We start from the raw sequence: 93,267 nt of genomic DNA, 5'->3' as shown, positions 1-93,267 counted from the left end.
CGGCGCGGCCAGCAGCACCGGCTACCAAGGCGCGGCCAGCAGCACCGGCGACTACGGCGCGGCCAGCAGCACCGGCAAGCACTCTGTCGCCATGGCGTGCGGCGTCGAAGGGAAGGCCCGGGCGTCGGCTGGTAGCGCCATCGTGCTTTGCTACCGCGACACCGAGGCGGACGGCGACGACTACGCCCGCATTCTGCATATCCGAGCAGCCATCGCGGGCCAGGACGGCATCAAGCCTGACACGTGGTACTCGCTGAATGAAGCCGGCGAGTTCGTTGAGGTGGAGTGAGTCATGACGACCGACGAAGCCGTGAAGCGCCAGGCCGCGCACGAGTGCCTGATGCGGGAGCTGGTGGATGCGCTGGAAGCGCTGGTCGCACTGCGCGGGCCTTTCCCGCCGCCGGATGAAGCAATCTCCGCCGCGTGGACGAAGGCAGACGAAGCGTTGGCCCGCGCCAAGGAGCAGCAGCAATGAGCCGCTACGCCCTTTGCATGGCCCTGCTGGTGTACGTGGTGCCGACGCTGGTCGCGGCGCTCGCTGTGCTGCTGTGGGTGGTGCTGGCATGAGCTACAGCTTTACCCGCGAGTGCGACGACGGCCCGGCGATCAGCCCGCATTACGAGCTGTCGGTGATCTACGAAGTCGAGCAAGGCCAGATCGCTGTGCGCGGCGTCTACGTCCAGTTCGCCGGCAGCCATACCGACGCCAGGCTTGGCGACCGTAACTACGACCGTGAAGCCATCAAGGCGATGTGCCGCGAACATCTGGAGGCAGTGCAATGACGCACCAATGGACCGAAGCCGGCCTAGTGCGGCTGATGGCAGCGCTGCTCAAGCGCGTGTGCCTGAGCTGCGGCGCAGAGCCGGACGAGAACGGGAATCTGCCCTGCGGGCACTGAGGAGATAAGGATGGCAAAGATCAACGATGGCGGACCGGCGTTCCCGGTCCATATCGAGAACTGCACCGATGGAAACATGGTGGCACTGGGTGTCTTGCTTCCCCCGGGCAGCACAGTCGATTTCCAGGGCATGACCCTGCGCGACTACTTCATCGCACACGCGCCGGCCGAGCCGCAACCGTGGTTCGAGCCGGTGATGTCTCCGCGCCCGGAGTTCCCGGCGTTCACCGAGCTTTCGGCCGACGACCAGCGCGACTGGAACAGCGAACTCTATGACTACGCGCCCGAAGAATGCAGCGCCGCTTTGCGCGCATACGGTGAGAAGCGGAAGGCGGCGGAAAAGGCCGCCCGGGAGTGGGACAAGGAGTGCGGAAAGCAGCGGTATATCCAATGGCCTGCCGCCTGGGCTGATGCGCAACTCGCCGCCAGGGAGGCCAAGTCGTGATCGACATCGAAGACTTCAACGCCCTGCGCGCACGGCAAGCGCGAAACCTGCGGCGCTTTCGCACCGGCGCGTGGATCGCCATCGGCGTGCTGCTGATCGCCAACGTCATCTACATCGTGAGGGCCTACCTGTGATCGGAAACTGGTTCGAGCGCTTCGCCGAGGCGCATCCGAAATCGGCGCCGTGGATCGTCATCTTCATCCTGCTGCTGGCCCACGGCATCGCGGGCTGGGCCGATCAGCCTCTCTACATGGGTGTCGCATGAACGCCCCGCTGCCAACGATCGCGGCCTGGACCGGCGTGCATCACGGCGTGCCGATCGACGAATACCACCGGCTGCCCGGCGCTTCGAAATCCGTGCTCGACAGCGTGGCGCAGTCGCCGGCGATCGCCTACGCGCGGCACATCGACCCGGCACGGCCGGCGCCGCGCGAGAAGGCCGGCCAGCTTGAGGGCCAGCTTGCGCACTGCATGGTGCTCGAGCCGGAGAGCTTCGCCGAGCGCTACATCGTGGGGCCGGACTGGAATCGGAACACGAACAAGTGGAAGGACTACGTGGCCGAGATGGCCGCGCTCCGGCCGGGCGCCGTGATCATCAAGGAAGAGCAGTACGAAACGGCGCTGCGCCAGGCCGAGTCTGTGCGCCGGCTACCGGAGGTCTGCGACGCGCTGGCCGTCGGCGCGGCCGAGGTCACCGCCCTGTGGGTGGACCCGGACACCGGCGTGCAGTGCCGCTGCCGGCCTGACTGGGTGCACGACTGCGGCGACGCCGGCGTGATCCTGCTGGACCTCAAGACCTACTCGGACGCGAGCCCGGCCGAATTCCGGCGCCAGATCGCGCGCAAGCGGTACCACGTGCAGGACGCCTTCTACACCGACGGCTATGCCGCGGCCAGCGGCCGGCCGGTGCTGGGGTTCATCTTCGTCGCGGTCGAGACGGAATACCCGTTCGCAGCCTGCGCGCTGATGCTGGACGACCCCGCCAAGGACGCCGGCCGCTCGGCATACCGCCTCGACCTTGCCTGCTACGCCGACTGCCTGCGCATCAACCAGTGGCCCGGCTACAGCGACCAGATCGAAATCATCAGCCTGCCCGCCTGGGCAACCACCAACCGCAACGAGGAATGACCGTGGCACAAACCAACCTCGCAGAACTGAAGAAGACCTCCAAGATGGTGGCCGCGCAAGCCGGCATCGGCAGCGTGAAGACCTTCTTCGAGTCGCAGAAATCGACGCTCGCAGCGGTGCTGCCCAAGCACGTCAGCCCTGACCGCATGCTCAAGATCGCGCTCGGCGCCCTGCGCACCACCCCGAAGCTGATGGAATGCACTGTCGAGTCCCTGATGGGCGCCGTCGTGCAATGTTCGCAGTTGGGCCTGGAGCCGAACACACCGCTGGGCCACGCGTATCTGATTCCGTTCGAGAAGAAGAAGCAACAGAACGGCAGGTGGGTGACCGACAAGGTCGAGACGCAGATCGTGATCGGCTACAAGGGCCTGATCGACCTCGCGCGCCGCTCCGGCCAGGTCGTCAGCATCGCGGCACACGCCGTGCGGGAAGGCGACCACTTCGAGTATGCCTACGGGCTGGACGAGAAGCTCGAGCACAAGCCGGCCATGTCGGGCCGCGGCCGGGTTGTCGCGTTCTATGCGGTGGCAAAGCTGGTCGGCGGCGGCCACGCGTTCGAGGTCATGAGTGCCGAGCAGGTGAACGAGATCCGTGACGCCAGCCAGAACTACAAGTTCGCGCGCGACAAGGAAAAGACGGTGTGGGGCCAGCACTACGAGGAAATGGGCCGCAAGACGGTCCTGCGCCGGCTGTTCAAGTATCTGCCCGTCAGCATCGAGCTCGCCAACGCGTCGGCGCTCGACGGCCTGCATGCGCGTGGCGAAAGCCAGGCGCTGGACAACGTGCTCGAAGGGGACTACATCACGCCGGCCTCCGACTATGCCGAGGGCGACGATGAGCCCCCTGCCCAGATCGACAACCAGCCTGGCGACGTGCCGATCGACTTCGACGCCAACGGCTTCGCAGAGAAGCTGCGCGCCTGCAAGGACGTCGAGACGCTGGACCTGATGGCCGACGAGCTGCGCGACCTGCCGCAAGACGTGGCCGCGCCGCTGCTCGACATCTACCACGCGCGCCGCGACGAGATCACCGGCGCATAACCCTTCTGCGGCGCGTCATGTCCCCCCGGCTGGCGCGCCCGCCTTTTTATTCCTGTGACGCCATGAGCAGAAGCCAGAAGCCCCGCAAGCCGTACCGTCCGAAGTGGAACTCGGGCGGCGTCAAGCTGCGCTCCGAACCCTGGAGGGTGGCCGCGGTGTTCAACCCGCTCGAATCCATGCTCGACGCGATCGAGCGAGACGGCGAAGTGATGGCCACCCGCGATGGAACACCGATCTTCCTCGACCCCAACGATGGCCACTACTACGAGACCGCGCCGGCGATCGAGGGAATCATCGACGCCTTCCATACGCACGCCATGCGGCAGCATCGGCCGATGCCGCTGGATCCGCTGCGGCTGCTGGCTCGGAAGCTGCGCTATGCGATGCCGCTGGAAATGGCCGACATCACAGCAGTGCGCAAGGCGATCAAGGTGCTGCGCGCCGAGTCGCTAGAAATGACGTTGCAGTACGCAAACGACCTGATCCGGACGACGCAGATTCGGATTGAACTGGATGAAAGGGAGGCGGCATGAGTGAACCGACCATTCGCGAGCGCGTCATCACCGCACTGCTCGATGGCCAGCACATCGTCGCGGCGCAATTCGCCCGCGAGATCGGCAGCAGCGCCAACAGGGTCACGCGAAACCTGCGACTGCTCGGCAACATGGTGCGCCGGGTCGAGCGATTCGAGGGACGCGGCAAACACTGCTGCGAGTACTCGGCAGCCAACGTCGAGGCCCTGCGCGCCGAGCTCGAGCGCGACGTCTATGCACGCGAGGGATGCAGCCGGCCGCGCCTGCGCTTCGACGAGCTGCTGGAGGCCTGGGGCATAGCGACGCGACCGGTTCGCATCAAGCTGCCGCGGTTCCGGCATCGGCTGCTGGACCATGACGACGAGCTGGCGGGCGCATGATTGCCTGGGTGCAATGCGTGATGGAGGTCGACAGATGACTACCAAAAACCGAATCCGAGACACGGACCTTGACGAGTTTGAAGAGCCGGAGGCCGAGTATCACGACGAAAGCAAGCCGTGCCGGCATGGGGTATCGCCGGCATGGGACTGCGATTGGTGCGCGGAAGACCAAGAAGAATGACCGAAGCAGCAGCACGCATCATCGAATTGACCCGTAAGTATTGGAATCTGGAGCACCAGCATGGAAACCGCTGAACTGATCGACCAACTCGCCGATGCCCTCAAGGAGCGCATGCAGCCGGCCGTGCCGCTGTCCATCAAGCTGTGGACCATCGAGATGATTGCCACCTACCTGAACCGCAATCCCGACGTGGTGCGCCAGCGCGTGGTCTGCCTGCCGAGCTTCCCGCCGGCGATCCGGCTGCCGGCCGGCGAGGCCGGCGTCGGCAAACCGATGTGGAAGGCGTGCGAGGTCATCGAGTGGGTCGAGTCGCACAAGGAAGCAGCGCCGCGCGGCGGCCGGCGCCGGTCCGGTCAATCCAGCTTGGCGGCCAGATCCTCCGCCGTCGGAGCGTAGTAGACGTTCTGCAGGATGCGAAGATCGCGGTGGCCGCTGATCTTCGCGAGCTCCATCACGTTGAACTTCTTGGCCAGCCGGGTCAGGCCTTCCCGCCGCGAGTCGTGGAAGGTCAGACCCTCGACCCCGGCCTTGTCCCTCGCCTTCCGGAACAGCGCGTCGAGCTGCGCGCTCGTCAGCCCGAACACCGTCCCTTCGAATTGATCTGCCAGCGGCTCGAGCTGCTGGATGATGCGTAGCGCGCGCGACGACAGCGGTACCGACCTGGCCGTGCCGTTCTTCGTCTTCGGCAGATGCACATACCGCTTGTCCCGGAAGACGTGTTCGGGCCGGATGCCGACAATCTCGCCCGCGCGCATCGCGGTCTCTATCGCAAACAGGTAGGCGGCGCCGCAGCGCGCGGTAGCCGTGGTCGGCGTCTCGTTCTGGTCGTATCCGAGGGCGTGGCAGATGCGATCGATCTCGTCCTGCGTCGGCCGGCGCGAGCGTGGCTGTTCCTCCTTGGGCCGCGAGACGCCGCTGATGGGGCTCTCATGGATCCAGCCCCATTCCCGCTTGGCCGTCATGAAGCAGGCCGAGAACAGGTTCAGGTCGCGCGCCACGGTGCTGCCGGCCACCTCCTTGAGCCGCTTGTCACGCCACGCAGCCCAGTCGGCGGCACGCACGTCGATCAGCTTCTTCTCGGCCAGCTTCGGCTCGTCCCGGATCAGCGCCTCGACCCGGTTGTGCTCCCAGCGCGCGGCGCGCGGCGACTTCTTCGGCGAGACCAGGGTGACATAGCGGCGCAGCAGGTCGGCGACTGTGTGGTCGGCGGTGACCTTGCCGGCCATGATCTTCGCTTCTTCCGCGGTCGCCCAGGCCACGGCCTCGGCCTTCGTCTTGAAGGTCTCCGACGCCCGGACGCCCTTCATCATGATCTCGGCACGCCAACTGGTGCCGCGCTTGCGATAGCTCGCCATCCCTCCCCCGTTATTGGCTTCACGCCAATGGCGTGATTCTGGCGTGACGGCGCGTTAAAACATGCTCGGAAAGGTCCGGGAACGCTCAGGCGCAAATCGCCCGCCGGGCCAGATTCTACAAGGCTTTGCCCGGAAAAGTTCGGAGAGGTTCGGGGATGCTAAAAGGAGGGGTGGTCCCGCCGACAGGAATCGAACCTGTATCTAGCGCTTAGGAGGCGCTCGTTCTATCCATTGAACTACGGCGAGCGGATAGTCGGGCATCGCTCGGGACGCCCTGGGATGCAGCCACCGCTGAACCGGTGAACCGCGCGCCCGGCCAGCGGCCGGGGCAGGGGCGGAGTATAGCAAAGTCACTTGGCGGCGAGCGTCCGGACCGCGATCCAGAATGTGCGATTTCGCGCGCGAGCCACGCCGTCAGGCCAACCAGTCACGCGAGCCACTCACGCCAACCGGTCAAGCCAACCAGTCAAGCCAACCGGTCGAGCCAACCAGTCGCCCAAAGAATCGCGCCCAAGAAAAAGCCCGCCAATGTCCTGGCGGGCTGGCTGCGGACGGGCCGGGCAGTCTGGGTCGACGCTGACGGCATCGCCACAAGCCACGGTACAGGTCCTCTTCCTCATGGTTCCGCCGATGTCGCGGCCGCCCATCCGGACCACCCGGACAGTCGGAGGAAGAAGGCGCTGGCGTGCATTGCGGAGATGCCGAGGGCGAACAGCGAGGCACTCGCTGAAGACGGCCATCGGGTGGGAGGGTGTCCGCATCCGTGCCGGCACGTGGTGTCGACACTGCGAGTATAGGGCGGGGGTTCGGGGATTCAAGAGACGTGGACTCGCCTGCAGCCGGTGACAATACCGATGTCCGCCCGGAGGCGCTTTCCGCCAATGTTTTCGCAGCGCAGCAATAATTTTCTTATTCTGCTAGAATGCGCCCCGTGAGTTCGCAATGCGAGCGTGCACCCGCCGACCAGCCCCACGGGCCAGAGGCGATGCCGCTTCCGCTCTCAAGCTCTGTCGCTCGGTTCTACGGTCGTTTGTTACCTGTTTCGACCACCCGCCGCTTGCCAGAACGCCATCTCACTTGACGCCGCCTCGTCTCCGATCCTGTTGAACAGCCTCGTCGCTGTTTGCCTGCCAGGGACCCGGCTTCCGGTCTTGCACCGGTTGCCCCCTGCCTGCCGCCGTACTGCCAGCTGAGTCTGTCGTCACGGCCTTCCGATTGGCGCCGAAGCCTTTTTAAGACTTTGCACTGCGCCCACCCTCTTGCCGATGGCAGGGGTGCCATGCATCAAGACCCTTACGACATGACCCAGCACGAATTCCGTGCGGAGCAGCCTATTGCCTCCGCCAACGATATTTCCGACATCAACGCGTCGAGCCCGCTCGACCGCCTGCAGGCGATCCTCGACCCGCAGGAAGCGCCCGCGGCAGCCGACGGCTTCGCCGCGCTCGGCCTGGACGCCGCGATCCTGCGCGCCCTCGCCGAAGCGAACTACACCGTGCCGACGCCGGTGCAGGCACAAGCGATCCCGGCCTTCCTGGCCGGCCGCGACCTGCTGGTATCGAGCCAGACCGGCTCGGGCAAGACCGCGGCCTTCATGCTGCCGGCGATCCAGCGCATTTCCGAGCGTCCGGCGCCGAATCGCCCGCGCGCCGACGAGCCCATCAAGCGGATGAAGGGCAAGCGTCCCCGCCCGGCACCGGCCCAGCCGTCGCTGCTGGTGCTGACGCCGACCCGCGAACTGGCCCTGCAGGTGACCGAGGCCGCCGCCAAGTACGGCCGCCATCTGCGCCGCATCATCTGCGCGAGCATCCTGGGCGGCATGCCCTATCCGAAGCAGCTGGCGATGCTGTCGAAGATGCCGGACATCCTGGTGGCAACGCCGGGCCGTCTGCTCGACCATATCGACGCCGGCCGCATCGATCTGTCGCAGCTCGACATGCTGGTGTTCGACGAAGCCGACCGCATGCTGGACATGGGCTTCTCCGACGACATCGACGCGATCGTCGCGGCGACGCCGGCCACTCGCCAGACGCTGATGTTCTCGGCCACGGTTGACGGCCGCATCGCGCAACTGGCCGCGCGCCAGCTGCGTGATCCGCAGCGCATCGAGATCGCGGCGGCGCGTGCCGATCAGAGCAATATCGAGCAGCGCCTGCACTTCACCGACGACATGTCGCACAAGGAGCGTCTGCTCGACCATCTGCTGCGCGACGCGTCGCTGAAGCAGGCGATCGTGTTCACCGCCACCAAGCGCGATGCCGATTCGCTGGCCGAGCGTCTGTCGGACACCGGTTTTGCCGCCGGCGCCCTGCACGGCGACATGACCCAGGGCGCGCGCAATCGCACGCTGACGGCCCTGCGCCGCGGCAATCTGCGCGTGCTGGTCGCCACCGACGTGGCAGCCCGCGGCATCGACGTGCCCGATATCACCCACGTGGTGAACTTCGATCTGCCCAAGCAGGCCGAGGACTATGTGCACCGTATCGGCCGTACCGGCCGCGCGGGCCGCTCGGGCGTGGCGATCAACCTGGTCAACCACAACGATGCCTTCCAGTGGAAGCGGATCGAGCGCTTCACCAACAATCGCATCACCGCGTCGGTGATCGAGGGCCTGGAACCGCGCCGTACGCCCAAGCCGCGCGCCGGTTTCGGCGGCAAGCCGGGCGGCGGCGGTCGACCGGGTAGCGGTGGCGGCTATCGCGGCGGCGAGCGCAAGTTCGGCGGCGGCGAATCGCGTGGCTACGGCAACGGCGGCGGCAACAGCGGCGGCTATCGCGGCGACCGCGAGCAGGCGCCGCGCAGCTTCGGCGGCGGCGAATCGCGCGGCTACGGCAACGGCGGCAACACCGCCGGCGCTGGCGGCAACGGCAATCGCCCGTTCGGCGAGCGCAGCTTCGGCGACCGTCAATACGGCGACCGCCCGTTCGGCGACCGCAAGCCTGCCGAGCGCAGCTTCGGCGACCGCGACGGCAATCGCGGCGGCTATCGTGGCGACAGCCGCGACGGCGCCCGCAGCTTCGGCGACGGCAATCGCGGCGGCTTTGGCAATCGCCATGGCGGCAACGGTGGCGGCTACGGCGGCCAGCGTCAGGGCCAAGGCCAGGGCGGCCGCTCGCGCTTCTCGCGCTAAGCCGGTATAAGCCGGTTCGGGGCCGGGCCCCGAGCCAATGAAAAGGACGTCTTCGGACGTCCTTTTTTCTTTGGCCGAGCGCCAAACAAAAACCCGCGCCAGCGTCCTCACGCTGCGCGGGTCGTCGTGCGGCGGGCCAACGTGTTGCCCACCCGTTGCGCGCTATTGCCCGGTAACGACGCGGGCGATGGTGCCGTTGCGGGTCGAGACCAGCAGGAACTCATTGCCGATGCCGACCCATTGATGCCCCTTCGGCGGGCGCTCCAGCTGGAACGAGCGCCAGTCGTCGATCACGTACTGACGGTCCCGATAGGCGGTCGGCAGGCGATCGCCCTTCTTCCATTGGCCCGGCGCATAGGCATACGGCGAAGCCGAAGGCCCGGGACCGCCGGGCATAGCCGACGGAGTGGCGCGCTCGCCGGGTTGAGCCGTCCGTCCCGATGGACCGCCCATCTGCGAGCCGCCCCGCTGCGAGCCGCCCGATTGTGCGCCGCCCGTCTGCGGCTCGCCCATGGACGAGCCGCCCCGCTGGGACCCGGGTTGGTCCCCCGCTCCTGCGCCGTACCCGCCGGCGCCGGCCGAGCCGCCGCCGGAGCTGGATTGCGCCAGGCCGACCGATGAACCGAGCACGCCTGCGGCCACCAGCAAACCCATCAACATGTGGTTCCTCTTCATCGAGATCTCCTTGTTGGTTGGGACAGCGATGGCAAGTTACACCCGGCGGCGCGAGGCGGCAACGCAGCTTTGTATCTGGATATTTCGCTTGTGCGGCGCAAGAGCCGCAGCGGTAGCGGCCGGCTCGACGTGGCAGCCGACCGCTACAGGAAGCGGTCGATCAGCTTGCGGCTGGCCTTGTCGAGCGACTGCAGGCTGCGGATCAGATAGTGGATGCCGTGGCTGTCGGAGATCAGCAGCGTGCTGCCCGCCAGCCGACGGATATCCTCCTCGCCGCGCAGCACCAGCCGCGTCCGGCCGCGATCGGTTTCCACCTCCCAGGTGCTCGGCGTGGCAAAGGTCGACACGCTGACGATGCGGCGGATCTCGGGCATGAACTCGCGCCCGGCCAGCTCTTCCTCCACGATTGCACGCGTGTCGGCCGGCAGATCCTCCAGCCGCTCGATCCAGGCCAGCTCGTGGCCATCGGCGCTGACCAGTGCGATGCCGTCGTCCGGCGCGGTGATCGGGAACGCGCGCACGGCCACCACGCCTTCATGCACGCCGCCGTCCGCAGTCGTCATCACGAGACGGCCGAAAGGATTGCGCGACAGCGTGAACGGGAACGTGACTGCAGTCGTCGATTCGCTTGCTTGCATGATCGGACTTCCTTATTGCGCGACGACGGCGCTGGCCGTGACATGGGGAGCGACGGTCGTGACCTCGACCGGATCGTCCGGATCCGTATCGACATTGCGCGCCTGCGCCTGATACAGCCTGTAGTAGGCGCCTTCGCGCGCCATCAGCTCGTCGTGCGGGCCGACTTCGACGATGCGGCCGCGGTCCATCACCACCAGACGGTCGGCCTTGCGCAGCGTCGACAGCCGGTGCGCGATCGCGATGGTGGTGCGGCCCTGCACCAGGTTGTCCAGCGCCTTCTGGATTTCCTTCTCGGTGGCGGTATCGACCGACGAGGTTGCTTCGTCGAGGATCAGGATGCGCGGATCGATCAGCAGCGCCCGCGCGATCGAGATGCGCTGGCGCTCGCCGCCCGACAGCGCCTGGCCGCGTTCGCCGACCAGCGAGTCGTAGCCGTGCGGCAGCCGCAGGATGAACTCGTGCGCATGCGCGGCGCGCGCCGCGGCGATGATCTCGGCGCGGGTCGCGTTGGGGCGCCCATAGGCGATGTTCTCGGCGATGGTGCCGAAGAACAGGAACGGCTCCTGCAGCACCAGGCCGATATGGCGGCGGTAGTCGGCCACCGCCAGCGAACGGATATCGACGCCGTCGACGCGGATCGCGCCTTCCGACACGTCATAGAAGCGGCAGATCAGATTGACCAGCGTGCTCTTGCCCGAACCGCTATGCCCCACCAGGCCGATCATCTCGCCGGGACGGATCTGCAGATCCAGGCCGCGGATCACCGCGCGGCTGCCGTAGCGAAAGCCGATATCGCGCAGTTCGATGGCGCCGCTGACCTGCGGCAGCGCCGTGGGCCGCGCCGGTTCCGGCACGCTCGATACGTGGTCGAGAATGTCGAAGATCCGCTTGGCGCCGGCGGCGGCCTTCTGCGTGACCGAGACGATCCGGCTCATCGAGTCGAGCCGCGTGTAAAAGCGGCTGATGTAGGTCAGGAAGGCAACCAGCACGCCGACCGTGATGGCGTTGCGCGAGACCTGCCAGATGCCGAAGATCCAGACCACCAGCAGGCCCACCTCGGTCAGCAGCGTCACGGTCGGCGTGAACAGCGACCACACCGCATTGACGCGATCGTTGATGGCCAGATTGTGCCGGTTGGCCTCGCGGAAGCGTTCGACCTCGCGGCGCTCCTGCGCGAAGGCCTTGACCACGCGGATGCCCGGAATGGTGTCGGCCAGCACGTTGGTGATCTCCGACCAGTTGCGGTCGATCTTCTCGAAGCCATGGCGCAGCCGGTCGCGGACCTGATGGATCATCCAGGCAATGAACGGCAGCGGCACCAGCGTGACCAGCGCAAGCCACGGGTTGATCGAGATCAGGATGACCGCGGTCATCATGATCATCAGCACGTCGGTGAAGAAGTCGAGCAGGTGCAGCGACAGGAAGACGCAGATGCGGTCGCTCTCGTTGCCGATGCGCGCCATCAGGTCGCCGGTGCGCTTGCCGCCGAAATACTCGAGCGACAGCTTCAGCAGGTGCTCATAGGTGGTCGTGCGCAGGTCCGCGCCGATCCGCTCGGACACCCGCGCCAGCAGATAGGTACGCGCCCAGCCCAGGCTCCATGCGATCAGCGCCGCGCCCAGCAGCCCGCCCAGATAGAGCCGCACGAGGTCGTAGTCGATCGGCACGCCGTTCTGGTAGGGGATCAGCACCTTGTCCATCAGTGGCATGGTCAGGTACGGCGGTACCAGCGTGGCGCCGGTGGACAGCAGCGTCAGCACGAAGCCGGCCAGCAGTTGCATCCGGTACGGCCGCGCGAAGCGCCACAGCCGCAGCAGCGCCCAGGTCGACGGCGGCGTCTCCAGTTCGCGGCTGCATTGCGGGCATTCGTCCTCGCCCGGCGGCAGCGGCGCGCGGCAGGTCGGGCAGACGCCCTCCACCTCGATCGCCTCGCGCTCGGCCCCGCCGGCGGCGAGCCGGTCGCGCTGGGCGTTGAACGTGTCGAGCAGCCGCAGCGCCGCGGGATTGTTGCCGAGCGTGTAGTGCCAGGCCGCCAGCCGGCCGCTGCGGTCCTGCAGTTCCAGCGTGCCGACCCCGGCATGATCGCCATGGTGCAACGTCAGGTCGGCGCCGATCGGCCATTGCCGCCAGCCGCCCTGCCCGTCCTGCGCGTTCTCCCGGGCCAGCAGGCGCCGGTCGGTGACAACCACCACGCCTTCTGTAAAATGCAGCCGCCGGTCGAGATCGACCTCCAGCCAGGCCAGCACCGTTTCACCGGGCACGCCCTGGCGGGGGCCGAGTTCGGCCTCCAGCGAGACGCGCCAGGGGTCAGGCAGCGTGGAGGTCGATGATACGGGGGTAGCGGCTAGGGTCATGGTCGGCACAGCAGGCGTCGTTTTGTCGGGCTGCGCGAGCATGGCGCAAGCGGTCGGCAGACGGTCGAAACGACATGTCTTGATACAAATAAAAATGGCGAGCGCTGCCGGGATGCCGATATGTCACAGGATGGATCGGCGCAAGCGCGGCGCAAGTATACATAAGCCACATCGAACCAACATCGGCGCAGCGCGTCTGTCGCGGCGCACAAACGCTTTTTCGTCGGGAAGTCAACCAGGTCTACGCTGTAACGTTACTGAAAGGTTAGACTTCCGCCCCACGGGCGCATCGCCCATGCCTCAAGCTAATTCAATGAAGAAAAAGGACATTGAGATATTCGATGTCATGTCGCTGCGCGGCCCCAATATGTGGACATATGGGCCGGTGCTGGAGGCGTGGGTCGATATCGGAGAACTGGAGGAGTACCCCTCCAACAAGATTCCGGGCTTCTACGAGCGACTCACGGCCTGGCTGCCGTCGCTGATCGAGCACCGGTGCAGCATCGGCGAACGGGGCGGCTTCCTGCAGCGGCTGAAGGAAGGCACGTGGCCCGCCCACATCATGGAGCACGTGACGCTGGAGCTGCAAAGCCTGGCCGGCCTGCCCGGCGGCTTCGGCAAGGCGCGCGAGACGCCGATCGTGGGTGTCTACAAGGTGATCGTGACGGCCTGGGACGAGCGCGTGGCCCGCGCCGCGCTGTTCCTGGCGCGCGACCTGGTGATGGCCGCGATCGAGGACCGCGCCTTCGACGTCGACGCGGCAGTGGACGAACTGCGCGACCTGATCGATCGCCACTGGCTCGGCCCGAGCACGGCCTGCATCGTCTACGCAGCCGACGACCGCCGCATTCCCGCGCTGCGCCTGTCCGACAGCAATCTGGTGCAGCTTGGCCACGGCGCGCGCCAGCGCCGCATCTGGACCGCCGAGACCGACCGCACCAGTGCCATCGCCGAAAGCATTTCGCGCGACAAGGACCTGACCAAGTCGCTGCTCGAATCGTGCGGGGTGCCGGTGCCCGAGGGCCGGCTGGTGGACAGCGCCGACGACGCCTGGGAGGCCGCCGAAGAGATCGGCGTGCCGGTGGTGGTCAAGCCCTACGACGGCAACCACGGCCGCGGCGTGTTCACCAATCTGATCAGCAAAGAGGAAGTGCAGACCGCCTATGCGGTGGCCATCGAGGAAGGCAGCGGCGTGATCGTCGAGCGCTTCGTCCCCGGCAACGAGCACCGCCTGCTGGTGGTCGGCGGCCGGCTGGTGGCGGCGGCGATGGGCGAATCGGCGAGCGTCGTCGGCGACGGCAAGTCGACCATCGACGAACTGATCGACCTGCAGATCAACTGCGACCCGCGCCGCGGCAACACCGAAGACCATCCGCTGAACAAGGTGCGGCTGGACTCGGCCGCCCGCCTCGAACTGAAGCGCCAGGGCTTTACCGCCGAGTCGGTGCCGCCCGAGGGCCGTCATGTGCTGATCCAGCGCAACGGCAACGTGGCGTTCGACGTCACGGATCGCGTGCACCCGAGCGTTGCCGCGCATGCCGCACTGGCGGCGCGCGTGGTCGGACTCGATATCGCCGGCATCGATCTGGTGGCCGAAGACATCTCGCGCCCGCTGGCCGAACAGGGCGGCGCGATCGTCGAGGTCAATGCCGGTCCCGGCCTGCTGATGCACCTGAAGCCGGCGGCGGGCAAACCGCGCCCGGTGGGCCGCGCGATCGTCGATCATCTGTTCCCGCCGGCGGCGAACGGCGACGCGCCGGCCGACGACGGCCGCATTCCCGTGGTTGGCATCACCGGCACCAACGGCAAGACCGTGGTGGCCAAGCTGGTCGCGCGCCTGCTGCAGCTATCCGGACGCCATACGGGTCTCGCCTGTAGCGATGGACTCTATCTGGATCGGCGGCTGGTGGAGGGCGGCGACTGCGCCAACTGGGAGGCCGCCACCCGCGTGCTGAAGAACCGTGCCGTCGAGGCCGCCGTGTTCGAGAACGACAGCGGCACGATGCTCTCCGAGGGCCTGGCCTATGACCGCTGCCTGGTCGGCGTGGTCACCAATATCGATACGCCGGACCACCTCGGCCACTACTACATCGAAGACGCCGACAAGATGTACAGCGTGCTGCGCACCCAGGTCGATGTCGTGCTCAAGCACGGCGCCGCGGTGCTCAATGCGCGCGACCCGCTGGTGGTCGAGATGGCCGAGCTGTGCGACGGCGACGTGATCTTCTTCGGCGGCAGCGCCGAGCTGCCGGCAATCGCGCAGCACCGTGCCGCCGGCAAGCGGGCGGTCTACGTGCGCGATGGCCGCATCGTGCTGGCCACCGGCAACAGCGAAATGCCGCTGGCCGACGTCGCGGCGATTCCGCTGACCTATGCGGGCCGCGTCGGCTTCCAGATCGAGAACGTGCTGGCGGCGGTCGCCGCGGCGTGGGCGCTGGGCATCTCGCACGAGCTGATCCGCGCCGGCGTGATGACCTTCGATGTCGGCCAGCTCGACGTGCCGGGCCGCTTCACGCTGTTCGAGCGCAACGGCGCCACCGTGATCGTCGACGACGCGCACAACGCGCCCGCGCTGGAAGCCCTGGCAAAGGCGCTGGACCGCTTCCCGTCGGAGCGGCGGCTGGCGGTGTTCGGCGCCGGCGTCGATCGCCGCGACGTCGATCTGATCGATCAGGGCAAGGCGCTTGGCGCCGCCTTCGATCGCGTGTTCCTGTGCGAAGACCGCAGCGTCGCGCGCAAGCTGCCCGACAGCGAGGCGCGCGCGCTGCTGAAGAAGGGACTGTACGAAGGCCGCCGCGTCAGCAAGATCATCGATCAAGGCAGCCGGCGCGAGGCCGTCGAGGCCGCGCTGTCGCAGCTGGTGGCAGGCGATCTGCTGGTGCTGCAGGCCGACGAGGCCGACATCGGCACCACGCTGGACCAGGTCCACCATTGGCTGGGCCAGCCGGCCCGGCGCGGTTGATCGGCTGGCATCGATAGTCAATGGTCCAAGGCTCCGAGGCTCTGAAACCCTGAAGCGCTGAAGGATTGAACGGTCGCCTGCCGCGGGCCTTGCCCCGTCCGGCCGGTGGCCGACCGATAGGAAACTGATTGATGGAAGTCTCTCGCATCCGCGCGCTGCGCGGTCCGAACCTGTGGTGCCGCCACACCGCGATCGAAGCGATCGTCGCGTGCCCGGACGAAGCCGGCACGATCGAGGACCTGCCGGGTTTCGAGGAGCGCCTGCGCGCGCGATTCCCGGACATCGGCCCGCTGCGTCCCGACGACGCGCACGGCGATGCGTCGCTGGCCCATGCGCTCGAATGCGCGACCCTGCGCCTGCAGGCGGCCGCCGGTTGCCCGGTGACCTTCAGCCGCACCTCGCCCACCGTCGAGCCCGGCACCTATCAGGTCGTGGTCCAGTACAGCGAGGAAGAGGTCGGCCGCCTCGCGCTCGATCTCGCGCAGCAGCTGTGCATCGCCGCGCGCGACGACACGCCGTTCGATCTGGATGGCGCGCTGGCCCGCCTGCGCGAACTGGACGAGGACGTGCGCCTCGGACCGAGCACCGGCTCGATCGTCCACGCCGCGATCGCACGCGGCATTCCCTATCGCCGCCTGACGCAGGGCAGCATGGTGCAGTTCGGCTGGGGCAGCCGCCAGCGGCGCATCCAGGCCGCGGAAACCGACATGACCAGCGCGGTCGCCGAGTCGATCGCGCAGGACAAGGAACTGACCAAGAGCCTGCTGCATGCGGCCGGCGTGCCGGTGCCGCAGGGCCGCTCGGTCTCCAGCGCCGAGGAAGCCTGGGAAGTCGCGCAGGAAATCGACGCGCCGGTGGTGGTCAAGCCTCGCGACGGCAATCAGGGCAAGGGGGTCGCGGTGCGCATCCGCACGCGCGAGGAAGTGATGGCCGCCTATGAGGTCGCGGCCGAGATCAGCAGCGACGTGATCGTCGAACGCTATATCCCCGGGCACGATTTCCGCCTGCTGGTGGTCGGCAATCAGCTGGTCGCCGCGGCCCGGCGCGATCCGCCGCAGGTCATCGGCGACGGCGTGCATACCGTGCGGCAGCTGGTCGACGAGGTCAATCGCGACCCGCGCCGCGGCGAGGGCCATGCGACCTCGCTGACCAAGATCCGCTTCGACGATATCGCGCTGGCCACGCTGGCCAAGCAGGGGATGACCGCCGAGTCGGTGCCGCCCAAGGGCACGCGCGTGATCCTGCGCAACAACGCGAATCTGTCGACCGGCGGCACCGCGACCGATGTCACCGACGACGTGCATCCCGAGATGGCGGCACGCGCGGTCGCCGCGGCGCAGATGGTCGGCCTCGACATTTGCGGCGTCGATGCGGTCTGCGAGACCGTGCTCAAACCCTTCGAGGAACAGGCCGGCGGCATCGTCGAGGTCAATGCCGCGCCGGGCCTGCGCATGCATCTGCAGCCGTCCTACGGCAAGGGCCGCGCGGTCGGCGAGGCGATCATCTCGACCATGTTCGCCGACGGCGACGACGGCCGCATTCCGGTGGTCGCGGTGTCGGGCACCAACGGCAAGACCACCACGGTCCGGCTGATCACGCATCTGCTGGCCGGCAGCGGCCTGCGCATGGGCATGACCGGCACCGACGGCGTCTACATCAACGGCCAGCGCATCGACACCGGCGACTGCAGCGGCCCGCGCAGCGCGCGCAACGTGCTGATGCACCCCGACGTCGACGCGGCGGTCTTCGAGACCGCGCGCGGCGGCCTGCTGCGCGAAGGGCTGGCGTTCGACCGCTGCGATGTCGCGGTGGTGACCAATGTCGGCGAAGGCGACCACCTCGGGCTGTCCTATATCAGCACGGTGGAAGACCTGGCAGTGCTCAAGAGCGTGATCGTGCAGAACGTCTCGCCGCACGGCATGGCGGTGCTCAACGCCGCCGATCCGATGGTCGCGCGCATGGCCGACGCCTGTCCTGGCGCGGTCACCTTCTTCGCCCGCGATGCCGAGCACCCGGTGCTGGCGACGCATCGCGCGCAAGGCAAGCGCGTGGTGTTCACCGACGGCGGCGACCTGGTCGCGGCCGAGGGCGATACCCAGGTACGGATCGCGCTGAAGGACATTCCGCTGACGCGTGGCGGCAGCATCGGCTTCCAGGTCGAGAACGCGATGTCGGCGACCGCGGCCGCGTGGGCGCTGGGCATCGACTGGTCGGTGATCCGCCGCGGCCTGGCGACCTTCGTCAGCGACGCCGCCAGCGCGCCGGGCCGCTTCAACCTGTTCGACTACCGCGGCGCCACGCTGATCGCCGACTACGGCCACAACCCGGACGCAATCCAGGCGCTGTGCAACGCGATCGAGACGATGCCCGCGCGCCGCCGCATGGTGGTGATCAGCGGCGCCGGCGACCGCCGCGACGAGGACATCCGCCGCCAGACGCAGATCCTTGGCGGCGTGTTCGACGACGTGGTGCTGTACCAGGACCAGTGTCAGCGTGGGCGCGAAGACGGCGAGGTGCTGGCGCTGCTGCGCGAAGGACTGGAAGGCGCGACCCGCGCCAAGGCAGTCGACGAGATCCGCGGCGAGTTCCTCGCCATCGATACCGCGCTGGGCCGGCTGCAGCCGGGCGACCTGTGCCTGATCCTGGTCGATCAGGTCGAGGAAGCGCTGGACCACATCGCCAGGCGGATCGCGGAAGCGGGCTGAGGGCGGGCGCCGGTGGTGGTGCCAGCGCTGGTTGCCCTCTCCCCAACCCTCTCCCGCAAGCGGGAGAGGGAGCAGGTCGGGGCCACCTCCAACTTTCGGGCACGGTGTTCTCCCCTCTCCCGCTTGCGGGAGAGGGGCCGGGGGAGAGGGCAAACAGCGCCCGCTCCCCTACCGCCCCTTCAATGCCGCCCCGGCAACGACAACCTGCGCTCCAGCAGCCGCTGCACGAACGACAGCAGCGTGCTCAACACCCAGTAGATCGCCGCCGCGGCCAGATAGAGCGGCAGCGGCTGGTAGGTCGCGGCGATTAGCTCCTGCGTGGTGCGCAGCAGCTCGGTGACCGTGATCACCGACACCAGCGAGGTGTCCTTGATCAGGCTGATCAGGCTGTTCGACAGGCTCGGCACCGCGATGCGCAGCGCCTGCGGACCGACCACGTAGCGCAGCGTCTGCGCCGGTGTCAGCCCGAGGCTGTAGGCCGCCAGCCATTGCCCGCGCGAAATGCCGAGGATCGCGCCGCGCATGCTTTCCGACAGATAGGCACCGACATTCAGGCTCAGCGTCAGCACGCCGGCGGGAGTGGGCTCCATCGTGATGCCGATGCCCGGCAGGCCGTAATACACCACGAAGATCTGCACCAGCAGCGGCGTGCCGCGCATCACGCTGACATAGACGCGCGCGATCGCCTTCAGCAGCCGGTTATGGCCGATTCCCATCAGCGCGACCACCAGCCCGATCACCAGCCCGAAGGCCATCGACGACAGCGCGAACTTGATGGTCAGCACCATGCCTTGCAGCAGCACGGGCAGCGAATCGATTACCAGTTGAAGGGAGGGCATGGTGGGCGGGGTTAGGAACGCAAACGGGGGCGCAAACGACCGCGCAAAGTCGGAATCATAAAGTGGCGCCCTGAAAAACAAAACGGCAGTGCGATTGCACTGCCGTCTGCCTTTGGTGTCTGTCGCCCCCGCGAACGCCAGGACGAGCGGGCCTGGCTTACTTGACCGGCTTGGTCACGTCCGCGCCAAACCACTTGTTCGACAGCTTGGTCAGCGTGCCGTCCTTGCGCAGATCGTCCAGCGCGCGGTCGATTGCCTGCGCGAACTTGGGGTTGTCCTTGCGGAACGGGATCGCTACCTCGGTATCGCCGCCCTGCACCACCGCGCCGGCGCGCAGCGGCAGATTCGACGTCTTGATCAGGTAGTTGACCATCAGCCGGTCGTTCAGCGCGGCATCGACGCGCTGCGCGGCCAGGTCGCGCAGATATTCGGGCGCGCCTGGATACGTCTTGACGTCGATGCCCGCCACCGACTTGGCCAGCTCGTTGTAGTTGCTGCCCAGGCTGACGCCCAGCCGCTTGCCCTTCAGATCCTCCAGCGACTTGAACTCGCGCTTGTCGTCCTTGCGCTGGATCAGCTGCGCGGCCGAGAAGACGTAGGGCTTCGAGAAGTCCAGCACCTGCTTGCGCTGCGGCGTCACGTTGACCTGATTGACGATCACGTCGAACTTGCCCGCCTGCAGGCCGGCGATGATGCCGCTCCATTCGGTGGTGACGAATTCCGGCTTGACGCCCAGCTTGCCGGCCACCGCACGCGCGACGTCGACATCGAAGCCTTCGAGCTGATTGTTGGCGCCGCGATAGCCGAACGGCGGATAGGTGCCCTCCAGGCCGATCTTCAGTACGCCTGCCTGCTTGACGCTGTCGAGCAGATCGGCGGCATGGGCGCCGGCCATCGCCAGGGCCAGCATCGGGGCCGCGATCAGGGGGCGAATCCAGCCAGCGGTAAACCAGGTCATCGAGTTCTCCAATCGAAGTTGATGGACGGCATGATAGTGCATGCACCTGACGGCGCTTCCGCAGCGTATCCGCGGCGTTTCGGCACCCCATGCGTACCGGCACAGAGTAAGGCAACCACTATCGAATCAAAAATAACAATTCATAATGGCTATATAACAGCCGACCCAGGCGGCGTTCCGTTCGCATTGACAGTCCGCATCGGCCTGCACCATCATCGAAGCGCCCCTCCGGCCCCAAGCCACCGGCCCCTGCCGCCATCGCCATGTTCGTCCTGATCCTGCTGTTGCTGATCCTGATCAGCGCCTTCTTCTCGATCTCCGAGATCGCCCTGACCGCCGCGCGCCGCACCAAGCTGCAGACGCTGTCGGAGCGTGGCGACCGGCGCGCGACCAAGGTGATGCTGCTCAAGGAGGAACCCGGCAACTTCTTCACCATCGTGCAGATCGGCGTCAATACGGTGGCCATCCTCGCCGGCGTACTGGGCGAAAAGCATCTATCCGACTTTGCCTTCGCGCTGCTGTCGCCCTACTTCAGCGACACGGTTGCGCAGCGCGCCGCCAATATCGGCTCCTTCCTGGTGGTCACGCTGCTGTTCATCCAGTTCGCCGACCTGATTCCGAAGCGGATCGCGATGAGCTTCCCCGAGGCCTGCGCGCTGGCGGTGATCGGGCCGATGCTGTGGCTGCTGAAGGTACTCAAACCGCTGGTCTGGCTGTTCAACGCCGCCGCCGATGCCGCGCTGCGGCTGCTGGGCCTGCCGACCAAGACGGTCGAGCAGATCACGTCGGAAGACATCGCGGCCATGGTCGATGCCGGCGCCGAGGCCGGTGTGCTGCTCAAGCACGAGATCCATCTGATCGAGAACGTGTTCGAACTGGACTCCAAGAGCGTGACGGCGATCATGACGCCGCGCGACGAGGTGGTCTACCTGGCGCTGGACGAGAGCCCCGACAGCCTGCGGCGCAAGCTGGTCAAGTATCCGCACGCGCAATATCCGGTCTGCGATCACGACCTGGACGACGTGCAAGGTTTTGTCGAGTCGCAGGACATCCTGCGCTCGATGCTGGCCGACGAAGCCGATTCCGCGATCGCCAACCTGGCGCGGCATTACGACAAGAACGTGCTGGTGATTCCCGACACGTTGACGTTGTCCGAGGCGATGACGCGCTTTCGCGAGATGCACCAGAGCTTCGCGGTGGTGATGAACGAATACGGGCTGGTGGTCGGCATCGTCACGCTCGACGATATCGTGGGCGCGCTGATGGGCGACATCCTGTACTCGTCCGAGGACGAGCAGATCGTGCGCCGCGACGAGGACTCGTGGCTGGTCGACGGCGTGACGCCGCTGGTCGACCTGAAGAAGGCGCTGGACCTCGAGGCGCTGCCCGCCGAGGACTATGTCGATACCGCGGCCGGGCTGGTCATCTACACGCTGAAGCGCATCCCGAAGAAGTCGGAATTCATCGAGACCGCCGGCTACCGCTTCGAGGTGCTCGACATCGACCACCACAAGATCGACCAGCTGCTGGTATCGCGGCTGCCGGCGAGCCGTGGCGGTGGCGGCGGCGGTACGGGCAGCACGCGCAGCACGGTCAGCTCGGCGTCGCCGCAGGCATCGCCACAGTCGGCGCCGGCGGCCGCTCCGCCGGCCGATCGGGCCGAGCCGGAATCCGCTCGGTCGCCGGGGCCGGCGGAGGCGACAGCGAAGGCACGGCCTTAGCGGCATCGCGGTAGCGCTCCACGTTGTGGGGCAGATGATAGACGGCGACCCACGCGCCCGCCGCCAGCGCCGCGGCCGCGGCGACGCCGGCCAGCGGCGCCGGGGATAGCCTGGCCGGCACGTGCAGCGTCAGATAGGCGGTCGCCAGCATCACGATCCAGGCCATGCCCAGCGCGTAACCGGCCACAACGTCCGACAGCCAGTGCATGCCCAGATAGAGCCGCGACAGGCCGATCGCCACCACCACGGTCGCCGTCACCGCCAGCACCGGGATGCGCACGCGCCAGGGCTGCCGCACGCACAGCAGAAAGGCCAGGAAGCCGTAGGTCACCATGCTGCTGGTCGCGTGTCCGCTCGGAAATGAAAACGACTCGACGCCGCCGTAGATGCTGGCCGGCCGCCCGCGTGCCAGCCCGTACTTGAGCACCATCACGCAGGCACGCGCGCCGATCAGCGCGATCGTCCAATAGACGGCGGCGGCCCACGCACGGCGCCACGCCAGCCAGCCGAACACCGCAATGCCGATCGCCACCACGATGCGGGCGCCGCCGAATTCGGTGATGGCGGTCATCGCGACGTCGAGCCAGTCCTGCCGGCCCTGCTGCAGCCACGCGAATACCGCCTGGTCGACGCGCACCAGCGGCGTTTCCGCGGCGACCGCGACCGCGAGCCAGATCAGCAGGCCGCCGCTGGCAAGCAGCACCGCAGCCGCGATCGCGACCAGCAGGATTTCGGCGACCTCGCGCTCCAGCAGTTTCAGCACCCGCGGCCAGCGATCCCCTGCGCGCGCGTGCAGCGCATCGTGCGCGACGTGCCGCAGCGAATCGAGCAGCCGCACCACGGGATGGATCAGTACCAGCGCGATGCGGACGAGGCAGAGGCCGAGCACGGCCAGCACGACGAACAGCAGCAGCGCACCGATCAGCAGGCCGGGAGTGGGCTGCTCGAAGCGCAGCCAGGCGGGCCACTCGGCGATCAGCTCGTCCATCGCGTCCTCGATCTCTTCGTCAATGCAGGCATGGGCAGGTTCCGTGTTTGCGTAGTAGATCGCGGCCACGACCGTGTCATCCGGTCGTAGTACAAGGGACCGCGTCAGTGCGCATGATAGAACGCGGCGCGGGCAGATCGCCGCCACGCCGCAACCCCGCCGCAATCGCACTGAACTCACGCTTGAAAAATTTGCAGTGGCCGCGCCGGCACGAAGCCGTTAGGCTATGCAGCGAGCGCGACGAGGAGAGAACCCCGATGCCACGCGACAATACCCCGCCCCTGCAGCATCTGCATCCGAAGCTGCGACAGGTCAGCAACGGCAGCGAGCCGGTCAACCAGCTGCGCGCGCAGTATTCGCAATGCGTGGTCACCCGCAAACCTGCGCTGCCGGAACCCGCCGAACGCCGGCTGACGGTCGAGCAGCAGGAGCGCGACCGCTTTGCCGCCGGCCTCAGCGATTACAGCTGTCTGACGGTGCATCGCGGCCGCGTAACGCGGCCCAAGCAGCAGGCCATGCCGGTGGCCGACGACGTCTTCATCAACGTGATCGTCGAGACGGAGCCGCGCGAGCCCGGCGCGCCAGACGACACCGAACATGTGCTGCGCGCCATCGACCGCATGCTGGCCGAAGCGGGCCATCGGCGCCGACCGGGCCAGCAGCCCGCGACGCCGCTGCTGCATCGGCGCAATTTCATCGCCGCCACCGTGCCGATCTCCACGCTGCGGGCGCTGGCCGCGCTCGACGGCGTGCGCTACGTGCACCGCAGCGAAACGTTGTCGCTGCGCCTGCCCCGCCCCGACCGCGGTCCGGACCCGGACGTGGCGGCCGCCGCCGCGATCGCGCCCACGCCGCGGCGCGTCGCGGTCGACGGGCAGCCGCAAAGCGGCGCCGGCGTGCTGATCGGCATCATCGATGTGGGCGGCTTCGATTTCTCGCATCCGGACTTCATCGATGCCGACGGCAATTCGCGCTTCGTCTCGATCTGGGATCAGGGTGGCGATTTCCGTCCGCCGCCCCAAGCGTTCGGCTATGGCGCGGAGCTGACGCGCGACCGGCTCAATGCGGCGCTGCAGGCCGCGCGCAAGGGCGGGCCGCCGGCCACCGAGCTGGAGCGCCAATCCCAGCAGGAGCCCGGCTCGCATGCGACCCATGTGGCCAGCATCGCGGCCGGCAATCAGGGCCTGTGTCCCGGCGCGCTGATCGCCGGCGTGCTGATCAGCGTCGAGCCGCCCGGCGACGACTATGCCGCGCGCCGCTGGACCTTCAGCGACGCCTCGCGCATCGTCCATGCGGTCGAATACCTGCTGGCGGTGGCCGAGCGCGAGGGCCTGCCGCTGTCGATCAACATCAGCCTGGGTACCAATGGCGGCTCGCACGACGGTGCCAACGGCACCTGCCGCTGGCTCGACGCGTTTCTCGCCACGCCGGGCCGCGCGATCTCGATCGCGGCCGGCAATGCCGGACAGGAGCGGCCCACCGACGAGGACCGCTTCGGCTGGATCATGGGCCGCATCCATACCAGCGGCAGGATTGCGGCCGCCGGCCTGACCGTCGAGCTCGAATGGATCGTGGTCGGCGACGGCATCGCCGATCTGTCGGAGAACGAGCTGGAAATCTGGTACGGGGCGCAGGACCGCTTCACGGTCTCGGTGCAGCCGCCCGGCTCGACCGAGTGGTACGAGGTCGCGCCGAAGCAGTACATCGAGAACCGGCGCCTGCCCGACGGCACTGTGCTGTCGGTCTACAACGAGCTCTACCACCCGTCCAACGGCGACAACTATATCGGCGTCTATCTGTCGCCGTTCCTCGATGCGCGCGCCTATACGCCGATCACGGCCGGCGTGTGGAAGGTGCGGCTGCACGGCGACGAGATTCGCGACGGGCGCTTTCACGCGTGGATCGAGCGCGACGATCCGATGGAACTGCAGCGGCGGCGCGAGCTCGCTGCCTACCGCTTTCCGTCGTTCTTCGCCGAGGCAAGCAACGTCGATTCGCATTCGATCAATTCGCTGGCCTGCGCACATTGGGTGATCGGCGTGGCGAACGCCGACGTGGCGCAGGCGCGCGTCCATATCTCCAGCAGCCAGGGGCCGACCCGCGACGGCCGCAACAAACCCGATGTCTGCGCGCCGGGCACCGGCATCGTGGCGGCCAACGGCTTCGTCGAGGGCGGCGGCTGGGTCGCGATGACAGGCACCAGCATGGCCAGTCCCTATGTCTGCGGCGTGATCGGGTTGATGCTGGCGGCCAAGCCGACGCTGACCGCGGCGCAATGCCAGGGCATCCTGCGGCGTACCGCGCGGCCGCTGCCATCGCACGACTACACCTGGCGCAACGATGCCGGCTACGGTCTGATCGACCCGGTCGCCGCGATCGCCGAGGCGCGCGCCTTCGACGAGCGCCGGGAGCGGCGCGACCCACCGGCGCGGAGGCGCGCATGAAGATCCGCCTGTTCCAGTCCTATCAGGGCGACTGCCTGCTGATCGAGGCGGCCTCGGGCCATCGGATGCTGTGCGACGGCGGCACCGGCGCCGCGATGCGCGATTTCGTCGCACCGTCGCTGGAGCGGCTCGCACGCGACGACGCCATGCTCGATCTGGTCTACGTCTCGCATATCGACGACGACCATCTGGGCGGCGTGCTGGCGATGCTCGAGGCCGCGCTCGAGTGGAAGGTCTACGACTACCACGCCGAGCGCGGCGATCCGCCGGCCAAACCCGATTCGCGCCGCGTGCCGCGAATCGGCGCGCTGTGGCACAACGCCTTCCGCGATCAGATCGGCGACAACGCGGGGCCGATCCACACGCTGCTCGCCGCCAGCGCGCGGGCGCTGCGGGCCAGCCATGTCGAGCCACTCGAAATGCTCGGGCGCGAGTACGCGCGCATTGCCAACTCCGTGCCGCAGGCGCTGCGGGTGTCGCGGCTGGTCAAACCCGATCTGCTCGATATCCCGTTGAATGCCCCGTTGGGCGAGGCCGCGGCGCTGACCGCCGCGCCCGCCGGCAAACTGATCGTCGCGCGGCCAGACGCGCCCGCGCAGTCGCTCGGTTCGCTGCGCATCCGCGTGCTCGGCCCCACCGCGGCGGAACTGAAGCGGCTGCGCGAGGGCTGGAATCACTGGCTGCGCGATCCGGCCAATCGGCTGCGCGCCCAGGCCATTCGCGACCGCTATGCCAGCGGCCTGCTGGCGATGGCCGGCGGCCGGGCCGACGATCCGTTCGACCTGCGCGAGTGGGAGGGCACGCCGTCGTACCAGGGCGTCACCACGCCGAATGTTGCATCGCTGATGCTGCTGGTCGAGGAGGACAACCGCCGCGTGCTGCTGACCGGCGACGCGCATCCCGACATGATCCTGGCCGGGCTGGAGCAGGCCGATCTGCTGCGCGACGGTGCGCTGCACGTCGATGTGCTCAAGGTCCAGCATCACGGCTCCGAGCACAATATGTCGCCGGCCTTCTGCCGAGCGGTATCGGCCGACCAATACCTGTTCTGCGGCAACGGCGCGCATACCAATCCGGAACTGACGGTGCTCGACGCCTTGCTGGCCGCGCGCGTCGGCCCGGCCGACAAGCGCGCACGCGCGCCCGAGGCCGAATCGCGGCCCTTTACGTTCTGGTTCAACACCACCGCTGCCGCGCAGACGCAGCAAAGCCATATCGCGCACATGGAGCAGGTCGAGCGCTGGGCCGACGCCGCCCTGCGCAAGCACGGTCCGCGGCTGCGCGTGCGCTTCGTCGACGGCGCCTATGCCAGCCTGACGCTGCGTTGAATCCGGCGATCCGCGCCGCTATTTGAGGGCGTGTTCGAAGGCCACCGCCGGCGCGGACAGGCGCCGGTCGAGCTGGCCCGCCAGTTCGTGCGCCGCTTCGGCAAAGCGCTCGCGCAGCTGGTCCGCCAGGCTCGGAATGCCGCGATGGCTGGCGCGCAGCATCTGGATCTCGAAGGCCATCGCCGGCTGGATCTCGTGCAGCGAGACGGCCTGCGGGTCGCTGCCCAGCGCGGTGTACTGATCGAGCAGCGCCACCCCCAGCCCGCTCTCGACCAGCTTGCGCGCCAGCGAGTAGGTCTGCACCTCCAACGTCGAACGCGGCTCCAGCGCATTGCGCGCCAGCAGCTGGCGCACCATCAGGCCGAGCGAGCTGTGGTCGTCGTAGCCGATGAAGGCGCGATCCATCAGCTTCGCCATCGGCAGCGGGGTGCGGCGCGTCGCGCCAGACAGCGGCTGGCCGCGCGGCACCGCCAGCAGCATGCGGCCTTCGGCCACCGTCTGCGCCGCGATCGCCTCGTGCGGCGGCGGCGCGAACGCAAAGCCGATATCGATCTGGTTGCGCAGCAGGCCCTGCACGATTTCGTCGGTATGGTGGGTCAGCACCTGCACCTGGGTGTCGGGATGGCGCGCGCAGAAGCGCTGCAGCGCGGGCACCAGCAGCGGGTCCGCCAGGCTCGGCGTGGCCGCGACGCGCAGCCGGCCGGCGCCCTTGTGGCGCAGGCTCTCGGAGACCCGCCGCACGCGGTCGATCTCGCCATATAGCCGCTCGACATCGCCGTACAGCGCGGTGGCCTCGGGCGTCGGCCGCAGCCGGCCCTTGGCGCGGTCGAACAGCCGGAAGCCGAGCGAGGCCTCGGCATGCTGCAGCACGCGCGTGACCACCGGCTGCGAGACATGCAGCAGCCTTGCCGCCTCGCTGACGGTGCCGGTCAGCATCACGGCGCGAAAGACCTCGATTTGTCGCAGTCGCATGGTGAATTGCAGAAATCCGGGAAGCCGGGTAGCCGGGAAGCCGGGAAACCGGGAACCATCTGAGGGTATAGCCGAAAGACATATTCTGGCACGTCTTCGCATTGGGCAGCCGGGCCGCCCTGCTCTACCCTTGCCGGATCGCAAATGGGCAGGGACGGATACGGCAATGAAGGTGGTGATCACCGGCGCCGGCGTGGTCGGCATGGCCACCGCCTGGCAACTGGCCAATGACGGTCATGAGGTCACGGTGCTGGAGCGGCGCGACGGTCCCGGGCTGGAGACCAGCTTCGCCAACGGCGGGCAGCTCAGCTACAGCTATGTCGCGCCGCTGGCCGGTCCCGGCGTGCTGGCCAAGGTGCCCGGCTGGCTGCTGCGCCGCGACGCGCCGCTGCGCTGGCGGCCGCGGCTGGACCCGGCGCAGTGGCGCTGGCTGGCCGCCTTCGTCGGCGCCTGCAATGCCTCGCGCAGCGATGCGACGACGCGCAAGCTGCTGCGGCTGGCGTTCCATTCGCGCGACCGCATGCGTGCCTTTCTCGATCGCCACGAGATCGACTTCGATTTTGCGCGGCGCGGCAAGCTGATCGTCCACCGCGACACCGCCAGCTTCGACGCGGCGCGCCGGCTGCTGGATTACCAGGCCGGGCTCGGCAGCGAACAGCATGCGCTGGACCGCGACGCCTGCGTGGCGCTCGAGCCGGCGCTGGCCGGCATCCGCGACCAGATTGTCGGCGCCATCCATACCCCGAGCGAGGAGGTGGCCGACTGCCATCGCTTTTGCGTCGGGCTGGCCGATCTGCTGCGCCAGCATCCGAACGTGTCGCTGCGCTTCGGCACCGCGGTACGCGCGATCGAACGCCAGGGCGACGCCGCCCGCGGCGTGCATACCGACGGCGGCTTCGAGGCCGCCGACGCGGTGGTGCTGGCTGGCGGCATCGGCAGCGCGACGCTGCTGCGCCCGCTCGGACTACGTGCGCCGCTGTGGCCGCTGAAGGGGTACAGCATCACCGTGCCCGTCGGCACCGGCGCGCAGGCCCCGCATATCAGCGTCACCGACTTTGCCCGCAAGATCGTCTATGCCCGCATCGGCAACACGCTGCGCGTGGCCGGCATGGCCGACCTGACGCGGCCCGATACCCGGATCGACGAACGCCGGGCGGCGACGCTGCTGGACGAAGCCCGCTCGGTATTCGGCGGCATTGCCGGCGACCGTCCCTTGTCCGACCTGCAGCCCTGGGCCGGGCTGCGGCCTGCCACACCGAGCGGTCTGCCACTGATCGGACAGTCGCGGCTGCGTAACCTGTGGCTCAACATCGGGCACGGGGGACTGGGGTTTACGCTGGCAATGGGCAGCGCGAGCCTGCTGGCAGATATGATCGCGGGGCGGCCGCCCGCGGTCGAACCCGCGGACTACAGCGCGACGCTGGCGTAGCCGATACGGTGCCAGCGGCGGACGAATAGAAAAGAAGAGCGGAACAACGAGCCGCCGCTTGCACGGCCCTTGCTAGCAGTACCACCCGATGTTGCGTTTCAACAAGAGCCGTTCCACAACCAAGGAGAGCCTGACCATGAAACTGCCTACCGCCACCCGCACTGCGCCACGACAGGCGCGCCGTTCGCTGCGTTCCGCCCTGGGCGCGCTGCTGACCGCCGCGCTCGCTTACGGTGCGTTCGGCACCATCGGCGCCGCCCATGCCCAGCAGAACGACACGCTGGCCAAGATCAAGCAGAACGGCGTGATCACCCTCGGCCATCGCGAATCGTCGATCCCGTTTTCCTATACCAATGGCCGCGAGGTCATGGGGTATTCGCACGAGATCATGATGGCGATCGTCGACAAGGTGAAGTCGCAGCTGAACATGCCGAACCTGCAGGTGCGGATGATTCCGATCACCTCGCAGAACCGCATCTCGCTGATGCAGAACGGCACCATCGATCTGGAGTGCGGCTCGACCACCAACAACCTCGAGCGCCAGAAGCAGGTCGGCTTCACCAACAGCCTGTTCGTCTACGGCATCCGCATGCTGGTGCGCAAGGACTCGGGCGTGAAGGACTTCGACGATCTGAAGGGCCGCAACGTGGTGACCACCGCCGGCACCACCGGCGAGCGCCTGCTGGTCAAGATGAACGGCGAGAAGGCGATGAACATGAACCTGACCGGCGCCAAGGATCACGGCCAGGCCTTCCTGATGCTGGAGTCCGGCCGCGCGGTCGCCTTTGTCATGGACGAGCCGCTGCTGTACGGCGAACTGACCAAGGCCAAGAATCCGGGCGAATGGACGGTGGCCGGCACGCCGCTGCAGACGGAAAACTACGCCTGCATGCTGCGCAAGGACGATCCGCAGTTCAAGGCGCTGGCCGACGGCGTGATCGCCGACCTTATGAAGTCGGGCAAGGCCGAGCAGCTGTACAAGAAATGGTTCCAGTCGCCGATCCCGCCGCGCGGCATCAACATGAACTACCCGCTGTCGGCCGAGATGAAGGAGCTGTTCGCGAACCCGAACGACAAGGCGTTCCAGTAAGCGTTTTCGGTTCCTCGCAACAGGAAGTCCGCATGGAAGTCCCGCATCGGCGCTGACGCGTCGATGCGGACTTTTCTCATTCTGCGCGCGCCGCCAGCCGAAACGTAAAGTGCGTGCATTTTTCAAAAGCTTCCAAGTCCGCCGATCGGCAAGCTACGCAGGTCTCAACACGGTATTGCCGATCATGGTTCTGACCTACGACTCTTGCTACAAGCTGCTGTTCTCGACGCCCGAACTGGTGCGCGAACTGATCACCGCGTTCACCCAGAACGACTGGCTGCGCAGCCTCGACTTCGAAACGCTCGAAAAAATACCCCCGCAATACGTTGGCGACAACCTGCGCCAACGCGCCAATGACGTCGTCTGGCGAGTCCGCGCCGATGGCGATCGGCTTTACCTTTATATGCCGATCGAATTTCAGAGCACCGTCGACCCCTATATGGCGGTCCGCGTCATGGAATATATGGGACTGCTCTATCAGGACCTTGGCCGCCGCAAGAACGTGCTGGCGGATCGCAAGCTGCCGACCGTGCTGCCGCTGGTGATGTACACGGGAAAAGCACCGTGGACCGCGCCTACCGATATGGCCTCGATGGTCATTGCCGCTCCCCGGTTGGCAGCAAGGTTCCAGCCGCAACTGGCCTACCTGCTGATCGATACGAGCCAGTATCGGGACAGCGATCTGCGGGCGCTGAACAATCGCGTGGCCATGGTGATCCTGATCGAGCGCGGGGATCTGGATCGTTTGCCGGAACTGGTCGATCAACTGAACGAGATGATCGCTGGCGACATCGAACTGCACCGGATTTTCTCGATCTGGATGCGTCAACTACTCCATCGTCGGAGCAACGGGATCCTGTTGCTGCCGGAGGTGGTCAACCTGAAGGAGGTCAATATGAGCCTGGTATTGTCGTTGGACAAAATGAAGCAGGACAGCAAGGTCGAAGGTGAAGCGTACGTTCTGCAGAAGGTGCTGAGTCAGCGTTTCGGCCAGCTGTCGCCGGACATCGCGTCGCGGATCGCGGCAGCCAAGGCCTCGCAAATTGAAGCCTGGATAGATCGGCTTGGTGCGGCCGAATGCCTCGACGACGTCTTCAGTGACCGCACTGAAGGACTGGTCGCCGCCTGATGGCCCGATCGATCGATTGAGGCAGCCCGCCGCTTCAGACGACGAAAGCACCGCCCAAAACAAAAACCCCCGAAAGCAAGGCCTTCGGGGGTTTTGCACTAACTACTGGCGGAGAGGGTGGGATTCGAACCCACGGTACCGTTGCCGGTACGCCTGATTTCGAGTCAGGTACATTCGACCACTCTGCCACCTCTCCTGAACTGGTCGCGTTGCGGCGAAACCGAGATTATAGAGAAGTCAAAAACGGACTGCAAGAGGGTTGGCGCCCTTTTTGGCATGACTTCCTGCTCCCGGCTTCGCCGGCTTCAGGCCTCCGGCTCCAGGCGCGTCAGGCCGCCCAGATACGGCTGCAGCGCGGTCGGCACGGTGACCGAACCGTCGGCGTTCTGGTAGTTCTCGAGGATCGCCACCAGCGTGCGGCCCACCGCCAGGCCGGAACCGTTCAGCGTGTGCACGAGCTCGGGCTTGCCCTGGCCGGCACGGTAGCGTGCCTGCATGCGGCGCGCCTGGAAATCACCCATGTTCGAGCAGGAGCTGATTTCGCGATAGGTGTTCTGCGCGGGGATCCACACTTCCAGGTCGTACGTCTTGGTGCTGCCGAAGCCCATGTCGCCGGTGCACAGCACGATGGTGCGGAACGGCAGGTCCAGCTTCTTCAGGATCGCCTCGGCATGGCCGGTCAGCTGCTCGAGCGCGTCGAACGATTCTTCCGGGCGCACGATGTGGACCAGCTCGACCTTGTCGAACTGATGCTGGCGGATCATGCCGCGCGTGTCCTTGCCGTACGAGCCCGCCTCCGAGCGGAAGCACGGCGTATGGGCGACGAAGCGCAGCGGCAGCTCGTCGGCCGACGCAATGGCGTCGCGCATCAGATTGGTCAGCGGGACCTCGGCGGTCGGAATCAGGTAGTAGTTCTCGATCCGCTCGCCGCCGTCCGCGCCCTCGCCGCCCACCTGACGCGGCACCTTGAACAGGTCGTCCTCGAACTTGGGCAGCTGGCCGGTGCCGCGCATCGACGCCGCATTGACGATGTACGGCACGTACATCTCGGTGTAGCCGTGCTCGAGCGTATGGGTATCGATCATCAGCTGCACCAGCGCGCGATGCATGCGCGCGATGCCGCCGCGCAGTACCGCGAAGCGCGAGCCGGTGATCTTGGCCGCGCTCTCGAAATCGAGGCCGAGCCGCTCGCCGACGTCGACGTGGTCGCGCACCGGGAAATCGAAGCTGCGCGGCGTGCCGACGCGGCGCACTTCGACGTTGTCGTTTTCGTCCTTGCCGACCGGCACGCTGTCGTGCGGCAGATTCGGCAGCGACAGCATCAGCTGCTGCAGCTGGGCCTGGATGTCGTCGAGCCGCGCCGCCGATTCCTTCAGCGTGTCGCCGATGCCGCCGACCTCGGCCATCAGCGCCGACGCATCCTCGCCCTTGCCCTTGGCCATGCCGATCTGCTTGGACAGCGTATTGCGGCGGGCCTGCAGTTCCTCGGTGCGGGTCTGCAGTTGCTTGCGCTCGCTTTCGAGGGCCTGGAAGGCAGCCAGGTCGAGTTGGAATCCGCGCGTGGCGAGGCGTTGCGCCACGGCGTCGAGGTCTTTGCGGAGCAGCTGGATGTCGAGCATATTGCGGTGGAATCTGGGACAGGCGTCGGAAAATGCGGCAGCGCGCGCGGCGGCTCAGGTACAGCGCCGACGCGCGGGCGAATCGCACATTTTACTGCACCGCCGCAGCGCCGGACCGCCGCCGCCCGCTCCAGGGCCCTGCCCCTGCTCCCGGGCCTCATCGGGCGCGCCCGCGGCGCGCCCGGCTTCGCGTCAGAAGCGGTACTGCACCGTGACCCAGAACATCGGGTCCTGCTGACGCGTATCGGCCTGCGCATCGCCGCCGGTGCCGCGCCACGCGACCGTGCCATCCACGTACACCTGACGATACGCATAGCGCACGCCCAGGCCCCCGCCCGACAGCGTACGGCGGTTCTGGGCGGCTTGCCACGGATTGCGGTTGTAGCGCACCGTACCGATATCCCAGAACGCGTACGGCGTGAAATCGCCCGCGCGATAGCGCAGTTCGAACTGGGCCAGACCGCCTTCGTCGCCCACGCCTTCGCCCTGCGGATAGGCGCGCACGCCATTGGCGCCGCCCAGGCTGATGCTCTCGGAGGAGTCCAGGTTCTTGTCGCTGAACTGCATCGAGCCGTGCGCATACAGCGAGAAACCGGCCGGCAGCGACTGCAGGCGGGAAACGTCCAGCGTGAACTTGTTGAAGCCGCCCTGGGTACGGGCGCTCATCGCATCGATCTGCCGGTCAACCGCCGAGTCGATATCGAGCGAACCGGCCACCCAGTTCACCGCGCCGTAGGTAATTCCACCACCGCCGAAACCGTCGCGCATATCGAAGCGCATGCCGAGCACCATGCTGTTGACGGACTTCTTGCTGTGGTAGTCCAGCGCCTCGTACGAATCGCGCAGGTCCTTGAACTGATACTGCGCGGTGCCGAGCAAGGTGAAGCGGTTCGTGCGGACGATCGGATAGGACAGCCCGGCGCTGAAGATCGACGCGCGTCCACGCGCCCGCAGGTCGGCGAACTGGTCGCCCAGCGCGTAGTCGGTATGCGCGAAGCCGATATCGCCTCGCAGCCCCGAGCTGCCCAGCGGCGTCGCGTAGTTGATGCTGCCGAAGTACAGTTCCTCGTCGGTCGCCATCAGGGCGGCGCTGAGTTGATCGCCGAAGCGGAACGGGCTGTACAGGGCGCCTTGCAGCATCACGCGGTTGCGCCCGGAATAGCGGTTGCCGTAGTTGTCATAGGTCGCAGCCAGGTCCCAGGGACGGGTGCGAACCACTTGCGCTTCCAGATCGCCGGTGCCGATGGCCGCGCCGGGCCGGATCACCGGGCGCACGTCGATGCCCGGTTGGTCGGCAAGAATCAGCACCGCACGCTCCAGCGCATCGCGGCTGATCACGTCGCCCGATCGCAGCGAGGACAGGAAAGGCTGGGCATCGGCCGCCAGTCTGGAATCGCTTTCGGCGCTCGCCTTGACCTCGCCATAGCGGCCCTCGATCACCGCCATGCGCAACACGCCGTCGCTCATGCGCTGCTCGGGCAGATAGACGCGGGCAAACGGATAGCCCTGCTCACGATAGAAACGGGTGACATACACGGCCAGCCGCTGCAGGCCATTGATGTCGTAGCGCTTGCCAAGGGCCGGCGCAACCACGGCTTGCAATGCCTCGGCGCTGACATGCTCTGCGCCCTCGAAGCGGACCGACTCGAGCAATACCTGCGGACCGGCGGCATGGACGTCGGGCTCGGGCAGCGTGCTGTCGATCTCGACATCGAGACGCTCGGGCAGTGGCTGCTTGGGAATCGGCATTTCCTGCAGGATGCGGCCCGCGTCGGGCAGCGTCTGGGCATGTGCGGCGACGGCCGCCACCGACAGCGCGATGGCGGTAAGGGAGAAGCGGAAAAACATGGGATGGAACCTGTGAATAGACGCCGGCATGCCGCGGCATGCCGGCCCTTCATGTTGGTATGGAACGAACCGTGTCGAAGCGATCGTCAGGTAGTCGTCTGGCGATAGTCAGCGGCCGCCTTACTCGGGCAGTCGCACGCCTCCCTTGACCACGAAGACGGGCTGGGGACCGTACTCGGCGCAGGCGCCGGCCTGTCCGGCCACGCAGTCCGGACGGCCGGCGCGGCGTTCGGCTGCTTCGCCATCGCGCGCGCCCGTGTCGGCCGCCACGGTGTCGCCGCTGGCGCTGCCCGTGCCGCCGATAGCGGCACGACCGCCGGCGCCCGCTGCACCGCCCGCTCCCGGCGTGCCGCCTTGCCACTGGGCGTCCGCCTGCACCAGGTTCAGGCCCGTGACGGCAAAGCTGGCCCAGTCCTTGACGGCATAGTCGTCGTCGCGCCGGTGACCGGCCAGGCCTCCATGGGCTTCGCCCTGCCACACGCCATTGCTGACCACGGCGCCGATCGTTTCGATCGCGCTGTCGTAGGTCTGGCTGGGCCGCACGGTCAGCATCGCGTTGTTCGGATCGTTCTGCACCGCATAGCCAAGCTCGTTGAGCAGCGAGATATCGATCGGGTACGAGCCCGGCGCCACGCCGGACGTCCGATACGTCGGATCGCCCAGCATCGCCTTCAGATCGCCGTTGACCAGGCCGCTGACGTCGAAGCCCGCCATGCCGCCGCCGTCGAACACCGGCTTGCCGTCGTAGATCTTCTGCGTGGTGGTCTGGCCGTTGGTCGAGACCACGATCTTCGGCTGCTCCCGATAGACCGCGTAGGTCCCGGTCGCGCCCAACGGACGGCCGAAGTTGCTTTCCGTCTCGGAGCTGTTGTACCGGAACTTTCCGCTGCCGCTGCCGACCACATCGGCGACGCCCGCGCTGCCGGCCACGCTGCCGGTGTAAATCACCGCGCGCCCGCCTGCACCGGCCTCGATCGTCCGGCCTGCGGCGACGATCACGTCGCCGCCGGTGGCATCGCCGGCCGCACGAGCCGCGCCCGCGTTCAACACGATCGCATCGGACGCATTGCTGGTCGTCGCGACGTTTTGCGTCACCGCGATATCGCCGTTCGGCGTGGTCACACGAACCTTGCCGGTGTTGGCGATGCCAACGATCTGATCGATCTGCGCGCCATCGCGGACTGCGTACTCCGTCAGCGTGCCGATGGTCAGGTCACCCTGGCCGGCGAAGCTCAGATCGCGCGACCGGCTGGCGATCTCGCCGACGAGGTTGCTGCCATCGTCCAGATCGAAGTCGCCGCCCTTCAGCGCGAGGCCCGCCGCACGAATGCCGCCCTTCGACGCGTCCTGCGTGGTCTTGCCGCCCACGTCGAGGAACACGTTGCCGGTCGACGCCAGCTGCTCGCCGATCGACAGGTTGCCGTTGGTCGCGATGCTGACGTCGCCGGTGTTGTTGACGCCGGTGACCTCGCGTGCCACGTTGCCGTTGCCGTCGGTCTCGGTCAGCGTGCCGACCTTCAGATCACCACTGCCCGTGAACGACACCTTGCCGGCATTGCTGGCGATGTCGCCGACGATGTTGCCGGCGTTGTTCAGCACGTAGTCGCCGCCAGTCAGCGCCAGGCCATTGGCCTTGATCACGCCTTCTGCGTCCTGCGTGGTCTTGCCACCGACGTTCAGGAACACATTGCCGCTCGACCGGAGCTGCTCGTCGATCGTCAGATTGCCCGCGGTGTTGATGCTGACGTCGCCGCTGTTGTTGACGCCGGTGACCTTGCGGACCACGTTGCCGTTGCCATCGGTCTCGGTCAGCGTGCCAACCTTCAGGTCGCCACTGCCCGTGAACGACACCTTGCCGGCGTTGCTGGCGATGTCGCCGACGATGTTGCCACCGTTGTTCAGCGCGTAGTCGCCGCCAGTCAGCGCCAGGCCATTGGCCTTGATCACGCCTTCGGCGTCCTGCGTGGTCTTGCCACCGACGTTCAGGAACACGTTGCCGCTCGACGCGAGCTGCTGGTCGATGGTCAGGCTGCCGGCGGTGTTGATGCTGACATCGCCAGTGTTGTTGACGCCAATGACCTTGCGCACCACGTCGCCGTTGCCGTCTGTCTCGGTCAGCGTGCCGACCTTCAGGTCGCCGCTATTGGCAAAGCTCACCTTGCCAGCATTGCTGGCGATGTCGCCAACGATGTTGCCACCGTTGTTCAGCGCATAGTCACCGCCAGTCAGAGCCAGACCATTGGCCTTGATCACGCCTTCGCTGTCCTGCGTCGTCTTGCCACCGACGTTCAGGAACACGTTGCCGGTCGACGCAAGCTGCTCGTCGATGGTCAGGCTACCGGCGGTATTGATGCTGACGTCGCCGGTGTTGTTGACGCCGGTGACCGTGCGGACCACGTTGCCGTTGCCATCGGTCTCGGTCAGCGTACCCACCTTCAGGTCGCCACTGCCCGTGAACGACACCTTGCCGACGTTGCTGGCGATGTCGCCGACGATGTTGCCACCGTTGTTCAACGCGTAGTCGCCACCGCTCAGAGCCAGACCATTGGCCTTGATCACGCCTTCCGCGTCCTGGGTGGTCTTGCCACCGGCGTTCAGGAACACGTTGCCGATCGAGGTCAGTTGCTCGCCGATCGACAGGTTGCCGTTGGTGGCGATGCTGACGTCGCCGCTGTTGTTGACGCCGGTGATCTCGCGCACCACGTTGCCATAGCCGTCGGTCTCGGTCAGCGTACCGACCTTCAGGTCGCCGCTGTTGGCAAAGCTCACCTTGCCAGCGTTGCTGGCGATGTCGCCGACGATGTTGCCACCGTTGTTCAGCGCATAGTCGCCCCCAGTCAGCGCCAGGCCATTGGCCTTGATCACCCCTTCGACGTCCTGCGTGGTCTTGCCAGCCACGTCGAGGAACACGTTGCCGGTGGTGGCGAGTTGTTCGCCGATCGACAGGTTGCCGTTGGTCGCGATGCTGACGTCGCCGCTGTTGTTGACGCCGGTGACCGTACGGACCACGTTGCCGCTGCCATCGGTCTCAGTCAGCGTGCCGACCTTCAGATCGCCGCTGCCCGTGAACGACACCTTGCCGGCATTGCTGGCGATGTCGCCGACGATGTTGCCGCCCTTGTTCAGCGCGTAGTCGCCGCCAGTCAGTGCCAGACCATTGGCCTTGATCACGCCTTCTGCGTCTTGCGTGGTCTTGCCACCGACGTTCAGGAACACGTTGCCGCTTGACGCGAGCTGCTCGTCGATGGTCAGCCTGCCGTCGGTATTGATGCTGACGTCGCCGGTGTTGTTGACGCCAATGACCTTGCGGAGCACGTTGCCATTGCCGTCTGTCTCGGTCAGCGTGCCAACCTTCAGGTCGCCACTGCCCGTGAACGACACCTTGCCGGCATTGCTGGCGATGTCGCCAACGATGTTGCCACCGTTGTTCAGCGCGTAATCGCCACCGCTCAGCGCCAGGCCATTGGCCTTGATCACGCCTTCGGCGTCCTGCGTCGTCTTGCCACCGACATTCAAGAACACGTTGCCGGTCGAAGCCAGCTGCTCGCCGATCAACAGGTCACCGTCGGTCTTGATGCTGACATCGCCGCTGTTGTCGACGCCGATCACCGTGTAGGACGTGCCGTCCGCCTTCTTGCCGGCCAGCGTGCCGACCTCGCTGTTCCCGGTATTGTTGAAATTGACCTTGCCGGCATCGCTGGCGATCACGTCGATCCGGTTATTGGCCCGGTCCAGCGCGTAATCGATGCCGTCGCCGCCGAGGAGCGCGAGGCCATGCGCGTCCAGCTTGCCGTTGACGCCCTGCGTCACGGGGCCGGCCGCCTCCAGCGTGATGGTGTCGTTGGTACGGTCGCCGTCATGGTGGGTACCGGTATCGGTACCGCCTTCCCCCGTGCCCGCCGTCACCGTGATGCCCTGCTGGATGTCCAGCGCACCGCCGCTGCGCAGCGCGACGGCTTCCTCGGACGTGATGCCCGTCGTTCCATCGACCGTGCCCACCGTCAGGCCGGCGCTGCTGGTGAAATTCAGGCCGCTGACATCGGCTGCAATCACGCTGACCTCGTGAGCGCCGCGTCCGAGCGCAAACTCGCCGTCGCCGCGCAGCGCCAGCTCGTCGGCCCGGATGACGGCGCCGTCGGCCTGCGTGGCCCCCTGGCGAGCATCCACGGTCAGCACGAGGCCATTGCCGATGGTGTCGTCTTCGTCCTTGCCTTGCGGATCGACCAGGCTCAGGTTGCCCTGCAGGTCGAACTTGCCGCCCGCGGTCAGTGCGACGTCGTCCTTCAACGTCACGCCGGTATTGGCATCCACCGTGATGTTGCGGGTGTTGCCGTCGCCGATCGCGATCTTGCCGAAGCCGTCCTTGACGTTGTCCAGGTCCGCCTGCGAGAGCCGCAGCGGATCCCCATCGGCGACGATCTCCGTATCCGGTCCGCCCAGATGGATGTCGAGGCCCGGCGTCTTCTGCTTCAGTGCCAGCGTGCCGCCATGCTGGGTGCTGATGGTCGCGGCGATGTCGATTTCGTCGGCCGTCAGGCTGGTGTCCCGCTCGTTGACCATGCCGGTGTAGGTATCGCCGGTACGTGTCGCCACCGTGCCGACCGTCAAGGTCTGCCCCGGCGCCACGCCATACGAGACGGAGCCGGTGTCGCTGGCAATGGTGCCGATGCGGTTGTCCGCGCTGTCCAGGTCATGGGTCGCGCCATCACCGAGCAGCACCAGGCCGCCAGCGTCCAGCACGCCGTTTGCGTTCTGCGTTACGTTGCCGCCCTTCGACTCCAGCACGATCACCGGATTGTGGCCATCGTCCTTGCCGGTACCTGCCACGTCCTTGACCGTCAGGCCCGCGTTGATGGCGATGTTGCCGCTTCCCGCATTGATGATCAGATCGTCGTTGAAGCGGCTGTCCTCCACGATGGAGATATTGCCCTTCATGGTGCTGTCGCCGATGCGTACGGATTGGAAGCCATCGCCCAATGCGGCGATGTCTTCATTGGCCAGCTTCAACTTGCCGTCACTGGTGGAATCGCCACCGTCGGCGCGTGCGCCACCGACTTCGATGTGGGTCGTGGGGGTCAGCGTCTCGAAGGCGAGCTTGCCGCTGCCGACGACCGGACCGTTGAGGTCGATCTCGTCGGCCTTCACCGTCAGGTTGTTGTCGGTGGCGTTCAAGCCCTTGCCGAAGGTGATCGAAGACCCCTGGATGCCCTTCGGACCGCCCGACGCCGCGACGTTGTCGATCGTCAGGTTGGCGCCGATGACGTTGCCGCCAGTGAAATCGAAGGTGCCCGAGACGAACACGAACTTGTAGGTGCCGGCCTTGTCCGCGGTGACCGTCGCCGTACCCCACGGACTGCCGCCGGTCGCCGAGTCGCCGGTGCGGTTCAGGATGATCTGCGCCTCGCCGGTCTTGACGTTCAGCAGGTAACCGAAGACGTCATAGGCATCCTGGCCCGCCCCAGCCTGGGCGGTCCAGTCGAACGTCACCGAATCGCCCTTGGCGAGCGCGATCGTGCTGTCGCTGACGACGTACGGTCCTCGCACCACGCAATATCCGCTGCCGCTACCGCTGCCGCCGCAGTTGCCCGAGACGGTCAGCTTCAGCGCATCGCCCTGGCCGGTATTGCCGGCGACGACCTCGTGCGAATAGCTTCCCGTGGCACTGCCACGATTGTCGCCGTTGTTGCCGTTGCTGTTGTTCGCCGAGGGGTAGGTGGTATCCGTGGGCGAGGTCCAGCCGTCAACCTTGGTGGTGCCGGTGACGAAACGGCCATCGACGATCGTCCAGCCGTTGGTGCCATCCTCGAAATCCGGATTGACGAACTGCACGGTGCCCAGTTCGACCGGGCTTTCGTAGACCTGCTCGTTGTGCGTCCGGACGATGGCGCCGTTGATGTAGGTCTTGCCGCTGGTGGTGGTCGTGACGTACAGCGCGTCCAGCGGATTGGTGCCGCCGACCATGTCGGAGAACGTCACGGTGCCGTCGGCAGCCGTGATGCGCAGCTTGCCGGCCAGCGCCTTGTCCGGGGAAATCGAATCGACGTAGGCGCCAAACAACACGTCGCCGCCGTTCGAATGGATGCCGATGTCCTTGCCCTGGCCGAGGCGGACGTTGCCGTCCAGCACGACGTCGAGCTTGCCATTGCCGGCGCCGCGGGCGTCGATGCCTCCGTTGAGGAAGATGCCGGTATCGAGATTTTCGACGTCGACATTGTTGTCGACCTGCAGCTTCAGTCGCGCTCCCGAGGCGGCCACGGTCGCCTGAAAGTCTTCCTGCCAGTCGATCTTGTTGACCGCGTGGATGTCGACGTTGGTGCCGCCGCCCAGCGCCGTGTTGATGGCGCCGTGGCTGACGGTCGCATCGCCGATCGCCCCGCCGGTGGAGGCCACCGTCACCTCGTCCGGGTCCAGCAGCCACAAGCCGCCCTTGCCGTTGGCAGCCGAAGCATCGGCGGCCTGGCTCACGCCCAGCGACGCCCCGCTGGTCTCGATCCGCCCGCCGTCGCCGCCCTGCGCGCCGCCGCGCGCCTGCAGCGTGCCATCGACCTGCGTGACGCTGCCGGCGTTCCTGATGTCGGACCACGCCACGACGGTCCCGCCGTTTCCATTGACGGTCGCGGAGGCGTCGAGCACGGCGCCCTGGGCAATCCGGGTGTTCGTGGCCTGTGCGATGGCCGGGTCCTTGCCCTGCCAGCCGCCGCCGACATAGATTTCGCCGCCGCCGGTGGCGCCGGTGGCGGAGACGCGGGCACCGCTGGCGACGTCGATGTCGGTGCCCGTCACCACGACCTTGCCGCCCTTGGCCTGGCTCGACGACACGTCGACGGTCCCGGCCACGTTGACGCCGCCACCCGCGGCGCTCAGGGTCACGGTGCCGTCCTGGCCGACCTCGAGCGACTTCGCCTCGATCAGCCCGGTGGTGTTGATGACGGTGCCGGCCAGTTGCTCGGCCGCGCGGGCCGTCAGCAGGATGTTGCCCGCGTCAGCGCGAATCGCGCCGCCGTTCTCGATCAGTGCGTCCAGCGCGCCCTGCTCGACCTCGAGAGCGACCGGGCCGCCCAGGTCCAGCTTGACCTTGCTGCCCGCGGCGAGCAGCACGTCGCCCTTCGGGGCGGAAATATTGCCTTCGTTGATCACGCGCGCGGCGATCAGCGCGACCAGGCCGCCGTCCGCGGTGCGGATGCTGCCCTGGTTGACCACCGCGGCGTTGCTGTCGCCGCTGAACCGGTAGTTGCCGGAGAGGAAATCCTGCGTGCTGATCTTTAGCGTGGACGCCAGGATGCCGCCGACATCGACCTGCGCGCCCGGCGTGAACAGGATGCCGTTGGGATTGACCAGGAAAACCTTGCCGTTGGCCTGCAGCGCGCCCTGAATCACCGAGACGTCCTGCCCCAGCACGCGGTTCAGCGCGATCGCGTCGGCGCCCGGCTGCACGAAGCGGACCAGATTGTCCTTGCCGATGGAGAAACTCTGCCAATCGATCGCCAGCTTGTCGCTGCCCTGCTGCACGGTCATGGCGTTGCCGGCCTGGCCGATGCTGCCGATGCCGCCGACTATCTGCCCGCCGGTGGGCAGTGTCCCGGCCTGCGCCCCAGACAACGCCAGGGCGCCGGCGCCCAGTGCCACCACTCGGCGAGCCGCGCGGGTCTTGCCCTTGCCTTGTGCCTTGGTCAACTCCGACGCCGCCTGCCAGACGTTGAGCACGGCGTTCCACACCACTCGATAGCTGCGATTCACAGAAAGATCCCCGTATAAGAAGGCGCTGTGCACGGGCTCGCGATTGCCTGTCGGCGTTGCGATTGGCGCTTGTATTTCTGACCCGTGCCAGCGAGATGACGGCGTTCACGCCGCTTATGCAAACTTCGGGGACCGTTATATAGAGTGGCGAATGTTTGACTTTTTGGTACGAGGACAAAATGTTTTGTTGCCCGGACATTCCTTTACAATTGCTTACATTCTCTGGATCGGGCTGACGTTGTGAGGCACGGCAAGAGACGTTGACTCCATTTACCCCAAATCGCTGAACATGCATCGCACGGCCCCATCCGGTCCCCATGTCCTCATCGTCGACGACGAGCCGGACCATCACCGTCCTCTGCTCGCCCTGTTCGGCCAGGCCGGAATGCGTATCAGCCTGGCGTTCGACGGAATGCAGGCATACCAGCGGGCACTCGTGGCCGAACCGGACGTGATCCTGATGGATGTCCGGATGCCGACGCTCGACGGGTTCGGCGCTTGCCGCCTGATGAAGAGCAATCCCGCGATCGCCGCCATCCCGATCCTGTTTCTCGGCAGCGGCGGCAATCTGAAGGAGCGGCTGCACGCACTGCGCAACGGCGGTGCCGACTACATCGCCAAGCCGTATGCCCCGGAGGAAGTCCTTGCTCGCATACGGATCCATCTGCGCGCGGGACACGGGACGACGGAGGATGCCGATACGGCCCCGCTGAGCGCGGCCGCTGTGCTGGCGCGGGCGGCGCAGCGGTATCTGGTTGCCAACCTGGCGAAGGCACACAGCCTCGCCGGCATCGCAGGCGAGATCGGCACGCACGAGAAAACGCTATCGCGGGCGTTTCGCGCGCACGCCGGCATGTCGGTATTCGAGTTCGTGCGCCAGGAACGTTTGCGCGTGGCACGCAGGCTGCTCACGGACACTGCGTTGACCGTGACCGCCATTGCCGAGGAGGTCGGCTTCTCCAGCGCGGCGAACTTTGGGACGGCCTTCCGCCAGCAAACCGGCATGACCCCGACGGCGTTTCGCGCGGCGCTGCGCGAAGGTGGCGTGGCGGCAACGGCCGCGCGGACGCAGGCCGATCGGAGCACGACCGCTATTGCCCCCAACCGGCAGGAAGACGACGAACCGCAGTTCGCCTGAGGCCGGCGGGGTCGGACCGGGACCTTGCGTCCCGCATGCGCTAGCCTTTGTCGCCCTCCTTGCGGCGGCGATGCCATGCCTGGTCGAGTTCGCGCAGATGGCGCAGCTTGTCGGAGATCTTGCCCTCCAGGCCGCGCGGCGTCGGCTGATACCAGCCCTGCGCCTTCAGGTCGTCGGGGAAATAGTGTTCGCCGGCGGCATAGGCCTCGGGCTCGTCGTGCGCATAGCGGTAGGCATGGCCGTAGCCCAGCTCCTTCATCAGCTTGGTCGGCGCGTTGCGCAGATGGACCGGCACCGCGCGCGACTTGTCCTTGGCGACGAAGGCGCGCGCGGCGTTATAGGCGTTGTAGCCGGCGTTGGACTTGGGCGCGACGGCCAGATAGATCAGCGCCTGCGCCAGCGCCAGTTCGCCCTCGGGAGAGCCCAGCCGTTCGTAGGTCTCGGCTGCATCCAGCGTCATGCGCGCGGCGCGGGGATCGGCCAGGCCGATGTCCTCCCACGCCATCCGCACGATCCGGCGTGCCAGATAGCGCGGGTCGGCACCGCCGTCGAGCATGCGGCAGAACCAGTACAGCGCCGCGTCGGGGTCGGAGCCGCGCACCGACTTGTGCAGCGCGCTGATCTGGTCGTAGAACGCATCGCCGCCCTTGTCGAAGCGGCGCAGGTTCTCCGACAGCGCGCTGCCGAGCAGCGCCTTGTCGATCGTCTGCGCGCCGGCGGTGCGCGCGGCCCGCGCGACGATCTCGATATTGTTCAGCAGCTTGCGCCCATCGCCGTCGGCTGACGCCACGATCAGCTGCAGCGCCTCGTCGTCCCAGGCTACGCCGCCCAGCGCGTCGCTGGCGCGCAGCGCGAGCTGGCGCAGTTCGGCGTCGTCCAGGCTCTTGAGGACATAGACCGCGGCACGCGAGAGCAAGGCGCCGTTGACCTCGAACGACGGGTTCTCGGTGGTCGCGCCGATGAAGGTGAACAGCCCGCTTTCCACATGCGGCAGAAAGGCGTCCTGCTGGCTCTTGTTGAAGCGGTGGACCTCGTCGACGAACACCAGCGTGCGGCGCCCGTGCGCGCGATATTGCTCGGCGCGCTCGACCGCCTCGCGGATGTCCTTGACGCCGGACAGCACGGCGGACAGCGCGATGAACTCGGCATCGAAGGCATCGGCCATCAGCCGCGCCAGCGTAGTCTTGCCGACCCCGGGCGGGCCCCACAGGATCATCGAATGCGGTTCGCCGGATTCGAACGCCACGCGCAGCGGCTTGCCGGGGCCGAGCAGATGCTGCTGGCCAATGACCTCGTCGATATTGCGCGGGCGCAGGCGCTCGGCCAGCGGTTGTCGGGAAGCGTCGGAGGGTTCGGAAAACAGCGTGTCCGGCACGGTGGTCAAGCCTTGGGTTTCGGTGCGAGCGGCGCGCGTGGATGTCGATACAGCCTTCTGCGAAGGCGGCGCGGCCGGCCAAAGCGCCAGTGTAGTGCATCCTTGCGCGGCGACGCCTGCAGGCCGCGCGACTCGCGTTAGCGCGGAAACGCGACCAGGTCGTCGACCTCGACGCGGATGCCGATCCAGTCGCCGACGCCGTGGTCGTGGTGCGACGGCGCCAGCGACAGCACCTTGCCGCCGCTCGCCAGGCGCAGCGTGTACAGGATCTCGGCGCCGCGGAAGGCCTTGTGCAGGATCTGCGCGCGCAGGGCGCTGGCATCGTCGTGCAGGATGTCGTCGGGGCGGATCAGCACATCCACTTCATCGACGCCCGGCGCCAGTCCCAGTCCATCGCGGCTGTGCAGCGTGCCGAGCTCGCAATCGACCTGGCCCGGTGCCGTCACGCGCGCCGGCATCAACACGCCCTGCCCGATGAAATCGCCGACGAAGCGCGTGGCGGGCTGGTGATAGAGCTGATGCGCCGTGCCCCACTGCTCGATCGCACCGGCGTGCATCACGCCGATCTCGTCGGCCATCGCGAAGGCTTCGAGCTGATCGTGCGTGACGAGGATCGCGGTCGCGCCCTGCGCCTTCAGGATCGCGCGCACCTCCAGGCTCAGGCGCTCGCGCAGGTCGACGTCGAGATTGGAGAACGGCTCGTCGAGCAGCAGCAGCTCGGGCCGCGGCGCCAGCGCCCGGGCGAGCGCCACGCGCTGCTGCTGGCCGCCGGACAACTCGTGCGGGAAGCGCGCGCCGGCACCGGCAAGGCCCACCAGCTCCAGCACTTCGGCGACGCGCTCCCGGCGGGACTGCCGGCTTTCCCGATGCAGGCCGAAGGCGATGTTGTCGGCCACGCTCAGATGCGGAAACAGCGCGTAGTCCTGAAACACCATGCCGACGCGCCGGCGTTCGGGCGGCACCGCCATGCCCGGTGCCGAGACCAGTTGTCCGTCCAGCACGATCCGCCCGCCCCGCAGCGGCTCGAAACCGGCGATGGCCCGCAGCACGGTGGTCTTGCCGCAGCCGCTGGGGCCCAGCAGGCAGCCGATGCTGCCGCGCGCCAGCGAGAACGACAGGTCGTCGATGACGATCTGGCTGTCGAAGCCGTGGCGGATGTGCTCGACCTCCAGCACGAGGTCGGCCGGTTGGCCAATCGAGGCAGGGACGGCGTCGGACCGGGGCGAGGCAACCGGGGTGGTAGCGGCCGTGGCCAGGCCGGTATCGAGATCGAAGGCGGACATGCGAATCATTATAAGTATCAGCAACGCCGGAGCGGCGATTGATAGAATGCCCCAGCCGCGCCGTCCGCGGCACCTCCCTGGCCGAACGTCGCGCATGTCCCTGCTCCAGCCCGTCCGATTGCCCGATAACGACCACGCTCGCGCGGCACCGCGTGGACGGTGGCCGATGGCAATCCATCCCTTGTCGCTGGCGGCGGGGCTGGTCGCCCTGCTGATCGCCGTGCCGATCCTGGTGGTGGCATCCAGCCTGCTGAGCCCGAGCACCGAGACCTGGCACCACCTGGTCGACACCGTGCTCGGCGAGTACATCGCGAACACGCTGTGGCTGCTGGCCGGCGTCGCCGTCGGCGTGCTGCTGCTCGGCGTGCCGACCGCGTGGCTGGTCTGCACCTACCGCTTCCCCGGCCGGGGCCTGATGGAGTGGGCGCTGGTGCTGCCGCTGGCGATGCCCGCCTATGTGATCGCCTACGCCTATACCGACGCACTGCAGTTCGCCGGGCCGGTGCAGACCGCGCTGCGCGCGCTGACCGGTTGGGGCGCCCGCGATTACTGGTTTCCGGACGTGCGCACGCTTGGCGGCGCGATCGTGCTGTTCTCGCTGGTGCTTTATCCCTACGTCTACCTGACCGCGCGCGCCGCCTTCCTGCAGCAGACGCTGAACACGCTGGAGGCGGCCCGCCTGCTCGGCCATGGACCGTGGCGCAGCGTGCTGCGCGTCGTGCTGCCGCTGGCGCGTCCCGGCATCGCGGCCGGCACCGCACTGGCGCTGATGGAAACGCTGGCGGACTTCGGCACCGTCGCCTATTTCGCCATCCCCACCTTCTCGACCGGGATCTACCGCGCCTGGTTCTCGCTCGGCGACAAGAGCGCCGCCGCGCAGCTGTCGGCCTGCATGCTGGCCTTCGTGATCGCGATCCTGGTGGCCGAGCGGATCTCGCGCGGCCGGGCGCGCGTGCATGGCGGCCAGCGGCGCGTGTCCACCTATCGGCTGACCGGCTGGCGCGGCTGGACTGCGCTGGCGGTCTGCGCGACGCCGGTGCTGCTGGGCTTCCTGGTCCCGGCGCTGATGCTGCTCGAGATGGCCTTTACCGACGGCGATGCGCAGTTCGGCCCGCGCTTCGTCGGCCTGGTGCGCAACAGCTTCGTGCTGGCCAGCGTCACCGCACTGGCCGCGGTGCTGATCGCGCTGGCGATCGGCTATGCCGGCCGGCTCGGCCGCGGCTGGCCGATGCGGGCGCTGCTCCGGCTCTGCGGCATGGGCTATGCGCTGCCGGGCTCGGTGATCGCGGTCGGCGTGCTGGTGCCGGTGGCGCGGCTCGACAATGCGATCGCGGGATGGGTCCAGCAACTGACCGGCGTCTCGCCAGGGCTGCTGCTGACGGGAGGCATTGCCGCACTGGTCTACGCCTATCTGGTGCGCTTTCTCGGCGTCGCGCTGCAAACCGTCAATGCCGGGCTGGCGAAGATCACGCCCAGCATGGACACGGCCGCCCGCAGCCTCGGCCACGGCCCCGCCGCGACGCTGCGCCGCGTGCATCTGCCGATGCTGCGCGGCAGCCTGCTGACGGCGGCGCTGATCGTCTTCGTCGACGTGATGAAGGAATTGCCGGCGACCTTCGTGATGCGCCCCTTCAATTTCGACACGCTGGCCGTGCAGGCCTACAACCTCGCCGCCGACGAGCGGCTGGCCGAGGCAGCCACCGCCTCGCTGGTGATCGTGCTGGTCGGGCTGATTCCGGTGATCGTGCTGTCGCGGCAGATCCGCCGCAGCGCGCAGGACTGAGCGAGCGCGCGCAGGCGGTTGGCAGCGTACCTGCTTGGGGTGCAGGCGCGCTGACCCGCCCTCCATGTCGAACTAAAGCCCGCCCGATTTCCGCCGATATCCCGTGAATGCCAAGCTGGGCCGCGCAAGCCGGCCCGGTTTCCTCGAACACGATGGGCGGGAGTCGTATGCAAATTCGTTACCGGATGCTGGTCTTCAAGATGTCGCGGCTGGCCAGCCAGAACAAGCTGACGGCAGTGCAGGAGATCGGCTTCGCCACCGAGCTCGCCGAGCTGGTGGTCAAGGAAGGCATTGCCGAGCGGGTGGTGCAGGAACTGTTCGACGATCAGCATCCGCAGCTGCGCCGCATCGCCATCAATGCGATCCGCCGCACCGGCCGTTTCGACGTGCCGGGATTGCAGTCGGCGCTGTTGCGCCGGCTGACCGATCCCGAGCCGTGGCTACGCCACGATGCGGTCTGGGTGATGCAGGAAGCGGCGATGGACGGCGGCCTGGTGCGCGCCGGGCTGCGCCGGCTGGCGGGCAGTGTGCAACTGCCGCAGGACGCGGTGCGCGCCAAGTCCAATCCGGGAGATGCGCTGCTGCAGGCGCAGGTGCGCGCGCGCCAGGCGCTCGATGCCTTGCTGAAGAAGGATGCGCAGGCTGCGCTGGCGGCCCTGCGGGCGACGCTGGCGACCTTCGCCGCGCTGAATCAGGAGCCGTACGGCAGCGGTACGGTGGGTCAGATGAATCTGGCGCGGCGGGAACTGCAGCGCCGGATGGCCAGGCGCGCCTTGTCGAGCAGCACGAAGCTGACCTTTCGCCGCGTCGAGGGCCCGGACGGCAAGGCGGCGTTCGCGGAGACTGCGAGCACCGCCAGCGCCGCCACCGGGGCCGGCCCGATGGGCGTGGACACCGCCGGCGGCGATCCGTCGTAAGGACCGGTGCCGGCTGCGCCCTTCAGCCGGCGATCACTTGAAGCCGGCCTTGTCGGCCAGCTTCTGCGCGACCGGCTGATATTTGCCGAGCTCGGCCACGTTGATCCTGTCGGCCTTGAAGCTGCCCAGCGCTTCCAGCGCCGGGTTGGCGACCTTGACGCTCGGCACCACCGGCCATTCGTTGTTGCCGTTGGCGAAGTAGGCCTGCGCCTCGTCGCTGGCAAGGTACTCCAGGAACTTGACCGCCGATTCCTTGTTCGGCGCGTGCTTGAGCATGCCGCCGCCCGAAATGTTCATGTGCACGCCCTGGCTGTCCTGGTTCGGCCAGACCACGCCGAGCTTGTCGGCCACCGCCTTGTCCTCCGGCTTGGTCGACTTCAGCAGCCGTGCGATGTAGTAGGTGTTGGAGATGGCGAGGTCGCATTCTCCGGCAGCGACGGCCTTGAGCTGGTCGGTGTCGCCGCCCTTCGGCGTGCGCGCCAGGTTGGCGACGACGCCCTGCGCCCAGCGCTCGGTCTTCGCTTCGCCGTCATGCGCGATCAGGCTGGAGATCAGCGACAGGTTGTAGACGTGGCCGCTGGAACGGGTGCACAGCTTGCCCTTCCACTTCGGGTCGGCCAGGTCCTCATAGGTCTTGATGTCGCCCGGCTTGACGGTGTCCTTGTTGTAGGCGATCACGCGGGCGCGCGCCGAGAAGCCGAACCATTCGCCGTTGGGATCGCGAAAGTTGGCGGGGATGCGCGATTCGAGCACCTTCGACTTGACCGGCGCGAACACGCCGGCCTGCTGGGCGCGCCACAGCCGGCCGATATCGACGGTGATGAAGACATCGGCGGGGCTGTTGGCGCCCTCGCTCTTGATCCGCTCGAGCAGCGGGTCTTCCTGGCCCTCGATGCGGTTGATCTTGATGCCGGTCTGTTTGGTGAAGTTGCTGTACAGCGCCTCGTCGGTCTGATAATGCCGGGCCGTATAGAGGTTCAGCACCTTTTCCTGGGAGCCCTGGGCCATCGCGGCCAGGGGAATCGACGCGGCACTGGCCGCCATGGCGAGAACTGCCGCACCGGGCAGCAGACGACGAAACACGTACATGGACTCCTCCGGGCTTTGCGGTTGCGCCGCTGGCCAGATGCCAGCGGGCGAGCGCAAACAATAATGATTCCCGTTTTCGGCGTCAATGTCGGTTTCCCCGCGTGGAACCGTCGCCACAGGGCGGTGGAGTCGCCTGCCGATGTCGCGGCGAAGTTGCCGCGAAGTTGCTGCGAAATTGCAGCGAAGACCGGCGGCGTCCTCAGCCGCTGGCGCGCGACACCAGCTCGCCCATCGCATCGGCGGGCAGCGGGCCGTGGCAACCGCGTTCGCCGCCGCGCTTCTGCGTCACCAGCCAGACCCGGCCGGGCTGGCCGGTCGGCCGCAGCAGCCAGGCGTCGCCGCGCGCGGCGCCGGGCAGCTCCTCCAGCACGCCGCTGCGCTCGGACTGCAGCATGGTCGCGCAGTCGCGGGCCGAGGCTGCAGTGGCGGCAAGGAAATCCGGGTGGGTCAGCACCTCCGCCAGCGTGGTGTCGGGGGCGCGCAGAAAGGCATCGATGTCGAACTGCCGGTTCGCCGCCGCCGTCTTGACGCCAGTGCAGGCGCCCGTGGCCAGCAGCGCAGTCAGCGCGGTGGCCAGCGCCGCGCCTCGCACAGTGGCGGGCCTCATTGGCGGATCACGTCAGCGCCCTTGGGGACGCTGAAGCGAAAGGTGTCGGCGGGCAGCGACGGGTTCTTTTGCATCGCCGAAAAGGTCAGCAGCGTGGTATTGCCGAAGGCGTCGCGCAGCTCCATCGCTTCCAGATTGCCGCCCTTGAAGCCGATGCCGATCCGTTCGAACTGGGTGTCCTTGGCCTTGGGCGTCATCTCCAGCCATTCGATGCCGTCGCGGGTCGGGCCGTCCTTGATGACGAAGCTCTTCTCCAGATCGTTGCTGCCGAACAGGATCGCCGCCGGGCTCGAGCCCAGCGCGGCATCGAGCTTGCGCTCGGTGACCTGGTTCAGATCCTTGTCGTAGATGTAGAGCGTCTGGCCGTCGGCCTGCAGCAACTGCTCATAGGGCTTGGTATAGCGCCAGGCGAACTTGCCGGGACGCGAAAACACGAAGGTGCCGCTGGAGGTGCCGGTGACGCGCATCGCTTCGCCCGCGCCCTTGACCTGACGTTGGGTGAACTCGCCGCGCGCGCTCTTGACGGTGGTGACGAAGGTCTTCAGCTGATCGGTGGCGGCCGCTTGCGCGGTGGCCGGGGCCAGCGCGGCCCATGCCAGGGTGGCGGCGGCGCCGACGGCGGCAAGGGTGGACGCCATTACGCGATGAGGCATGCAATCGATCCTTGTGTTGGGTAACTGTTCGATTAGAGCCGAGGACCGGTGCGGGATTCCGCCCGCATGCGTCAGCAAGCGTGACACGCGTAACGGCATATTACCGGCCGGCCGGCGCGCGCTGCCGCACGCACCATTCCAGAGACGCCATTGCTCAGGCGCTATTCTTCCCGCGCGCCACCGGCCGGCGCCAGGATGTCGCGGTTGCCGTTGCCCGACATCGCCGACACCAGCCCCGCCTTCTCCATATCCTCGAGCAGGCGCGCGGCGCGGTTGTAGCCGATGCGCAGATGGCGCTGCACCAGCGAGATCGACGCGCGGCGATTCTTCAGCACCACCTCGACCGCCTGATCGTACAGCGGGTCGGCCTCGCCGCCACCGCCGATGCCGGCACCGCCGCCGAGCCCATCGACACCGATCTCGCCGTCGACCAGACCGCCCTCGAGAATCCCCTCGATATAGTTCGGCTCGCCGGCTTCCTTCAGCCGGTCGACCACGCGGTGGACTTCGTCGTCCGAGACGAAGGCGCCGTGCACGCGCACCGGCAGGCCGGTGCCGGGGGCGAGATACAGCATGTCGCCCATGCCGAGCAGCGCCTCGGCGCCCTGCTGGTCCAGGATCGTGCGCGAGTCGATCTTGCTGCTGACCTGGAACGAGATCCGCGTCGGCACGTTGGCCTTGATCAGGCCGGTGATCACATCGACCGAGGGCCGCTGCGTCGCCAGGATCAGGTGAATGCCGGCCGCACGCGCCTTCTGCGCGATCCGCGCGATCAGCTCCTCGACCTTCTTGCCGACCACCATCATCAGGTCGGCGAGCTCGTCGATGACGATCACGATCATCGGCAGCTTGTCGAGCGGCTCCGGCGCATCGGGCGTCAGGCTGAACGGATTGGGAATCTTTTCCTCGCGCGCCGCGGCCTCGTCGATCTTCTTGTTGTAGCCGGCCAGATTGCGCACGCCCATCTTGCTCATCAGCTTGTAGCGGCGTTCCATTTCGCCGACCGCCCAGTTCAGCGCATTGCCGGCCTGGCGCATGTCGGTGACGACCGGGCACAGCAGATGGGGGATGCCCTCGTAGATGCTCATTTCCAGCATCTTCGGATCGATCAGGATCAGCCGCACGCTGTCGGCCTTGGCCTTGTACAGCAGCGACAGGATCATCGCATTGATGCCGACCGACTTGCCCGAGCCCGTGGTACCGGCAACCAGGCAGTGCGGCATGCGCGCCAGATCGGCGACCACCGGCTTGCCCGCGATGTCCTTGCCGAGGGCCAGCGTCAGCTGCGAGGCACTCTCGTTGTAGACCTGCGAGCCGAGGATCTCGCCCAGGCGCACCGCCTGACGCTTCGGATTCGGCAGCTCCAGGCCCATGTAGTTCTTGCCCGGGATGGTCTCGACCACGCGAATCGACACCAGCGACAGCGAGCGCGCCAGGTCCTTCGCCAGATTGACGATCTGGCTGCCCTTGACGCCGGTGGCCGGCTCGATTTCGTAGCGGGTGATCACCGGGCCCGGATAGGCAGCCACGACCTTGACCTCGACGCCGAAATCCTTGAGCTTCTTCTCAATCAGGCGCGAGGTGAATTCCAGCGTCTCGGCGCTGACGGTCTCCTGCGAGGCCGGCACCGGATCGAGCAGCGACAGTGGCGGCAGATCGGCATCCTGCAGATCCGCGAACAGCGGCTGCTGCTTCTCGCGCTCGACCCGCTCGTGCTTGGGCACCGCCTGGGGCCGCACGATCTGCACCGGCGCCGCCTCCTCGATGCGCACGCGCTGGACCTCGACGGTCTCGGTGCGCTCGACCTTGGCGGCCTCGCCGATGATGCGGTCCTGCTTGCTCTCGCGGCGCGCCTTGAAGCCGAGGAAGGCGGTCTCGACGAAGCCGCCGACCTTCTCGCAGACCGACAGCCACGAGAAATGGAAGAACAGCGACAGGCCGATCGCCAGCATCAGCAGCAGCAACAGCGTGGCGCCGGTGAAGCCCAACGCGGTCTGCAGCCAGCCGCCGAGCAGATCGCCCAGCACGCCGCCGGGCGCGCGCGGCAGCGCCTCGCGCAGCGGATACATGCGGACCGCTTCGAGCCCCATGCTCGCGGCCAGCGTCAGGCCGAAGCCGATCCAGCTGATCACCACGCCTTGGCGCGCCTCTGCGGCCTGATCGGGGAATTCGGCGGTCAGCACGCGCCAGCCGCGCCAGCAGCGGCGCACCAGCAGCACGCCCAGCCAGTAGGCGGAAAAGCCGAAGACGAAGAACAGCACGTCGGCGATCCACGCGCCGACACGGCCGCCCAGGTTGTGGATCTGCGCCACCTGGTTCGCGTGCGACCAGCCGGGGTCGGCCTTGCTGTAGCTCGCCAGGATGCACAGGAATGCCAGCGTCGCGGCCAGCAGCAGGAACCAGCGCACTTCTCCCAACAGCTTGCCGATGCGGGAAGGCAGGACGGAAGGATCGGTGCGGGTGGTCGTGGTGGTTCTGGCCATGCGTCGTTGAAGATCGCGGCGCGCCGCGGCGCCGGGAGGAATTGCGGTGGCCGCATTTTACCCCCGCCGCAGGCTATCGCCGCCATTGGAATTTGCAACAATGCGCCAACGCCGGTCCACTTATAATGCGGGTTTTCGATACCCATGCCGGCGCGCCGCGCACGCCGGCCACAGGAACGCATCATGGCCAAACACGCGAAAGTGCTGATTCTCGGTTCCGGTCCCGCCGGCTACACCGCCGCCGTCTACGCGGCGCGCGCCAATCTGGAGCCGGTGCTGATCACCGGCCTGGCCCAGGGCGGTCAGCTGATGACCACCACCGACGTGGAGAACTGGCCGGCCGATCCGAATGGCGTGCAGGGCCCCGAGCTGATGCAGCGCTTCCTGGAGCATGCCGAGCGCTTCAAGACCGAAATCATCTTCGACCATATCCATACGGCCAGGCTGACCGAGCGCCCGATCCGCCTGGTCGGCGACGCCGGCGAGTACACCTGCGACGCGCTGATCATCGCCACCGGCGCCTCGGCGCAGTACCTGGGCCTGCCCTCCGAAGAAAACTTCATGGGCCGCGGCGTGTCGGCCTGCGCGACCTGCGACGGCTTCTTCTACAAGAACCAGGAAGTCGCGGTGATCGGCGGCGGCAATACCGCAGTCGAAGAGGCCCTGTATCTGTCGCATATCGCCAGCAAGGTCACCGTGATCCATCGCCGCGACAAGTTCCGCGCCGAGCCGATCCTGGTCGATCGCCTGCTGGCGCGCGAGAAGGAAGGCCGCGTCGAAATCGTCTGGAACACCGTGCTGGACGAGGTGCTGGGCGACGAGTCGGGCGTGACCGGCGTGCGCATCCGCAATGTGCAGAGCGGCACCACCGAGGAGCGCAAGCTGGCGGGCGTGTTCGTCGCGATCGGCCACAAGCCGAACACCGACCTGTTCGTCGGCCAGCTGGAGATGAACAACGGCTATATCGTGACCAAGAGCGGCCTGTCCGGCGACGCCACGGCCACCAACATCCCGGGCGTGTTCGCCGCCGGCGACGTGCAGGATCACGTCTATCGCCAGGCCATCACCAGCGCGGGCACCGGCTGCATGGCCGCGCTCGACGCGCAGCGCTACGTCGAAGCGCTGAAGTAAGGTCTTTCCGGCTCGCCGCCAGGCGAGCCACCTTCGGTGCCGGATCGTGTTACCTTGCCGGTTTCACGGTCTTGCCCGCCGCCACGCGGCGGTTCTGCTTTCCCATCATGAAGCACGGTGCCAGCAAATCCGGCCGCCCTGCCGGTTCCTCCCCGACTCCCGCCCGTACCCGCCTTGGCCTCGACGATCTGGCGCGCCTGCGCGATCAGATGAAGGCCGATGCCGAGCGTCGGGAGGCCGAGCGCCTGGCCGCAGAGGAAGCGGCGCGCCAGGCGGCCCTGGAGGCCAATGTGTTTCGCAACAGTGTCGGCAATGTCCAGACATTGCGGGATCGCAATCGCGTGATGCCGCCGGCCCGGCGCCCCGAACCGGTGCCGGTGCAAAGCCAGCTCGACGACCAGGCGGTCCTCGCGGCCTCGCTGTCCGATCACTTCGACGTGGAAAACCTGCTGGAGACCGACGACACGCTGTCGTTCCGCCGCCCCGGCATCGGCAACGACGTGATCCGCAGGCTGCGGCGCGGCGAATGGGTGCCGCAGGACCGGATCGACCTGCACGGCTTGCGCCGCGACGAGGCGCGCGAAGCGCTGGCCGAATTCCTGCGCCGCTGCGTGCGGCGCGGCGTGCGCTGCGTGCGGGTGATTCACGGCAAGGGCAACGGCTCGCCGGACAAGCAGCCGGTCCTCAAGGGCAAGGTGCGCAGCTGGCTGGTACAGAAGGAGGAAGTGCTGGCCTTCGTGGAGGCGCGTGGCGCCGAGGGCGGCTCGGGGGCCTTGATGGTGTTGCTGCGTCAGCCGTATGCGTGACGGCCGGTGATGCCCCTCTCCCGAGCGGGAGAGAGGCAATCGGACGGCCTCAGACCGCCGCTTCGTCCTGCTCGCCGGTGCGGATCCGGATCACGCGTTCGATCTCGGTGACGAAGATCTTGCCGTCGCCGATCTTGCCGGTATGGGCCGCCTTGACGATCGCGTCCAGCACGGTATCGAGCTGGCTTTCCGCCACGACCACCTCGATCTTGATCTTCGGCAGGAAGTCGACCACGTACTCCGCGCCGCGATACAGCTCCGTGTGGCCCTTCTGCCGGCCGAACCCCTTGACCTCGGTGACCGTCAGGCCGGTCACGCCCACGTCGGCCAGCGCCTCACGCACTTCGTCCAGCTTGAACGGTTTGATGATGGCGGTAATTTGTTTCATGTCGGCCCCCTTTCTGTCGTGATTGGTTGATGCAAGATTCTAGCCCGCGCGGCGCGATGGCGCGCCAAAGCGGGCCGGGGATCACCCCTTGTCGTGTCGATTGCCGGCCTTCGCGGCCGCCTTGCCGTTGCCGTTGCCGCTGCTGCTGCCGTTGGTCTTGCGTGCGGTAGCGTCGTCCGGAATGCGGTCCAGCTCCGCCAGCCACGCGGTCGACTCGCTGTCGCTGGGCGCGCGCCAGTCGCCGCGCGGCGACAGCGAGCCGCCCGAGCCCACCTTCGGTGCATTCGGAACGCACGAGCGCTTGAACTGGCTGGTGCGGAAGAAGCGGTCCAGAAAGATACGCAGGTTGCGCTTGATGTCGGCCAGATCGTACTGGTTGCGCGGGACATGGGCCTCCTCGGGCCACTGCCCCGCCTCACGATCGCCCCAGGCATGCAGCGCCAGATAGGCCACCTTCGACGGCGTGAAGCCGAAGCGCAGCGTGTAGTACAGATTGAAATCCTGCAGCTCGTAGGGCCCGATCACGCTTTCGGTCTTCTGGCCCGGCTTGTCGTTCGAATCGCCCGGCACCAGTTCGGGGCTGATATCGGTGCCCAGCACGTCGAGCAGCACCGCGCTGCCGCCCGCACCGATCTGGCCCGTTTCGGCGACCCAGCGCACCAGATGCGAGATCAGCGTCTTGGGCACGCTGGCATTGACGTTGTAGTGCGACATGTGGTCGCCGACGCCATAGGTGCACCAGCCCAGTGCGAGCTCGCTGAGGTCGCCGGTGCCGATCACGATCCCGTTGTGGTGGTTCGCCAGCCGGAACAGATGGTTGGTGCGCTCGCCGGCCTGCACGTTCTCGAAGGTCACGTCATAGACCGGCTTGCCGTCGGCGAACGGGTGGCCGAGGTCCTTCAGCATCGCCAGGCAGCTTGGCCGGATGTCGATTTCCCGCGCGGTGCAGCCGACCACTTCCATCAGCCGCCGGGCCTGCTGCAGCGTGCGGTCGCTGGTCGCAAAACCGGGCATCGTGAAGCCGAGGATATTGGCGCGCGGCAGCCCCAACCGGTCCATCGCCTTGGCGCAGACCAGCAGCGCATGGGTCGAGTCCAGCCCGCCCGACACGCCGATCACCACCTTTGAAATGCCGGTCGCCGACAGCCGCTGCACCAACGCCTGCACCTGGATCTGGTAGACCTCGTTGCAGCGCTCGTCGCGCCGACGGCGATCGGCCGGCACATAGGGGAAGCGCTCGACGCGGCGGCGCAGCGGCAGATCGCGGTCCTCGTCGACGCCCAGCACAAAGCCGACGGTGCGGAATTTCGCCACCTCGCCGGCATGGCGGCGCACCGAGTCGCTGAACGTGGTCATGTGCATCCGCTCGCGCGACAGCCGCTCCAGGTCGACGTCGGCGAAGATCATGTGCGAATCGTCGGCAAAGCGCTCGGATTCGGCCAGCAGCTCGCCGTTCTCGTAGACCAGCGCCTGTCCGTCCCACGCCAGGTCGGTGGTCGATTCGCCCTTGCCCGCCGAGCTGTACAGATAGGCGGCCAGGCAGCGCGCCGATTGCTGCGACACCAGCTGATGCCGATAACCGGACTTGCCCACCACGATATTGGACGCCGACAGATTGACCAGCACCGTGGCCCCCGCCAGCGCGGCGAACGACGACGGCGGGATCGGCACCCAGACGTCCTCGCAGATCTCGACATGGAAACGGAAAAGCGGGATGTTCTCGATCTCGAACAGCAGCCCGGCGCCGAACGGCACGCTCTGCCCCAGCAGGTCGATCTGCTCGACCGTGGCGCAATCCGCGGCGCTGAACTGGCGGGCCTCGTAGAACTCCCAGTAATTCGGCAGAAAGCTCTTGGGCACCACGCCGCGCAGCTGGCCGCCGGCGACGACCACCGCGCAGTTGAACAGCAGATGCTGGACCCGCAGCGGCATGCCGACCACCAGCGCACAGGGCAGCGTCCGCGAAGCCTCGACGATCTCGCCCAGCGCGCGCTCGCAGGCATCGAGCAGCGTCTTCTGATGGAACAGGTCGTCGCAGCTGTAGGCCGACAAACCCAGCTCGGGGAAGGCCACCAGCGCGGCGCCGCCCTCGGCGGCCTCGCGGGCCAGCGCGATGGTCTGCTGCGCGTTGAAGACAGGATCGGCGACCTTGCAGCGCGGCACGCCGACCGCCACGCGCACGAAGCCATGGGAATACAGATTGAAGAATCGGCTCATCTCGAACACCCTTGTTGTGCGCAGGGCCGGTTCGGGCCCGGCCTGTGCGATGCGCGGCGGCAGGCGATAATGCGGCGTCGTTGTCCGCTGAATCCACCGAATTTCTCCACCGAATTTCACCGCATTTCGCCGCGGGCTCCATCCCTCGGCAAGGCACACCGTGAAAGCACTCAAGCCAATGCCAACCCGCTCAGTGCCATCCGACTCCGGCAGCGCCGCCATCCAGACGGAGCGACCGGAGAATTATCGCACGCGTATTGTCGAGAACCTGGCCGACATCGCGCCGGCCGAATGGGATGGCCTGCTGGCGCAGCAGCCCGGCCGCACGCCGTTTCTGCGCCATGCCTTCCTGCATGCGCTGCATGCCAGCGGCAGCGCCAGCGACGACACCGGCTGGAGTCCGCGCTATCTGACCTTGTGGAAGGACGCCGCCGACGGCGAGCGCCTGGCCGCGGCGATGCCGCTCTATGCGAAGGCGCACTCCTACGGCGAGTACGTGTTCGACTGGGCCTGGGCCGACGCCTATGCGCAGAACGGCCTGGAGTACTACCCGAAGTGGCTGGCGGCGATTCCGTTCACGCCGGTGCAGGGCACGCGCCTGCTGGCCGAGAACGCGCTGGCGCGCGAGCTGTTGCTGCAGGTCGCGCTGACGCTGGCCGAGCAGAGCCAGCTGTCCTCATTGCATGTGCTGTTCCCCGACGACGCCGAGGCCGCGCTGATGGAGCAGGCCGGCATGTTGATGCGCCATGGCGTGCAGTTCCACTGGACCAATCCCGGCTATCCGGACTTCGAGGCGTTTCTCGCCACGCTGTCGCAGAAAAAGCGCAAGAACATCCGCGCCGAGCGCCGCCGCGTCGCCGAGGCCGGCATCACGTTCCGCCATCTGCGCGGCATGCAGATCGGCCCCGACGACTGGCGGCTGTTCCATCGCTGCTATCGGCAGACGTATCGCGAACACCGTTCGACGCCCTATCTGAACCTGGACTTCTTCGAGCGCATCGGCGCGGCGATGCCGGAGCATCTGCTGCTGGTGATCGCGCAGCGCGAGGGACGCGATATCGCCGCATCGCTGCTGGTCTTCGACGACGATGCCGACGTCAGCACGCTGTACGGCCGCTATTGGGGCGCGCTCGAACACCATCCCTGCCTGCATTTCGAGACCGCCTACTACCAGCCGCTGGCCTTCTGCATCGAGCACGGCATCCGCACGTTCGAGGGCGGCGCGCAGGGCGAACACAAGATGGCGCGCGGCTTCCTGCCGGTGGCTACCCGCTCCGCCCACTGGCTCGCGCACCCGGCCTTCGCCGATGCGGTCGAGCGCTTCCTGGCGCGCGAGCGCGCGGGGATCGATGCGTACCTGGATGAATTGAACGACAGGACGCCGTATGCGAGGACGGCGGGGGACGGTACGGGGTAGATGTACTCCCCTCTCCCGCTTGCGGGAGAGGGGTCGGGGGAGAGGGAAACGACGGTGGTTATGCCAACGCTGTCAGCGCCTACATACGCCCTTTGCCCTCTCCCCCAGCCCCTCTCCCACGCGTGGGAGAGGGGGGCAAGCCTGAGGTACCCGAAGGATCGCGCTACCTCAAACCTTCGCCGCCACCCAGTCGCCCACGCCCGCCAGCGCCGCCGGCAGCTTCGCCGGTTCGGTACCGCCGGCCTGGGCCATGTCGGGACGGCCGCCGCCCTTGCCGCCGACCTGCTGGGCGACGAAGTTGACCAGCTCGCCCGCCTTGACCTTGCCGGTTGCATCGGCGGTGACGCCGGCGATCAGGCTGACCTTGCCGTCCTGCACCGCGCCCAGCACGATGGCGGCGCTCTTGAGCTTGTCCTTGAGCTTGTCCATCGTTTCGCGCAGCGTCTTGACGTCGGCGCCTTCGAGCTGGGCCGCCAGCACCTTCAGGCCCTTGATCTCGATCGCCTGGCTCGCCAGCTCGTCGCCCTGCGAGGCGGCGAGCTTGCTCTTCAGGCGCTCGAGCTCCTTCTCCAGCGCGCGGACCTGGTCCTGCATCTGGCCGATGCGCGGCACCAGTTCGCCCGGCTGCGCCTTCAACGCGGACGCGGCCTCGTTCAGACGCGCATCGAGCGACTGCAGATAGTGCAGCGCGTTGTCGCCGGTGATCGCCTCGACGCGGCGGATGCCGGCCGCGACGCCGCCTTCCATCACGATCTTGAACAGCCCGATATCGCCGGTGCGGGTCACGTGGGTGCCGCCGCACAGTTCCTTCGAGCTGCCGATCGACAGCACGCGCACCTCGTCGGCGTATTTCTCGCCGAACAGCGCCATCGCGCCGCTCTTGACGGCATCGTCGAACGGCATCAGCTCGGCGCCGGTGGCCTCGTTGCGCAGGATTTCGGCGTTGACGATCTCCTCGACCTCGCGGATCTGCGCCGCGGTCAGCGGCGCATTGTGCGAGAAGTCGAAGCGGGTCTTGTCGGCATCGACCAGCGAGCCCTTCTGCTGCACGTGGCTGCCCAGCACTTCGCGCAGCGCCTTGTGCATCAGGTGGGTGGCCGAGTGGTTGCGCATCGTGCGCGCGCGGCGCACGGCGTCGACCTCGGCGGTCACGGTATCGCCGACCTTCAGCGCGGCGCCGCCGAGCGTGCCCTGATGGCCGAACACATCGGCCTGGACCTTGGTGGTATCGGCCACCGCGAACACGGCCGCGCCCGCCTTCAGTTGGCCCTGGTCGCCGGCCTGGCCGCCCGACTCGGCGTAGAACGGCGTATGGTCGAGCACCACCACGCCGGTCTGGCCGGGCTGCATCACATCGACCGAGGCGCCGTCGACATACAGCGCGACCACCCTGGCGTCATCCAGCAGCAGCTTCTCGTAGCCGTGGAAGGTCGTCTTGGCGCCGCTGTACTCAAGGCCGGCGGCCATCTTGAACTTGCCGGCGGCACGGGCCTGCTCGCGCTGGCGGGTCATCGCGGCATCGAACGCGGCCTCGTCGACCGAGACTTCCTGCTCGCGGCAGACGTCCTGCGTCAGGTCCAGCGGGAAGCCATAGGTGTCGTGCAGCTTGAACGCGAGCTCGCCGTCCAGCGTCTTGCCGCCCTTGGCCTTCAGGTCGGCCAGCGCCGCATCGAGAATGCTCATGCCGTTCTCGATGGTCTCGAAGAAGCGCTCCTCCTCGGCTTTTAGCACCTCGACCACGCGCGGCTCGGCCTCGGCCAGTTCCGGATAGGCCTCGCCCATCTGCGCGACCAGGTCGCCCACCAGCTTGTGGAAGAACGGCGTCTTGCGGCCCAGCTTGTAGCCGTGGCGGATCGCCCGGCGCACGATGCGGCGCAGCACGTAGCCGCGGCCTTCGTTGCCGGGGATCACGCCGTCGACGATCAGGAAGGAGCAGGCGCGGATATGGTCGGCGATGACCTTCAGCGAGTTGTTGTTCAGATCGTCGATGCCGGTCTCGCGCGCGGCGGCGCGGATCAGCGCCTGGAACAGGTCGATCTCGTAGTTGCTGTGCACGTGCTGCAGCACCGCGGCGATACGCTCCAGGCCCATGCCGGTATCGACGCAGGGCTTGGGCAGCGGCGTCATGTTGCCCTGCTCGTCCCGGTTGAACTGCATGAACACCAGGTTCCAGATCTCGATATAGCGATCGCCATCCTCTTCCGGCGATCCGGGCGGGCCGCCCCAGACGTCCGGGCCGTGGTCGTAGAAGATTTCCGAGCACGGGCCGCAGGGGCCGGTGTCGGCCATCTGCCAGAAGTTGTCGGACGCATAGCGGGCGCCCTTGTTGTCGCCGATCCGCACGATGCGCTCGACCGGCACGCCGACTTCCCTGGCCCAGATGTCATAGGCCTCGTCGTCCTCGGCATAGACCGTGACCCACAGCTTCTCGGCCGGCAGGTTGTAGACCTTGGTCAGCAGCTCCCACGCGTACTGGATCGCCTCGCGCTTGAAGTAGTCGCCGAACGAGAAGTTGCCCAGCATCTCGAAGAAGGTATGGTGGCGCGCGGTATAGCCGACGTTTTCCAGGTCGTTGTGCTTGCCGCCGGCACGCACCGAACGCTGCGACGAGGTCGCGCGCGTGTAGGGCCGCTTGTCGGTGCCGAGGAAGACGTCCTTGAACTGCACCATGCCGGAGTTGGTGAACAACAGCGTCGGATCGTTGGCCGGCACGAGGCTCGACGAGCGGACCACGGTGTGGCCCTTCGATTCGAAGAACTGCAGGAACTTGCTGCGGATGTCGGAGACTTTCATGTTTGGGGGCAAGGCGTCCCCGCATGGACATCGCAGGGCGCAGTCGGATTGGATTTGCAAACCGTTGATTATACGGGGAACGCCGCCGCAACGGCAGGCCGGACCGGCGGTAGCGGGCGGGCGCAGGCGGGCTCGCGCGGCATCGATGCGACAGCATTGCCGAAGCCCGCCGATGTGCGCCCGGCGGCCCGCCGGTGGTACAGTGCTGGCTGTCCTGGCCGGGCCGGCCCACCCGCCTGTACGGCCTGTGCCGGCTGGTCCGCCAGCTGGTTCCGCCGGCCGCCGCGCCGACCGGCCCGATTGTCGATTCCGGATTGCCCGATTGGCCGTCCAGTCGTCCCACGCAGTCGCCTCACCAATTCGCCTGATATTCCCATGGGAGCTTTAAGCCACCTCCGCGTTCTCGACCTGACCCGCGTCCTCGCCGGGCCCTGGTGCGCCCAGAACCTCGCCGACTTCGGCGCCGACGTGATCAAGATCGAACGGCCCGGCGCGGGCGACGACACCCGGACCTGGGGCCCGCCCTGGCTGCAGGACGAGTCGGGCCGCGACACCGCCGAGGCGGCCTATTACCTCGCCGCCAACCGCAACAAGCGCTCGGTGACCTGCGATATCAGCACGCCCGAGGGCCAGCAGCTGGTGCGCGAACTGGCCGCGCAGAGCGACGTGGTGCTGGAGAACTACAAGGTCGGCCAGCTGAAGAAGTACGGGCTCGACTACGAATCGCTGAAGGCGGTCAAACCCGACCTGATCTACTGCTCGGTGACCGGCTTCGGCCAGACCGGCCCCTACGCCGCGCGCCCGGGCTATGACTTCATCATCCAGGGCATGGGCGGCTTCATGAGCCTGACCGGCGAGCGCGACGACCTGCCGGGCGGCGGGCCGCAGAAGGCCGGCGTGGCGATCTCCGACCTGATGACCGGCCAGTACGCCACCATCGCGGTGCTGGCCGCGCTGGCGCACCGCGACCGCACCGGCGAGGGCCAGTACATCGACATGGCGCTGCTCGACGTGCAGGTCGCCATGCTGGCCAACATGAACACGAATTACCTGGCCAGCGGCGTCGCGCCGAAGCGCTGGGGCAACGCCCATCCGAACATTGTCCCGTATCAGACCTTCCAGGCGGCCGACGGCTGGATCATCGTCGCGGTCGGCAACGACGGGCAGTTCCGCAAGTTCGTCGAGGCCGGCGGCCGGCCCGAACTGTCGGCAGATCCGCGCTTTGCCACCAATCCGCAGCGCGTGGCGAACCGCGACACGCTGGTGCCCATCCTGGCCGAGATGGTCAAGCCGCGCACGCGCGCGCAGTGGATCGCCGATCTGGAAGCGGCCGGCGTGCCGTGCGGCCCGATCAATACGCTGGACGATGTGTTCGAGGACGCCCAGGTCAAGGCGCGCGGGCTGCGCGTGGATCTGCCGCATCCGAGCGCGGGCGAGGTCAAGCTGGTCGGCAGCCCCATCAAGATGAGCGCCACGCCGCCGCAGGCGGTCCGCCACCCGCCGCTGCTCGGCGAGCACACCGACGCGGTGCTGGGCGAGATGCTCGGCTACACGCCGGAGCGCATCGCCGAACTGCGCGCCAAGGGCGTGCTGTGACGGGCCGATGCCGCTTCGAACGACGGTTCGAATGATGGTTCGAACGACGAGTTGAACGACGCTTGCTGCGATGAATGACGAGGCGGCGGCCAAGGGGCCGGCCGTCGCCCGAGCCGATTCCCCAACCCCTTCCCCACCCTGAACCGAGCCGGAGTACCCATGCAGATCGATGCCTTGCTCGCTTTTCTCCACTTCCTGTCCATCTTCGCGCTGATCACCTTCCTGGCTGCCGAGGCCGTCGTACTGCGGCCGGGCATCACGCCGGCAGCGGTGCGCCGGGTCGGCATCTACGATCTGCTGTACTTCGGCTCGGCGATGGCGGCGCTGGCTACCGGCCTGCTGCGGCTGTTCTATGGCGCCAAGGGCGTCGACTTCTACCTGCCCAATCCGTGGTTCCACGCCAAGATGACGGTGTTCGTGCTGATCGCGCTGTGCTCGCTGCCGCCGACCTTCCGCTTCCGCCGCTGGCGCACGCAGGCAGCGGGTCAGACCGGCTTCGTGCCGTCGGACGTGGAATTGAAGGGCGCCCGCCGCTGGGTACTGATCCAGGCGCATCTGCTGATCCTGCTGCCCTTGTGCGCCGTGATGATGGCGCGCGGGCTCGGCATCCGCGGCTGAGTGGGGCCGCGCCGCCCTCCGATCGCTGCCCTGCTCACCGAAAGACCGAAAGACCGAAAGACTGAAACTCCAATACGAGGCGCCGGCGGACCCGCCGCGCCCGCCGATTCCCAACCTGCTGACTGGCTACCATGTTCAAGACCTTCGCCGCCAACGCGCTGAGCGCGGCCGCCCTCGTGGCGTCCGTCGGCGCCGCCCTGTTTGCCGCCCCCGCGGCCGCCCAACCGCCTGCCGCTGCCTGGCCGAGCAAGCCGGTCCGCTTCGTCGTGCCCTATCCGGCCGGCGGCCCGCTCGATACCGTCGCGCGCGCGATCGGCGACAAGCTCAAGGATTCGCTGGGCCAGCCGGTCGTGATCGAGAACCGCCCGGGCGCCGGCGGCAACCTCGGCGCGGACTACGTCGCCCGCCAGCCCGCCGACGGCTACACCATCGTGATGGGCGCGGTCGCGACGCACGCGATCAACCCGACGTTGTTCGCGAAGATGCCGTATGACCCGATCAAGGACTTCACGCCGATCACGCTGGTCGCCGACGTGCCGAACGTGCTGGTGATGCATCCGGGCAAGGCCGCCGAGCTGCATATCGAATCGGTGCGCGATCTGGTCGAATATGCGCGCAAGAATCCGGGCAAGCTCGACTACGCCTCGGGCGGCAACGGCAGCGCCGGCCATCTGTCGGGCGAGCTGTTCAAGAGCCTGGCCAAAGTCAGCATGGTCCATATCCCCTACAACGGGGCCGCTCCCGCGCAGCTGTCGGTGCTGTCGGGCCAGACCGACCTGATCTTCGACAACCTCGCCTCGGCCAGTGCCAATATCAAGGCCGGCAAGCTCAAGGCCTTTGCCGTGACCACGCCGGCGCGCGCCAGCGCCGTGCCCGAACTGCCGACCATCGCCGAAGCCGGCAAGGGCCTGGGCCTGGAGAGCTTCGACATCTCGACCTGGTTCGGCGTGTTCGCCCCGGCCAACGTGCCGCGCGACATTGTCGACCGGCTCAATCGCGAGATCGTCGCGATCCTGAAGACCGACGAGATGAAGGCGCGCATGGCTCGCATCGGCGCGCAACCGGCACCGACCACGCCGGAGCAGTTCGGCGCGCTGGTGCAGCGCGAGCTGAAGAAGTACGCGCAGATCGTCAAGGCGTCGGGGGCGAAGGTCGACTGAACCCGCACGCCGTCGCGAGGCTGGCCAATCGCGGCCCGCTGCCTTCATGGGTAGCGGGCCGTTTCCTTTTTTGACAAGGGGAAGACGGCGCGGACCGTTTTAACGATTTTTGCGCATGCCCGACCACGGCACCTCCCATATCGTGATGCCACGGGACCGCCGACGCGGTCCTCTATCGAAACGCTACGAGGGGAGACATCGTGAACGCCAGCCACATCGACTTCGACATGCCATTGCCGCCTGCCGCCTGGCACGGCGCCTATCAAGTGCAGTGCGACGCCAAGGGGACGCTGGAGATGGGCAGCAGCTTCGGCATGGCGCTGCGCGCCGGTCTGCACCGCATTTTCCGGATCGGCAAGACCAGTGCGGACGTGGCACGCAACCAGGCGTCCTGGCGCGCATTGATCGCGGCGGTCGAAAGCCGGGGCGGCGCGGCAGTGCGCGAGCGCCTTTGCCGCGCCAGCCTGACATTGCCTGGCGATCGCCTGCAAGGGTTGACCATCTCCGACCGGATCGAGCGCGGCACCTATCTGTCGCACGCGGCCCTGCAGCAGGTGTTCGCGCTGTTTCACAGCGCCGTGTCCGTGCAGCGGGCCAATCAGCGGGTGTATGACGAATTGCTGTCGCCGGGGTCCACATCGTCATCGGCCACGCCGCTGTACGCCATGCTCGATGGCATCAGCTTCGGATTGAGCGAGATCGGTGACGCCGGCTCGCCTTGTCCGCTGCCGGCCACCCGGGCCTACGTCGCCGAACAGCTGAAGCTGGGTCTGCAGGCACAAGCCGCGCGGCTGCGCCCTCGCGATCCGGCCGTGCTGCGCTCCGCCCTGGCCAGCTGTGCGCCCGAACTGGCCGGTCCGAACAACGCCGCAGGCCGCGAGCGATGGCTGCGCGAATACGATCGCCGGCTGCGCAGCGGACCGATCCAGCATGCCGCCATGAGCCCGAGCGAACGCAAGGCGTGCGACCGCGAGGCCGCGGTCGCCGGACTGCTCGCCGAGCAGCGGCACGAGGAACTGATGCGCGCGCTCAGGCAGAACGAAGCCGGCATCGCCGAAGAACGGTCGCGGCTGGCACGCGAGGCGGCGGAGCCGGACGCCGCACGCCTGCACGACGGCACCGCGGACGGCACCGCGGACGGCAATGCAGGCACTCGCGGCGATGGCACGCTGGCCGTGCTGCTTGCCTCGCGAACCAATCTGCTGGCCGCGCTGAAGGAACGCGAGCTGTACGACGTGCTGCGCCGCTGCGACGGTGAACTGGCACTGAGCCCGCTGAACCAGGACGTGGCGCAAATGCGCACGCTGATGCAGCGCCGCGCCCGGGCGCGCGAGCAACTCGACGGCGACCTGGCGGTGCAGAAACAGCGAGAACTGCTCCGCGCCGATCTCGTCAAGGGACTGTGCCAGGCCATATGCCACACGGTCGATCGCCATACCGCGCGTGGCGAGCGGCTGGACGAGACGGGACTGCTACGCATCGTCGATGCGAGACTGTCCGAACCGGGCTACTTGCGCCAGTTTCTCGCCGCCCGCAATCTGCAGTATCTGCACGACCTCGGCCACGGACACGATCGAGCGGCCGCCATCGCAGGCCTGGTGCGTGCCAGCGATCAGCATCCTCTGGACGAAGCCGCACGGGGCGAGCTCGACAGCAGCGACTTCCAATGGCTGGCCGCCGCGCTGGAAAAGGGCGAAGGCGAAGCGGTGGCACTGAACTACCGGCCAATGCTGTCCGGCGCCCGCAAGATGTTCGCCCGCTTTTACCGCCAACGCTGGCCGATCGAGTCGATCTGCAACAATGTCGCCTCGCTGCTGGACGACTTCGCCGAGGACCACACGCAGGTGCAGCGGCAACGCGCGGGCCATCGCGAGATCCCGTTGGAGACGCGCTGGCAGGCTGGCGTGCACGCGGTTCGCGACGTGATCCGCAATGAGGAGCTTGGTCCGGGCGACCTGATCGACGTCATTTTTCCGGCGATCAAGCCGTACCTGCGCGAACGGCACATGGTGATGGACAATGTGCGGCGCGAACTGTTGCTCGCAGAGGCCCGGCTGGAAGAATTGCGCGGGCTGTATCCCGAGCTCGCGAACTGGACGACCAGCGTGCCCGTCGGCGCGGTGGCCGCCACCCTGCTCGACCTGGCCAGCGTCCAGATCACCGGCCGGCTGATGAACGCCCACAATCGGCGGCTGGAAGTCAGGCGGGAGCACGACACCGTGCGGGAAGAAGAACAACTGGCAATCGAGACCGCCCGCAAGATGCATGACTCGCTGCACCAGTTGTCCAGCATGCGCGTCGAGTACCGCGCCCGGATGGCGGATCACGGCATCGGCGATCCCGAAGGGGACAGCCCGGATGCCGGTCATACATCGGTCAGGGACATCCACGCCGCGGCCGCCGGCGCGGGCGCGCCGGGTCCCGGCGGGATCGAGCACAGCCTCCGGCAGCAATGGGACCAGACCGACCGGCATGTCTCGTTGGCGCTGGGCGCCACCGCCAATGCGCTGGAGAACGGCCTGGACACGGAAGTCGAACGCGTGCGCCTTCGCTCGGCGCAGCGCATGGTCGATGTCAAGCGCGATATCGAGCGACATCTGCGCGACGCGCTCGAAGGCAGCCGGTCCAAGGCCGGCAAGCTCGAAGCCGTCTGCGACGTGCTGGAGCAGGCCAGCACGCTATGGCCGCGCCTGCTTGCGGCGATGAACCGCAATGGCGAAATCGACGCGAACAACGCCACCTGCCGCCAGGCGCTCGGCTTGCGCGAGGCCGCACTGCGCGCACTGCCGCTGATCGACGAGATCCGGCAGGAGTTCGTCGCCCCGCTCGCCTATTCGGCCGACCTGCCGGACGCCGTCGCCGCGCCGTATCGGCAGGAGATCGAAGCGGTGCACCGGGCCCTGGACGCACTGGCGCATTCGCTGCAATGGGTCATCACGGCGATACGCGTGGCGGGGATGGCGCCGATCGGTCAGCGCGGCGACACCGGGAATGCAGGCGATACCGCGGTGTCCCGCCTGCAAGTGCAACGCAAGGCCCCGATCGGCAACACCGTCGTGCGCGAGCTTTATCGAGCCAAGCTGCCCCCTGTGCTGGGCTGGACGATGCGGCAATTGGTCAACATAGGCGCGCTGCGCTAAGCCTGCCGCGGCAGCCGCAACCCCACCTGCACGATCCGGCCATCTTCCATGCGCACCGCCGTCAACGTCAGCCCCGCGATCTCCACCGTATCGCCCTCCACCGGCGGCGTGGCAAAGGCGTGCAGCATCGCGGCCCCCAGCGTCGACGGATATTCGCCCGGCGCGAGTTCGCGTGTGCCGTACAGGCCCGCCACGTCGCGCAGCAGCGCGTCGCCGGACAGCACGAAATCGTGCGGCACCTGCTGCCAGGTCGGCGCCTGCTCCGGCGTGCGGAACAGCCGCGCGAGCGTCGGCACGCTGCTGGCCGGTCCCAGCACCGAGACCGTATCGCCGTCCTGCAGAACGGCGTGCTCGAGCGGCACCAGCGCCTCGTCGCGGGCCACCGTCATCAGGCGGCAACGCGGCGGCAATTCGACCCGGTCCGCGCGCACGCCGGTCACGGCAGACTCGGGCTCGACCTCGAACTGCATCAGGTCCATCGCCGGCGCGCGCGTGCCGTGCAGGCGTTCGCGCGCCAGCGGTTCGGGGTACGCGGGCCGCAGCACGCGGCCGAGCCGCGCGGCCAGCGGTACCGTAGTCCCCTGCAACAGCAAGCTGGCCAGCACCACGGCAAAGGCGATGCGGAACAACAGGCCCGAATCGGGAATGCCCTGCAGCAGCGGAAACAGCGCCAGCACGATCGGCACCGCGCCTCGCAGTCCCATCCAGGCGATGAAGCCCTTCTCGCGCGCATTGAAGCGGAACGGCAGCAACGAGACCCAGACCGCCACCGGACGGGCCACCAGCATCAGGAACAGCGCCACCGCCATCGCCGGCATCGCCACGTCCCAGATCCGGTGCGGCGTGACCAGCAGACCGAGCAGCAGAAACATCGCCGACTGGGCCAGCCACGCCATGCCGTCCATGGCGCGCATCGCGTCCGGGCTGACGGCGCGGTCGCGGTTGCCGATCAGCATGCCCGTCAGATACACCGCCAGAAAGCCGCTGCCGCCAGCGGTCTGCACGATCGCAAAGACCATGGCGCCGCCCGAACACAGCAGGATCGCCTGCAGACCTTCGGGCACGCGAATGCGCTCGAGCACATTTGCCAGGCAATAGCCGAGCGCCAAACCCATCGCGCCGCCGACGCCGAACTGCACCAGCAGCCGCCACAGCAGCGCGCCACCGCTGTGCCCCTCCGGCGCATGAATCCACTCGATCAGCGTCAGCGTCAGGAAGATCGCCATCGGGTCGTTGATGCCGGATTCGATCTCGAGCACGCTGGCGACCCGCTCCTTGAGCCGCACCCCGCTGCTGTTAAGCAGCGAGAAGACCGCGGCCGCGTCGGTCGATCCGACGATGGCGCCCAGCAGCAGGCCGAGCTTCCAGTCGATCTCCAGCACCCAGGCGGCAAACAGCCCGACCAGGCCGGTGGTCAGCAGCACGCCGACCGTGGCCAACGCCAGCGATGGCCGCAACGCGACGCGGAAAGTCGTGAACTGCGTGCGCAGCCCGCCATCGAGCAGGATCACCGCGAGCGCCAGATTGCCGACCAGAAAACTGAGCCAGGTATTGGCGAAGCGGATGCCGCCCGGGCCGTCGACACCGGCCAGCATGCCGACCAGCAGGAATACCAGCAGAAAGGGGACGCCGATTCGCGACGAGAACGCACCGACGACGATGCCGAGGGACATCACCACGGCGCCGATCAGGATGACATGTTCAATGCTTTCCAAACTGGTCCTTGCAACAGTAACGGAGGGATACGGACGACGAAGCCGCGACGCTGCAGCATGACGGCGGCAGCGCCGCCGATGATAGCCGACCGGGATGTCGGCCCTGCGCCGGTGCCGGCATCGCCGTCCGCCGTGCTCCGTGGCGACGGCCCCGGAGGATCTAGGGAGATACCCTCACATTGACCAAGTTTGCAGACATCTGAAAGGTCACTGAAAGGTGGCGCCCTTACCTTCCCCCTGCCTGCGGACGGGGAGGGTGCCGCGCGCGGTTTCGCTGCATCGCACAAACGCTGCAACGGCCCATCGCGCCACCATGAGACCAGCGCATTCGACGCGCGGCTCACAGCACCGCAAGCGCCAGTTTTGTCAAATCGAGGAGAATCATTTTGCGCATACGTAGCCAAAAGGACTTTGCCTCCGGCCTGATGTTCATCCTGGTCGGATTCGGCTTTTCCTGGGTCGCTCGCGGCTATTCGATGGGAACCGCCGCGAAGATGGGTCCGGGGTATTTCCCGTTCTGGCTCGGCGTCGTGCTCGCCCTGCTGGGCGTGCTGGTGCTGATCGGGTCCTTGTCCAGCAAGGGCGAGGGCGACGAGCTCGCCCGCTGGGACATCAAGCTGTTGCTGTGGATCCTCGGTTCGGTGGTGCTGTTCGGCCTGCTGCTCAAGCCGCTGGGCATGGTGCTGTCGGTGATCGTGCTGGTGCTGGTGTCGTCGATGGCCAGCCACGAGTTCACCTGGCGCGGTGCGATCCTGAACACCATCGTGCTGGTGCTGATCAGCATGGGCGCCTTCGTCTACGGCATCAATCTGCAGATGCCGGTGTGGCCGGCCTTCATTACCGGCTAAGGAGCGCCAGATGGAACTGCTAACCAACCTGGGCATCGGCTTCTCGACCGCCCTGACCTTCCAGAACCTGGCCTACGCCTTCCTCGGCTGTCTGCTCGGCACGCTGATCGGCGTGCTGCCCGGCCTGGGACCGCTCGCGACCATCGCGATGCTGCTGCCGATCACCTACACGCTGCCCCCGGTGGCGGCGCTGATCATGCTGGCGGGCATCTACTACGGCGCGCAGTACGGCGGCTCGACCACCGCGATCCTGGTCAATCTGCCCGGTGAATCGTCCTCGGTGGTGACAACCATCGACGGCTACCAGATGGCGCGGCGCGGCCGGGCCGGCGTGGCGCTGGCGACCGCAGGCATGGGCTCGTTCTTCGCCGGCTGCGTGGCCACGCTGATCCTGGCCGGCTTCGCCGCGCCGCTGTCGGAACTGGCGTTCAAGTTCGGCCCCGCCGAGTACTTCTCGCTGATGGTGCTGGGCCTGATCGGCGCCGTGGTGCTGGCCTCGGGCTCGCTGGTCAAGGCCATCGCGATGATCGTGCTGGGTCTGCTGCTGGGCCTGGTCGGTACCGACGTGAACTCGGGCGCCGCGCGCTTCTCGTTCGACGTGCCGGAGCTGACCGACGGCCTGAACTTCGTCGCCGTGGCAATGGGTATCTTTGGCTTCGCGGAAATCATCGCGAACCTGGAGCAGCGCGAAAAGCGCGAAACGTTCACCGACAGCATCACCAACCTGTTCCCGACCAAGGAAGACTTCAAGCGCATGATTCCGGCGGTGCTGCGCGGCACCGTGCTGGGTTCGGCGCTGGGTATCCTGCCGGGCGGCGGTGCCTCGCTGGCGTCGTTCGCGGCCTACACGCTGGAGAAGAAGTCGTCGAAGTACCCGCAGGAGTTCGGCAAGGGCGCGATCGAAGGCGTGGCCGGTCCGGAATCGGCCAACAACGCCGCTTCGCAGACCTCGTTCATCCCGCTGCTGACGCTGGGCATTCCGCCCAACGCGGTGATGGCGCTGATGGTCGGTGCGATGACGATCCACAACATCCAGCCGGGCCCGCAGGTGATGACCAGCAACCCGCAGCTGTTCTGGGGCCTGATCGCCTCGATGTGGATCGGCAACTTCATGCTGATCATCCTGAACCTGCCGCTGATCGGCATCTGGGTCAAGCTGCTGAAGGTGCCTTACCGCTTCCTGTATCCGGCCATCCTGACGTTCTGCTGTATCGGCGTCTACTCGGTCCAGAACACCACCTTCGACGTGTTCCAGACTGCGGCCTTCGGTGTGGTGGGCTATCTGTTCCTGAAGCTCAAGTGCGAACCGGCGCCGCTGCTGCTCGGCTTCGTGCTCGGACCGATGATGGAAGAGAACTTCCGCCGCACGCTGCTGCTCTCGCGTGGCGAGTTCACGGTGTTCTTCACCCGTCCGCTGTCGCTGAGCCTGCTGATCGCCGCCGCAATCCTGGTGCTGATCGTGGCCCTGCCGTCGATCAAGGCCAAGCGCGAGGAAGCGTTCCAGGAAGAATAAGAAGCAAGCACGCAACACGTGAAACGGGGTGCCAGCCGGCACCCCGTTTTTTTTTGGCCGAGGCGAACGAGCCCCTAGCGCGACTCGCAGAACAGCGCCGCGCAGGCCGCCCGGATCGCCTCGGTAATATGCCGGCGCGAATGATCGCGCCGCTCCAGCATGCCGATGGTGCGCCATACCGGCTCGCCGCCGGCCTCCAGCGGCAGCACCCGCAGCGCCTCGTCGTCGCGCCAGCGCGCCCGCTGCAGCAGCGGCACCACGGTCACGCCGACCTGCTGCCGCACCAGCTCGACCAGCGCCTCGATCGAATTGAGTTCGAGGAATTCGTTGACGCGCAGATGCGCGCGCCGCAGGGCTCGCTCGACCAGCATGCCGGTCAGCTGGGTACGGTCGAAACGCAGGAAGGCCTGGCTCGCCAGCGCCTGGCGCGCGTCCGCGGCGGCACTGCCGGCGGCGGCGATCGCCACCAGCGGCTCGCGATACAGCGGCGTCCAGCGCAGCGCCCCGGCCAGCCGGCCCGGCCCCTCCACGACGATCGCCGCATCGAGTTCGCCGGCCTCGACCAGCGTCGACAGCTCGATCGACTTGGCGCCCACCAGCCGCACATCGAGCGCCGGATGCTCGGTCTTCATGCTGGCCACCACATGGGACAGGCCGCCCATCACCGACACCACCGCCCCGACGGCGACCGCCCCGGCCATCGCTTCGGGCGTCTCCGGGGCGGCGCGCATGTCGTCGTAGAGTGCCAGCATCTGGCGCGCGCGCGGCAGCAGTTCGCGCCCGCCGGCATTGAGCACCACCACGCGCCCGGTGCGGTCGAACAGATCGCGCCGCAGTTCGCCCTCGAGCGCGCGCATCTGCAGGCTGACCGCGGCCTGGGTCAACGCCACATGGCCGGCCGCGGCGGCAAAGGAACCGTGCTCGGCGACGGCAACGAAGGTGCGGAGAAAACGAATGGTGCTCATGGCGTCATGGGAGAAAGCCAGCCCGGACGTCGCAGGGCGTCCCTTAAGCAGAACTTGAGAAGCAAAAAAGAAATATTAACTTTCATTATGTAAAGCTGCACGGAATAATGCGCCATCGGCCGGTCCGCCGGCATCGAAACGACTACGTCCACGGAGATTGAAATGACATCCTGGCTGCGCCTGCTCGGCACCGGCCTGGCGGCAACGCTGGCCTTCGCCGCCGCGCCCGCCCTGGCGGAAAACTATCCCGCCAAGCCGATCCGCCTGATCGTGCCCTTTCCCGCCAGCGGCGCGACCGACCTGCTGGCGCGCGCGATCGCGCAGAAGGTCGGCGCCAATCTGGGCCAGCAGGTCGTGGTCGACAACCGGCCCGGCGCGGGCGGCTCGATCGGCTCCGACATGGCCGCCAAGGCTCCGGCGGACGGCTACACGCTGCTGATCGCCACCAGCAGCACGCATTCGATCGGACCGCATATCCATCCGCGCCTGCCGTACAACGTGCAGACCGATTTCACACCGATCGGCCAGGTCGCCAGCGCGACCAATCTGCTGGTGGTGTCGAATCATCTGCCGGTCAACAGCGTCAAGGAACTGATCGCCTATGCCAAGGCGCATCCCGGCGAACTGAACTACGCCTCCAGCGGCAACGGCACCGTGGTGCATCTGATGGCCGAGGCCTTCAGCGCGCAGGCCGGCGTTCAGTTGACGCATATTCCGTACAAGGGCACGGCGCTGTCGATCGCCGACCTGATTTCGGGCAAGGTGCATATCCTGTTCGACAGCATCGTCACCGGTCTGCCGCACGTGCGCGACGGCAAGCTCAAGGCGCTCGCGGTAACCAGCCCGAAGCGCTCGGCGCTGGTGCCGGACGTGCCGACCGTCGGCGAATCGGGCCTGCCCGGCTTCGTCAGCGAGACCTGGTTCGGCATCTATGGCCCGAAGAACCTGCCGGCCGACCTCGTCGCGCGCCTGAACGCGGAGTTCAACAAGGCGATCCAGGCGCCGGAGGTCAAGGAACGGCTGGCCAAGCTGGGCGCCGAGCCGGTCGGCGGCACGCCCGCGCAGTTCGCGGCGATCGTGAGCAAGGAAAGCGCCCGCTGGGGCAAACTGATCAAGGACCGCAACATCACCGCGGATTAAGCGCCGGGCAACCGCCAGCCAACGGCCCAATAACGCCAAGAGAGACACCATGCAGACCTTCGACTGGACCAACCCCTACCAATCCGTGCGCATTCCGCTGTTTGCGCGCAACGTGGTATCGACCTCGCATCCGCTGGCCGCGCAGGCCGGCCTGCGCATGCTGCTCAAGGGCGGCAATGCGGTCGACGCGGCGATCGCCGCCGCCGCCGCGATCACCATCGTCGAACCGGTCTCGTGCGGCCTGGGCAGCGACGCCTTCGCGATCCTGTGGGACGGCAAGCAGCTGCACGGCCTGAATTCGTCGGGCGTGGCGCCGGCCGCCTGGAATCCCGAGTACTTCCGCAACAAGTACGGCGAGGAAGGCAACGGTCTGGCCAAGCGGCCGATCCGCGGCTGGGACAGCGTCACGGTGCCTGGCGTGGTGGCGGGCTGGGCCGCGCTGCATGAGCGCTTCGGCAAGCTGCCGTTCGCCGACCTGATGGAACCCGCGATCGAGATCGCCGAGCGCGGCTATGCCGTGCCGCCGATCGTCGCGCACAAGTGGGCCGCCGCGGTGCCCGACCTGAAGGACCAGCCGGGCTACGCCGACACCTTCATGCCGAACGGCCGCGCGCCGCATACCGGGGAAAAGTTCGTGATGAAGGCCGCCGCAGAAACGCTGCGCCGCATCGGCGCCAGCAATGGCCGCGACTACTACGAAGGCCAGATCGCCGAGCGCATCGCCGCCTTCAGCAAGGAGTGCGGCGGCGCGATGACGATGGCCGATCTGCGCGACTACCGTCCGGACTGGGTCGAACCGATCCGCAAGTCGTATCGCGGCTACGAGATCCACGAGATTCCGCCCAACGGCCAGGGCATCGCGGCGCTGATGGCGCTCGGCATCCTGGACAACTTCGACGTCGGCAATCTGCCGGTCGATTCGATCGACTCGCAGCATCTGCAGATCGAGGCGATGAAGCTGGCGTTCGCCGACCTGTACCGCTATGTGTCCGACCCGCGCAGCATGGAAGTCACGCCCGAGCAGATGCTCGACGACGGCTACCTGAAGTCGCGCGCCAGGCTGATCGACATGAAGCGCGCCACGCATTTCGACTTCGGCATGCCCAAGGTCGGCGGCACCATCTACCTGACCGCCGCCGACGAGAGCGGCATGATGATCTCGTTCATCCAGTCGAATTACATGGGCTTTGGCTCCGGCGTGGTGGTGCCCGGCACCGGCATCAGCCTGCAGAACCGCGGCGTCGGCTTCTCGATGGATCCGAAGTCGCCGAACGTGGTGGCCGGCGGCAAGCGCCCGTTCCACACCATCATTCCCGCCTTCATGACCCGCGATGGTCAGCCGGTGATGAGCTTTGGCGTGATGGGCGGCGACATGCAGCCGCAGGGCCATCTGCAGACCGTGGTGCGCATGCTCGACTACAAGCAGCAGCCGCAGGCCGCCTGCTGCGCGCCGCGCTGGAAGGTCAACCGCGACTTCACGCTGGACGTGGAAGCGACCATGAACCCAGCGACCGTCGCCGGCCTGAAGGACCGCGGCCACCAGCTCAAGTCGGTCGCGGACCCCTACATGGACTTCGGCTCGGGCCAGTTCATCTGGCGCCTGTCCGAAGACCCGGAACACGGCTATGTCGCGGCCAGCGACAGCCGGCGGGATGGGCAGGCGGTGGGGTTCTGACGTTCCCAACCAGCCGTCCCCCTGGACACTCATTGCGCCGGCACCATGCCGGCGTTTTTTTGCTTCTCGACAACGCCTTGTGTATTCGATCCCCACCATGTATAAACGTGTTGAAACACGGTAACGATCACCGGATACTTGCGCCACAGGAGGCTCACATGGCCAAAGCAGCCAGACTGACCATCCAGAAATGGGGAAATAGTCTTGCCGTTCGGATTCCGTCTGCAGTGGCAAGGTCAGCTCACTTTGTCGAGGGGCAGGAGGTCGAGGTGCAGGTGGAAGAGGTTGGCGTTACCGTCAAGCCTGTGGGAAAGCGAGCCATGACGCTTGACGAGAAACTGGCTTTGTTCGACCCAGCCGTCCACGGCGGCGAAATCATGGCAGCGTCGTCACCGGTCGGTGCGGAGGCGATGTAGAGATGCCGAAGAGCGCGTGGGTACCCGATCGCCGCGATATTGTGTGGATCGAATGCAGTCCGCAAATTGGGCGCGAAATGAAGGACCGGCATCCGCTGCTGGTCTTGTCGCCACGGGCGTTCAATGCGAAAACTGGCATTGTCATCGGCTTGCCAATGACGACGGCGACCTACAACGAAACTAATCCGTTCGCCATCAAGCTGGAAGGTGTCGGCAAGCTGTCGGCATACATCCTCGCCCACCAGCCAAAGTCCTTCGATTGGCGCGGGCGGCACGCGAAACCCCATCCGTGGAAGCAGGCGCCCGCAGATGCCTTCGCGGCGGCTTGCGAACAATTGAATCAGATCGTCTCCCTGTGCGGCTAGCGCGGTAGGCATCAACTGGCCCGATTGCCGGCAAGGGAACTGTATATGGCTCCGGCGCGCGAGCTCTCTACACTGGCAGCCTGTCCCCACCCGACGCTAGTGCCATGCCCACCTACGCCTTCCGCCTGCTCAATGTGTTCGCCGAATCGACCTTCGGCGGGAATCCCCTGTGTGTGTTCGAGGACGGCCGCGGGCTGGACGACGCGACGATGCAGGCGCTGGCGCTGCAGTTCAATCTGTCCGAGACGACCTTTATCCTGCCCTCGGAGCGGGCCGATGCGATGGTGCGGATCTTCACGCCCGGCTACGAGATGCGCTTCGCCGGCCATCCGACGCTGGGCACCGCGCATGCGGTACGGGCGCTGCGCGACACCGGCGATGCGCTGACGCTGGAGTTCAAGGCTGGCGTGGTACCGGTGCGCGCGCACGGCGATGTCTGGACCTTCACCGCGCCGCATCGCGGCCAGCCGAAGACCGCGCCGGCGCAGCTGCCCGATGCGGAAGTCGCCGCGCTGCTCGGGCTGCGGGCCGACGACCTGGCGGGCTCGCCAATCTGGGTCGATACCGGCGCCGATCAGCTGCTGGTGCCGTTGAACAGCCCGGACGCCGTGCGCCGCGCGGCCCCCGACGGCAGCCGCCTGGACGCCTGGCCCGCCAGCAGCCTCGGCCGCAAGACCGCCTATCTGTTCGCCTTCGATCCGCAGCAGCCGGGCCGCGTGGTCGCCCGCTATTTCTTCACCAAGCAGGGCGGCGGCGTGGCCGAGGACCCGGGCACCGGCTCGGCCTGCGCCAACCTCGGCGGCTGGCTGCTCGCCACCGGCCACGCGCTGCCCGCGCGTTACGAGATCGCGCAGGGCGATCTGGTCGAGCGGCCCTGCCGGCTGCGGCTGGAGGTCGATGCCGACGATGGCGATGGCGCGATCCGCGTCGGCGGCCGGGTGATCGAGATCGGCCGGGGCACCGTCACGCTGTAGACTTGCCGTTGCCGCGCACTGCCCGAACGGACCACCATTGGGCACGACAAACCCGCGCCGCCCCACTCCTCCACCACGCTCCGACCGCCAATCCGCCATGACCGACCACACCATCACCACGCTGGCAGACCTGGAAACGCACTACGGCAAGCCCGCGCCGGCCTCGCTGGCCAAGGAAGTCGATTACCTGCATCCGCACTACCGCGCCTTCGTCGAGGCCTCGCCGTTCTGCCTGCTGTCGACGGTGGCCGACGGCATGGCCGAATGCTCGCCGCGCGGCGACGCCCCGGGCTTCGTCAAGGTGCTCGACGACCGCACGCTGCTGCTGCCGGACCGCCGCGGCAACAACCGCATCGACAGCCTGCGCAATATCATCGCGGATCCGCGTGTCGGGCTGCTGTTCCTGGTGCCCGGCGTCGACGAGACGCTGCGCGTGGCCGGTACCGCGACGATCTCGACCGATCCCGAGCTGATCGCGCAATGCACGGTCGACGGCAAGGCGCCCTCCACCGTGCTGCTGATCGCGATCCGCTCGGTGTTCTTCCAGTGCGCCCGCGCGCTGGTGCGTTCGCGGCTGTGGTCGCCCGAAGCGCAGATTCCGCGCAGCGCGCTGCCGAGCACCGGCACCATCCTGGCGACGCTGAGCCGCGATGCGATCGACGGCCGCGCGTACGACGCCGAATTGCCGCAGCGAATCCGGCAGACGCTGTACTGAGGCCGCTGCGGCGCCCACGCCCACTACCGCGACCATCAGCGCGTCCATCACCGCGTCCATCAGCGGGTCCATCACCGCATCCATCACCGCATCCATAACCGCGTGTTAAGCCGCTAAAACAAAACGGCATACGACATGCCGCAGGGCCCTCCTTACACTGGGCCTTGCCCGTGCGCTCACCCTTGGAGCGGCATGCGGCGGGAGGCTCATGGACGATATCGTCGACCTGCTCGAAACCCGGGCCCGCGAACAACCCGATCGGCTGCTGCTGGCCTGGGAGCCGTTCGATGGGCCCCCGCGTGAGTGGACCTACGGCGCCTTCCTCGATGAAGTCCGCCGCGTCGCCGGCGGTCTCGCCCGGCGCGGCGTGCGGCCCGGCGATCGCGTGCTGCTGCATGCCAACAACTGTCCGGAATTTCTGCTGACCTGGTTCGCCTGCGCATGGCTCGGCGCGGTGTGCGTAGTGCTCAATCCCAAGTCGGCCAGCGACGAACTGGCTTTCTTTGCCGACCATACCGGCGCGATCGGCATCGTGACCCAGCGCGGCTTGCCCGGCACGGCGCCGGCGCTGCGCTGGCGGATCGCCATCGATGCCGACGATGCCACGGGCTTCGCCAGCCTGCGCGATACCGCCGCCGAACGCGCGCAACGGGATCCGCTCGCGCCCGGCAGCATGATGTTCACCTCGGGGACGTCGTCCCGTCCGAAGGCGGTGGTCTGGACCCGCGCCAACGCGCTGTGGGCCGCGCAGTCGTGCGCGGCCGGCATCGGCCTGCTGCCATCGGACATCGCGCTGGTGCCGCTGCCGCTGTACCACGTCGTCGGCCTGGCCTGGAGCGTGCTGCCGGCCTTGCAGGCGGGCGCCGCCATCGTGCTGCAGCCGCGTTTCTCCGCGAGCCGCTTCTGGCCGGTGGCGCTGGCACGTCGTTGCACCTTTGCCCCGCACGTGCAGTTCACCAGTGCGGCGCTGTCCCGCCAGCCGGTTCCGCCCGCCCACGACTTCCGGCTGTGGTGCAACTCGGTCTGGCTGCCCGACTACGAGCGGCATTTCCGCGTGCCGATACTGGGCTGGTGGGGCATGACCGAACTGGTCGCGCCCGGCATCGTCGGACGCCGCGGCGAACCGGTGGCGCCGGGCGCGATCGGCGTGGTGGCGCCGGGCTATGCCGCGCGCATGGCGGGCAGCGGGCGCAGCTCGCTCACGCCGGGCGAAATCGGCGAGATCGAAATCCTCGGCGAGCCCGGACGCACGCTGTTCGCCGGCTACTTCAATGACGACGACGCCAACGCCGCCGCCTTCACCGACGATGGATGGTTCCGCACCGGCGACCGCATGAAGGTCCACGCCGACGGTTCGATCCAGTTTCTCGAGCGGGCACGCGATGTGATCAAGTGCGGCGGCGAAGGCGTGTCGCCGGCGGAGATCGAACGCGTGGTGCGCGCGGTGCCCGGCGTGGCCGACGTCGCGGTGGTCGGCCGCGCGGATGGCGCCATGGGCGAGGTCGCGGTCGCCTTCGTGGTGCCGTCCGACCCGGAGGTGTCGACCGCAGCGTTGTCACACGAGATCGACGCGGCGTGCCGCGCGCAGCTGGCCGGCTTCAAGGTGCCGCGCGAGATTCGCTTCCTTGCCGGCCTGCCGCTGGTCGGCATCAACAAGGTGGCCAAGGGCGAACTGCGCCGTCTGGCCGCAGCGGAAACGTCCGCGCCGCAAGGTTGAGCCATGCCCGATTCGCCGTTATCCGCCACCCGAAGGAGGCGAAGCATGAAAGCCCTCGTCACGCTCCTGTCCATGGTGCTCGCCTGCAGCGGCGCGGCGCTGGCCGACGACTATCCCTCGCGCACCGTGACACTGGTGGTGCCGGCCGCGCCCGGCGGCCCCAGCGACGCGCTGGCGCGCACGCTGGCCGAAAAGCTCAAGATCAGTCTCGGGCACAGCGTCGTCACCGAAAATCGCGGGGGCGCCAACGGCACCATCGGCGTCAGCTCGGTCGTGCGCGCGAAGGCCGATGGCCATACGGTGTTGTTCTCGGTCGATGGGCCGCTGACCACGATCCCGGCACTGATGCACGACACCCCCTACGACGCCTCGCGCGACCTGATGCCGGTCGCCATCGTCGGCGACGGCGGCGACGTGGTGCTCGCGGTGCCAGCCGACTCCCCGGCGAAGACGGCGCAGGAACTGGCGACGCTGCTGCGCCAGCGGCCGGAGAAAGCCAACTATGTATCGTCCGGCGCGGGCTTTCCCAGCCATGTCGTCGGCGAACTCTACAAGCGCGAGGCGAAGGTATCGGCGCAGCATGTGCCGATGAAGGGCGCGGGCGCGGCGATGGTGGAATTGCTGTCGGGGCGGTACAGCTTTTCGTTTCCGCCGGCGAGCCTGGCGGTCGTGCAGCAGAAGGCCGGCAAGATCCGCGTGCTGGCCGTCGCGGGCGAACGGCGCAACGCGCTGTTCCCGGACGTGCCCACGCTGGCCGAGGCGGGTTACCCCAATATCGCCGCCCCCGGCTACTGGATCGCCACCTATGTGCCGGCCGCCACGCCACGCACGACGGTGGACCGGCTCGCGGCTGCCATCCGCGGCGCCACGCACGCGCCGGACTTCGCACCGCTGCTGCAGACGCAGGGCATGGTGGCCTCCGACCTGTCGCCCGAGCAGATCCGCGCGCGCGTGCAGCGCGAATCTGCGTACTGGCGGCGGACCATCGAGCAACTGAACATCAGGATGGAATGAGGCGGCGATGGCCAGCCCCATCGACTTCTATTTCGACTTCATCTCGCCCTACGGCTATTTCGGCGCGACGCAGATCGATGCGTTGGCCGCCCGCCATGGCCGCACCGTGGTGTGGCGTCCCTTCCTGCTCGGCGTCACGGTAGTCAAGATCATGGGTCTGAAGCCGCTGATGGAGACGCCGCTGAAGTCGGACTATCTGCGGCTCGACAAGCCCCGGATGGCGCGGATACTCGGCGTGCCCTTCGTCCAGCGCGATATGCGGGGCGTCAATTCGGTCAAGGCATCGCGCGCCTTTCTGGCGCTGGACGAACGCGATCCGGCGCAGGCGAAACGCTTCGCGCAGCGCGTCTTCGCCAGGCTGTGGGCGCGCGGGGAAGACATCACGGATCCCGATGCGGTGCTGGAGGAGGCCGCCGCGGTCGGCGCCGATACCGGCTGGCTGGCGGCGGAGATCGCCTCGCCCGAAGGAAAGCGGCGGCTTGAACGGGCGGTGGACCATGCCGTCTCGCAGGGCGTCTTCGGCGCGCCGTTCTTTATCGTCGACGGCGAGCCGGTGTGGGGCGTCGATCGGCTGTGGCTGGTAGAACGGCTGCTGCAGGAATCGCCCTGAGGTCCGACGCCTGCCTACCGGCGTGCCGGGCCTGAGCCGGCGACGCTGCGCGGCCGGCCCTTGGCGGTGGCCGCCGCTCGGTCGGGCCGCGCGCGGATGCCCTCGACCAGCGTACGCACCATCGCCTCGGCCAGGCGCTCGCGCGCGCGCTCGTCGGCATCGGCCTCGGGCCGATACCAGATCAGCGACCACTGGATGCCGCCCAGCAAGGTCTTCACCGCGATCGACAGATCGGCGTCGGCGGCCAGCGAGCCATCGCGCCTGGCTGCCGCGGCCTGATCCTTGAACATCTGCTCGAAGCGGTCGCGGCTGGCGATCAGTTCGTCCAGCGTCTGCCGCTGCGACGGCGTGGTCGCGCCGAAGCGATGCATCTGCACGCCCTGCGCCACCACGCTCTCGAACGTATGGTGTTCGAGCACGGCGACCGCATGCGCGCGCAGCATCGCCGCCAGCACGGTGACACCGTCGCCCTCGACCTTGCGCGCGGGCTCCACCGCTTCGAACAGCAGCCGCATGCCTTCGCGATGCACCTCGAAGAACAGGTCGATCTTCGACGCGTAATGATGGTAGATGCGTCCCTTGGTCGCGCCGAGCCGCCGCGCGACATCGTCGATGCTGGTCGCATGGAACCCTTGTTCCATGAAGCATTCGGCGGCCTGAATCAGGATCTCCTGCTTGCTTGGGGTCATGCCGCCCCTCCCCGGGCGATATCGCGAAACAGCTGTTTTGCGTACCGGCGGAAGTCTACCTCCAGCGTGTAGCGCGCCGAGCCGACGAAGCGGCGCGACACGTAGTCCCGATGGTCGCGGATCTCCGCCAGCATGCCGTCCTGGCCTGGCAGCCGCATCTCGTTGGCCAGCACCGCGGCCAGCCACTTGCCCTGAATCTCGACCAGCGGAATGGTCGGACCGATCGGCTGCACCAGGCCCAGCATGAACAGGCCGTGCCGGTCCGGCGGCATCATGCGGCGATAGAGTTCGGCCTTGCCGTCCGCAACCTCGAATACCTGTCGATCGAGAAACGGAAAGCTGGCCCGGTAGCCGGTCGCGTGGATGATCGCGTCGACCGCTTCGCGCGAGCCGTCGTCGAACTCGACGTGGTCGCCGTCCAGCTTGCGGACGTTCGGCTTGATGCGGATCCAGCCATGGCCGCAGTACGGGATCAGTTCCTGGCTCAGCGTGGCATGCTCGCGCCAGATCGCGTGGCGCGGCCGCGGAATGCCGACGCGCGCCTGATCGCCGGTGGCCAGATACGCGAGCCAGCGCACCAGCGTGCGGGTGACACGCGTCGGCAGATGCAGGCGCCGCGCGAAGAACGCCGACCAGCGGTCTGTGGGATGACCCATGATGTATTTGGGCATGATCCACGCGCTGCGCCGCGTGGAGATCCACGTGCGGTTCGCCGACTTGCAGACGTCGACCGCGATATCGACCGCCGAATTGCCAATGCCGACGATCAGCACGTTCTTGTCGCGAAACGGCTCGGCAGTCCGGTAGTGGTGCGAATGGATCTGCTCGCCGGAAAACTCGCCATCGAACCGTGGCCAGCGCGGGTCCCACAGGTGGCCGTTGGCGACGATCACCGCGCGATAGCGGCGGCGGCTGCCATCGCCCAGCGTGACGCGCCAGCTGCCGTCGCCGACCGGTTCCACGCGCTCGACCCGCGTATTGAAGCGGATATGCGGCGGGATCCCGAAGCGGTCGGCATAGGCTTCCAGATATTCGATCACCTCGTAGTGCGACAGGAAATCCGGATAGCGGTCGGGAATCGGAAAATCGGAATAGCCGAGGTTGGTGCGGCTGGTGTCGATATGCAGGCTGCGATAGGCCGACGACATGCCGTTGTCGTTTTCGTAGCGCCACATGCCGCCGATCTTCGAGCCCAGCTCGAAGCAGTCGAAGGCGACGCCCTTCTCCTTCAGCGCCTTGGCCGCGGTGACGCCGGACGATCCGGCACCGACGATGCAGACCGGCAGCGCGGCGACTTCGGGCGACAGCGGGTCGTTGAAGCGCATCGCCGCCTCGGCTGGCCGTTCGGCCTCGCCGGTGGAGGTCGGGCCGTTGCGGCGGAATCCGATCGCGGGGTTCTTCATGCCGGCCCCTTTTCAGAGAGATAGGCCGCCAGGACCGCGTCGACATCCGCATCGGCATGCAGGCCCAGCGCGCGGGCCTGGTCGGACGTGAAGGCGCGCGGCCAGCTGTCGACCACGCGCTGCAGGGCGGCGTCCGGCTCGTAGCGGACCCGCGCCGCGGCGGCGTCGCCGCCGATCCGGCGCAAGGCGTCCACCATCTCGCCCACCGTGGTCGACAGCGACGGCAGGTTCAGCGCGCGGTCGTGCGGCAGCCGTTCCGCCGGCAGATCGTGCATCGCGATCAAAGCCTGCGCGACCGCCTGGGCCGACGCGACCGGCATCCGTGTTTCCGGACGGAGCCCGCACACCACTTCGCGGCCCGCCAGCGGCTCCCGCAAGATCGCGGCGATGCGGTCGGACACTGCCGGCGACGGTGCCCCATCGCGGATCAGCACGATCGGCAGGCGCAACGCGCGCGCATCGACGCGGCCGCGGCGGCTGTAGTCGGCCAGCAGCAACTCGGCGATGGCCTTGTGGGTGCCATAGATCGTGTCGGGCTCGGCGCGCAGCCCATCGCCGACCGTCTCGGGCAAGTTTCCCCCGAAGACGGCGATCGAGCTGGCCAGCACCAGCCGGGGTGGCTTGACGAAGCCCGCGATCAGCGCGCGCAATGCTTCGACATGGACGCGATAGGCGCGAGACTCCTCGGCTTCGGCCTCCAGCGTCAGGCTGGCCGCCAGATGGAAGACGCTGTCCGGCGCCAGCGCCGCCAGGTGCGCGGCAAAACCGGGCTCGGCCAGGTCGCCGCGCAGCACGGTGCGGCGGCACGGCGCGTCCCCAGGCAGCGGCACGTCGGCACGGTCGGCGAGCACGAGTTCGTCGATCCGGCGCGACGTGCCGCCAGGGTCGGCCAGGCTTCCCCGCGCGATCAACGCGCGTTGCAGCGCGGTGCCGATAAAGCCGGCTGCGCCCGTGATCAGAACCCGCATGCCTGGGATCTCCTTGTCGTCGTTCTTGTCGTCGTTCTTGCCGAAGGCGGGCCTTCGTCGTAAAAACATACTACTCGGTAGGTTTTATCACGTCAAAAAAATATCGAGGTGGTCGCCCTGCTTGGCCCTGCTTGGCCCTGCTTGGCCCTGCTTGGCCCGGCCGTGGCGTGACGCTGGCAGCGAAGGACGGCGGCCGCGCGTCAAGGGGCCACCGTCGGCAAGGTTCGACAGGATTCCGGCTGGCCTTACTTCGCCCCACCGCGCGGCAACCACTCCGCGGCGTCGCTGCCCAGCGGCACCGATGGCTGTTCCCAGCGGGCCGGCGTCTCGGACAGTTGCGCCGCGTGCCGTACCGTCGTCAGCATGCCAAAGCCCGACGGCACGGCCTCCAGCAGGTCGCTGATGTCGTCGATCCGCTGGTCCGGCGCCTGCAGGCCGTTGTCAATCCGGCCGAGTCCGCGCAGCCACTGCCCGGTCTGCGCCAGCGACACGCGCACGTGCCAGCTGCCGCCCTCGGTGGCGCGCCGATGCAGCGCGGCCATCGCGCCGAGCGCCAGCAGATAGCCGGCGGCGTGGTCGAGCACCTGTGCCGGCAACGGCCGCGGCGTGTCGCTGCCGGCGGCGCGCGCCTCGGCGTCGTTGAAGCCGGTGGCGGTCTGCACCAGCGAATCGAAGCCCCGCTTGCCGGCCCACGGGCCGACATGGCCATAGGCCGACAGCGAAACGTAGACGATGCCCGGGCGGGCGCGCGCCGCCGCTTCGGGGCCAAAGCCCAGTGCCGCGAGGCCGCCGGGCCGATAGCCCTGCAGCAGGACATCGGCGCCATGCAGCAGCTTGTGCAACGTGTGCTTGTCGTCGGCGTCGCGCAGATCGAGCTGGCAGGAGCGCTTGCCGCGCCCGGTGTCGATCACCAGCGGCGCAATCGACGGCAGATGCGGCGCCGTGACCAGCAGCACGTCGGCGCCATGCGCGGCCAGCGTGCGGCCGGCCACCGGGCCGGCGATGATGCGGGTGAAATCGAGCACGCGCACGCCGGACAGGGGCCGGGCATCCTGCGCCGGCAAATCCGGTAACGGCAGCGGCGGCGCGTCGCCGATCCGTTCGATCACGATCGGCGGCAGCGCGCGCAGCGCGGCGGCTTGCGGATGCCGATCCCATTCGTCGAAGCTGCGCATCGCCGCGACGACCAGGCCGGCGTCCGAGGCCGCGGTCTCGAAGGCCTCCGCCTCCCATTTGCCCAGCGCAGCCTGCACCGCGTCCTTGTCGTTGGCGCAGCCGAGCAGACGCAGCACGCCATCGCGGTGATGCAGGAAATTGGTGTGCAGCCGGACCCAGCGGCCATCGCCGCAGCGATAGGCGCCCGCGATCTTGTCCCACAGCTCGGGCGCGGGGCCGCCATTGACGCGCAGATAACGCTCGCTGCGGAATTCCGCGATGGCGTGGCGCATGTCGACCGCTACCTGTTGCCAGCGGCCCGTGCGCTGCTGCCACAGCGACGCGGCCGCCAGCGCCGCCGCGGCGAGACTCGCCTGCGCGGCGGTGCCCACCGCAAACGACGACGGCAGCACCGGCTCGGCGCCGGTCAGCCGCGTCTGGGCAAGCGCGGCCTCCGGCAGTCCGGTGAAGCGCCATAGCGCGGCAAGGGTGGCGGAAGGATCGGGCGATGACATGGCGCTCCTCGGCAACGAAGACGATCGAAATGAACGGGCACGCGGCGCGGATGGACGGGCCGGGCCCTGCGCGCCAACTCCATGCTAGCGCGCCGGCAAAGATTGCGCGCGCGGGCAATGCGCCGGCACGGTAAAATCCCGGGTTCCCGCCAGCAAGCCGCGCCCTCCCGGGCTGCGGCGCGCTGGCCCGGCGCACACCGCGCCGATCTTTGCCCAGAATCGAATCTGCCCTGAAGCCGGCCGCGACCCGCGGCCCAACCTGGCCAAACCATGAGCCACGACCCGAAAGCCCAAGACAGCACGCCCGCCGCCTCGAACTTCCTGCGCAGCATCATCGACCAGGATCTGGCCGCCGGCACCTATGCCGGCCGCACCGACGCGCAGGGCCGGCCGCTGCCCGCCGTGATCACGCGCTTCCCGCCGGAGCCCAACGGCTATCTGCATATCGGCCACGCCAAAAGCATCTGCCTGAATTTCGGGCTGGCGCGCGACTACGGCGGCCGCTGCCACCTGCGCTTCGACGACACCAATCCGGTCAAGGAAGACACCGAGTACGTCGATTCGATCATCGACGCGGTGCACTGGCTCGGCTTCAGCTGGGACAGCACCGATACGCAGGGCGACCCGCAGGCGCACCTGTACTACGCCAGCGATTACTTCGACCAGCTGTACGCCTTCGCCGAGAAGCTGATCGAGCGCGGCGTCGCCTATGTCGACAGCCAGAGCGCCGAGCAGATCGCCGCGAGCCGCGGCAACTTCGCCGAACCGGGCACGCCTTCGCCCTACCGCGACCGCAGCGTCGAAGAGAACCTGCAGCTGTTCCGCGACATGCGCGCCGGCAAGTACGCCGACGGCGAGCACGTGCTGCGCGCCAAGATCGACATGGCCGCGCCGAACATCGTGATGCGTGACCCGGTGCTCTACCGGATCCGCCATGCGCACCACCATCGCACCGGCGACAAGTGGTGCATCTATCCGATGTACGACTTCACGCATTGCATCTCCGATGCGCTGGAGAACATCACGCACTCGCTGTGCACGCTGGAGTTCGAGAACAACCGCCCGCTGTACGACTGGGTGCTGGCCCAGCTGCGCGAATGCGGCGTGTTCCGCGAGCCGCTGCCGCATCAGTACGAATTCGCCCGGCTGAACCTGACCTATGCCATCACCAGCAAGCGCAAGCTGCTGCAGCTGGTCAACGAGGGCCGCGTCGACGGCTGGGACGATCCGCGCATGCCGACCATCGTCGGCATCCGCCGCCGCGGCTATACGCCTGAGTCGATCCAGCTGTTCTGCGATCGCGTCGGCGTCGCCAAGTCCGATAGCTGGATCGACATGAGCACGCTCGAAGGCGCGGTGCGCGACGACCTCGATGCGCGCGCTGCGCGCGGCGTGGCCGTGCTCGATCCGCTGAAGCTGATCCTGGACAACTACCCCGAAGGCCAGAGCGAGGAATGCTCGGCGCCGGTCCATCCGAAGCAGCCGGAACTCGGCAAGCGCGTGTTCCCGCTGTCGCGCGAGCTGTGGATCGAACGCGAGGACTTCAACGAAAATCCGCCGAAGGGCTATTTCCGGCTGTTCCCGGGCAACAAGGTGCGTCTGCGCTACGGCTACGTGATCGAATGCACCGGCGTCGACAAGGACGCCGACGGCAATGTCGTCGCCGTCCATGCGAACTACCTGCCCGACACCAAGAGCGGCACGCCGGGCGCGGACAGCGTCAAGGTCAAGGGCAATATCCACTGGGTCAGCGCGCCGCACGCGCTGCAGGCCGAGGTGCGGCTGTACGACCGGCTGTTCAACGACCCGCATCCGGATGCCGGCGGCAAGAACTTCCTCGATGCATTGAACGCCGACTCCAAGCGCGTGGTCACAGCGTATCTGGAGCCCGGCCTGCGCGAGGCCAGGGCCGAGGACCGCTTCCAGTTCGAGCGGCACGGCTACTTCGTCGCGGACCGCGTCGACAGCCAGCCGGGCCGCCCGGTCTTCAACCGCATCGTCGGACTGAAGGACAGCTGGGGCAAATAATAGCCGCGGCTCACGCCGGCGCGCCGAAGGTTCGGCGCCCGGCGCCACCTCCCAACCCAATCTTCACCATGCAGACCCTGACCTTCCCGCTGGACCGCGAGCACATCGCGCTGAACGATCTGCTCAAGCTGGCCGGCGTGGTCGACAGCGGCGGCGCCGGCAAGGCGCTGGTCGCGGCCGGCGAGGTCGCGGTCGACGGCGTGGCCGAATCGCGCAAGACGGCCAAGATCCGCGCCGGCCAGGTGGTGACCCTGCCTGGCGTGACGATCCGCGTGGTGGCGGCGTGATGGCCGCGCCAGCGCCGCCCGACCTGCGCCGATCGCCGAAGACAGAACCAAGGACAACGCCATGCCGATCGCTTTCTGGTGCGTGCTGATCGCCGGCATCCTGCCCATCGTCACGGTGGGCATCGCCAAGTGGGGCGCGCCCGCTTTCGACAATCACGATCCGCGCGCCTGGCTGGAGCGCCAGACCGGCCGCGCGCGCCGGGCCGACCTCGCCCACCGCAACCACTTCGAGGCCTTTCCGATGTTCGCCGCGGCGGTGCTGTGCGCCAGCCACCTGCAGGCGCCCCAGGCGCGCATCGACGAACTGGCGATCGCCTTCATCGTGATACGGGTTCTCTACACGGTCTGCTATCTGGCCGACCGCGCCACGCTGCGCTCGCTGTGCTGGACGCTCGGCTTCCTGTGCGTGCTTGGCATTTTCCTGCTGCCGGTGCTGGTGCCCTGAGCGTCTGTTGCGTTCTGTCCCACTTCTGTTTCAGGTCGACCCGGCGACACCTGAAATTCGGAATTCTTCTGTAGAATCAGCGCTTTGCAAAATTTATGCCCCGGCTTTTTGCGCCCGGGCGCGACGGGACGGGGAATCATGTTCGGGATTGGACTGGGGGATGTGGTGGCGGCTTCGCTCGCTGCCGCAGGGGCGTGCTTGATCTGCAGCATTCCGCGCGATTTTGTCGGCCATCTGCTGCGCAACTTCCCCGGCTGGGTGATGCGCACCTACGGCCGCCGCGCGCTGGTGATCCCGGTGCTGGTGATGCTGGTGATCGGCCGCCTGGTCGAACTCGGCGTCAACGGGCAGATGAACAGCCCCGCCGGCCAGGCGATGGTGATTGCCGCCGCCTTCCTCGCCCTGGTGATCGCCTCCGCGCTGTTGCGCTTCTACTTCAGCGATTACCGCAAGTCCCGCTGACCGTCGCGCCGCGCATTCCGTGCGGCGCTGTCGTTTCGGCTGCCGTTTCCGCTGCCGTTTCCGCTGCCGTTTCCGCTGCCGTTTTCCCTGGCTGTTCCCTGCCATGTCGTCCGCACCGTCACGCACACGGTGATCGGGTAACATGCGCCGTTTGCCGGCCGGCCGTGCCGGGCATCCTGCCCGCGCCATCGGCCGGCGTGCCGCTTTCTGCTCCCTCTTCCCCATGGCCCTGAAGTCCACCATCTGCAAAGCCGAGCTGTCGATCTCCGATATGGACCGGCACTACTACGGCACCCACGCGCTGACCGTCGCGCAACATCCGTCCGAAAACGATGCCCGCATGATGGTGCGGCTGCTGGCGTTCGCCTGCGAGGCGAGCGAAACGCTGAGCCTGACGCGCGGGCTCGACGAACCGGACGAGCCCGACCTGTGGGAGCGCAGCCTGACCGGCGAGATCGAACACTGGATCGACCTGGGCCAGCCCGACGAGACCCGGCTCAAGCGGGCCGCCTCGCGCGCTGCGCGCGTGACCGTGTTCGCCTACCAGCCCGCCAGCGCCCGCGAATGGTGGAAGGGCATCGCCGGCAAGGCCGGCAAGCTGCGCAATCTGACCGTCCATGCGGTACCCGGCGAGGCGGTCGACGCGCTGGCCGGCATGGCGCGCCGCGCGATGCGGCTGACCGTGACGATCCAGGACGGCGAGATCTGGTTCAGCGACGACGAGCGCAGCGTGCAGCTGCGCCTGGACACCTGGCAGCGGGCCGACGCCTGAGCGGCTTGCGGGTACACTGCCGGCTCGGTGCCACGCGCACGCCGGCCACGGCCGCGCGGTCCCGGGCCCCGAATCACCACGCGCGTCGCGGCGCGAAGCCGCGGCGGGCAGTCACACAAAGGAAAGACCGATGATCACCACTCCTTCCGGCCTGCAATACGAAGACACCGTGACCGGCCAGGGCGCCGAAGCGACCGTGGGCAAGCACGTCACCGTGCACTACACCGGCTGGCTGTACGAGAACGGCCAGGCTGGCCGCAAATTCGATTCGAGCAAGGATCGCAACGATCCCTTCGTGTTCCCGCTGGGCGCCGGCCACGTGATCCGCGGCTGGGACGAAGGCGTGCAGGGCATGAAGGTCGGCGGCACGCGCCGGCTGGTGATTCCGGCCGACCTCGGTTATGGCGCACGCGGCGCCGGCGGCGTGATTCCGCCGAACGCCACGCTGCTGTTCGAAGTGGAACTGCTGGCCGTCTGAGGCGGTAGCTCCGGCAATCGCGTCGATACCCGGCTCAGAAGCCGATCGACGCGTTGCCCACGTCGACGCGGACCCGATCGCGACCCAGGATATGCGCGGCATGCCGCGCGTACTCCCGGGCCCAGTCCGGATCGCTGGTGAAACGCTGCTCGCCCGAGAAGCGCGCCACGCTGAGGATCTTGTCGATGACCAGCACCTTGCCCACCGGGCTGGAAGCCTGGCAGTCGAGCTCCGCATACTCCCGATCGAACCAGCGCCAGCCGGCATCGTCGCTGATGCCCGCGAGCTCGCTATCGCCGATGGTGAACTCGAATTCCTTGCCGGTGCCGAAGGCCACCGTAAGCGTTCGCGCCATAGTCCATCCCTCCTGGTAGTTGGCAGCCATTGTAAGGACGGCGCAACATCGGCCGCCACCCCGCCGGCAGTGGGTAGGGCAGCACCCGTTGCCCCACGCCGACATCCCCCACGCCATGTGGTGTAGCAAGCCTCCCGCTGTCCGGCTTTGCATTATGCTTGCACCATGGCCATCACCCGACAAGATCTTGAAGCGGACCGGCTGCGGACCACGCTGGGCGGTACCCCGGTGGCTTCGTCGCTGCTGTCGGACGACGCGCTCGAGCGTTCGTTGCGGTCCACCCTCGATCGCCGGCCCGACCAGCCGGACATGCATGGCGACGTCTGGCTGTTCGGCTACGGCTCCCTGATCTGGAACCCGATGGTGGTGCACACCGAGCGCCGGCGCGCCACCGTGCACGGCTACCACCGCGGCTTCTATCTCTATTCGCGCATCAATCGCGGCACCTGGGACAACCCCGGCCTGGTGCTGGGCCTGGACCGCGGCGGCAGCTGCCACGGCATGGTGTTCCGCATCCCGAGCCATGTCGTCGAGCAGGAATTTCGCGTGCTGTGGCGCCGCGAGATGATGACCGGCGCCTACCATCCGCGCTGGCTGCGCGTGAAGCTCGACGGCGAGGCGGCCCCGCAGCGGGCGCTCGCCTTCGTGATGAACCGCGCCCACGAGGCCTATGCCGGCCGGCTGCCGGACGAGCGGGTGGTCGCCTGCCTGCGGCGCGCCACCGGCCTGTACGGCCCCGCGCGCGACTATCTGCACCAGACCCTGCTGGGCCTGGCCACCCACGGCGTCGACGATCCCTATCTGGGCCGGCTGTGGCGGCAGATCCAGGCCGCCGACGCCGAACCGGCCAGCGACCCGGCAAGCGAACCGGCCAGCGAACCGGGCTCGGATACCGAACCGGCCGACGCCGCCTGAACCGGAG

Annotated in this window: 73 protein-coding genes, 2 tRNA genes and 2 pseudogenes; 48 read left to right on the top strand and 29 right to left on the bottom strand. The window is 67.5% G+C overall.

The features are described from left to right. The 11 genes and pseudogenes from HTY53_RS19855 to HTY53_RS19810 form a co-directional block, all read left to right on the top strand. Positions 1-289, top strand: a pseudogene (locus HTY53_RS19855) (DUF7666 domain-containing protein); the annotation flags it as partial. Positions 290-292: 3 nt separating this feature from the next. Continuing rightward, positions 293-475 (top strand): hypothetical protein, encoded by a 183-nt coding sequence (locus tag HTY53_RS19850; protein ID WP_174108208.1) that lies wholly within the window; start codon positions 293-295, stop codon positions 473-475. An 88-nt stretch (positions 476-563) separates the two neighbouring features. Next, the gene (locus HTY53_RS19845; protein WP_174108207.1) at positions 564-782 is read left to right on the top strand and encodes a hypothetical protein; all 219 of its coding nucleotides are present in this window, start codon (positions 564-566) and stop codon (positions 780-782) included. Between the two features lie 126 nt (positions 783-908). After that, positions 909-1,343, top strand: a complete 435-nt coding sequence (locus HTY53_RS19840) for a hypothetical protein (RefSeq protein WP_174108206.1) — start codon at positions 909-911, stop codon at positions 1,341-1,343. Continuing rightward, complete coding sequence (locus tag HTY53_RS19835; protein ID WP_174108205.1) at positions 1,340-1,477, top strand: hypothetical protein; 138 nt, start codon at positions 1,340-1,342, stop codon at positions 1,475-1,477. The genes HTY53_RS19840 and HTY53_RS19835 overlap by 4 nt, the downstream gene beginning before the upstream one ends. Further along, on the top strand, positions 1,474-1,608 hold the full coding sequence (locus HTY53_RS24980) for a hypothetical protein (RefSeq protein ID WP_302480489.1): 135 nt from the start codon (positions 1,474-1,476) through the stop codon (positions 1,606-1,608). The genes HTY53_RS19835 and HTY53_RS24980 overlap by 4 nt, the downstream gene beginning before the upstream one ends. Beyond that, complete coding sequence (locus HTY53_RS19830; RefSeq protein WP_174108204.1) at positions 1,605-2,471, top strand: PD-(D/E)XK nuclease-like domain-containing protein; 867 nt, start codon at positions 1,605-1,607, stop codon at positions 2,469-2,471. The genes HTY53_RS24980 and HTY53_RS19830 overlap by 4 nt, the downstream gene beginning before the upstream one ends. After that, positions 2,468-3,511 carry a recombination protein RecT gene (gene recT, locus HTY53_RS19825; protein WP_174108203.1) on the top strand — a complete coding sequence of 348 codons (1,044 nt, stop codon included), beginning with the start codon at positions 2,468-2,470 and terminating at the stop codon, positions 3,509-3,511. Before HTY53_RS19830 ends, recT begins: the two co-directional genes overlap by 4 nt. A 17-nt stretch (positions 3,512-3,528) precedes the next feature. Further along, entirely contained in the window at positions 3,529-4,044 is a 516-nt protein-coding gene (locus tag HTY53_RS19820) for a hypothetical protein (protein WP_174108202.1), read from the top strand. Continuing rightward, positions 4,041-4,424, top strand: a complete 384-nt coding sequence (locus tag HTY53_RS19815; RefSeq protein WP_174108201.1) for a hypothetical protein — start codon at positions 4,041-4,043, stop codon at positions 4,422-4,424. The genes HTY53_RS19820 and HTY53_RS19815 overlap by 4 nt, the downstream gene beginning before the upstream one ends. Before the next feature lie 241 nt (positions 4,425-4,665). Continuing rightward, positions 4,666-5,001, top strand: a complete 336-nt coding sequence (locus tag HTY53_RS19810; protein ID WP_174108200.1) for a hypothetical protein — start codon at positions 4,666-4,668, stop codon at positions 4,999-5,001. Here HTY53_RS19810 and HTY53_RS19805 read toward each other — a convergent pair. Together HTY53_RS19805 and HTY53_RS19800 are read right to left on the bottom strand one after the other, a co-directional pair. Next, complete coding sequence (locus tag HTY53_RS19805) at positions 4,959-5,831, bottom strand: tyrosine-type recombinase/integrase (RefSeq protein WP_254600033.1); 873 nt, start codon at positions 5,829-5,831, stop codon at positions 4,959-4,961. The genes HTY53_RS19810 and HTY53_RS19805 overlap by 43 nt on opposite strands. Before the next feature lie 300 nt (positions 5,832-6,131). Further along, positions 6,132-6,206, bottom strand: a tRNA-Arg gene (locus tag HTY53_RS19800). 1,054 nt (positions 6,207-7,260) lie between these two features. On the opposite strand from HTY53_RS19800, the gene HTY53_RS19795 reads away from it, so the two are divergent. After that, on the top strand, positions 7,261-9,090 hold the full coding sequence (locus HTY53_RS19795) for a DEAD/DEAH box helicase (RefSeq protein WP_174108215.1): 1,830 nt from the start codon (positions 7,261-7,263) through the stop codon (positions 9,088-9,090). A 162-nt stretch (positions 9,091-9,252) separates the two neighbouring features. Here HTY53_RS19795 and HTY53_RS19790 read toward each other — a convergent pair whose 3' ends face one another. The 3 genes from HTY53_RS19790 to HTY53_RS19780 all read right to left on the bottom strand — a co-directional run bounded on the left by HTY53_RS19790 (position 9,253) and on the right by HTY53_RS19780 (position 12,758). Continuing rightward, positions 9,253-9,765: an RcnB family protein gene (locus tag HTY53_RS19790; protein WP_254600032.1), complete on the bottom strand. Its 513-nt coding sequence runs from the start codon at positions 9,763-9,765 to the stop codon at positions 9,253-9,255. 143 nt (positions 9,766-9,908) lie between these two features. After that, the gene (locus HTY53_RS19785; RefSeq protein WP_174108198.1) at positions 9,909-10,403 is read right to left on the bottom strand and encodes a DUF1854 domain-containing protein; all 495 of its coding nucleotides are present in this window, start codon (positions 10,401-10,403) and stop codon (positions 9,909-9,911) included. Between the two features lie 12 nt (positions 10,404-10,415). After that, on the bottom strand, positions 10,416-12,758 hold the full coding sequence (locus HTY53_RS19780) for an ABC transporter ATP-binding protein (RefSeq protein WP_174108197.1): 2,343 nt from the start codon (positions 12,756-12,758) through the stop codon (positions 10,416-10,418). Between the two features lie 313 nt (positions 12,759-13,071). Here HTY53_RS19780 and cphA (HTY53_RS19775) point away from each other — a divergent pair, with 313 nt between their 5' ends. Both cphA (HTY53_RS19775) and cphA (HTY53_RS19770) read left to right on the top strand, forming a co-directional pair. Further along, on the top strand, positions 13,072-15,720 hold the full coding sequence (cphA, locus tag HTY53_RS19775) for a cyanophycin synthetase (RefSeq protein WP_174108196.1): 2,649 nt from the start codon (positions 13,072-13,074) through the stop codon (positions 15,718-15,720). 131 nt (positions 15,721-15,851) lie between these two features. Then, positions 15,852-18,425, top strand: coding sequence for a cyanophycin synthetase (cphA, locus tag HTY53_RS19770; protein WP_174108195.1), 2,574 nt, complete (start codon positions 15,852-15,854; stop codon positions 18,423-18,425). A 179-nt stretch (positions 18,426-18,604) separates the two neighbouring features. On the opposite strand, the gene HTY53_RS19765 is transcribed toward cphA (HTY53_RS19770), so the two are convergent. Both HTY53_RS19765 and HTY53_RS19760 read right to left on the bottom strand, forming a co-directional pair. Beyond that, positions 18,605-19,264, bottom strand: a complete 660-nt coding sequence (locus HTY53_RS19765; RefSeq protein ID WP_174108194.1) for an amino acid ABC transporter permease — start codon at positions 19,262-19,264, stop codon at positions 18,605-18,607. A gap of 157 nt (positions 19,265-19,421) precedes the next feature. Next, positions 19,422-20,174, bottom strand: a complete 753-nt coding sequence (locus tag HTY53_RS19760; RefSeq protein ID WP_254600034.1) for a transporter substrate-binding domain-containing protein — start codon at positions 20,172-20,174, stop codon at positions 19,422-19,424. A gap of 311 nt (positions 20,175-20,485) precedes the next feature. On the opposite strand from HTY53_RS19760, the gene HTY53_RS19755 reads away from it, so the two are divergent. Further along, a complete protein-coding gene (locus HTY53_RS19755; protein ID WP_174108192.1) occupies positions 20,486-21,943 on the top strand; it encodes a hemolysin family protein in 1,458 nt (485 codons plus the stop codon). Between the two features lie 148 nt (positions 21,944-22,091). On the opposite strand, the pseudogene HTY53_RS24975 reads toward HTY53_RS19755, so the two are convergent. Continuing rightward, positions 22,092-22,514, bottom strand: a pseudogene (locus tag HTY53_RS24975) (phosphatase PAP2 family protein); the annotation flags it as partial. A gap of 674 nt (positions 22,515-23,188) precedes the next feature. On the opposite strand from HTY53_RS24975, the gene HTY53_RS19745 reads away from it, so the two are divergent. Both HTY53_RS19745 and HTY53_RS19740 read left to right on the top strand, forming a co-directional pair. Beyond that, positions 23,189-25,375 carry a S8 family peptidase gene (locus HTY53_RS19745; protein WP_174108191.1) on the top strand — a complete coding sequence of 729 codons (2,187 nt, stop codon included), beginning with the start codon at positions 23,189-23,191 and terminating at the stop codon, positions 25,373-25,375. After that, positions 25,372-26,703, top strand: a complete 1,332-nt coding sequence (locus HTY53_RS19740; protein ID WP_174108190.1) for an MBL fold metallo-hydrolase — start codon at positions 25,372-25,374, stop codon at positions 26,701-26,703. The genes HTY53_RS19745 and HTY53_RS19740 overlap by 4 nt, the downstream gene beginning before the upstream one ends. 18 nt (positions 26,704-26,721) lie before the next feature. Here the strand turns inward: HTY53_RS19740 and HTY53_RS19735 are convergent, their stop codons facing one another. Next, the gene (locus tag HTY53_RS19735; RefSeq protein ID WP_174108189.1) at positions 26,722-27,675 is read right to left on the bottom strand and encodes a LysR family transcriptional regulator; all 954 of its coding nucleotides are present in this window, start codon (positions 27,673-27,675) and stop codon (positions 26,722-26,724) included. Between the two features lie 166 nt (positions 27,676-27,841). Between HTY53_RS19735 and HTY53_RS19730 the strand changes: the two genes are divergently transcribed. The 3 genes from HTY53_RS19730 to HTY53_RS19720 all read left to right on the top strand — a co-directional run bounded on the left by HTY53_RS19730 (position 27,842) and on the right by HTY53_RS19720 (position 31,323). Beyond that, positions 27,842-29,104, top strand: coding sequence for a D-amino acid dehydrogenase (locus tag HTY53_RS19730; protein WP_174108188.1), 1,263 nt, complete (start codon positions 27,842-27,844; stop codon positions 29,102-29,104). Positions 29,105-29,240: 136 nt separating this feature from the next. Then, positions 29,241-30,194: a glutamate/aspartate ABC transporter substrate-binding protein gene (locus HTY53_RS19725; protein ID WP_174108187.1), complete on the top strand. Its 954-nt coding sequence runs from the start codon at positions 29,241-29,243 to the stop codon at positions 30,192-30,194. Positions 30,195-30,378: 184 nt separating this feature from the next. Beyond that, complete coding sequence (locus HTY53_RS19720) at positions 30,379-31,323, top strand: Rpn family recombination-promoting nuclease/putative transposase (RefSeq protein ID WP_174108186.1); 945 nt, start codon at positions 30,379-30,381, stop codon at positions 31,321-31,323. 106 nt (positions 31,324-31,429) lie between these two features. Here the strand turns inward: HTY53_RS19720 and HTY53_RS19715 are convergent. The 4 genes from HTY53_RS19715 to HTY53_RS24640 form a co-directional block, all read right to left on the bottom strand. After that, a tRNA-Ser gene (locus HTY53_RS19715) sits at positions 31,430-31,519 on the bottom strand. Between the two features lie 109 nt (positions 31,520-31,628). After that, the gene (gene serS / locus HTY53_RS19710) at positions 31,629-32,942 is read right to left on the bottom strand and encodes a serine--tRNA ligase (protein WP_174108185.1); all 1,314 of its coding nucleotides are present in this window, start codon (positions 32,940-32,942) and stop codon (positions 31,629-31,631) included. Positions 32,943-33,134: 192 nt separating this feature from the next. Next, on the bottom strand, positions 33,135-34,790 hold the full coding sequence (locus HTY53_RS19705) for a ShlB/FhaC/HecB family hemolysin secretion/activation protein (protein WP_174108184.1): 1,656 nt from the start codon (positions 34,788-34,790) through the stop codon (positions 33,135-33,137). A 120-nt stretch (positions 34,791-34,910) separates the two neighbouring features. Then, positions 34,911-42,527 (bottom strand): two-partner secretion domain-containing protein, encoded by a 7,617-nt coding sequence (locus HTY53_RS24640; protein ID WP_217435685.1) that lies wholly within the window; start codon positions 42,525-42,527, stop codon positions 34,911-34,913. 289 nt (positions 42,528-42,816) lie between these two features. Here HTY53_RS24640 and HTY53_RS19695 point away from each other — a divergent pair, with 289 nt between their 5' ends. Continuing rightward, positions 42,817-43,665 carry a response regulator transcription factor gene (locus HTY53_RS19695; RefSeq protein WP_174108183.1) on the top strand — a complete coding sequence of 283 codons (849 nt, stop codon included), beginning with the start codon at positions 42,817-42,819 and terminating at the stop codon, positions 43,663-43,665. Positions 43,666-43,705: 40 nt separating this feature from the next. Here the strand turns inward: HTY53_RS19695 and HTY53_RS19690 are convergent, their stop codons facing one another. Beyond that, positions 43,706-45,040, bottom strand: a complete 1,335-nt coding sequence (locus tag HTY53_RS19690) for a replication-associated recombination protein A (RefSeq protein WP_174108212.1) — start codon at positions 45,038-45,040, stop codon at positions 43,706-43,708. A 137-nt stretch (positions 45,041-45,177) separates the two neighbouring features. Then, a complete protein-coding gene (locus HTY53_RS19685) occupies positions 45,178-46,323 on the bottom strand; it encodes an ABC transporter ATP-binding protein (RefSeq protein WP_174108182.1) in 1,146 nt (381 codons plus the stop codon). A 166-nt stretch (positions 46,324-46,489) separates the two neighbouring features. Here HTY53_RS19685 and HTY53_RS19680 point away from each other — a divergent pair, with 166 nt between their 5' ends. Further along, on the top strand, positions 46,490-48,106 hold the full coding sequence (locus HTY53_RS19680; protein WP_174108181.1) for an ABC transporter permease: 1,617 nt from the start codon (positions 46,490-46,492) through the stop codon (positions 48,104-48,106). A gap of 167 nt (positions 48,107-48,273) precedes the next feature. After that, on the top strand, positions 48,274-49,023 hold the full coding sequence (locus tag HTY53_RS19675; protein WP_254600031.1) for a hypothetical protein: 750 nt from the start codon (positions 48,274-48,276) through the stop codon (positions 49,021-49,023). 33 nt (positions 49,024-49,056) lie between these two features. Here HTY53_RS19675 and HTY53_RS19670 read toward each other — a convergent pair whose 3' ends face one another. The 4 genes from HTY53_RS19670 to HTY53_RS19655 all read right to left on the bottom strand — a co-directional run bounded on the left by HTY53_RS19670 (position 49,057) and on the right by HTY53_RS19655 (position 53,855). Next, entirely contained in the window at positions 49,057-50,112 is a 1,056-nt protein-coding gene (locus HTY53_RS19670; protein WP_174108180.1) for a Fe(3+) ABC transporter substrate-binding protein, read from the bottom strand. Between the two features lie 199 nt (positions 50,113-50,311). Further along, positions 50,312-50,719, bottom strand: a complete 408-nt coding sequence (locus HTY53_RS19665) for a hypothetical protein (RefSeq protein ID WP_174108179.1) — start codon at positions 50,717-50,719, stop codon at positions 50,312-50,314. Beyond that, entirely contained in the window at positions 50,716-51,357 is a 642-nt protein-coding gene (lolA, locus tag HTY53_RS19660) for an outer membrane lipoprotein chaperone LolA (RefSeq protein WP_438820975.1), read from the bottom strand. The genes HTY53_RS19665 and lolA overlap by 4 nt, the downstream gene beginning before the upstream one ends. Positions 51,358-51,533: 176 nt before the next feature. Then, positions 51,534-53,855 carry a DNA translocase FtsK gene (locus HTY53_RS19655; RefSeq protein ID WP_174108177.1) on the bottom strand — a complete coding sequence of 774 codons (2,322 nt, stop codon included), beginning with the start codon at positions 53,853-53,855 and terminating at the stop codon, positions 51,534-51,536. 183 nt (positions 53,856-54,038) lie between these two features. Between HTY53_RS19655 and trxB the strand changes: the two genes are divergently transcribed. Both trxB and HTY53_RS19645 read left to right on the top strand, forming a co-directional pair. Then, positions 54,039-54,986: a thioredoxin-disulfide reductase gene (trxB, locus tag HTY53_RS19650; protein ID WP_174108176.1), complete on the top strand. Its 948-nt coding sequence runs from the start codon at positions 54,039-54,041 to the stop codon at positions 54,984-54,986. Positions 54,987-55,093: 107 nt separating this feature from the next. Continuing rightward, positions 55,094-55,792, top strand: coding sequence for a Smr/MutS family protein (locus HTY53_RS19645; protein WP_174108175.1), 699 nt, complete (start codon positions 55,094-55,096; stop codon positions 55,790-55,792). A gap of 49 nt (positions 55,793-55,841) precedes the next feature. Here the strand turns inward: HTY53_RS19645 and glnK are convergent, their stop codons facing one another. Continuing rightward, positions 55,842-56,180: a P-II family nitrogen regulator gene (gene glnK / locus HTY53_RS19640; RefSeq protein ID WP_006578394.1), complete on the bottom strand. Its 339-nt coding sequence runs from the start codon at positions 56,178-56,180 to the stop codon at positions 55,842-55,844. An 81-nt stretch (positions 56,181-56,261) separates the two neighbouring features. Continuing rightward, positions 56,262-58,397: an NAD(+) synthase gene (locus HTY53_RS19635; protein WP_174108174.1), complete on the bottom strand. Its 2,136-nt coding sequence runs from the start codon at positions 58,395-58,397 to the stop codon at positions 56,262-56,264. A gap of 178 nt (positions 58,398-58,575) precedes the next feature. Between HTY53_RS19635 and HTY53_RS19630 the strand changes: the two genes are divergently transcribed. Then, positions 58,576-59,814, top strand: a complete 1,239-nt coding sequence (locus HTY53_RS19630; protein WP_254600030.1) for a GNAT family N-acetyltransferase — start codon at positions 58,576-58,578, stop codon at positions 59,812-59,814. Between the two features lie 168 nt (positions 59,815-59,982). Here HTY53_RS19630 and alaS read toward each other — a convergent pair whose 3' ends face one another. Continuing rightward, positions 59,983-62,607: an alanine--tRNA ligase gene (gene alaS / locus HTY53_RS19625; protein WP_174108173.1), complete on the bottom strand. Its 2,625-nt coding sequence runs from the start codon at positions 62,605-62,607 to the stop codon at positions 59,983-59,985. Positions 62,608-62,982: 375 nt separating this feature from the next. Here alaS and HTY53_RS19620 point away from each other — a divergent pair, with 375 nt between their 5' ends. From HTY53_RS19620 to HTY53_RS19605, 4 genes are all read left to right on the top strand, one after another. Continuing rightward, positions 62,983-64,203: a CaiB/BaiF CoA transferase family protein gene (locus tag HTY53_RS19620; protein WP_149317839.1), complete on the top strand. Its 1,221-nt coding sequence runs from the start codon at positions 62,983-62,985 to the stop codon at positions 64,201-64,203. Between the two features lie 159 nt (positions 64,204-64,362). Beyond that, the gene (locus HTY53_RS19615) at positions 64,363-64,821 is read left to right on the top strand and encodes a DUF2214 family protein (protein ID WP_174108172.1); all 459 of its coding nucleotides are present in this window, start codon (positions 64,363-64,365) and stop codon (positions 64,819-64,821) included. A 131-nt stretch (positions 64,822-64,952) separates the two neighbouring features. Continuing rightward, positions 64,953-65,981, top strand: a complete 1,029-nt coding sequence (locus HTY53_RS19610; RefSeq protein ID WP_174108171.1) for a Bug family tripartite tricarboxylate transporter substrate binding protein — start codon at positions 64,953-64,955, stop codon at positions 65,979-65,981. Between the two features lie 200 nt (positions 65,982-66,181). Then, positions 66,182-69,121 (top strand): hypothetical protein, encoded by a 2,940-nt coding sequence (locus HTY53_RS19605; RefSeq protein WP_174108170.1) that lies wholly within the window; start codon positions 66,182-66,184, stop codon positions 69,119-69,121. Here the strand turns inward: HTY53_RS19605 and HTY53_RS19600 are convergent. After that, complete coding sequence (locus HTY53_RS19600; protein ID WP_174108169.1) at positions 69,118-70,836, bottom strand: potassium/proton antiporter; 1,719 nt, start codon at positions 70,834-70,836, stop codon at positions 69,118-69,120. The genes HTY53_RS19605 and HTY53_RS19600 overlap by 4 nt on opposite strands. Positions 70,837-71,222: 386 nt before the next feature. Between HTY53_RS19600 and HTY53_RS19595 the strand changes: the two genes are divergently transcribed. Both HTY53_RS19595 and HTY53_RS19590 read left to right on the top strand, forming a co-directional pair. After that, positions 71,223-71,684: a tripartite tricarboxylate transporter TctB family protein gene (locus HTY53_RS19595; RefSeq protein WP_174108168.1), complete on the top strand. Its 462-nt coding sequence runs from the start codon at positions 71,223-71,225 to the stop codon at positions 71,682-71,684. A gap of 10 nt (positions 71,685-71,694) precedes the next feature. After that, entirely contained in the window at positions 71,695-73,197 is a 1,503-nt protein-coding gene (locus HTY53_RS19590; RefSeq protein WP_174108167.1) for a tripartite tricarboxylate transporter permease, read from the top strand. A 74-nt stretch (positions 73,198-73,271) separates the two neighbouring features. On the opposite strand, the gene HTY53_RS19585 is transcribed toward HTY53_RS19590, so the two are convergent. Then, positions 73,272-74,162 carry a LysR family transcriptional regulator gene (locus tag HTY53_RS19585; RefSeq protein ID WP_174108166.1) on the bottom strand — a complete coding sequence of 297 codons (891 nt, stop codon included), beginning with the start codon at positions 74,160-74,162 and terminating at the stop codon, positions 73,272-73,274. Positions 74,163-74,324: 162 nt separating this feature from the next. On the opposite strand from HTY53_RS19585, the gene HTY53_RS19580 reads away from it, so the two are divergent. The 9 genes from HTY53_RS19580 to HTY53_RS19540 all read left to right on the top strand — a co-directional run bounded on the left by HTY53_RS19580 (position 74,325) and on the right by HTY53_RS19540 (position 82,788). Then, on the top strand, positions 74,325-75,302 hold the full coding sequence (locus tag HTY53_RS19580) for a Bug family tripartite tricarboxylate transporter substrate binding protein (protein ID WP_174108165.1): 978 nt from the start codon (positions 74,325-74,327) through the stop codon (positions 75,300-75,302). A 49-nt stretch (positions 75,303-75,351) separates the two neighbouring features. After that, positions 75,352-76,977: a gamma-glutamyltransferase gene (gene ggt, locus HTY53_RS19575; protein ID WP_174108164.1), complete on the top strand. Its 1,626-nt coding sequence runs from the start codon at positions 75,352-75,354 to the stop codon at positions 76,975-76,977. A gap of 158 nt (positions 76,978-77,135) precedes the next feature. Then, on the top strand, positions 77,136-77,393 hold the full coding sequence (locus tag HTY53_RS19570) for an AbrB/MazE/SpoVT family DNA-binding domain-containing protein (protein ID WP_174108163.1): 258 nt from the start codon (positions 77,136-77,138) through the stop codon (positions 77,391-77,393). Positions 77,394-77,395: 2 nt separating this feature from the next. Further along, positions 77,396-77,758, top strand: coding sequence for a type II toxin-antitoxin system PemK/MazF family toxin (locus tag HTY53_RS19565; RefSeq protein WP_174108162.1), 363 nt, complete (start codon positions 77,396-77,398; stop codon positions 77,756-77,758). Between the two features lie 104 nt (positions 77,759-77,862). Beyond that, complete coding sequence (locus tag HTY53_RS19560; protein WP_174108161.1) at positions 77,863-78,732, top strand: PhzF family phenazine biosynthesis protein; 870 nt, start codon at positions 77,863-77,865, stop codon at positions 78,730-78,732. A gap of 97 nt (positions 78,733-78,829) precedes the next feature. After that, the gene (locus tag HTY53_RS19555) at positions 78,830-79,447 is read left to right on the top strand and encodes a pyridoxamine 5'-phosphate oxidase family protein (RefSeq protein ID WP_174108160.1); all 618 of its coding nucleotides are present in this window, start codon (positions 78,830-78,832) and stop codon (positions 79,445-79,447) included. Positions 79,448-79,655: 208 nt separating this feature from the next. Continuing rightward, the gene (locus tag HTY53_RS19550; protein WP_174108159.1) at positions 79,656-81,164 is read left to right on the top strand and encodes an AMP-binding protein; all 1,509 of its coding nucleotides are present in this window, start codon (positions 79,656-79,658) and stop codon (positions 81,162-81,164) included. 45 nt (positions 81,165-81,209) lie between these two features. Then, positions 81,210-82,178 (top strand): Bug family tripartite tricarboxylate transporter substrate binding protein, encoded by a 969-nt coding sequence (locus tag HTY53_RS19545; protein WP_174108158.1) that lies wholly within the window; start codon positions 81,210-81,212, stop codon positions 82,176-82,178. Positions 82,179-82,185: 7 nt separating this feature from the next. After that, a complete protein-coding gene (locus HTY53_RS19540; protein WP_174108157.1) occupies positions 82,186-82,788 on the top strand; it encodes a 2-hydroxychromene-2-carboxylate isomerase in 603 nt (200 codons plus the stop codon). Positions 82,789-82,802: 14 nt separating this feature from the next. Here the strand turns inward: HTY53_RS19540 and HTY53_RS19535 are convergent, their stop codons facing one another. The 4 genes from HTY53_RS19535 to HTY53_RS19520 all read right to left on the bottom strand — a co-directional run bounded on the left by HTY53_RS19535 (position 82,803) and on the right by HTY53_RS19520 (position 87,518). Then, positions 82,803-83,477, bottom strand: a complete 675-nt coding sequence (locus HTY53_RS19535) for a TetR/AcrR family transcriptional regulator (RefSeq protein WP_174108156.1) — start codon at positions 83,475-83,477, stop codon at positions 82,803-82,805. Beyond that, the gene (locus HTY53_RS19530; RefSeq protein WP_217435683.1) at positions 83,474-84,880 is read right to left on the bottom strand and encodes a flavin-containing monooxygenase; all 1,407 of its coding nucleotides are present in this window, start codon (positions 84,878-84,880) and stop codon (positions 83,474-83,476) included. Before HTY53_RS19530 ends, HTY53_RS19535 begins: the two co-directional genes overlap by 4 nt. Beyond that, positions 84,877-85,848 (bottom strand): NAD-dependent epimerase/dehydratase family protein, encoded by a 972-nt coding sequence (locus HTY53_RS19525; protein ID WP_174108155.1) that lies wholly within the window; start codon positions 85,846-85,848, stop codon positions 84,877-84,879. Before HTY53_RS19525 ends, HTY53_RS19530 begins: the two co-directional genes overlap by 4 nt. 245 nt (positions 85,849-86,093) lie before the next feature. Continuing rightward, entirely contained in the window at positions 86,094-87,518 is a 1,425-nt protein-coding gene (locus tag HTY53_RS19520; RefSeq protein ID WP_174108154.1) for a CoA transferase, read from the bottom strand. A gap of 270 nt (positions 87,519-87,788) precedes the next feature. Between HTY53_RS19520 and HTY53_RS19515 the strand changes: the two genes are divergently transcribed. The 6 genes from HTY53_RS19515 (at position 87,789) to HTY53_RS19490 (ending at position 91,990) form a co-directional block, all read left to right on the top strand. Beyond that, on the top strand, positions 87,789-89,546 hold the full coding sequence (locus HTY53_RS19515; protein ID WP_174108153.1) for a glutamine--tRNA ligase/YqeY domain fusion protein: 1,758 nt from the start codon (positions 87,789-87,791) through the stop codon (positions 89,544-89,546). A gap of 68 nt (positions 89,547-89,614) precedes the next feature. Then, a complete protein-coding gene (locus HTY53_RS19510) occupies positions 89,615-89,833 on the top strand; it encodes an RNA-binding S4 domain-containing protein (protein ID WP_006578670.1) in 219 nt (72 codons plus the stop codon). 61 nt (positions 89,834-89,894) lie between these two features. Then, positions 89,895-90,278 carry an MAPEG family protein gene (locus HTY53_RS19505; protein ID WP_174108152.1) on the top strand — a complete coding sequence of 128 codons (384 nt, stop codon included), beginning with the start codon at positions 89,895-89,897 and terminating at the stop codon, positions 90,276-90,278. Positions 90,279-90,416: 138 nt separating this feature from the next. Beyond that, complete coding sequence (locus HTY53_RS19500) at positions 90,417-90,740, top strand: hypothetical protein (RefSeq protein ID WP_174108151.1); 324 nt, start codon at positions 90,417-90,419, stop codon at positions 90,738-90,740. A 223-nt stretch (positions 90,741-90,963) separates the two neighbouring features. After that, the gene (locus tag HTY53_RS19495) at positions 90,964-91,512 is read left to right on the top strand and encodes a YaeQ family protein (RefSeq protein WP_053821239.1); all 549 of its coding nucleotides are present in this window, start codon (positions 90,964-90,966) and stop codon (positions 91,510-91,512) included. A 130-nt stretch (positions 91,513-91,642) separates the two neighbouring features. Then, on the top strand, positions 91,643-91,990 hold the full coding sequence (locus HTY53_RS19490) for an FKBP-type peptidyl-prolyl cis-trans isomerase (RefSeq protein ID WP_174108150.1): 348 nt from the start codon (positions 91,643-91,645) through the stop codon (positions 91,988-91,990). 34 nt (positions 91,991-92,024) lie between these two features. On the opposite strand, the gene HTY53_RS19485 is transcribed toward HTY53_RS19490, so the two are convergent. Next, the gene (locus HTY53_RS19485; protein WP_174108149.1) at positions 92,025-92,345 is read right to left on the bottom strand and encodes a hypothetical protein; all 321 of its coding nucleotides are present in this window, start codon (positions 92,343-92,345) and stop codon (positions 92,025-92,027) included. A gap of 165 nt (positions 92,346-92,510) precedes the next feature. Here HTY53_RS19485 and HTY53_RS19480 point away from each other — a divergent pair, with 165 nt between their 5' ends. Continuing rightward, on the top strand, positions 92,511-93,260 hold the full coding sequence (locus tag HTY53_RS19480) for a gamma-glutamylcyclotransferase (RefSeq protein ID WP_174108148.1): 750 nt from the start codon (positions 92,511-92,513) through the stop codon (positions 93,258-93,260). Positions 93,261-93,267: the final 7 nt, after the last annotated feature.

It is taken from the genome of Cupriavidus gilardii (assembly GCF_013314895.1).
Classification (GTDB): domain Bacteria; phylum Pseudomonadota; class Gammaproteobacteria; order Burkholderiales; family Burkholderiaceae; genus Cupriavidus; species Cupriavidus gilardii_C.
Note: the sequence above shows the minus strand (reverse complement) of the source record. Positions and strands in the feature narration are given on the sequence as shown.

Bases quoted from the DNA above. Each gene is read 5' to 3' on its own strand.
- HTY53_RS19780 (WP_174108197.1), bottom strand. From the start codon at position 12,758: ATGACCCTAGCCGCTACCCCCGTATCATCGACCTCCACGCTGCCTGAC.
- cphA (WP_174108196.1), top strand. From the start codon at position 13,072: ATGAAGAAAAAGGACATTGAGATATTCGATGTCATGTCGCTGCGCGGC.
- HTY53_RS19520 (WP_174108154.1), bottom strand. From the start codon at position 87,518: ATGTCATCGCCCGATCCTTCCGCCACCCTTGCCGCGCTATGGCGCTTC.
- HTY53_RS19525 (WP_174108155.1), bottom strand. From the start codon at position 85,848: ATGCGGGTTCTGATCACGGGCGCAGCCGGCTTTATCGGCACCGCGCTG.
- HTY53_RS19510 (WP_006578670.1), top strand. From the start codon at position 89,615: ATGCAGACCCTGACCTTCCCGCTGGACCGCGAGCACATCGCGCTGAAC.
- HTY53_RS19490 (WP_174108150.1), top strand. From the start codon at position 91,643: ATGATCACCACTCCTTCCGGCCTGCAATACGAAGACACCGTGACCGGC.
- serS (WP_174108185.1), bottom strand. From the start codon at position 32,942: ATGCTCGACATCCAGCTGCTCCGCAAAGACCTCGACGCCGTGGCGCAA.
- HTY53_RS19850 (WP_174108208.1), top strand. From the start codon at position 293: ATGACGACCGACGAAGCCGTGAAGCGCCAGGCCGCGCACGAGTGCCTG.
- HTY53_RS19815 (WP_174108201.1), top strand. From the start codon at position 4,041: ATGAGTGAACCGACCATTCGCGAGCGCGTCATCACCGCACTGCTCGAT.
- HTY53_RS19680 (WP_174108181.1), top strand. From the start codon at position 46,490: ATGGCAATCCATCCCTTGTCGCTGGCGGCGGGGCTGGTCGCCCTGCTG.
- HTY53_RS19500 (WP_174108151.1), top strand. From the start codon at position 90,417: ATGTTCGGGATTGGACTGGGGGATGTGGTGGCGGCTTCGCTCGCTGCC.
- HTY53_RS19615 (WP_174108172.1), top strand. From the start codon at position 64,363: ATGCAGATCGATGCCTTGCTCGCTTTTCTCCACTTCCTGTCCATCTTC.
- HTY53_RS19480 (WP_174108148.1), top strand. From the start codon at position 92,511: ATGGCCATCACCCGACAAGATCTTGAAGCGGACCGGCTGCGGACCACG.
- HTY53_RS19790 (WP_254600032.1), bottom strand. From the start codon at position 9,765: ATGAAGAGGAACCACATGTTGATGGGTTTGCTGGTGGCCGCAGGCGTG.
- HTY53_RS19745 (WP_174108191.1), top strand. From the start codon at position 23,189: ATGCCACGCGACAATACCCCGCCCCTGCAGCATCTGCATCCGAAGCTG.
- HTY53_RS19820 (WP_174108202.1), top strand. From the start codon at position 3,529: ATGTCCCCCCGGCTGGCGCGCCCGCCTTTTTATTCCTGTGACGCCATG.
- HTY53_RS19550 (WP_174108159.1), top strand. From the start codon at position 79,656: ATGGACGATATCGTCGACCTGCTCGAAACCCGGGCCCGCGAACAACCC.
- HTY53_RS19630 (WP_254600030.1), top strand. From the start codon at position 58,576: ATGCCAACCCGCTCAGTGCCATCCGACTCCGGCAGCGCCGCCATCCAG.
- HTY53_RS19620 (WP_149317839.1), top strand. From the start codon at position 62,983: ATGGGAGCTTTAAGCCACCTCCGCGTTCTCGACCTGACCCGCGTCCTC.
- HTY53_RS19530 (WP_217435683.1), bottom strand. From the start codon at position 84,880: ATGAAGAACCCCGCGATCGGATTCCGCCGCAACGGCCCGACCTCCACC.
- HTY53_RS19545 (WP_174108158.1), top strand. From the start codon at position 81,210: ATGAAAGCCCTCGTCACGCTCCTGTCCATGGTGCTCGCCTGCAGCGGC.
- HTY53_RS19720 (WP_174108186.1), top strand. From the start codon at position 30,379: ATGGTTCTGACCTACGACTCTTGCTACAAGCTGCTGTTCTCGACGCCC.
- HTY53_RS19795 (WP_174108215.1), top strand. From the start codon at position 7,261: ATGACCCAGCACGAATTCCGTGCGGAGCAGCCTATTGCCTCCGCCAAC.
- HTY53_RS19635 (WP_174108174.1), bottom strand. From the start codon at position 58,397: ATGAGCCGATTCTTCAATCTGTATTCCCATGGCTTCGTGCGCGTGGCG.
- lolA (WP_438820975.1), bottom strand. From the start codon at position 51,357: ATGGCGTCCACCCTTGCCGCCGTCGGCGCCGCCGCCACCCTGGCATGG.
- glnK (WP_006578394.1), bottom strand. From the start codon at position 56,180: ATGAAACAAATTACCGCCATCATCAAACCGTTCAAGCTGGACGAAGTG.
- HTY53_RS19555 (WP_174108160.1), top strand. From the start codon at position 78,830: ATGACCGACCACACCATCACCACGCTGGCAGACCTGGAAACGCACTAC.
- HTY53_RS19570 (WP_174108163.1), top strand. From the start codon at position 77,136: ATGGCCAAAGCAGCCAGACTGACCATCCAGAAATGGGGAAATAGTCTT.
- HTY53_RS19760 (WP_254600034.1), bottom strand. From the start codon at position 20,174: ATGCTGGCCCTGGCGATGGCCGGCGCCCATGCCGCCGATCTGCTCGAC.
- HTY53_RS19730 (WP_174108188.1), top strand. From the start codon at position 27,842: ATGAAGGTGGTGATCACCGGCGCCGGCGTGGTCGGCATGGCCACCGCC.
- HTY53_RS19830 (WP_174108204.1), top strand. From the start codon at position 1,605: ATGAACGCCCCGCTGCCAACGATCGCGGCCTGGACCGGCGTGCATCAC.
- HTY53_RS19845 (WP_174108207.1), top strand. From the start codon at position 564: ATGAGCTACAGCTTTACCCGCGAGTGCGACGACGGCCCGGCGATCAGC.
- recT (WP_174108203.1), top strand. From the start codon at position 2,468: ATGACCGTGGCACAAACCAACCTCGCAGAACTGAAGAAGACCTCCAAG.
- HTY53_RS19695 (WP_174108183.1), top strand. From the start codon at position 42,817: ATGCATCGCACGGCCCCATCCGGTCCCCATGTCCTCATCGTCGACGAC.
- HTY53_RS19505 (WP_174108152.1), top strand. From the start codon at position 89,895: ATGCCGATCGCTTTCTGGTGCGTGCTGATCGCCGGCATCCTGCCCATC.
- HTY53_RS19565 (WP_174108162.1), top strand. From the start codon at position 77,396: ATGCCGAAGAGCGCGTGGGTACCCGATCGCCGCGATATTGTGTGGATC.
- HTY53_RS19535 (WP_174108156.1), bottom strand. From the start codon at position 83,477: ATGACCCCAAGCAAGCAGGAGATCCTGATTCAGGCCGCCGAATGCTTC.
- HTY53_RS19645 (WP_174108175.1), top strand. From the start codon at position 55,094: ATGAAGCACGGTGCCAGCAAATCCGGCCGCCCTGCCGGTTCCTCCCCG.
- ggt (WP_174108164.1), top strand. From the start codon at position 75,352: ATGCAGACCTTCGACTGGACCAACCCCTACCAATCCGTGCGCATTCCG.
- HTY53_RS19740 (WP_174108190.1), top strand. From the start codon at position 25,372: ATGAAGATCCGCCTGTTCCAGTCCTATCAGGGCGACTGCCTGCTGATC.
- HTY53_RS19610 (WP_174108171.1), top strand. From the start codon at position 64,953: ATGTTCAAGACCTTCGCCGCCAACGCGCTGAGCGCGGCCGCCCTCGTG.
- HTY53_RS19735 (WP_174108189.1), bottom strand. From the start codon at position 27,675: ATGCGACTGCGACAAATCGAGGTCTTTCGCGCCGTGATGCTGACCGGC.
- HTY53_RS19675 (WP_254600031.1), top strand. From the start codon at position 48,274: ATGCAAATTCGTTACCGGATGCTGGTCTTCAAGATGTCGCGGCTGGCC.
- HTY53_RS19805 (WP_254600033.1), bottom strand. From the start codon at position 5,831: ATGGCCGGCAAGGTCACCGCCGACCACACAGTCGCCGACCTGCTGCGC.
- HTY53_RS19810 (WP_174108200.1), top strand. From the start codon at position 4,666: ATGGAAACCGCTGAACTGATCGACCAACTCGCCGATGCCCTCAAGGAG.
- HTY53_RS19840 (WP_174108206.1), top strand. From the start codon at position 909: ATGGCAAAGATCAACGATGGCGGACCGGCGTTCCCGGTCCATATCGAG.
- HTY53_RS19655 (WP_174108177.1), bottom strand. From the start codon at position 53,855: ATGGCCAGAACCACCACGACCACCCGCACCGATCCTTCCGTCCTGCCT.
- HTY53_RS19670 (WP_174108180.1), bottom strand. From the start codon at position 50,112: ATGTACGTGTTTCGTCGTCTGCTGCCCGGTGCGGCAGTTCTCGCCATG.
- HTY53_RS19665 (WP_174108179.1), bottom strand. From the start codon at position 50,719: ATGAGGCCCGCCACTGTGCGAGGCGCGGCGCTGGCCACCGCGCTGACT.
- HTY53_RS19765 (WP_174108194.1), bottom strand. From the start codon at position 19,264: ATGCCCTCCCTTCAACTGGTAATCGATTCGCTGCCCGTGCTGCTGCAA.
- HTY53_RS19580 (WP_174108165.1), top strand. From the start codon at position 74,325: ATGACATCCTGGCTGCGCCTGCTCGGCACCGGCCTGGCGGCAACGCTG.
- HTY53_RS19560 (WP_174108161.1), top strand. From the start codon at position 77,863: ATGCCCACCTACGCCTTCCGCCTGCTCAATGTGTTCGCCGAATCGACC.
- HTY53_RS19585 (WP_174108166.1), bottom strand. From the start codon at position 74,162: ATGAGCACCATTCGTTTTCTCCGCACCTTCGTTGCCGTCGCCGAGCAC.
- HTY53_RS19755 (WP_174108192.1), top strand. From the start codon at position 20,486: ATGTTCGTCCTGATCCTGCTGTTGCTGATCCTGATCAGCGCCTTCTTC.
- HTY53_RS19785 (WP_174108198.1), bottom strand. From the start codon at position 10,403: ATGCAAGCAAGCGAATCGACGACTGCAGTCACGTTCCCGTTCACGCTG.
- HTY53_RS19685 (WP_174108182.1), bottom strand. From the start codon at position 46,323: ATGTCCGCCTTCGATCTCGATACCGGCCTGGCCACGGCCGCTACCACC.
- HTY53_RS19515 (WP_174108153.1), top strand. From the start codon at position 87,789: ATGAGCCACGACCCGAAAGCCCAAGACAGCACGCCCGCCGCCTCGAAC.
- HTY53_RS19705 (WP_174108184.1), bottom strand. From the start codon at position 34,790: ATGTTTTTCCGCTTCTCCCTTACCGCCATCGCGCTGTCGGTGGCGGCC.
- HTY53_RS19725 (WP_174108187.1), top strand. From the start codon at position 29,241: ATGAAACTGCCTACCGCCACCCGCACTGCGCCACGACAGGCGCGCCGT.
- cphA (WP_174108195.1), top strand. From the start codon at position 15,852: ATGGAAGTCTCTCGCATCCGCGCGCTGCGCGGTCCGAACCTGTGGTGC.
- HTY53_RS19590 (WP_174108167.1), top strand. From the start codon at position 71,695: ATGGAACTGCTAACCAACCTGGGCATCGGCTTCTCGACCGCCCTGACC.
- HTY53_RS19540 (WP_174108157.1), top strand. From the start codon at position 82,186: ATGGCCAGCCCCATCGACTTCTATTTCGACTTCATCTCGCCCTACGGC.
- alaS (WP_174108173.1), bottom strand. From the start codon at position 62,607: ATGAAAGTCTCCGACATCCGCAGCAAGTTCCTGCAGTTCTTCGAATCG.
- HTY53_RS19495 (WP_053821239.1), top strand. From the start codon at position 90,964: ATGGCCCTGAAGTCCACCATCTGCAAAGCCGAGCTGTCGATCTCCGAT.
- trxB (WP_174108176.1), top strand. From the start codon at position 54,039: ATGGCCAAACACGCGAAAGTGCTGATTCTCGGTTCCGGTCCCGCCGGC.
- HTY53_RS19485 (WP_174108149.1), bottom strand. From the start codon at position 92,345: ATGGCGCGAACGCTTACGGTGGCCTTCGGCACCGGCAAGGAATTCGAG.